Origin of the sequence: Streptomyces sp. NPDC046215 (assembly GCF_040646215.1) — a bacterium.
Lineage (GTDB): Bacteria > Actinomycetota > Actinomycetes > Streptomycetales > Streptomycetaceae > Streptomyces > Streptomyces stramineus.
Genome location: NZ_JBEYZW010000006.1, coordinates 1 through 114,014, shown reverse-complemented (window position 1 = coordinate 114,014; position 114,014 = coordinate 1). Strand labels below are relative to the sequence as shown.

The 114,014-nt window shown below is 68.2% G+C and carries 109 protein-coding genes, 2 tRNA genes and 2 pseudogenes (1 of these 113 running past the window's edge); 61 read left to right on the top strand and 52 right to left on the bottom strand.

From position 1 onward, the window contains the following. Positions 1-100, top strand: the 3' portion of a protein-coding gene (locus ABZ951_RS04560; protein ID WP_344088579.1) for an NADP-dependent oxidoreductase. Its footprint begins 824 nt before the window's first position; the window shows 100 of its 924 coding nt (coding positions 825-924); its start codon lies beyond the left edge, outside the window; it ends in the stop codon at positions 98-100. 71 nt (positions 101-171) lie between these two features. Here ABZ951_RS04560 and ABZ951_RS04555 read toward each other — a convergent pair whose 3' ends face one another. Beyond that, a complete protein-coding gene (locus ABZ951_RS04555; protein ID WP_344088576.1) occupies positions 172-720 on the bottom strand; it encodes an NUDIX domain-containing protein in 549 nt (182 codons plus the stop codon). Positions 721-774: 54 nt separating this feature from the next. Beyond that, on the bottom strand, positions 775-1,659 hold the full coding sequence (locus tag ABZ951_RS04550) for a DMT family transporter (protein ID WP_344088676.1): 885 nt from the start codon (positions 1,657-1,659) through the stop codon (positions 775-777). 460 nt (positions 1,660-2,119) lie between these two features. Here ABZ951_RS04550 and ABZ951_RS04545 point away from each other — a divergent pair, with 460 nt between their 5' ends. Together ABZ951_RS04545 and ABZ951_RS04540 are read left to right on the top strand one after the other, a co-directional pair. Then, positions 2,120-3,076, top strand: a complete 957-nt coding sequence (locus ABZ951_RS04545; protein WP_344088572.1) for a hypothetical protein — start codon at positions 2,120-2,122, stop codon at positions 3,074-3,076. A gap of 54 nt (positions 3,077-3,130) precedes the next feature. Next, complete coding sequence (locus ABZ951_RS04540; protein ID WP_344088569.1) at positions 3,131-4,666, top strand: APC family permease; 1,536 nt, start codon at positions 3,131-3,133, stop codon at positions 4,664-4,666. Here the strand turns inward: ABZ951_RS04540 and ABZ951_RS04535 are convergent. The 5 genes from ABZ951_RS04535 to ABZ951_RS04515 all read right to left on the bottom strand — a co-directional run bounded on the left by ABZ951_RS04535 (position 4,660) and on the right by ABZ951_RS04515 (position 7,282). Continuing rightward, positions 4,660-5,088, bottom strand: coding sequence for an ASCH domain-containing protein (locus ABZ951_RS04535; protein WP_344088566.1), 429 nt, complete (start codon positions 5,086-5,088; stop codon positions 4,660-4,662). The genes ABZ951_RS04540 and ABZ951_RS04535 overlap by 7 nt on opposite strands. Before the next feature lie 52 nt (positions 5,089-5,140). Continuing rightward, positions 5,141-5,551 (bottom strand): (2Fe-2S) ferredoxin domain-containing protein, encoded by a 411-nt coding sequence (locus ABZ951_RS04530; protein ID WP_344088563.1) that lies wholly within the window; start codon positions 5,549-5,551, stop codon positions 5,141-5,143. Between the two features lie 126 nt (positions 5,552-5,677). Continuing rightward, positions 5,678-6,526, bottom strand: coding sequence for a helix-turn-helix transcriptional regulator (locus ABZ951_RS04525; protein WP_344088560.1), 849 nt, complete (start codon positions 6,524-6,526; stop codon positions 5,678-5,680). 14 nt (positions 6,527-6,540) lie between these two features. After that, positions 6,541-7,056 carry a DUF6879 family protein gene (locus tag ABZ951_RS04520; RefSeq protein WP_344088557.1) on the bottom strand — a complete coding sequence of 172 codons (516 nt, stop codon included), beginning with the start codon at positions 7,054-7,056 and terminating at the stop codon, positions 6,541-6,543. Then, positions 7,028-7,282 (bottom strand): hypothetical protein, encoded by a 255-nt coding sequence (locus tag ABZ951_RS04515; RefSeq protein WP_344088554.1) that lies wholly within the window; start codon positions 7,280-7,282, stop codon positions 7,028-7,030. The genes ABZ951_RS04520 and ABZ951_RS04515 overlap by 29 nt, the downstream gene beginning before the upstream one ends. A 562-nt stretch (positions 7,283-7,844) precedes the next feature. Between ABZ951_RS04515 and ABZ951_RS04510 the strand changes: the two genes are divergently transcribed. After that, positions 7,845-7,979 carry a hypothetical protein gene (locus ABZ951_RS04510; RefSeq protein ID WP_344088551.1) on the top strand — a complete coding sequence of 45 codons (135 nt, stop codon included), beginning with the start codon at positions 7,845-7,847 and terminating at the stop codon, positions 7,977-7,979. Positions 7,980-7,984: 5 nt separating this feature from the next. After that, the gene (locus ABZ951_RS04505) at positions 7,985-8,173 is read left to right on the top strand and encodes a hypothetical protein (protein ID WP_344088548.1); all 189 of its coding nucleotides are present in this window, start codon (positions 7,985-7,987) and stop codon (positions 8,171-8,173) included. 590 nt (positions 8,174-8,763) lie between these two features. Here ABZ951_RS04505 and ABZ951_RS04500 read toward each other — a convergent pair. Together ABZ951_RS04500 and ABZ951_RS04495 are read right to left on the bottom strand one after the other, a co-directional pair. Further along, complete coding sequence (locus tag ABZ951_RS04500; protein ID WP_344088545.1) at positions 8,764-9,342, bottom strand: HD domain-containing protein; 579 nt, start codon at positions 9,340-9,342, stop codon at positions 8,764-8,766. Positions 9,343-9,364: 22 nt separating this feature from the next. Further along, entirely contained in the window at positions 9,365-10,513 is a 1,149-nt protein-coding gene (locus ABZ951_RS04495; protein ID WP_361278921.1) for a helix-turn-helix transcriptional regulator, read from the bottom strand. Positions 10,514-11,102: 589 nt separating this feature from the next. Here ABZ951_RS04495 and ABZ951_RS04490 point away from each other — a divergent pair. From ABZ951_RS04490 to ABZ951_RS04475, 4 genes are all read left to right on the top strand, one after another. After that, entirely contained in the window at positions 11,103-11,264 is a 162-nt protein-coding gene (locus ABZ951_RS04490; protein ID WP_344088542.1) for a hypothetical protein, read from the top strand. A 501-nt stretch (positions 11,265-11,765) separates the two neighbouring features. Continuing rightward, complete coding sequence (locus ABZ951_RS04485) at positions 11,766-11,996, top strand: hypothetical protein (RefSeq protein WP_344088539.1); 231 nt, start codon at positions 11,766-11,768, stop codon at positions 11,994-11,996. A gap of 248 nt (positions 11,997-12,244) precedes the next feature. Then, positions 12,245-12,397 carry a hypothetical protein gene (locus tag ABZ951_RS04480; RefSeq protein WP_344088536.1) on the top strand — a complete coding sequence of 51 codons (153 nt, stop codon included), beginning with the start codon at positions 12,245-12,247 and terminating at the stop codon, positions 12,395-12,397. After that, a complete protein-coding gene (locus ABZ951_RS04475; protein WP_344088533.1) occupies positions 12,394-13,587 on the top strand; it encodes a methyltransferase domain-containing protein in 1,194 nt (397 codons plus the stop codon). Before ABZ951_RS04480 ends, ABZ951_RS04475 begins: the two co-directional genes overlap by 4 nt. Before the next feature lie 88 nt (positions 13,588-13,675). Here ABZ951_RS04475 and ABZ951_RS04470 read toward each other — a convergent pair whose 3' ends face one another. Continuing rightward, positions 13,676-13,969 (bottom strand): winged helix-turn-helix domain-containing protein, encoded by a 294-nt coding sequence (locus ABZ951_RS04470; RefSeq protein ID WP_344088530.1) that lies wholly within the window; start codon positions 13,967-13,969, stop codon positions 13,676-13,678. Between the two features lie 1,799 nt (positions 13,970-15,768). After that, a complete protein-coding gene (locus ABZ951_RS04465) occupies positions 15,769-16,020 on the bottom strand; it encodes a hypothetical protein (protein ID WP_344088528.1) in 252 nt (83 codons plus the stop codon). A gap of 173 nt (positions 16,021-16,193) precedes the next feature. Between ABZ951_RS04465 and ABZ951_RS04460 the strand changes: the two genes are divergently transcribed. The 3 genes from ABZ951_RS04460 (at position 16,194) to ABZ951_RS04450 (ending at position 24,704) form a co-directional block, all read left to right on the top strand. Beyond that, positions 16,194-16,550, top strand: a complete 357-nt coding sequence (locus ABZ951_RS04460; protein ID WP_344088526.1) for an Lsr2 family protein — start codon at positions 16,194-16,196, stop codon at positions 16,548-16,550. An 856-nt stretch (positions 16,551-17,406) separates the two neighbouring features. Then, entirely contained in the window at positions 17,407-23,244 is a 5,838-nt protein-coding gene (locus tag ABZ951_RS04455; protein WP_361278914.1) for a histone-like nucleoid-structuring protein Lsr2, read from the top strand. A gap of 80 nt (positions 23,245-23,324) precedes the next feature. After that, positions 23,325-24,704: a DUF3987 domain-containing protein gene (locus tag ABZ951_RS04450; RefSeq protein ID WP_344088521.1), complete on the top strand. Its 1,380-nt coding sequence runs from the start codon at positions 23,325-23,327 to the stop codon at positions 24,702-24,704. Positions 24,705-24,797: 93 nt separating this feature from the next. Here the strand turns inward: ABZ951_RS04450 and ABZ951_RS04445 are convergent, their stop codons facing one another. The 27 genes from ABZ951_RS04445 to ABZ951_RS04315 all read right to left on the bottom strand — a co-directional run bounded on the left by ABZ951_RS04445 (position 24,798) and on the right by ABZ951_RS04315 (position 50,369). Beyond that, the gene (locus ABZ951_RS04445; protein WP_344088518.1) at positions 24,798-25,259 is read right to left on the bottom strand and encodes a ricin-type beta-trefoil lectin domain protein; all 462 of its coding nucleotides are present in this window, start codon (positions 25,257-25,259) and stop codon (positions 24,798-24,800) included. Positions 25,260-25,467: 208 nt separating this feature from the next. After that, the gene (locus ABZ951_RS04440; RefSeq protein WP_344088515.1) at positions 25,468-25,701 is read right to left on the bottom strand and encodes a hypothetical protein; all 234 of its coding nucleotides are present in this window, start codon (positions 25,699-25,701) and stop codon (positions 25,468-25,470) included. Next, positions 25,701-26,552, bottom strand: coding sequence for a peptidoglycan-binding protein (locus ABZ951_RS04435; RefSeq protein ID WP_344088512.1), 852 nt, complete (start codon positions 26,550-26,552; stop codon positions 25,701-25,703). Before ABZ951_RS04435 ends, ABZ951_RS04440 begins: the two co-directional genes overlap by 1 nt. Before the next feature lie 101 nt (positions 26,553-26,653). Further along, entirely contained in the window at positions 26,654-26,923 is a 270-nt protein-coding gene (locus ABZ951_RS04430) for a hypothetical protein (RefSeq protein ID WP_344088509.1), read from the bottom strand. A 432-nt stretch (positions 26,924-27,355) separates the two neighbouring features. Continuing rightward, positions 27,356-27,589, bottom strand: coding sequence for a hypothetical protein (locus ABZ951_RS04425; RefSeq protein ID WP_344088673.1), 234 nt, complete (start codon positions 27,587-27,589; stop codon positions 27,356-27,358). Positions 27,590-27,656: 67 nt separating this feature from the next. After that, positions 27,657-28,223: a hypothetical protein gene (locus ABZ951_RS04420; protein ID WP_344088506.1), complete on the bottom strand. Its 567-nt coding sequence runs from the start codon at positions 28,221-28,223 to the stop codon at positions 27,657-27,659. Position 28,224: 1 nt separating this feature from the next. After that, positions 28,225-29,220, bottom strand: coding sequence for a hypothetical protein (locus ABZ951_RS04415; RefSeq protein WP_344088503.1), 996 nt, complete (start codon positions 29,218-29,220; stop codon positions 28,225-28,227). Between the two features lie 130 nt (positions 29,221-29,350). Next, a complete protein-coding gene (locus tag ABZ951_RS04410; RefSeq protein ID WP_344088500.1) occupies positions 29,351-30,181 on the bottom strand; it encodes a hypothetical protein in 831 nt (276 codons plus the stop codon). Next, a complete protein-coding gene (locus ABZ951_RS04405; protein ID WP_344088497.1) occupies positions 30,174-30,932 on the bottom strand; it encodes a hypothetical protein in 759 nt (252 codons plus the stop codon). Before ABZ951_RS04405 ends, ABZ951_RS04410 begins: the two co-directional genes overlap by 8 nt. A gap of 9 nt (positions 30,933-30,941) precedes the next feature. Then, a complete protein-coding gene (locus ABZ951_RS04400) occupies positions 30,942-32,015 on the bottom strand; it encodes a hypothetical protein (RefSeq protein ID WP_344088494.1) in 1,074 nt (357 codons plus the stop codon). 2 nt (positions 32,016-32,017) lie between these two features. After that, entirely contained in the window at positions 32,018-33,235 is a 1,218-nt protein-coding gene (locus ABZ951_RS04395) for a siphovirus ReqiPepy6 Gp37-like family protein (protein ID WP_344088491.1), read from the bottom strand. Positions 33,236-33,262: 27 nt separating this feature from the next. Further along, positions 33,263-34,231: a phage tail family protein gene (locus ABZ951_RS04390; protein WP_344088489.1), complete on the bottom strand. Its 969-nt coding sequence runs from the start codon at positions 34,229-34,231 to the stop codon at positions 33,263-33,265. A gap of 41 nt (positions 34,232-34,272) precedes the next feature. Beyond that, a complete protein-coding gene (locus ABZ951_RS04385; RefSeq protein WP_344088487.1) occupies positions 34,273-40,746 on the bottom strand; it encodes a hypothetical protein in 6,474 nt (2,157 codons plus the stop codon). 9 nt (positions 40,747-40,755) lie between these two features. After that, complete coding sequence (locus ABZ951_RS04380) at positions 40,756-41,073, bottom strand: hypothetical protein (RefSeq protein ID WP_344088484.1); 318 nt, start codon at positions 41,071-41,073, stop codon at positions 40,756-40,758. 98 nt (positions 41,074-41,171) lie between these two features. Then, on the bottom strand, positions 41,172-41,462 hold the full coding sequence (locus tag ABZ951_RS04375) for a hypothetical protein (RefSeq protein ID WP_344088481.1): 291 nt from the start codon (positions 41,460-41,462) through the stop codon (positions 41,172-41,174). Positions 41,463-41,514: 52 nt separating this feature from the next. After that, positions 41,515-42,441, bottom strand: a complete 927-nt coding sequence (locus ABZ951_RS04370; protein ID WP_344088478.1) for a hypothetical protein — start codon at positions 42,439-42,441, stop codon at positions 41,515-41,517. A gap of 55 nt (positions 42,442-42,496) precedes the next feature. After that, a complete protein-coding gene (locus ABZ951_RS04365) occupies positions 42,497-42,775 on the bottom strand; it encodes a hypothetical protein (protein WP_344088475.1) in 279 nt (92 codons plus the stop codon). A 104-nt stretch (positions 42,776-42,879) separates the two neighbouring features. After that, positions 42,880-43,227, bottom strand: a complete 348-nt coding sequence (locus ABZ951_RS04360; RefSeq protein WP_344088472.1) for a hypothetical protein — start codon at positions 43,225-43,227, stop codon at positions 42,880-42,882. A gap of 325 nt (positions 43,228-43,552) precedes the next feature. Next, entirely contained in the window at positions 43,553-43,888 is a 336-nt protein-coding gene (locus ABZ951_RS04355; protein WP_344088469.1) for a hypothetical protein, read from the bottom strand. 15 nt (positions 43,889-43,903) lie between these two features. Further along, positions 43,904-45,007: a hypothetical protein gene (locus ABZ951_RS04350; RefSeq protein ID WP_344088466.1), complete on the bottom strand. Its 1,104-nt coding sequence runs from the start codon at positions 45,005-45,007 to the stop codon at positions 43,904-43,906. A 69-nt stretch (positions 45,008-45,076) separates the two neighbouring features. Continuing rightward, positions 45,077-45,586, bottom strand: coding sequence for a hypothetical protein (locus ABZ951_RS04345; RefSeq protein ID WP_344088463.1), 510 nt, complete (start codon positions 45,584-45,586; stop codon positions 45,077-45,079). 11 nt (positions 45,587-45,597) lie between these two features. Next, the gene (locus ABZ951_RS04340) at positions 45,598-47,061 is read right to left on the bottom strand and encodes a phage portal protein (protein ID WP_344088458.1); all 1,464 of its coding nucleotides are present in this window, start codon (positions 47,059-47,061) and stop codon (positions 45,598-45,600) included. A gap of 238 nt (positions 47,062-47,299) precedes the next feature. After that, positions 47,300-48,148, bottom strand: a complete 849-nt coding sequence (locus ABZ951_RS04335; RefSeq protein WP_344088455.1) for a terminase TerL endonuclease subunit — start codon at positions 48,146-48,148, stop codon at positions 47,300-47,302. Positions 48,149-48,213: 65 nt separating this feature from the next. Then, positions 48,214-48,660: a hypothetical protein gene (locus ABZ951_RS04330; protein WP_344088452.1), complete on the bottom strand. Its 447-nt coding sequence runs from the start codon at positions 48,658-48,660 to the stop codon at positions 48,214-48,216. Positions 48,661-49,148: 488 nt separating this feature from the next. Continuing rightward, the gene (locus ABZ951_RS04325; RefSeq protein ID WP_344088449.1) at positions 49,149-49,367 is read right to left on the bottom strand and encodes a hypothetical protein; all 219 of its coding nucleotides are present in this window, start codon (positions 49,365-49,367) and stop codon (positions 49,149-49,151) included. 564 nt (positions 49,368-49,931) lie between these two features. Further along, positions 49,932-50,231 carry an HNH endonuclease gene (locus tag ABZ951_RS04320; RefSeq protein WP_344088446.1) on the bottom strand — a complete coding sequence of 100 codons (300 nt, stop codon included), beginning with the start codon at positions 50,229-50,231 and terminating at the stop codon, positions 49,932-49,934. A gap of 44 nt (positions 50,232-50,275) precedes the next feature. Continuing rightward, positions 50,276-50,369: transfer RNA gene (locus ABZ951_RS04315), tRNA-OTHER, on the bottom strand. Between the two features lie 466 nt (positions 50,370-50,835). Here ABZ951_RS04315 and ABZ951_RS04310 point away from each other — a divergent pair. Then, entirely contained in the window at positions 50,836-51,294 is a 459-nt protein-coding gene (locus ABZ951_RS04310; RefSeq protein ID WP_361278897.1) for a hypothetical protein, read from the top strand. A gap of 93 nt (positions 51,295-51,387) precedes the next feature. Here the strand turns inward: ABZ951_RS04310 and ABZ951_RS04305 are convergent, their stop codons facing one another. Continuing rightward, a complete protein-coding gene (locus ABZ951_RS04305; RefSeq protein WP_344088440.1) occupies positions 51,388-52,260 on the bottom strand; it encodes an XRE family transcriptional regulator in 873 nt (290 codons plus the stop codon). Between the two features lie 377 nt (positions 52,261-52,637). Between ABZ951_RS04305 and ABZ951_RS04300 the strand changes: the two genes are divergently transcribed. The 14 genes and pseudogenes from ABZ951_RS04300 to ABZ951_RS04235 all read left to right on the top strand — a co-directional run bounded on the left by ABZ951_RS04300 (position 52,638) and on the right by ABZ951_RS04235 (position 61,505). After that, a complete protein-coding gene (locus ABZ951_RS04300) occupies positions 52,638-53,030 on the top strand; it encodes a hypothetical protein (RefSeq protein ID WP_344088437.1) in 393 nt (130 codons plus the stop codon). Then, positions 53,027-53,800, top strand: coding sequence for a PD-(D/E)XK nuclease family protein (locus tag ABZ951_RS04295; RefSeq protein WP_344088434.1), 774 nt, complete (start codon positions 53,027-53,029; stop codon positions 53,798-53,800). Before ABZ951_RS04300 ends, ABZ951_RS04295 begins: the two co-directional genes overlap by 4 nt. 201 nt (positions 53,801-54,001) lie before the next feature. Beyond that, positions 54,002-54,823, top strand: coding sequence for an AAA family ATPase (locus ABZ951_RS04290; protein WP_344088431.1), 822 nt, complete (start codon positions 54,002-54,004; stop codon positions 54,821-54,823). Between the two features lie 42 nt (positions 54,824-54,865). Beyond that, positions 54,866-55,213, top strand: a complete 348-nt coding sequence (locus tag ABZ951_RS04285) for a hypothetical protein (RefSeq protein WP_344088428.1) — start codon at positions 54,866-54,868, stop codon at positions 55,211-55,213. Beyond that, the gene (locus ABZ951_RS04280; protein ID WP_344088425.1) at positions 55,210-55,680 is read left to right on the top strand and encodes an endonuclease VII domain-containing protein; all 471 of its coding nucleotides are present in this window, start codon (positions 55,210-55,212) and stop codon (positions 55,678-55,680) included. The genes ABZ951_RS04285 and ABZ951_RS04280 overlap by 4 nt, the downstream gene beginning before the upstream one ends. Then, a pseudogene (locus ABZ951_RS04275) lies at positions 55,640-55,843 on the top strand (CHC2 zinc finger domain-containing protein); the annotation flags it as partial. The gene ABZ951_RS04280 and the pseudogene ABZ951_RS04275, both read left to right, overlap by 41 nt. A gap of 16 nt (positions 55,844-55,859) precedes the next feature. Further along, a complete protein-coding gene (locus ABZ951_RS04270) occupies positions 55,860-56,573 on the top strand; it encodes a toprim domain-containing protein (RefSeq protein ID WP_344088422.1) in 714 nt (237 codons plus the stop codon). Then, entirely contained in the window at positions 56,573-57,091 is a 519-nt protein-coding gene (locus tag ABZ951_RS04265; RefSeq protein WP_344088419.1) for a DUF3310 domain-containing protein, read from the top strand. Before ABZ951_RS04270 ends, ABZ951_RS04265 begins: the two co-directional genes overlap by 1 nt. After that, positions 57,088-57,912 (top strand): metallophosphoesterase, encoded by an 825-nt coding sequence (locus ABZ951_RS04260; RefSeq protein WP_344088417.1) that lies wholly within the window; start codon positions 57,088-57,090, stop codon positions 57,910-57,912. Before ABZ951_RS04265 ends, ABZ951_RS04260 begins: the two co-directional genes overlap by 4 nt. A gap of 1 nt (position 57,913) precedes the next feature. Beyond that, complete coding sequence (locus ABZ951_RS04255) at positions 57,914-58,471, top strand: hypothetical protein (RefSeq protein WP_344088414.1); 558 nt, start codon at positions 57,914-57,916, stop codon at positions 58,469-58,471. A gap of 113 nt (positions 58,472-58,584) precedes the next feature. Next, positions 58,585-59,034, top strand: a complete 450-nt coding sequence (locus ABZ951_RS04250; protein ID WP_344088411.1) for a hypothetical protein — start codon at positions 58,585-58,587, stop codon at positions 59,032-59,034. Positions 59,035-59,114: 80 nt separating this feature from the next. Beyond that, positions 59,115-60,917, top strand: a complete 1,803-nt coding sequence (locus tag ABZ951_RS04245) for a DNA polymerase (protein WP_344088408.1) — start codon at positions 59,115-59,117, stop codon at positions 60,915-60,917. 146 nt (positions 60,918-61,063) lie between these two features. Next, on the top strand, positions 61,064-61,309 hold the full coding sequence (locus ABZ951_RS04240; protein ID WP_344088405.1) for a hypothetical protein: 246 nt from the start codon (positions 61,064-61,066) through the stop codon (positions 61,307-61,309). Beyond that, a complete protein-coding gene (locus ABZ951_RS04235; RefSeq protein WP_344088402.1) occupies positions 61,290-61,505 on the top strand; it encodes a helix-turn-helix domain-containing protein in 216 nt (71 codons plus the stop codon). The genes ABZ951_RS04240 and ABZ951_RS04235 overlap by 20 nt, the downstream gene beginning before the upstream one ends. Before the next feature lie 34 nt (positions 61,506-61,539). Here the strand turns inward: ABZ951_RS04235 and ABZ951_RS04230 are convergent, their stop codons facing one another. Continuing rightward, on the bottom strand, positions 61,540-62,088 hold the full coding sequence (locus ABZ951_RS04230; protein ID WP_344088399.1) for a hypothetical protein: 549 nt from the start codon (positions 62,086-62,088) through the stop codon (positions 61,540-61,542). Positions 62,089-62,203: 115 nt separating this feature from the next. On the opposite strand from ABZ951_RS04230, the gene ABZ951_RS04225 reads away from it, so the two are divergent. Continuing rightward, positions 62,204-63,607 (top strand): hypothetical protein, encoded by a 1,404-nt coding sequence (locus ABZ951_RS04225; RefSeq protein WP_344088397.1) that lies wholly within the window; start codon positions 62,204-62,206, stop codon positions 63,605-63,607. A 156-nt stretch (positions 63,608-63,763) separates the two neighbouring features. Here ABZ951_RS04225 and ABZ951_RS04220 read toward each other — a convergent pair. After that, positions 63,764-63,851: transfer RNA gene (locus ABZ951_RS04220), tRNA-Leu, on the bottom strand. 229 nt (positions 63,852-64,080) lie between these two features. Here ABZ951_RS04220 and ABZ951_RS04215 point away from each other — a divergent pair. The 3 genes from ABZ951_RS04215 to ABZ951_RS04205 all read left to right on the top strand — a co-directional run bounded on the left by ABZ951_RS04215 (position 64,081) and on the right by ABZ951_RS04205 (position 66,815). Continuing rightward, positions 64,081-65,424: a M20/M25/M40 family metallo-hydrolase gene (locus ABZ951_RS04215; RefSeq protein ID WP_344088394.1), complete on the top strand. Its 1,344-nt coding sequence runs from the start codon at positions 64,081-64,083 to the stop codon at positions 65,422-65,424. Between the two features lie 140 nt (positions 65,425-65,564). Further along, complete coding sequence (locus ABZ951_RS04210) at positions 65,565-65,798, top strand: chaplin (protein WP_344088392.1); 234 nt, start codon at positions 65,565-65,567, stop codon at positions 65,796-65,798. A gap of 141 nt (positions 65,799-65,939) precedes the next feature. Next, entirely contained in the window at positions 65,940-66,815 is an 876-nt protein-coding gene (locus ABZ951_RS04205) for a chaplin family protein (RefSeq protein ID WP_344088389.1), read from the top strand. 73 nt (positions 66,816-66,888) lie between these two features. On the opposite strand, the gene ABZ951_RS04200 is transcribed toward ABZ951_RS04205, so the two are convergent. Beyond that, complete coding sequence (locus ABZ951_RS04200) at positions 66,889-67,077, bottom strand: DUF5703 family protein (protein WP_344088386.1); 189 nt, start codon at positions 67,075-67,077, stop codon at positions 66,889-66,891. A gap of 47 nt (positions 67,078-67,124) precedes the next feature. Here ABZ951_RS04200 and ABZ951_RS04195 point away from each other — a divergent pair, with 47 nt between their 5' ends. Beyond that, positions 67,125-67,838, top strand: a complete 714-nt coding sequence (locus ABZ951_RS04195) for a hypothetical protein (RefSeq protein ID WP_344088383.1) — start codon at positions 67,125-67,127, stop codon at positions 67,836-67,838. Between the two features lie 52 nt (positions 67,839-67,890). Here the strand turns inward: ABZ951_RS04195 and ABZ951_RS04190 are convergent, their stop codons facing one another. Both ABZ951_RS04190 and ABZ951_RS04185 read right to left on the bottom strand, forming a co-directional pair. Then, positions 67,891-70,125 (bottom strand): helix-hairpin-helix domain-containing protein, encoded by a 2,235-nt coding sequence (locus ABZ951_RS04190; protein ID WP_361278956.1) that lies wholly within the window; start codon positions 70,123-70,125, stop codon positions 67,891-67,893. Positions 70,126-70,811: 686 nt separating this feature from the next. Continuing rightward, positions 70,812-71,795: an aldo/keto reductase gene (locus ABZ951_RS04185; RefSeq protein WP_344094444.1), complete on the bottom strand. Its 984-nt coding sequence runs from the start codon at positions 71,793-71,795 to the stop codon at positions 70,812-70,814. A gap of 151 nt (positions 71,796-71,946) precedes the next feature. On the opposite strand from ABZ951_RS04185, the gene ABZ951_RS04180 reads away from it, so the two are divergent. Then, positions 71,947-72,996 (top strand): LLM class F420-dependent oxidoreductase, encoded by a 1,050-nt coding sequence (locus ABZ951_RS04180; protein ID WP_344094446.1) that lies wholly within the window; start codon positions 71,947-71,949, stop codon positions 72,994-72,996. A 230-nt stretch (positions 72,997-73,226) separates the two neighbouring features. Next, positions 73,227-74,015: a ferritin-like domain-containing protein gene (locus tag ABZ951_RS04175; RefSeq protein ID WP_344094442.1), complete on the top strand. Its 789-nt coding sequence runs from the start codon at positions 73,227-73,229 to the stop codon at positions 74,013-74,015. A 7-nt stretch (positions 74,016-74,022) separates the two neighbouring features. Here ABZ951_RS04175 and corA read toward each other — a convergent pair whose 3' ends face one another. Beyond that, entirely contained in the window at positions 74,023-75,018 is a 996-nt protein-coding gene (corA, locus tag ABZ951_RS04170) for a magnesium/cobalt transporter CorA (RefSeq protein WP_344094440.1), read from the bottom strand. A 65-nt stretch (positions 75,019-75,083) separates the two neighbouring features. Here corA and ABZ951_RS04165 point away from each other — a divergent pair, with 65 nt between their 5' ends. The 5 genes from ABZ951_RS04165 to ABZ951_RS04145 all read left to right on the top strand — a co-directional run bounded on the left by ABZ951_RS04165 (position 75,084) and on the right by ABZ951_RS04145 (position 79,792). Next, positions 75,084-75,809: a histidine phosphatase family protein gene (locus ABZ951_RS04165; protein WP_344094438.1), complete on the top strand. Its 726-nt coding sequence runs from the start codon at positions 75,084-75,086 to the stop codon at positions 75,807-75,809. 124 nt (positions 75,810-75,933) lie between these two features. Further along, on the top strand, positions 75,934-76,524 hold the full coding sequence (locus ABZ951_RS04160; RefSeq protein WP_344094435.1) for a DUF3090 domain-containing protein: 591 nt from the start codon (positions 75,934-75,936) through the stop codon (positions 76,522-76,524). Beyond that, positions 76,488-77,327 carry an SCO1664 family protein gene (locus ABZ951_RS04155; RefSeq protein WP_344094433.1) on the top strand — a complete coding sequence of 280 codons (840 nt, stop codon included), beginning with the start codon at positions 76,488-76,490 and terminating at the stop codon, positions 77,325-77,327. The genes ABZ951_RS04160 and ABZ951_RS04155 overlap by 37 nt, the downstream gene beginning before the upstream one ends. 103 nt (positions 77,328-77,430) lie before the next feature. After that, positions 77,431-78,660, top strand: a complete 1,230-nt coding sequence (gene mshC, locus ABZ951_RS04150; protein ID WP_344094432.1) for a cysteine--1-D-myo-inosityl 2-amino-2-deoxy-alpha-D-glucopyranoside ligase — start codon at positions 77,431-77,433, stop codon at positions 78,658-78,660. A 163-nt stretch (positions 78,661-78,823) separates the two neighbouring features. After that, positions 78,824-79,792, top strand: coding sequence for a superoxide dismutase (locus ABZ951_RS04145; RefSeq protein ID WP_344094431.1), 969 nt, complete (start codon positions 78,824-78,826; stop codon positions 79,790-79,792). 18 nt (positions 79,793-79,810) lie between these two features. On the opposite strand, the gene ABZ951_RS04140 is transcribed toward ABZ951_RS04145, so the two are convergent. Continuing rightward, positions 79,811-80,689 carry a helix-turn-helix transcriptional regulator gene (locus ABZ951_RS04140; protein WP_344094429.1) on the bottom strand — a complete coding sequence of 293 codons (879 nt, stop codon included), beginning with the start codon at positions 80,687-80,689 and terminating at the stop codon, positions 79,811-79,813. An 89-nt stretch (positions 80,690-80,778) separates the two neighbouring features. On the opposite strand from ABZ951_RS04140, the gene ABZ951_RS04135 reads away from it, so the two are divergent. Beyond that, the gene (locus ABZ951_RS04135; protein WP_344094427.1) at positions 80,779-82,224 is read left to right on the top strand and encodes an MFS transporter; all 1,446 of its coding nucleotides are present in this window, start codon (positions 80,779-80,781) and stop codon (positions 82,222-82,224) included. A gap of 16 nt (positions 82,225-82,240) precedes the next feature. Here ABZ951_RS04135 and ABZ951_RS04130 read toward each other — a convergent pair whose 3' ends face one another. After that, on the bottom strand, positions 82,241-82,990 hold the full coding sequence (locus ABZ951_RS04130; RefSeq protein ID WP_344094425.1) for a TetR/AcrR family transcriptional regulator: 750 nt from the start codon (positions 82,988-82,990) through the stop codon (positions 82,241-82,243). 129 nt (positions 82,991-83,119) lie between these two features. Between ABZ951_RS04130 and ABZ951_RS04125 the strand changes: the two genes are divergently transcribed. Next, the gene (locus tag ABZ951_RS04125) at positions 83,120-84,706 is read left to right on the top strand and encodes an MDR family MFS transporter (protein WP_344094423.1); all 1,587 of its coding nucleotides are present in this window, start codon (positions 83,120-83,122) and stop codon (positions 84,704-84,706) included. Positions 84,707-84,814: 108 nt separating this feature from the next. Here ABZ951_RS04125 and ABZ951_RS04120 read toward each other — a convergent pair whose 3' ends face one another. Beyond that, positions 84,815-84,952: a hypothetical protein gene (locus ABZ951_RS04120; RefSeq protein WP_344094421.1), complete on the bottom strand. Its 138-nt coding sequence runs from the start codon at positions 84,950-84,952 to the stop codon at positions 84,815-84,817. Between the two features lie 126 nt (positions 84,953-85,078). On the opposite strand from ABZ951_RS04120, the gene ABZ951_RS04115 reads away from it, so the two are divergent. Both ABZ951_RS04115 and ABZ951_RS04110 read left to right on the top strand, forming a co-directional pair. Next, complete coding sequence (locus ABZ951_RS04115; protein ID WP_344094418.1) at positions 85,079-85,654, top strand: sigma-70 family RNA polymerase sigma factor; 576 nt, start codon at positions 85,079-85,081, stop codon at positions 85,652-85,654. A 174-nt stretch (positions 85,655-85,828) separates the two neighbouring features. Beyond that, entirely contained in the window at positions 85,829-86,062 is a 234-nt protein-coding gene (locus ABZ951_RS04110) for a hypothetical protein (protein ID WP_344094416.1), read from the top strand. 439 nt (positions 86,063-86,501) lie between these two features. Here ABZ951_RS04110 and metH read toward each other — a convergent pair whose 3' ends face one another. After that, complete coding sequence (gene metH, locus ABZ951_RS04105; protein ID WP_344094414.1) at positions 86,502-90,008, bottom strand: methionine synthase; 3,507 nt, start codon at positions 90,006-90,008, stop codon at positions 86,502-86,504. A 412-nt stretch (positions 90,009-90,420) separates the two neighbouring features. Between metH and ABZ951_RS04100 the strand changes: the two genes are divergently transcribed. The 9 genes from ABZ951_RS04100 to ABZ951_RS04060 all read left to right on the top strand — a co-directional run bounded on the left by ABZ951_RS04100 (position 90,421) and on the right by ABZ951_RS04060 (position 102,582). Then, a complete protein-coding gene (locus ABZ951_RS04100) occupies positions 90,421-91,185 on the top strand; it encodes an IclR family transcriptional regulator (protein ID WP_344094412.1) in 765 nt (254 codons plus the stop codon). Positions 91,186-91,464: 279 nt separating this feature from the next. Then, positions 91,465-92,247 carry an MIP/aquaporin family protein gene (locus tag ABZ951_RS04095; protein ID WP_344094410.1) on the top strand — a complete coding sequence of 261 codons (783 nt, stop codon included), beginning with the start codon at positions 91,465-91,467 and terminating at the stop codon, positions 92,245-92,247. Positions 92,248-92,288: 41 nt separating this feature from the next. After that, a complete protein-coding gene (glpK, locus tag ABZ951_RS04090; RefSeq protein WP_344094408.1) occupies positions 92,289-93,821 on the top strand; it encodes a glycerol kinase GlpK in 1,533 nt (510 codons plus the stop codon). A 2-nt stretch (positions 93,822-93,823) separates the two neighbouring features. Beyond that, positions 93,824-95,431, top strand: a complete 1,608-nt coding sequence (locus ABZ951_RS04085) for a glycerol-3-phosphate dehydrogenase/oxidase (RefSeq protein WP_344094406.1) — start codon at positions 93,824-93,826, stop codon at positions 95,429-95,431. Between the two features lie 196 nt (positions 95,432-95,627). After that, entirely contained in the window at positions 95,628-96,701 is a 1,074-nt protein-coding gene (locus tag ABZ951_RS04080) for a hypothetical protein (protein ID WP_344094404.1), read from the top strand. Positions 96,702-96,890: 189 nt separating this feature from the next. Continuing rightward, positions 96,891-97,985: a PAC2 family protein gene (locus tag ABZ951_RS04075; RefSeq protein ID WP_361278862.1), complete on the top strand. Its 1,095-nt coding sequence runs from the start codon at positions 96,891-96,893 to the stop codon at positions 97,983-97,985. A 193-nt stretch (positions 97,986-98,178) separates the two neighbouring features. Beyond that, positions 98,179-98,880: an HAD family phosphatase gene (locus tag ABZ951_RS04070; protein ID WP_344094398.1), complete on the top strand. Its 702-nt coding sequence runs from the start codon at positions 98,179-98,181 to the stop codon at positions 98,878-98,880. A gap of 422 nt (positions 98,881-99,302) precedes the next feature. After that, positions 99,303-100,901, top strand: coding sequence for an ABC transporter substrate-binding protein (locus ABZ951_RS04065; protein ID WP_344094396.1), 1,599 nt, complete (start codon positions 99,303-99,305; stop codon positions 100,899-100,901). Between the two features lie 91 nt (positions 100,902-100,992). Then, entirely contained in the window at positions 100,993-102,582 is a 1,590-nt protein-coding gene (locus ABZ951_RS04060; protein ID WP_344094393.1) for an ABC transporter substrate-binding protein, read from the top strand. Between the two features lie 70 nt (positions 102,583-102,652). Here the strand turns inward: ABZ951_RS04060 and ABZ951_RS04055 are convergent, their stop codons facing one another. Continuing rightward, positions 102,653-103,324, bottom strand: coding sequence for a response regulator transcription factor (locus ABZ951_RS04055; RefSeq protein ID WP_344094391.1), 672 nt, complete (start codon positions 103,322-103,324; stop codon positions 102,653-102,655). 13 nt (positions 103,325-103,337) lie between these two features. After that, entirely contained in the window at positions 103,338-104,396 is a 1,059-nt protein-coding gene (locus ABZ951_RS04050) for a RecB family exonuclease (RefSeq protein WP_361278857.1), read from the bottom strand. Between the two features lie 123 nt (positions 104,397-104,519). Between ABZ951_RS04050 and ABZ951_RS04045 the strand changes: the two genes are divergently transcribed. The 3 genes from ABZ951_RS04045 to ABZ951_RS04035 all read left to right on the top strand — a co-directional run bounded on the left by ABZ951_RS04045 (position 104,520) and on the right by ABZ951_RS04035 (position 107,530). After that, positions 104,520-105,758 (top strand): site-2 protease family protein, encoded by a 1,239-nt coding sequence (locus ABZ951_RS04045; protein ID WP_344097790.1) that lies wholly within the window; start codon positions 104,520-104,522, stop codon positions 105,756-105,758. A gap of 71 nt (positions 105,759-105,829) precedes the next feature. Beyond that, positions 105,830-106,735, top strand: a complete 906-nt coding sequence (locus tag ABZ951_RS04040; RefSeq protein WP_344097788.1) for a tRNA (adenine-N1)-methyltransferase — start codon at positions 105,830-105,832, stop codon at positions 106,733-106,735. A 195-nt stretch (positions 106,736-106,930) separates the two neighbouring features. Further along, positions 106,931-107,530, top strand: a complete 600-nt coding sequence (locus tag ABZ951_RS04035) for a hypothetical protein (protein WP_361278852.1) — start codon at positions 106,931-106,933, stop codon at positions 107,528-107,530. A gap of 4 nt (positions 107,531-107,534) precedes the next feature. Here ABZ951_RS04035 and ABZ951_RS04030 read toward each other — a convergent pair whose 3' ends face one another. Beyond that, the gene (locus tag ABZ951_RS04030; RefSeq protein WP_344097783.1) at positions 107,535-107,831 is read right to left on the bottom strand and encodes a ferredoxin; all 297 of its coding nucleotides are present in this window, start codon (positions 107,829-107,831) and stop codon (positions 107,535-107,537) included. Between the two features lie 243 nt (positions 107,832-108,074). On the opposite strand from ABZ951_RS04030, the gene arc reads away from it, so the two are divergent. The 6 genes and pseudogenes from arc to prcA all read left to right on the top strand — a co-directional run bounded on the left by arc (position 108,075) and on the right by prcA (position 113,937). Then, a complete protein-coding gene (gene arc, locus ABZ951_RS04025; RefSeq protein WP_344097781.1) occupies positions 108,075-109,841 on the top strand; it encodes a proteasome ATPase in 1,767 nt (588 codons plus the stop codon). A gap of 292 nt (positions 109,842-110,133) precedes the next feature. Continuing rightward, entirely contained in the window at positions 110,134-111,645 is a 1,512-nt protein-coding gene (gene dop, locus ABZ951_RS04020) for a depupylase/deamidase Dop (protein WP_344097779.1), read from the top strand. Positions 111,646-111,827: 182 nt separating this feature from the next. After that, positions 111,828-112,046 carry a ubiquitin-like protein Pup gene (locus ABZ951_RS04015; RefSeq protein WP_030367635.1) on the top strand — a complete coding sequence of 73 codons (219 nt, stop codon included), beginning with the start codon at positions 111,828-111,830 and terminating at the stop codon, positions 112,044-112,046. Between the two features lie 114 nt (positions 112,047-112,160). Further along, positions 112,161-112,337 (top strand): annotated as a pseudogene (locus ABZ951_RS04010) (endonuclease domain-containing protein); the annotation flags it as partial. Further along, on the top strand, positions 112,289-113,134 hold the full coding sequence (prcB, locus tag ABZ951_RS04005; protein WP_344097774.1) for a proteasome subunit beta: 846 nt from the start codon (positions 112,289-112,291) through the stop codon (positions 113,132-113,134). The pseudogene ABZ951_RS04010 and the gene prcB, both read left to right, overlap by 49 nt. Positions 113,135-113,181: 47 nt before the next feature. Continuing rightward, the gene (prcA, locus tag ABZ951_RS04000) at positions 113,182-113,937 is read left to right on the top strand and encodes a proteasome subunit alpha (protein ID WP_344097772.1); all 756 of its coding nucleotides are present in this window, start codon (positions 113,182-113,184) and stop codon (positions 113,935-113,937) included. Positions 113,938-114,014: the final 77 nt, after the last annotated feature.

Here is a 114,014-nt window from a genome sequence, read left to right as displayed (position 1 = left end):
CGAGGTCGCGAAGACCTTCCCCCTGGAGCGGACGGCGGACGCGCAGCGCCTGAGCGCGGAGGGCCACACGCGGGGCAAGATCGTGGTGACGGTGGCGTGACACCGTCCGGACGCCGGACGCCGGACGGGCGGCAACATCCAGCCCGTCCGGCGTTTGAGGACACCGTGACCTCAGCCGCAACGAGGAGCGGCACCCTCACCCCGTCGAAGCTCAAGCAGCCGCGCAAACGCCTCCAACCCGTCCGGCACCCACTCCCACACCCCGAGCGCGGCCTCCAGCTCCCCCTCGGAGAGGAACGCGTGCCAGGCCACCTCCGTCACCTGCGGCGAGACCGCCAGGTCACACCGCACCTCGTAGACCGCCGACCACCACGACCCCCCGGCCCCCTCGTAGAGGAAGCGGAAGAGCGGCGTGGGCGCCGGCAGCCCGGACACGCCCAGCTCCTCCTCGGCCTCCCGCAGCGCCGCCTCGTCGTAGGTCTCGCCCGCCCCGAGCACGCCGCCGACGAACATGTCGTAGCGGGAGGGGAAGACGAGCTTGTGGGCGGTGCGGCGGTGGACGAAGATCCGGCCCTCGCCGTCCCGGGCGAGGACGAAGACGCACCGGTGCCGCAGCCCCCGCGCGTACACCTCGCCGCGCCGGGCCCGGCCCACCACCCGGTCGTGCTCGTCGACGACGTCCAGCACCTCGTCCTCGGGCTTGCTCAGCTGCTCGGCCATGACGTCATCCAATCAGCCCGCCGCGGCGTCCCGCGACGGCCTCCCGCGACGGCGTCAGCGCGGCTGAAGGTCGCGCACGCGGTCCGGTGTCGCCGACCCCGGCGGCATCGCCGGGTGCCGCCCGATCAGGACGATGCCGGCCACGATCGCCGCCAGCCCGGCCGCCTCCCAGGCCAGCGCCCCGGGCGTCATCCGCAGCCGGTCGCCCAGGAACCCCACCCCGCAGGCGATCCCCGCCAGGGGCTGGGCGGCGGTCAGCGCGGGCAGGGACATCCGCAGCGGCGCCGTCTCGAAGGCGCTCTGCACCAGCACCAGGGCGGTGACGCCGAGCACCAGCACGGCGTACGGCTGCCAGCTGCCGATCAGGGCGGTCAGGCCGCCCTCGGACACCCGCTCGCCGCTGACCCGGGTCAGCGCGTCCTGCACGCCGTAGAGCATCCCGGCCGCCACGGCCAGCAGCGGGGCCTCCACGCTGACCCGCACCCGCTTGGCGACCGCCGCCAGCAGCAGGGCCCCGCCGATCATGATCCCCACGATCAGCCAGTGCCGCAGAGGGTCGGTGACGGAGTCGCCGCCCCGCGGCCGGCCCGCCACGATGAAGGCCGTCACCCCGCCGGCCAGCAGCCCCAGCCCGCACCACCCCGTCCAGCCGAGCGGCTGCCGGGTCTGCCACCGGGAGAGGGCCATGGCGAACAGCAGGTGCGTGGCCATGAGCGGCTCGACCAGCGACACCTCGCCGTGCCCGAGGGCCAGCGCGCCGAGCACCATCCCGCAGATCATCAGGCCGATGCCGGCCCGCCAGCGGGGCACGCGGACGAGGTCGAGCAGCAGCCGGGGGGAGAGGAAGTCGCTCATCGGGGCCCGCTGCGCGGCGTTCTGCTGGAACACGAAGCCGATGCCCAGGCAGCACGCCGCGCTCACGGCGAAGACGAAGACCATCACGTCGCGCACCTCAAGGCGGGGTGAACGGAAGGGCTTGACGAAGGGGCGGCGACCGCCGTGCGAGCGGCGCCAGGATCGGGTACCCCGCCGCCGCCCGTTCATCCCCACCGGCCGCCGCGGTCACCGTGCGTTCGGCGGCAGGGCGGCCCGCCCCTCGTCGGGCGAACAACTGTTCGTCACGGAGGTCCGTGCGTCCCGGTGGGGTCGTTCCGGCGGTCTCCGTGCCCCCCGTCCACGGTGGCGCCGGCGCGGCACGCGGAAGGCGACACGTGCGGTCCGGTGCCGGGCGGCAGGCAACCCGATCTGCCGATATGGGAGTTGATGTCGCGTCAGCCGCAAGATCGGTCTTGACTCGGAGCGGTGACTACCGGTTTGCTGTGCGTGACCGAAGTGGTCGGTTTGCGGACGCCCGGCACCGGCGTCCGGAGGGGACGTACGCCGTGGAGGAAGCCCGCAGATGACGCCCCCACCCTTGGGCCGCCCCCGGAACAAGGACGGACTGACCTTCGACCCCGCCCTCGACGACACCGAGCTCGCCACGGCCCGTGACGCCCTGGCCCGCGGTCGCTGGGCCGACGCCCGCCGCCTCCTCGCCGAGACCGGCGACGACTGGGACCGCCGCGGCCACCGCCTCGTCGTCCTCGCCGAAGGCCCCGCCACCGCCGCCTGGGCCCGCGAGTGGCAGCTCGCCGAGCCCGACAGCCCCGACGCCGCCGTCCTCCTCGCCTGCGCCACCGTCTGCCGGGCCGTCGGCGGCAAGGAGATACCCGAGGTGGCCCGCGCCGCCTGCCTGACCGCCGCCAGAATGGCGCCCGCCGACCCCTCGCCCTGGCTCGGCATCCTCATCCTCGCCCACCGCACCGGCACCGACGACGAGCGCGTACGCGCCTTCGACCAGGTGCGCGCCCGGCACCGCGACCACCACCATGCGCACCACCTCATGGCCGCCTGCCTCGCCGAACACCAGACGGGCGACCGCGACGACCCCCTGCACGAGGTCTACGACTTCGCCGCCTGGGCCGCCGAACAGGCCCCCGCCGACTCACCGCTGGCCGTCCTGCCCGTCGTGGCCCACGCCGAGCGCTACCGCGTCCTCGCCCGCGCCGGCGTCGAACCCGCCGACCCCGCCCGCTCCGGACACTGGGCCACCCGCCGCGCCCGTCAGGTCATGAAGGCCGCCTTCGACTGGTGGCTCGAATGGGACGTCGACGACGGCACCACCGCCCACCCCCGGCGCAAGGTCGACCTCAACTACCTCGCCCACGCCAAGCTCCAGGAGAACCGCCTGGCCGAGGCGGCCGCCCTCCTGACCCGCATCGGCCCGCACGCCACCCGCGCGCCCTGGTCCTACCCCGACCGGGACCCCAGGAAGGCGTTCCGCGCCGCGCGCCGCGCGGCCCTCGGCGCCGCCTGAACCCGCAACCCCCGCTTTCCGCCACCGCTCCCCCCAGGGAAGGACGACCCCGCCATGCCGACGGGCACGACGAGCGAGATCAGCACGTTCAAAGGCCAGGAAAGGCGGCTGCGCGCCGACCGCATCGGGCTCGCCGGGCTGCTGCTGTCGGTGGTCGCCGCCAGCGCCCCGCTGATGGTCACGGCGGGCGTCATGCCCACCACCTACGGCACGATGGGCATCGTCGGCCAGCCGCTGCTCTTCGTCATCCTCGGCGTCGTCCTGACCCTCTTCAGCTTCGGCTACGCCGAGATGAGCCGCCACGTCCACAACGCCGGCGCCTTCTACGCCTACATCGCCCGCGGCCTCGGCGGCACCGCGGGCGCCGCCGCCTCCGTCGTCGCCCTGGTCGCCTACAGCGCCATGCAGTTCGGCATCTACGGCATCTTCGGCTTCGAACTCTCCGGCCTGCTCGACAAGCACCTCGGCATCGGCCTCGCCTGGTGGGTGCCCGCCCTCGCCGCCGTCCTCGCCGTAGCCGTCCTCGGCTGGCTCAAGATAGACCTCAACGCCAAGGTCCTCGGCGTCCTGCTGCTCATCGAGTGCGTGATGGTCGCCGCCTTCGACATCGCCGGCCTCGCCGACCCGGGCCCCCAGGGCGTCTCCCTCCACTCCTTCGACCCCACCACCCTCGACGGCGCCGGCCTCGGCACCGCCCTCTGCTTCACCATCGCCGCGTTCGTCGGCTTCGAACAGGCCGCCGTCTACGCCGAGGAGACCAGCCGCCCCCAGATTGTCGTCGCCCGCGTGACCTTCCTCGCCGTCGGCTTCGTCGCCCTCTTCTTCGCCCTCAGCTCCTGGGCGCTCAGCGTCGCCGCCGGCCCCGCCGACATCGTCGGCCTCTCCCGGGAACAGGGCCCCGGCCTCCTCTTCACCCTCACCGAGAACCGCCTCGGCGGCGCCTTCGCCGACGTCATGCACCTCTTCTACGTGACCGGCATGTTCGCCGCCATGCTCAGCTTCCACAACGTCGTCGCCCGCTACGCCTTCGCCATGGGCCGCGAGGGCCTGCTGCCCGCCGCCATGGGCCGCACGGCCAAGGGCAGCGGCGCACCCGCCTACGGCTCCCTGCTCCAGAGCGGGATCTCGCTCGTCGTCGTCCTGCTCTTCGCCGCCACCGACAGCCGGCCGAACGGCGACCCGACCGCGCCCGTCCAGCGCCTGTTCACCTGGAGCGGCAACGTCGGCGCGCTCGGCATCATCGTCCTCATGGCCGCCGCCTCCGCCGCCGTCATCGCCTTCTTCGTCCGGCGCGGCGCGGCCCGCCCGCAGGCGCCACGGCTGATCGCCTCCGGCCTCGCGGGCCTCGCCCTGCTCGTCATCGCCGGCTACGCCGTCAAGGACTTCGACGTGCTGGTCGGCGCCGGCTCCGGCTCCGCCCTGCGCTGGATCCTGCCCGGCGTCATCGGCGCCGCCGTCGTCGCCGGCCTCGTCTTCGGGGCCGTCCTGCGGCGCCTGCGCCCCGAGGTGCACGCCGGCATCGGCCTGGGCAACGAGGCGTTCCAGCTGGAGAAGGCGGCCGCGGCCGCCGAGCCCCGGGCCGTTCACTGACGGAGGCGCTCCACCACGCGAAAGCGCTCGGCGATCACCGGAGTCGTGTCCGTCACGGTGAACCCCGGATCGCCGAGCGCCGCGCGCAGCTCGGGGCCGTGCCAGTACGTCTCGTGATCGGCCCGCCACCGGGCGATGGTCTCGTGCCCCTCGCCCTCGTCACGGGCGTGCGCCAGGTCGACCTCCGCGAGCGGCAGCACCCGGACCTCCGTCACCTCGATCACCGCGACCGGCCGGGCCGCCGAATCGACCAGCGCGTAGCGGTCCCCGGGGGCCGGCAGCGGCTCACCGGCCGCCTCGTACTCGCACAGCAGCCCGGTGGTCGACGTCTTGGCACCCGACAGCACCGCCGCCACCAACTGGTCGCGCAGCGGCCCCGGGAACGCCAGCTCGAAGACGGGAAGCCCGTCATAGGTCGTCATGCGCGCACTGTAGGGGCGGCCCGCTCGCCGGGCCCACCGAATATCGCGGCGGCTAGCCCTCCAGGGCCTTGCCCACCCGCCGCGAGGCGGTGAACTCGTACAGATCCAACACCCCCGGCGGCTCCGCCAGCCCCGGCCCGCCGGCCCGCACCCACGCGCCGATGTCGGCGAGCGCCTCGTCGTCGTTGACCAGCCCCAGCCACACGGGCCGCCCCCCGGCGGCCCGCCCGGCCGCCGACGGCTGTACGACGACCACGTTCGCCTGGTCACACACGTCCAGACACTCCGAGGCGCGCACCTGCGCGGCACCCTCCACGGCCCCGCGCAACCGCCCTATCTGCCCGGCGTGATCGACCCCGGGCACCTTCTGCGGGTCACCGCAGCAGCACCCCCGGCACACGGTGATCCGGCAGGGCGCGGGGGCGGCAGCGGCAGCGGTGCGGCGGGCACGGTTGGTGATCATCCGCCAGATGATACGCAGCGGGGCAACCGTCTCGGTTGGTTATGCCTTCCCTCGCTTCGGGCCGCTGTTGGTCATGCTTTGGTCACGTGTCCAACCGGCTCATCACGGGACCGGAGGTAACGCCGGTCAGTCCAGGGAGGCTAGCGCACTCGCTATCAGGGAACGCGCCGCACCGCCCCGCGCTGCCATCTGAGACAACCGCTCAAAGGCGCGGGCGTATAGCTCGACCTGACTGGGTTGGGTGAGTGTTGAAGCGGCATCCAGCGTGTCCGCGTGAACCCTACCGTCATCGAAGATCGTGAAGGTCGGCATGGGCCACACTGTGCGCTGTGCTGAGAAAGGAATGATTCCCACGGCGACGTGCTGTAGATCCATGATGCCGAGCAGGTGGCCAAGCTGCGCCGCCATGGTTTCGGCGCTGCACAGCCGGTACCGCAACACCGACTCCTCCAATACGAACGAGAACCGGCGTGCGCCGTTGCGCAGCACTGCGTTGCGCTTGATGCGGGCCGCCACGGCGTCACTCACGTCGTCCGGGGTCCCACGGAAGTCCGCGATGGACGACAGCAAGGCGGCGGCATATCCAGACGTCTGGAGAAAGCCGGGGATCACATCGGATACGTAGACCCGGAACGTCTTTGTTTGTTGGTACAGATCCCCTGTGGACTCTTGCAGACGACGGAGCCCGCTCCGCTGGAGCTGTCTCCACTGCACATGAGCGTCGGCCGACTGTCTGTTGGCCGCTATCAAGTCAGGGGCCTGATCATCGGCACCGCAGGCACGGCACCACGCTCTGATGTCGCTGTCCGAGGGGGGTGTCTTGGCGTTCTCGATCCGGGACGACTTCGACTCTGACCAGCGGCACCTGATGGCCAGCTCCCGCCCGGTGATCCCCGCGTCCTTCCGGATCTCGCGCAGACGGCCGGCAAGTTCCTCACGGGCCTTCTGGACTCGTGAAGAGGGGTGTGGGGGCATGGAGCCGGCCTTCGTCAGATCTCGTACAGGTGGTGCGGGATCGCTCGCTCCCAGACTGCTTCGAAGGCAGTGGAGCACAGTTTCACGGTCTCCGGGTCGGCCGTGATCTCGTCCTCGACCACGACGCCGTCGCCGGAGAAGTGGTGCACTCGGAGCAGCGCGCCATCGAACAGCCAGAAATCATTGCCGGGCAGGGGGATGTTCGTGGCCCGTCGTCGGGGTAGCCACCGAACCTGCTCGCCCGCCGTGACGTTGGCGTGTGTGACGTAGTGCTCCCACCGGATGTACTCCGACACGGGCTCCGAGACCACTCGGGCTCGGCGGATCGCAACGCCCCGAGACACGGTGTCCGCAATCAACTGATCGTAGGGGTGCCACCAGGATGGCCGGTCCTCCCAGTTGATCCTTTCACCTCGCTTCCATGCCTCGAACCGGTCCGTGGGGGCGTAGGAGTCGCGAAGCTCCAGATGGACGGCGGACCGCTCGCACTGGCCAAGCAGCTCAGCGAAGCTGGGCACGCTCGACGGCATCGCATGCCTCCCTGATCATCGCAATCATCCGGGCCGGAATCCTGACGATGGCTTCGCTGTCGGGCACCGGTCCGTTCGCCGGGCTGGTCCCCTCGCACTCCGCCCGGGTCTCGGCGCTCGGCTTCCACCCCTGCAACAAGATCTCCTGAGCCTCGGTGTCCGCCCACACCGTGGGGCAGTGGTCCCGGTCGGTGTTGGGGTCGATCCCTACGAACTCGACGGCCATGGCTGGCTCCTTGGTCCAGGTGCTTGCTCGGGCTTGCATGAGCCTGTCTGAACTGCGGGGGAAGCGTCAAGGGGGCTGTGGGCCAAGGAAATTGGCGTGCAAGTCGGTGCAAGTTTGTGGTGGTCGGGGTTCCACCGTTCCTAGCGTGTGGCCATCGGACCACGTGAGGGGACGGCGAACATGGCGAGCACGACGCAGGCGAGGAACACCGACGAACGGCAGTGGGACGCGCGGCAGTCGGAGTACACGACGTATGCCCCCTCGGGGCACACGTGCCCCGACTGCCAAAGGCAGATCAAGGGCCTTGAGCTGTGCCGTCGTATCACCGTTGCGAGAGCGTCCGCGTCCCCGGCGGCCGTCTACCGGCACTATCCCGAGTGCCCCGAGCCCCAGGCCGCACGATGACGGCTCCCGCGAGGGTCCGACGGCGCCAGTCGCGCCCCCAAATCCCCGCTCCGCCAGCTCAGCAACAGGAAGGACTAGCCGTCGGGGCGGGTTGCACGACGGCGCGGGGACGACTCCCCGTGTCGCCTCAGTGTTCGACAGAAAGGAGCGCGTGAGAATGGGGAAGAAGAACGAAGACGACTGGGACCCGTACGCCAACCAGGACCAGGCGACTGATCCCGATACCCGTGTCTCCCAGAACGGGGACGTGCACAGCAGCATGGCCGACGACGAGGACCGCGAAGGGAAGTAACGCCCGTGATCCACGGCGAGAACCTGGCGAAAGACCTGCGACGTGATCACGGCTTCATCCACGTCGGACGGACCAGGGACGGTAACGCCGTGGTCATGCGCAAGGGCGACAAGTGGACCGTGGTCCCCCTTCGCTGGCTCACCGACGAGGCCGTGGACACCATCAAAGCCAAGGCCGGAATCAGTCTCGTGTGAGTCGTCGCAGCAAAGGAACGCCCCCGCCGATCGGCGGGGGCGTTCCCTCCGCCAACGTCCGGCACCACTCGCCGGGCTGCACCATGGCCCGCTACGGGCACAGCAGGAAGAACGGAGCGCGGAAGCTCGCCGCCTCCGGAGCCAACAGGCTCGGCCTGTCATCTCTGGTCTGACCTGGGAACTCTCCGGGCTGGTGGTCACGTGTTGGTCACGCCGCACCCTGGAAAAGCAAAAGAACCCCAGCCGAAGCTGGGGTTCTCGCTGGTGTCCGAGGGGGGACTTGAACTCTCACCTCGGGCACCAGCACGGTAGGGCTCTGACCTGCGAAAACACCCGGATGAGGGGGTCTACCTGCCCTCTCGTGTTACTGGGTATTCCTGCGTGTTTCCGGGGGCTCCCGGCCTCTACTGGTCACACGCTGGTCATGCGGGACGCGGGTGATGATCCCGGCTCCGCCGGCCCGGAGAGGGTGAAGCCCGTAACGCCGTGCTCGGCCTCGCGGTCACCCTCTGGCAAGCCACCGCCGGTCATCAAGACAACGCCCCCATGTCGACGAGGAGGACGGCATGGGGGCGTTGTCAGTTCGGGGACTACCGCAGATAGGTGCGCTGCCAGTCGATCGACGTCATGTTCTGCGCTGCGTCGGCAAGCGCGATTGCCGACGCCGTCTTGAGCTTCGCGCGGGTGCTGTCAACCCACTCCCGCGCGTTGACGTATCCCTGTTCGAGGTACTCCAGCCCCTGAATCATGCACTCCAATTTGTCGGCATCATGGGCCACCACGACCTCTGGCGAGTCTCCATGCTCGTACTCAGCAACGATGGCCTGGATGCCGGAAGCAACTGCGGGGTGGGCATCAGCTACCTGATCCGCTGTGACATCCTCGTTGCTGGCGGCTGTCAGGTAGCGGCGTCCGATCCAGGGAATGTCACCGACACGGGTCTCTTGCGTGTCATGGAAGGTGCAGAGCAATGCGACCTTGGCGGGGTCGGCGCCTTCCATCATGGCTAGGACGGAGCCAATAACCGCTGTCCTGAACGAATGCTCCGCGATCGTCTCAGGGTCCTTCACGCCAGCGATCCACCATCCGGACCGCCGCGCGCGCTTAAGAGCACCCATTTCCATCAGGTAGCTGACGGTTCCCTTGGCGTGCTGATCATCATCGGTCATGCGGCTTGTCCTCTCAGATGGATCATGGGTTGCTCAGTCGTAGACCGTAGTGCACAGCGTCAAGCTCCCGCCGGGACTGAGACGACACTGAGTCACTGTCGAGCAGGGAGCAAACACGCTGGTGTAGATCACGACCGAGCTCAGGATCGCTGGCCAAGACACGGGGCGTTGAGGCGATCAAGGCCCACACCGAGTGGACGTTGAGATCAACGCATCCCAGGCCAGGGTCAAGCCGATCTACGAGGCGCCGTAGCAGGGCACCAGCATCCCAGCGATGCGACGACCGCTCAGCCATGAACGAATCGTCGGGGCGCGGGCACTGGTCCAAGCCGAGCCAGTAGGCCCAGTAGTTGAGATTGGCCATTTCACCTGCGTCGTTGCTCATCCCCCTCTGAATGAAGCTATGGAGGCGGTCGACATCGCCGTATCGGGTCAAGGACGTAGCAAGCGACCGTGCGTCAGTCCACGCAGGCGTCCAAATCTGGTGGTCCAGCCGTATGGGCCTGCGACTCTGCATGTCCCCGAGCCATGCATGGGAGTCAGTAGAGGTGTCATAGCTGCATAGGTAGAGGGCTTGCCGGCGTAGCAGATCGCCATCAGGGCCAGCGTGGTCAGCGACCTCTGCGCACCACCTCATGTGGCGGAAGAACCGCCGTCGTTCAGCACCGGCCAGCTTGGGTGAGACGGGAGACGGCCCCCGGCGCCTCACCGTCGCGATCGTGGTGCGAGACACGGTAGGGGGTGCGTCACCCGTGAGTGCCCACGCGATCATGTGAGTCGCTGCGCGAGTGAAGACCCATCCCGCTAGCGGGTGGTCTGCAATGTCCTGGCTCCGGCCGTCGTCAGATAGCGCGTGGGCGATAACCGAGTCAGCTTCCATGGCGGGATCGAGCAGCACCAGTAAGGCGGGGTCTGCACCGTTCCGCAGCATCTTACGACGCAGAGCCAGAAAGGCCGATGACGCGACGGCGGTCAGTGGTCGGCGCCCAGACTCCCAACCCTGCACCGTGGTCGGGTCCACCCTCAGCCGTTCAGCAAGTTGCCGCTGAGTGAGGGGCATTCGTTCGCGGATGATCTTAAACAGATGGCCGGTGACAGCCCCCTCCCCGATCCGCAGGCCCGATCCCTGACTGGCGGTCAGTGTTTCCTGACTTGACGGTGGTCGAACCATGGGAACTCCTCGGGTGCCGGCCCTCGAACAACTCGTACCCTGCGTCAGTTTTTCCGCACCCCTGACCGTCATACCTTCGTGGCGGTCACCGGTTGGCGCGGAACACGCCGAGCATAGTTGCGGAGCGCGACGGTTTGAGTGCGCGCTGAGGTGACCGACCGCATGGGAGTCCCTTTCAACAGAGGCAGGTGAAGCAGGTGACCACCAAGCCGCGGACGGTGGCCGGCAAGCCCCCCGAACGCCACTCGAAGCCGCGAGCGCGCACCGACAACGCAAGACGGGGCCTGGGTGAGTCCGCGGATGGACCGGACCTGTCCAGTCTCTCGACCGGCAGTAGTGCGTTTCCGGCGTGTCAGTGCCCCCAGCACCGTGCAGGGGAGGGAAAGCCGGACACATCCGTCCGGTTGACCTCCCGTGCGGCCAGCACCCCTCAATGGGGTGGTGGTCCCCGGTGAGGCGACTGTGGCGGCGCATCCGCCGGGCACCCGCTGACATGCACCGGTGGTGGTGTCTGCAAGGGCAGTTCTCCCTGCCCGTGCGGGCTGTCTGGCCCAGCCGGCGACGCATCCACGCAAGAGCCCGCGCGGCGATGGCCGAACCGGGTTACCACGACAAGGCGTTGATGCGCATCCAGGCGGGCGTCAGGTTGCGCAAAGCCGACGAGTTCCTAAAGTCCCCCGAAGGCGAGGCACACATGTTTCGTGTGATCTTCGGTGCGGAGGCGGAACCGATGATCGGGGAGCGAGAGTGACCCGTCGCTGCTTCCGCTATGTACCGTTCACGATCTCCCAGGATCTCACGGCATGGCCGGAGTACAGCGCCGTATGCGTGTCAGGCGATGTGTCCGAGTGCGGGGCAGGATCCGGCAGGCTGACCACCCCGGCAGCTGTCGAAGAGTGGATGCGACGACACACACAGACCACGGATCACCTGCGGTACGAGCGCGGGTTCCACGACTACGCCGAGCTCGCCCCCCAGGACGACGGCGAGGTCTGGCAGGTGATTCGCGGCAGCAGCAGGGCGCAGAGTACGCCGGCGATTGAGTCAGAATCCCCGTTCGTACTCGGGCCCGTCCCGGATCACCCTCGTGTGGTCGCCTGCCCCAACGGTGGTGAGCCCTTGCTCGCCGATCCGTACGAGTCCGGGGACGCCAACTCTTTCTACTGCGAGAAGCACGGGGTGCGCTACCACCTCAAACCAGCGCACCCCAATTATCTTCCGGTAGCCCCGTTGGAGGCAGGAGGGGGAGCCCGTGATTGAGGGCGGGCTCCGCAGAGGCATGGCGGTCTACGACCCGGAGACCGACATGATCGCCATGGTCACCTCGGTCGACAGAAGCAGGGTATGGCTCTCACGCCCTGGTGGCCGCGAGTGGGAGGTGCAGGCCCCTAGCCGGTTGCGTCCCGCGGACGCACACGAGCGGCGGACCCTGCGGGCCCTGGTCTTGCATCACGAACAGCAGCGCCGCGGCACCACCCCCTGAACGCCCGTTCCCTGCTGGTCGACTCCGTGAGTCTCCCCCGTGAGGAGTCCCGGCAGGGAACGGGCCCCGCAGACACCCGCCCTGGTCAACACGCCTGCTGGTCTTTTCGTCCTTGGTGTCCCAGCCGGCGTGGGTGCCGACCGAGACCAGGGCGGGGCCAACGCCCGCCCGGCCCACCTCGTGGTAGAGAGTGGCCGGACGGGTCAGTAAGTGCAGTGCACCACTCCAGCTATAGGAGGGAGCTCGACATGAGCACCACTCGGTTCATGACTGTGATGGGCGGCGGGCACGGAAAACCGCAGGAGGAGGGGGACGGTCACCCCGGTCAGCCGTGGCAGCCCACCGAGGAGCCCACCCCTGATGGGGGCCAGCCCAGCGAGGGCGGGAAGCACGGCAAGTGACAGCACGCACCGAGCAGGAGAAGCGGTTCTCTCGTGAGGAGCTGGGCCGCTCCCTCCTCGAAAAGGGATGCATGACACCTGCCTGGGCGCCAGCCTTTGAGGCGGTGCCACGATCGGCTTTCCTTCCCGATCTGATGTGGCCCCACGACATGGAAACCAGTCGGAGCGCCCCCGTGGACAGATCTACCGATCCGGAGGCATGGCAGGCATACGCCGACTCCGATCAGCCCATCGTGACCCAGTGGGACGACGGGACACACCAGGGCACCGAGCCCGGCACTTCGTTCAGCTCCTCGTCATCGATGCCCAGTGTGGTCTTCTCCATGCTCAAGGACCTGGATGTCCGCGAAGGTCACCGGGTGCTGGAGATCGGTACAGGGACGGGCTGGAACTCCGCTCTCCTCGCCCACCGCCTCGGCGCCTCGAATGTCGTCTCGGTCGAGGTGGACGGGGCAGTTGCCCAGGCTGGTCGGGAGGCACTGAAACGGTTTGGGCTGCCGGTAGAGGTGGTGCACGGCGACGGGTACCTCGGGTTCGCCGACAGGGCGCCTTACGATCGCATCATCGCCACGTGCGGCCTGCGCAGCATCCCCCGCGCCTGGCTCAATCAGATGACACCGTGCGGCGTGATCCTCACTCCGTGGGGGACCTACTACGGACCGAGCGAGGCGACGGCCCGCCTGGTGGTCGCCGAGGACGGCCGTAGTGCGTCAGGGCTATTCACGCGGCCCGTGGCTTTCATGCGGATGCGCTCGCAGCGTCGTGGCTGGCCCCAGCACAGTGAATACGTGCCGGCGGGGGCAATGGATGCCGCGGACGTGTCCACGACCACCGTCGGCGAGGACGAGTTCTCCAGCACCGAGGGTTTCCGACTTGCCGGATTCGTCATCGGACTGTGCGTCGACAACATCGTCCACCTGGCCGACAGAAAGGAGAACGGCAAGAGGGCCGTCTGGTTCTACGGACTGAGTGACAAGTCGTGGGCCTGTGTGGTCTTCCGCGACGACCGCAAGGAATCGAGGGTCTACCAGTCCGGCCCCCGGCGGCTCTGGGACGAAGTGGAGACTGCGTACCGGTGGTGGGAGGGCAACGACCGGCCGGGCTATGAGCGATTCGGCCTGACGGTAGACGACGCAGGCGAACGGGCATGGCTCGACTCACCCGACAACCCTGCTGCCCTTGCGCTCTGACGCGTAGGCCCCTGGACACCCCGTCCGTGCGCTTCCTCCCGAGGCGGACGGGCGGGGCCTTGTCACCCTGTGAACAAAAAAATCAGGCTCAGCCGTTGCCGTCGTCCGGATCCCCCGCGGTGCTTGGATCCGGGGCCGCAGAGTGGTCTACGACCCGAGACCCACGCCCCCACTCCGTGCGGATCAGTCCACGCTCCCGGAGAACCTTCACCGCCCGCCGGGCAGTCTCCCGCGCCACCCCGAACCGCTCGCACAGCGCCGCATCAGACGGGATAAGAGCGCCCGGCGCGTACGTACCCGCTTTGATCTCCGCCGTGAGCACTTCGAGCACCTCCATGTACGGGGCGCGCGGTGCGTGGGGATCAGTTGGGTTCTCAGGCATAGGGAGAGCGTAGACAACGGCCCTCTAGTGGGCGACATAGACCGGCTAGACCAGTGGATGACCTAGACAGGTTAGACAGGTCAGGACTAGCGTCTCCCACAACGAAAACGCCCCGGGCGGTCGCTCGCAACGACCATCCGGGGCTCGCCGAACACAGCTATCGAGGAGCTGAACGACGTATGCGCCATGCTATCGCCCGCTTATCCCTCCGGGTGCTCCGGCGGGTGTTGCCCGCCCAAGGACGCCACCGCGGGACTCGAACCGCCCCCGCACCAACCCCGCAGGCGAGCCCGGTACCTGTTGAGACCAGCTCGGCACCGTACGAGATATGCGGTCCCCGCAAACCCATCCCGCCACATGTCCTCGCTCGAACTATCCCGATTGAGGACAACCGGCCGTTGGTCCCCCTGTTCATCCAGGAGTGGCTCCAAGCGCAAGAGAAGCGGAAGGCGCGGGAGGAGCGGGAGCGCCAGATCCAACGAGGCTTAGCGGCCGTTGCAGCGGTGATGGGCTACGACTACCCCAACCCCGAGCGATACGGCTACGACCGCGACCGCACAGGGGTGACGGTATGAGCGTCGCCGAGTACTTCCCGCCCATACCGGAAGCCCCTGCCGCCCAGTGCTGCAAGTGCCTCCGCGCCACCAGCGCCCCCGTGGCAGTCCGGTACGTCGAGACCGGTAGCGGGCCTGGCATCCCCCTCTACGCATGCCCCCATTGCGCGCCGAGCGTCCCCGCCGGCCCGCACTGGGACGACGTGATCCGCAACCCCTGAACGCCGCTTGTAGCCCCGCCTGGCCAACCGTGAGGCGGGGCTACGGCCTGCCCGGCTGGCTCTATGTCGGCCGATCACGCTAAGTGGGGAAAATGGATCAATGATCTGCTCCAACAGCCCACACAGGCGCCTGAGATGCGCTACGGTAGTCCTCGTCGGGGCCCGCATACGCGGGGCTTGACAGTCTCCGCGCAAGCGGAGGTGAGCCAGCAGGGTTGGGGATACCCGGACCCGAATGGTCCAAAGCTCCGCGAAGGCGGAGGTGAGCCGCCCGCGCTTTGTAGGGATGGCCAACCTGTTTGACCCGCTCCGCGCAGGCGGAGGTGAGCGAAAGGCCCCCAGTCTCTGGGGGCCTTCGTCATGCCGGCTGGAAGACATCCCGGGCCGGATCAGCCGCACGTACGGCGCCGATCACAGCTGCGAAGCCCCCTCCCCGGATCGACGCTGCGGCTTCGGGGTAGCTCAGGTGGGCATTGACCTTGTTCTGTAGCGGAAATTCCCCGCCCGGCCCCTTGCGTATCAGACCTCTGGAAGAGTGAGCAGATGACGACCGAAGACCACGCTGAACTAGGGCGTGTCTGACGGAGCCGGCGGCTAGCTACCCGCCACCTTGGCGAGGGAGTCGAGAAGCTTGCTGCCGCTCTCGAGAATCCCGCTAACGCTGCGCTGGATCTCGCTGACTGGGTCCGCATCGGAGCCGTCGGCGGCCTGAGCGGGGGTAGCTAGCATGATACTGGCCAGAGCGAGTAGGGCACTTGCCACAGTAGTGGTAACCACCCGGCGAACACGGGGCATGACATGCCTCCCAACACGAGTGCGTTGGCACATTGCCTAGCTGGGTGGCAGCATTCCCCGCCCATAGCCCGTACACGAGGCACATAAGAGGCGCAGGGAAGCGCCCAGGAGCGCATGAGAACCACCGTGAGCCTGCGTCGACGCAGTAATAGACCCGTCAGACACGCCCTAGGGCGCACGCCTCAGGCGCCCGAGCGGGGAGAGCGGCTGATCCGGGGGCCTATGCGCCCTACTCGCGGCGGCCGTATCGCCGGTTGCTCACCGCGGCCGTGGCCAGGGGCGACAGTCCGATGACCGTGGCGCGCCCATCGACGTCCCGCACGAGGAGCCACCCCTTCGCCCGCAGCGCCTCGACCTCGGTCTGAACATCACGGCCGGCGTCCGGGGCCAGTTCCTCCGGCGTCGGGGCGTTGCCTGCGCCCAGGTGCTCGACGATCAGGAGGAGCACCCGTTCCTCGGCCGCTGTGATCTGAAAGTCCACGCCCTGACCGTATGCCGGAGCACGCTCGGGCGCGCTTTGGGCTACTGAAGACGGGGTTGGGCACTGAGCTGGATGCCAGCCCCATTTGAAGGCGGCTAAGCCCCCTTAATGCGTTATTGCCTTACCTCATAAACTCGCATCGCGGCAAACTGGTGGTGCCCTATAATCCGTACATGGCACAGAAAGTAGTCACCACATTTACTGACGATCTCACCGGTGAGGAATCGGACGAGATCAGTACCCACACCATCCTTGTTGACGGGGCCGGGGTCGAGATCGACCTCACTCCTGACAGTCACGACAAGCTCATGGACGCGTTGAGGCCCTTCCTGAGCGCCCAGGGCGCTCGCCGGGTACGAGGAGGAGCGTCGAGCTCCGCGGCCACCAAGACGAGGCGCCGTCCCGCGGGGGCAGCCGGCGGCCAGGACACTTCCGCAATTCGCGCCTGGGCCAAGTCTGCGGGTCTTGAGGTGAACGACCGGGGCCGCGTGCCGGCCTCCATCCGGGAAGCCTACGAGAAGGCAAACTAGCCGCCTCTCAACACTCACTCGGTTGCTACACCACAGGGCCCCCTCTCGGGAGGGGGCCTTCTGCTATCCCAGGAACCTACAGCAGGTATATATAACCCCCGACATAAATAATGTAGGCGTGATCCACCCCAATCCGTGACCCCTAACCCGAAAAATGTGATCAGGGGCACGTTGATGAGGTTGGTTAGCTCGTCAGCTTGCCGCCAAACAGGCATCCTCACGCCCTGAAAGCTGCGCAACGGCGCCCGGGAGACCCTTCCGGGCGCTTTTTTCTGCCCAAATGCCGTCCCTTAGCGCCGGCGGACCCTTGGGTGGGCCAGAATCGGGCCTCATTAATTCCGTGACAGCGAAAATTTGATACCCGTACACGGTCGGAAAGAGGCACCCCCGGTGGGTCCTTTTAATAAAGAACTAAGCATTACCCCCGGTGCTTAGACATGCTCTGACCTGCGGTTTTACGGGTTTTATTTCTCTTCGTAATCAAGGCGTGCCGCTTCGTAAACAGAGGATTGTGACGCGGATCACGCTGTTTTGGTATTTGCTGGGAGTGCTGGGGCGGTAGAAATGGGGAGTCAGAAATTGCGGTCCCGGGAATCTGGTGGGGCCGATCTAACTAATCTCCTGGCACTCCCTGTCTGTGATGGGTGGCAGTGCCGGAGAAGCCGTTGAGAGCCGTCCGGCGGGATGTCGGGCAGGCGGATGTCTGTGGGGGTGGGCAATGTCTAGGACCCGTCGTGTTGTGGCCGGGCTGGTTGCTTCTGTGCTGCTTCTAGCGGGCGTCTGCGGTGAGTACGGGCCGGAATGACTGCGTGACCGGTTGATGCGTACGAGCTACTGCGAGTCGAGAGGACAGGGAATGGAAACGCTGGGGACAGGGGCCCTGATCACCGCACCAGCACAGGCCGCTATGGAGGGGCATGGGCTGACTGGCGCGGTGCTGATCCTCGGATCGGATGCTGAGCTGTACCCACGCCCAGGAGGCGCGGGGGACGGGGTGCCCCGGGCGGTTGCCTACTCGGTGTACTGCCCTGCCACGGAGCGGTACAGCGTCGTCACGCTGGACGGGCGTTGGGTGATCCCTGGTAAGGAGGGGTACAAGTCACGCGGGCCCGTCACGGCCTACGTGCGCAAGAACGTGGCCGCGATCCGCCCTGAGGGGCTGGTGATCTTGGAACCGGTCCGGCACAACGGGCCCTTCAAGGCAACCCAGTTCGGGCGCCGTCAAGGCACGTGCCGCGGGACGCTTGGGTACAGCACAGGCAACCGGTACGGCTACGACTGCACGTGTGGTGCGACGGTGCAGTCGGACGCGGTACGGCGTCTGGGGTGGGTGATCGTCCGGGATGGTCGGGGCACGCACACCGTCAGCTACGCCCTTCACCGGTCGCATCAGCGGGAGTTCGGAACGGTGCCATCTGAGGTTCCGGAGACTGCAAACGTGGTGGTGGCTGATGGGCCCACTCCGGTGCAGCCGGAGGAATCCGCCCCGGAGACGACTCCGATGGAGAAGGCGGCGCCGGAGGCGGACGACTCCAAGACCACGGTGGGGCACGTGACGGTGCCCACCCCGGCTGACCATGCGGACCCGGTCACATTCAAGTGGCATGAGATCGGGGACCGTTGGTCTGTCACGGCGTCCTGGCGCGGCATGTCCTTCTGGGTCGCGCAGAGCAAGCGTGAGTGGCTCGTCCTCCGCCGCTTTGGCGACGTGCTTTGGGCAGACTACCGGGAGCCTCGGAAGTGGCCCAAGCGTGAGCAGGTACGGAACACGGACGGGCGACCGTTTTGGTCCCGCACCGAGACAGAGGCGGCCATGCTCGCGCACGTCCGCGAGCGTCAAGCCTTGGAGGCCGAGACACTGCGGCAGATTGCGGCGGCCGAGACTCAGAATCCGCCCGTGTGGGAGTCGACGCTCGACAAGGGCCCGCACAAGCCCCGGCGCATGTCGCCGGAGAAGGTGTTGGCCAAGTGGGGTGATCAGGTCACGTTCGAGGTAATCGAGGAGACTCCGGAGGAGCCGCAGACACCCGAACCTGCCCCGGCAGAAGCGCCGATGGTCCCGGGACAGGGCGCCACGACCGGTGAGTCGGCATCCCAACAAGGAAAGGCATCTCAGAAGGCCGTAGAGGAGCGGGAAGGGCCGTTGGCGCCGCTGGACACGGTGCGGCTGCCCAACGGCGTTCTTGGCCGCGTGATGAGCATCGAGGGTGAGACCGTCCAGGTCTCCGTCAGTAGTGCGGTCCCGCTTGATGCGATCACGTTTGCGGTGGCCGATCTTGAGCGGGTCGAGGAGATACCGCGCCTGTACGTGACCGACGACACGGTCTACGTCGACGGGGCCCGCTACAAGGTCGCCAAGCGGTTGAACACGGATCGGATTCTCGTTTTCGAAAGGGACGAGGACGACGAACAGCGGTCGTTCGCCATCGAGGAGGTCACGCTCGCAGCGGACATGCCGCGGGTGGAGCGTGAGGAACTCGCTACGGGGTGGTGGCGGGTCACCTGCGATGGGCGGGTTTTCCTCTCGGCGAATCTGCCTGATTCGCTCGCCCGGGGGCGACTGGCAACGCTGTGCGCTCTGATCGTTGACGAGTCGGGCGAAATGGTCGGCCGGTGCTTCGGGGCCCCCATCAACGACTCGCACATCTACTGGTACGCCGCCCACCCCGGTGTTCCGTCGCCCGGGATTACGTGGTGGCTGGACATGCAGGGTGAGGGGACGCCCCTGCCTCCCATGACGGAGGAAGAGCGGGCCTTCATGGCGGCCGGGCCCCAGGACAAGACCACCAAGACGCACAAGACGGCCGTGGCACCGGAGGGGAAGAAGAGCATGGCTGCGCCCAAGGTCGGGGACATCGTGTTTGCCGGGGAGCGGGGCCGTGAGCGGGCGGAGCTCCTGGGGCACGGCTACCGGATAGGCATGCTGGCAGGGACCTACGACGCTGTGCATGTCGCCTCGGGCGATCGGGTGTGCCAGTACGAGCGGTCCCGCCCGGCCATGAAGCGGGCGATCTTGGCGGACGCTATTGAGCGGGGCCAGCAGTCGCATGGTGCGGTGGTCCCGGTCGTCGTCTCGACCGCGCCGGTCAAGGCGACTCCGTCCGCGACGCCGAGTGCTGAGTACGGGTGGGAGCGGTACGGACAGCGGTTCGCCGTCGGCGACGTGGTCCGCTCGGGTCATCCCCGCGCAGATCTGCACGAGTTCAGCCGGTCCACGGGCGTCGTCGTGTCGGTGCGTGAGCGCGGCGACGGAGAACAGATGGCGGGCGTCTGCTGGGGCACGAACCCGGTCCACCATGAGCAGTGGTCAGGGCAGCTGGTTCCCGTGCCCGTGACGGTGGTGGAGCGGGATGAGGCGACGGCGCTTCCCGCGGCCGACCCGGTCCCGGATACGGGCGATGTGGTGGACGCGGAAATCGTCGACGAGGAGCAGCCCAAGGGTTCGGAGGCTGACGGCCCCCACGGGCGGCCCGAACTCCAGGAGCACGGGGATAACAAGCCCGCGTGCCCGGCACCGCGGGTCGGAGTGCCGGTGGAAGCCATGTCGCACGCTGTCCAGCAGCGGACAGCAGAGACAGAACAGTTGATCGCACGGGGCTGCGTGGTGACCGGAGCTAATGGCGGCGGTCGGTGCTATCTGTGCGGCCGGTGGCACAACTTTCTCGTAGAGGTCGAGCAGGACGGAGTGCCTTTCGCGGCCGACCGGTGGTGTCTGGGCAAGCACACAGATGCCCGCGAGCAGTGCGGCGGAGACGTTGCGGACACGGCTACGACGTATGTCGGCCGATCATGGTCGGAGATCCTCGATGCAGGTGAGGCGCTGCGTGCGGAGCAGGCCGCGTGGGAGCGGCTGGAGCGGCTGGCCTACGTGGCGTGGTGGACCGAGCGGTACGAGCCGAAGCCCTTGGACAGGCTGGGCTGTGGCTGGTCCACATACCGGCATGGGGAGCTCGATGGGTACGCGGTGGAGGTCACCACGGACCACGGGTTCACCTACCGGGTGGACACGCGGACGCCGCTAGAGCGGCCCTACGTGGTCACGCTGAAGGACACCGAAACCAAGGTCGCTGCGACGGCTGAGCGGGGCGAGGTGTGTGAGCTGATCCGTCAGGACTCCGAACGCCGGATGCTCGCGGAGGTCTCTGAGCACGTGGGCTCGCCCGCCGACACGGCAGAAATCCCGACGGGCGAGCCCACCCATGGCGACTCGGCCGATCCGGTGGTCGTGTTCATCGCGAGCCAGAACACCACCCCGCCTCGCATGCGGGTTCTGTGGAGAGTCACCCGCGCGGAGGCTATGGCGATCTGCTGCGACGACCGGTCGGCAGGCCGGAGCCACATGCTGTGCTGGACTGCCGATCCTGGCGTTGAGGGGCAGGACTGGGATTGGGTCACGGACAACGGCCGTTATGACGGGCTGCTCGCCGAGCTGGGGATCACGCCCGCCCGCACCTGGGAGCCGGAAGCGGTTGGGGTCGCCAAGCCCCCGGCCGTGCCGGTCTCTGGGGGCAGTCTGACGTGCCCGCCGGGGCTGTACGTTGTACCGCTGCCATCCACCCGCTACCGCGATTGGTGGGGCGTGGAGTGCGGGCGCTGTGGCGGTGGCATGCCGATGGGTCTGCCCGGCGAGTGGGACGACAAGGCCGACGCCATCCGGGCGGCGCTCGCACACTACGAGGACAAGCACCGTCCGGCCGATGACCTTTTGACCGGGGAGGAGGCTGCCCAGGCCGCCGCGCTCGCGTTCTCTGCCGCTCAACTGGACGTTCTGAGCTACGCAGGTCAGGGCTGGCTCGCCGAAAACGCAACGGGCTTCTACACCCCGGAACAGCGGGAATCCTGGAAGCCGAAGACGTTCGCCGCGAAGCGCGTGATCACCCTGTACCGGGCCGGATTCCTCAAGGTGCTCCGCCGCGGTGACGAGCTGCACCGACAGATCCGGCTTTCGGACCAGGGGGAAGCGGCCTATCGGTTGTGGGACCGGGCCCGGCGTCAGGACCTGGTCGAGGCCGCCCGGGAAGACAACACGTTCGGGGTGACCGCTGCACAGGTGCAGTCCTACCGGATGCTCAAGCAGGAGGCCGCCGAACAGGAGCATCGCGCCGACACGGAGAAAAACTCGGCCCCCGGCGCCGGCTCCAAGGCCGGGGATTCTTCCGCTGCCGACACGGACGATTCCGAGGACAACCAGGATGGCGAGGCCCTGCGCTACCACCAGGCTGAATGCGACGGACAGACGAGGTGGCTCTATGTCCAGGCCGAGGGCGTTGCCCGGATGCTGCGGTACTACCTGGCGTGTGACTGCGGTGGGGTGAAGCTGGGCAACTTCCATCGCTCGGCACCGGCCATGGACTCAGGCACTCAGCGCAAGCCGATGGGCATCGGAGACGCAAGTATCGCCAGCGCTGATGCTCTGGCCGACCGCAACGCATATGACCGCGTGGGGACGTTCGTGGTCGTGGACGAGGTGACGAAGAGGGCGCCTGTCGTGTGGCGTCACGCCAGGAAGGAAAGTTCGGTGGTCATCGACCCCAACAGTGCCGCGCAGAGGCGGGCCCTTGAACGGGACGGCGCCGACGCGGAAGAAATTTCGGCCCAGGTTCCAGCCGGCGGCGAGAGCCAGGATTTTCCGCCCGCCGACACAGATAGGAACTCCGGTGAGACGACGGTCCCGACCGGCCCGGCTGGTGGGGACTCGGAACCGTGCAGCGGGAACGATGGGCAGCTGGCTGACGACTCCGCTACCCGAATGCTGGAGCGGTTGGCCGCGCAGACGGCCACCGTGTGGACTTCCGGGGCGCCCTTCCCGGCCCCGGATGAGGAAAGGGCGCCCATGAGCGAGACGGTGTCCGTGCCGGTGGAGCAGCCCCGGTGTGACGCGCACATAGCGCGGGACGGCTCCCAGGTCGAGGCAACCGAGGACATGACCCTGGGGGAACGGGTCTGGCACCTGTGCCCGGAACACGTGGAGCGTTTCGCAGGGCTGCTGACGGGAATGTCGCAGACCCTGACACTCGGGGGCCGCGAGTGGAGTGTGTGGGGGGAGCACGCGGCGCAGTTCGCAACGCTCCTGGTGGGCGCGCTCGGAGAGCCCGGCGCCGCCGACACGGCAAATATTTCGGCCCAGGTTCCAGCCGGCGGTGAGGCAGAAAATTCTGCGCTTGCCGACACGACGGAAATCCCGGAACAGGCTGAGCAGACTCACGGCCAGGAGGACACCCCCGCGGGTAGGCAGGGTGAGACGGTGCAGCCGTCGGTGATGCTCACGGGCGAGGTGCCGGGCTACTCGTGGGAGGACGCCCAGGACGCCCTTCGAAACAGCGGCTACCGGGTGACCGGACGGGCTGACGACACCACCGTCCTGATCATCTGCGGTGAGGGCGCGGAGCGGAACGCCACCAAACTCCGCGACGCCCGGGAGCGCGGCCTCCCCTGCATGGATGCCCGTCCCCGGGGCCGGTTCAGGGACGCGGTGCGCATGGGGAAATTCACCGGCGGTGACCCGCTCCCCGAACCAGTCAAGGTGGACCGGATCGGCATGAGCGATAAGGAGCGCAACCAGGCCATCCGGGCATGGGCACGGAGGAACGGCTACAAGGTCCCGCCTCGGGGCCGACTGTCCGACCGGATCAAAGAGGCGTACGACCGCGCCCACGGGAACAACCCCAGGCAGCAGCACGCGCAAGCGGCCTGACACCAGGCGGGACGGGCGCATTGGAGCTGCGCCCGTCCCGGCTACCAACCCTACCCAACCCAAGGACGGGACACCGAACCATGCACGCCCCTGACATCCGCACCATGGCAACCGGCCGCCTGAGAGCGATCGTTGACTCCTTCGCCCCACACGTGGAATGGACCCCCATCGGGCTGCTGGGGAGCCTGCTGTGTGTGTTCTCCGCCATGCTCCCGGAGACCCGCGTACAGCGTGGCTCCGGCTCCATGCCCCTCATGCTCCACATCCTTCTGTGCGGCGGCACCGGAGAGGGCAAGGGACAGTGCTGGTCTGCTGCGGTCGACATCGCCCAGGACGCCAACGCGCAATACATGAAAAGCCACGTGATCAAAAGCGTTGTCGGCGGGGCCGGAGTCATCCAGCACGTTCACGACCGTGGCGGCCATGCCCTGATCGTGGACACCGAGTACGCCCGCGTCCTGCGGGCCGGTAGGACGTCCAGCAACCTCACCTATATTCTCCGAGACCTGTGGGACGGGGTCGCTGTGGCCAGCTCACGGGCCAAGGACCCCGTGGAGGTGGAGAACCCCCGAGTATCGATCATGGGACACGTCACTCCGGAGGAATTCCGGGAGAACATGAGCCGGACCGCCCGGCAAGGCGGGTCCTACAACCGACTGCTGTTCCTGCCCGTCGAACAAATACGGTGGCTGAGCGAGCGGCACCAGAGGCCGCCCCACCTGATCCCTGATGCCGGGGAAGCCATGGCCCAGGCCATCCGCTTCGCCCAGCGGACCAAACTGGTCACCCTCTCTGAAGGTGCCTACGACGCAGCCGACATCATCCGGCGTGATCTCGTCACCAAGGCCCGTGAGACACCGAACCTGAAAGCATTTTCGGCCCGCTGCAACGAACAAGCCCGCCGAGTTGCCGCCTTGTTCGCCCTCTTCGACCTACGTAGCGAGATCACCGCGGAGGACCTTGAAGCAGCGGCGGCACTCGTGCGGTACGCCATGGACTTCGTGGACGAGATCACGACTGATCTGGACGCCCCGAGGGCAATCAAGGAGCCGCGCAGCCTGTACGAAAAGGTCCGGGATCGCATCGAACTGCACGGCGGGAAAGCCACTTCCTCCCAGGTGCTCCCGTTCGTCGGAGCGACCGCCAGTGAAGTCAAGGCACTGCCCGGTGTCGTGGTCCGGTCGGAAAAAATGGGTAACGGTGGCCGCTCGGCCGTGGTATTCACCCTGGCTGACCCTGAGCCCGCGCCCGATTCGGCACCGGCCGCAGCACCAACGCCCGTACCTAGGACAACGGTAGAGGCGCCACAGGTGGCGGTGGTGGAGGGCCGGTCGGAGCTGCGAAGTAGTGCCCCGAAGCCCCGCCTCCGGGTCGTCACCCCGGTGCCAGAAAAGACAGCGGAGCGGCCGCCCGCCCTGGTACCTGCCCCGGTAGAAAATCCCTTCCTCGCCGCCCTCTGAGCTGGAAACAGAAAAGTGGCCCCGCACATATTGTGCGGGGCCACTCTCGTTACCCGTTAATGCTTAGTTCGTTAGTTCAGAGTGGAAGCGTTATTACTTCCAGAACTGATCCCGATTGTTCGAATTGCAGGGCAGTGTGCGAACTTGGTGCCCCTTGTAGACCGACAGGCATCGTCCCGTGGCGACGTTCTTAAGAACCCAACCGCCATTCCACTTCTCTTCAGACCAGAACTGGTATTTATTGTACCGAGACGCGGGAGTGCACGGGTTCAGGTAGACCCTTCCAGCGTCGCTACTGTCGAGACACAGCTTAGGGTCGGCGGCAAAATATTGAATCCAGTTGTTGCCGTGCTCCGGGTGCTTCTCGTCGTACCAGCGACCACCGCACCCTCCCATAAACGCAGCGCCCTCGCCGCCTGCGGTAACGCACTCGCCTGTTACCTTGCTCTGCCAGTCAACTGCGCCATCGGCTGCCGCCGGACCGGCAGCGGCAAAGCCGATTGAGGCGGTTGCCGCAGCAAGCGCGAAAAAACGGACCACGCTAGACTTACTCATTTTCCCCTCCGGATCCCCCTGGGGTTATTCCGTAAACCCCGCCGAGTGAATCGACTTATGTCAAAAGAGGCCCTGTGGGCGCAACTGCATTATTGGGGGAAGGTTTGTTCGTTCGGCAGATGCATCCCACCACCAGGCAGACAGTCACGTCAACGCTGCCCAGGTTGCCTCCTTTTTGGAGGGGCGGGAAACCGCCCCTGACCTGCTATTACGTATCCCGCTGTAGTGCCTTGGCGGTCTTGGCATTCTCTACGCGCTGGGTGACCTCGCCGACACCGAGCATGGCAGCCACCAGGGCGAGAATTGCCTCCTGCGGGATATCCGGCACATACATCGCAACGAGCGTGAGCGCTGCTGTGGCGACGCTGTACAGCCGGGCCGGATGATCCCGAATGAATCCCGCGAGCGGAAAAGTTTCTGCGGGTCCGCGGTGGGTTCCCATTAGGCCGCCTTCCCGAACTCGCGGGTCAGGCGGGCAAGCTGGAGCTTGCCCGGGAGGCCGTCAGCCTCCGAACCGCTGTCCCCGATCTTGATCTGGTACTTCCGCATGGACGCGGTGTCGGCACTCGTCCATACCGGGCCGGGGCCTTCCTCGTACGCCGAGCAACCAGCGGCCACGAGCATGCGCCCCAGGCGGGTGATGTGGTCGCCCTTCGCCCCGGGGCCATAAGGCAGGCCATCGATAGAAATCTGGCCGCTCGACGCCGGCTTGTCCGGTCGGGAATTTCCGCCGCTCGGGAGGTCATCCTCAGACGCCTCCTGGCCGAAGAAGGTCACGCCCTCCCGGCCCTTCCAGCCCGGATCGGCGCAGACGATGCCCTCCGGGTAGTCGGGGTATCCGTAGCCGTAAACATAGTTAGAGCGACGCTGATACGCCTTTGCGTACACGCCGTCTCCTTCGGCGCTGCCGCTCGTACTGGTGTTTCCGGACACCGTGTAAATGGTGTCACTGTCATAGCTGGTGACGATGCCGACATGGGTGCCGCCGTCCCCCGCCCCGAAATAGACCACAGCCCCCACAGCCGGGTACTCCGACCACCGACCCTGGTCCTCAAACCAGCTCACGCCTTCAAGGCAGCTCGCAGTGACCGGGGCGAGGTGACCGGCGTCGGCCTCCTGGAAAGCCCACGAGACAAAAACATGACACCAGGGCTCACTATCGTCGCTCACCCAGCCGAGGCCGGGCACCTGGTGCGCGTACTTCTCCTTGTTGTTCCAATGGCCGCCAGAGAAACCTTCCTGGTAGCCGACTTCGTCACGGGCAATATCTATGACGCTCTGCGCAACTGACATAACTTCTCCTTCGTTAGGGCATGAAAAAAGCCCGCACTGGCGGGCTTATGTGATGAGTAGTTTCGTTTGATGGAGCCCTCACGGACGCCACCTAGCGGCCGTTAAGCCTTTTCGTCGCGCTTCTTCAGTGCCGTTTCCCCGTTCTCCTCGACGAGTTGGTAGGCGTCGAAAGCGTCGGCGCCAAGCTCCCGCCCCCGCAGCTCCTCGGGTAGCGGAACCTTCGTCACGGTGACTCCTTCAGAACCCGACAGGCTGGCGCCGGCCTGAGCTTCCTTGTCCTGCGGCTCCCTGACGAGAACTAGACCACGCACGACACCGTCAGTGTCCGTGAAGACCGCGACAGATGAATACGGCGAGTCAGCAGAGCCCATGATTGCTCCTTAAACTCCGTGGAGCGTGAATTGTACCGAGACGTCGTTGGGGTTATACACATCTGCCCCGTACTCCCACTTCGGTTTCCCCGCGGACGTCACCCCTACCGCCCTGACACCCTGGTCCATCACGAACAAAGGCTTGAACCACTGATCCGTGGAGCCGATCGGGCGCGCCTGGATGGTGGTGTAGGTCCATTCACCAGGAAGACCGATCCAAATCCAAACGGGGAACCATTGCTTGGCTTTCACCCAAAAGGGCTGGGTAACATCCCATGACATGCGATCACCTCTGGGACAGACTGCGGAGGGGGCACCTCTCAGGCGTCCTTGGCGCATCGCCAAGAGTCCTTCTGATGCCTTCGGGTCTATCTGGCCCAACCCCCATTGTCCCACTGGGTGGGCAAAACTGCATGTGCAGCCGCGGAGTGATCAGGAGCCCTCAGGAGTCCGCGTGTGAGGAGTAATTTGCCGTGGGTCAAGGGCGGTGAGCAGACCGATCAGCCGGGCATTTTCGGCTTCAATGCGCTTCAGACGCTCCTTGATCTCGGCAAGGTCGTCCTGAAGGCGGTCGGCCCGCGCCTTCTGTGCTTCGGCCTCCGCTCGCCAGACCTCAGCGGTCTTGGCCTCCTTCGAGGCCCTGACAACGACAAAGCCACCGATCACGGTGGCCAAAATTCCGACGACCCCGAAAATGTTCAGGATGAGAGTGGATGTGGCTATGAGGTATCACCTATCGATTCGTCTGTCGGCTTGTCCCCGGCGCCACCAGGACGGCGGAGAAACGGTTGAGGTGCCCGCTCGTTCGTGACCCCGGAGAGATTTCCCAAGCCCCCGTCCCGGCCGGCGCGTTGGCCTTGAAAAACAACGCGCTGCCCTGTTCGACGTACACGAAACCCCGCAGGGAGCAGGTGACGAACGTGTTGGGGACGATGGTCGAGTTGTAGGAGCGCAGGAGCTCGGCCTCTCCCTCGGGAGTGCGGCTCATGGCCACAAAGCGGAGCGCGGGGCGCTTGCTCGCCTCCTTGGGCGAGAGGGCAGTGAGGTCAGCGGTGAGAAAATAGAAGCCACCGGCCGGCGCAGTGAATGACCATCGGTCGGTCAGCCAACCGCCCGCCTCCTCCACCGTGTCCCAGTGCAGGGGCACGTAGGCGCCGTCGTCCGGAATGGCCCCCACGGTGCTTACTCCGGCGCTGGAGACCCGAGGTGGGTTGGACAACACGCGGTGCGCGTCCCGCATCCGCGTGTTCATGAGGGAGGCGTTGGCGAGGTCGCGTGGCTTCCAGTCGGGAAAATCCATGTCAGCCCCCCATGCCGCTGGAGCCGGAGGCGAGGTTGACCGCGGCAACCAGGTTCCAGCGCTCATCAGAGATGTCTGCGCCGAACCCCCGCCAATTGAGGCCGCTCCCGGTGCCCAGAAACTCGACGCCGAGCGTCTCGCCCCGCCTCAGGAACAGAGTGTCCGTGGCGGTGATGGATGCCGGGTACCCGGATCGGGTGTTCTGCCGCTGATGCACCGCGACCACTGCACCGTTGCGGGCTAGGTTCATCTGATAGGAGCCGAAAGGGCCCTCGGGCCCGTCCCGCTCGACGGCCATACACAGAGCCACCAGGTAGACGCCGTCGGCGGGAACGGTCACCGTGCTGCCGTCCCGTGCCAGGGACCACCCTCCGGACTGCTCCATCCCTGACGCATTCCAGCGCACCCGCGTGGCCTGGCCGGACGCGGCGCTGTACGGCAGCGGAGTGCGCAGGACGACGCGCGGAGGGTTCAGGAGGGACCGCATCGGCTGGGTGATGCGGGTGTCCATGTGCTGTGAGGTGATCCGCTCCTGGTTGCTCCAGTCACCCGCCGGTACGAACGGTGTGGCCTCACCCGACAGTGCAGCTGCTCCGGGTGCTGCCATCCAGGCGCCGAGAACGGTTTCCCACTCGCCAGCCTGGATCGCATAGCTGCTGTTGGGGGTGCCCGATTCCAGGTACACCGCGGCGGCGATGGCGTCGCCGGCCGTCAGGTGCACCAGCGTGACGGTCGAGACGATCTCATAATCGCCGGGCTGCTGGGCGATCTCCCGGGCCATGGCCAGGCTGGTCAGCTGCCCGGAGGCGCTGCGGCGGTAGATGTTGAGAATGACGCCGTCACCACCAGGAGACTGCACACTGCCCGCCTTGACGGTGACACTGCCGTGAACGACATAGACGCCCGTGTCGGGCACCGTGAACCAAGTGCCGCCCTGCCCGGTGGTCGCCCACCGGATGAACAGCTGCTGTCCTCGGGTGACGGACTGGCCGGGCACGGCCCCGCGGCAGGAGAGGCGGGGAGGGTCGGAGCGGTAGCGGAGCGGATCTCGGATCTGTGCGTTGAGTTTGCGGGCCGTGACGATCTCTCGTGGGGCCCATGCCTCGATGACGGGTACTGCCAAATTTTCACTCCAGGTAGGTCGTAGTGCCGAGCACGGAGGCCCGCCCGTCGCCCAGAATCCAGGTGGGCCGGCCGTCACTGCGGCCGGGAATGGTGATGGTGGCAACAGCCGCGGTATCGACGGTCGTGTCCAGGCGCAGGGCCCCGGGGGAGACACCCGCCCCCGGGGTGTCGGCCGTCAGCAGGCTGATCTGCTGTGACCCGAAGGTGCCGAGCCGCTGGGCGCGGGGACGCACGCCGTCCGGCCAGGCTGCCCCGGTCAGGGAATCGGAGACGGTCAGGGCCGCGTACAGCGTGGTGTAGTCCTGCGACGCCCCGAGCGGCACGGCGCTTACGGCGTGGTGCTCGATGATCGAGGTGACGGGAGTCAGCGACACCGCTGAGGTGTCCCCGCCGCGGTAGGCGAGCGTCATCACGGCAGTGGAGGGGCTGCCCGTCACATCCCACACGGTCGAGGTGCCGCGGGAGGGCTCCCACGGCCAGACAGCGATGTGTAAACGGATCCCCGAGCGCAGGGTGTAGAGGGTGGGCAGGACCCCGGCCGGCGACAGCAGCCGCGGATTTCGTGTCTCCCCGCCCTGCTGGGCGCAGATCGACACCAGGAAATCGTTGGTGCGCACGTCCGGCGGGTTGGGCAGCTCGGCCAGGCCGCCGGTGAACAGCGCGGAGGTACTGGAGACGTAGGCGGGGAATTCCTGCGGTGGGCGTGCCTCACTGCGCCACTCGGCGCCGTCCCAGTACAGGGGCGGTGCTGAGCGCCACGTGGCGCCGTCGAACACCTGAGGCGTCTGGTCAATCCACTTCGTGCCGTCGTAGACCATGAGCTGATTAGCCATACCTCACCCACACATCCCCGGCCCGCGGTGCAGCGGGCGGTAGCGGGCCCGACCACAACCGGGCATTGCCCAAATTCGAGGCCGTGACGGTGCCGCTGCTGATGACGGAGCCGTCGCCCTTGACCTGGAAAACAGCGCCGTCGTTCGCCGCTGATGCCGGACCGGCACTGACGTTGATCACGGTCTGCCCGGCGTCGAACCCGGGGGCGCCGATGCACAGGGGCGCCCTCTTGCCGATGGTGTCGAGATACAGGGCGCCGGTGTTGCGCAGTCCGGTCCGACCGGTGCCGTCGGCGGTTCTCAGCCGCAGCACGTGACCGGTGGGGTCGTCGCTGACCACCGCGGAGAGCCAGGTATCCCCGACGGGGGACTGAATCTCTGTCCCGCGCGTCGGTAGGTACCCGGACAGGCGCTCGTCGGTGTAGGCCCTCGACTGGTGCGGATCGATGTCCGACAGGTGCTTTCTCAGCCGGTCTCCCACAGTCACAGAGACCAGGGCGATACGCCCCACACCGAAGTCAACCCACACCCGCTCGGCGTCATTGGGTGGACCGTAGAAGCCCGGGATGAACCCGCGTACGTCTGCCACGAGTTGGATGATGGGTGACCCGTCGGCGTCGGTCAGGTCAGTGATCTGCCGGGCCCCGTCCGAGGGGCCGTCCCAGAGCGTCCCGACAGCCCCGGGGACACGCCGGCCGTCGATGTCCTCGGCAACATCAGCGGTCGTACCGCCGAAAAGATTGCGTGCCATCCGACCCCCTTATTCGCTGAAAATGTTGGTTTCGTAGGTGCCGGAAAAGAAGATGGTGGAGCGCCCGGGGAATATGCGGAGCACGTCAAACCCCTCGCTCACCGTCTGGCTGTTGGGGTAGTAGATGCTGGCGTGAGTCGAGCCGTTGCCCGGCCAGCACATCGCCTGGAGCGGCATCAGATTCGCCATGCCACCGCGGTAGTCCATATTGCGCATGTGCCCGGTCAGAATCTGCCCTGTAACTCCGTTGGCCTGCTGGGGCAGTTCGAAGGCGATCGGCACATCAGGGCGGTTGCGGATATTCGTCGTCGTGGTGTTCTCGATACTGATGGAGTAGTAGACCAGGTTCGGTGCAGCCCACCGCCAGCGCCCCTTGCTCACCAGCCCGTTAGAGGGCACATTGACAGCGTTGGCCAGCCCGGGGGCGTACGTGCGGGACTTCCCCAGGTGTCGGGTGATCATGTACCCGTCGCGGCCCTTGAAAGCCTCGTACGGGGTGTCGCCGCCGTTGTTGTCCATGTCATGGACGAACGAGCCGACAGGGAGAAAATCCGTCGTCGCCCGGCTGTTCCAGGGGGTTCCCACGGCCGGCGGCATGTCAAAAGGTGCCCGCAGGGAAAGCTGCGGGGCACCGTCCTTTGCGGGCACCGTCACCTCATACAGCACCATTTCCCATTGCTGCCCGGGGATGCGCTTCGGCTGGGGTGCTATGGGGGATGCGGACGGCTGGCCTTTGACTACCGCGAGATTCACCGACCCTTGCGCCATGTCGGCACGCACCACCAGCGTATCCTTGCGTGCTTTGTCGGTCGGGTTGGCCTCAACAGTCAGCGTTGTTGAGGCCGTCAGCTGGTAGTAGAAACCGCCGACAAAGGCCCGGCCGGGCTTCACCTCCACGGTGCGGCCATTGATGACGGACGCTGAGAACGGCAGTGCGCCGGAGGCGTAGGACTCGCTGGTGAGCCGGAAATCCACCCGGTCACCACCCCACATGGCTGCCATGGCTTGCCACTGAACCTCGGACACCATTTCCGTGCCGCCGGTCGCACTTGACTGGGAAAACGGGTAGCTGATCTCTGCCATGCTCACATCCTTGCTTCCAGTTTCCGCAGCTTCTCGCGCATCTCCGCTACGATGTTGTACAAGTTCAAAGGCGCCCCCGTTCCCTGCTCTCCGATCTTCGGGGTGACTGCGGAAACCCGCCCGCCATCCTCCACACTGATGTTTACCTCGCGGACCACATCCGTGTATTCCGCGCCGTCAGCTACCACGGTGACCAGGTCCCCGACGAAATAGTCGCGTCCGAACTTTAGTTGGTTGGTGTCGATGGGGTAGATCTGGAAATTGCCGTTGCGGGCGCCCTCCTTTAGGGCATTGTCCGCGGCATCGATAACGGCCTTCTTCGCCGCCTCGAAGTCGGCATCCGTCACATCTGCCTTGGCTTTGACCGGCTTACCGGAAGCGGGGTCCGTCTTCAGGGGAAGGTCACGGCGGTCGATGAACTGCTCGACCTGGACGCCCCATTCCGCCTCACTGGCTTCATCGGTCTTCTGGTAGATGTACCGTGCGGCGCCCTCACCCTGGCAGGCCACGATCACCCGCGTCACACGAGGCGCGGTCAACGTCCACGTGTATTCCTTGAGATTCCCCAGCTCCGGGGAGAAGCGCACCGTCTTACTCCTGTCCTGCGGGGTGAAAACCTTCAGAACGATCTGCTTACGGTCGGGGTCGTGGACGAAGCGGTAACCGACATTCTTGGCCTTACACCACTCTTCGAACTTCGTGCCCAGGACATCGAATCGGAGACTGTCAGCGACGATCGCACCGACCTGGGGCAGGGTGCCGGTGTCGACGCCGGGTACCTGCCGGTCGGGCAGGGCCTTGGGGCCGATGGCGTGGTCGAGCTCCCACCACAGGGCCTCGCCCGCGCTGCCGCTCGCACCCCGGGTGTCCCTCGCCTGATACTGCTGGGCCACCGGCTTCGACGGGTCGGGAAAGGCCAGCCGGCCGTAGGCCAGCTTGTTATCGCACTTCCCCCCGAAGAAGACAGAACCGGCGCCGGTGTGCTGCTCAGTGGTCCAATAGCGCTGGAAAAACTCGATCTGCCCGCTGAAGACGGGGAAGTTCACACCGTCTTGCCAGACGGTTATTCCACCACCACGTTGCAAGAGCCGCGCCTGGGGTGTGCCGTCCTTCACCAAAAGCTGCCAAGTTCCCTGCTGACAGTATCGGATGACGAGGTCCAGTTTTATCCACGTGTCAATTTCACCTACCCGGTTCAGATCCTTGTCACGGACCTCCACTCGATACCCCACACGCACCTCACATCGTCAGTAGCTCTCATACCGGGGGCGGAGCGTCAGTTTCAGCGACGCAGGCCCGTTACCGGCCGTAATGCTGATCCCCACCGCACTCTTACCGGACTCGACGGGCCACAGGGCAGGGCTCGGATCGAGCAATGGCCAATAGTTTCTTCCTGTGTCGTCGCTCACGGTTTTGTGCCCGGGGCGGGTGTCGACGGTCAGCACCCGGCCGGCGGCCACCGCATCCTTTCCGTCTGCCGGGGCTGTGATACCGAATGCCCTGCCGTCCGGGCTCGTGAAGCGGAAATCGCGCACGGGCCCCCGGATCTCCCAGATAGGCCAGGACTCGACATCACCGGGGTTGACGACGGGAACATCCGGATCTGCCAGGAGACCGCGGCTCAGCCGGAGCGGAAACACGGCCTTGCCCTTCTTGAGCATTCCTTCCCCGCGGTTGAACTCCCATTCGGCAACCCGGAGATCCTCCGCATAGAAGTACGGATCGAACGCGGTGAGCTGGATGCCGTACTTGATCCACCGGAATCCTGCGTTGTCGGCGCCCTCGTTGCCCTCCATCCCGGCCTTGTAGTAGCAATGCAGTTTCCGGACCTGCGAATCAGCCTCCACGAACTTCAGCACGCAGTGGCCGCGCCTAGGGCTCAGGGCCGAAATCAGCTTGCGCTTGGTCTCCTTGAGAGACCGGCGGTCGATTCCGTAGAGGTAGACCGGCAGCATGATTTCCCGGGCAGCAGCCCGAGCCGAACGGAACTGGGACCCGTCCAGGTTCGGGGAACTGTCGGAGTGGAGCTCGTAGGGCGGGGTGTCCAGGCCGGTCGCGCCGGCCTGGAGGAGAATCCCCGGCCATCGTCGGTCGGTGAAGGCGGTGAGCGGGATCTCCTCCCCCTCACCCTTGCTTCCTGTAATCGATACGTAGGTGTGCCCCCACGCCATCGGCAGGGGAGGGATCGGCGCCGGATGCGGCCGATCCTGGCCCACCTGATCTCGTGTTGCCGGTATCGGAATAAGCGTCCCCCTAGTTACATGCCGTGCATCGTTTCCGCGTACTGCATGGCACGCAACACCGCCTGAGTGGTGTTCTCGCTCTTGGCCTCATGGACATGGATTTCGTACGTCCGGCCCTGGAGCAGGCCCCGGGTATCCCGTGCGGTGTGCACCCGTTCCCCGCCGCGGAAGTCGACCAATTCCGGGCCCTGTTCACCCACCAGACGCAGGCCCGGTGAGGCGGACAGGGTGCCCATCCAATAGCCGCTGGTCCCTGCCAGCGCCTGACGCCAACCGCCCCTATAGCGGTCGATTGCGTACGACAAACCGGCGTAGAGACTGGCCAGCGGATTGAGCTGACCCAGCCCCCGGTAGGGGCCCGCATAGGCGTTGAAAGTGGAGCCGATGACCTGAAGGAGACCCTTCGAGGGGTCACCGCTGCGGGCGTTGGAATCCCAGTTGTTCACTGCGCTGGGGTCGCCACCGGACTCGACGCCGATGCGGTGCAGGACGAGCCCGACATCCGAGGGGCTGATACCGCCCCGGCCGCCGAGCTCGCCAATGACGCGTTCGACCAGGGGCCGCCACCGGCCGACGGCGTCCCCGACCAGGCCGGCGAACTCGCCCGTGCCCTCGGAGAACCGGGCCAGTGAGCCCGGCCACGGGTTGAGGAACGGACCCTCACCCGCACCAGGGGCGCCGCCACGAGGGCGCAGTGCGCCATCGGCGCGGTTGCCGTAGCCGAGCTGTCGGCGGATGGTCCGGGACTCGTTACCGCCGACCGTTTCCAGGGTGGATCCCTGACGCCCGGTGGCGATGTCGATGTGTCCCCAGTTACCAGGGCCGTAGCCGCGGTAGACCATAAGGTCACCCGGCCTGGCCGCAGCAGTCGGCACCATGCTCATGCGGTCGACCCAGGTCGCGACCGCCGGCCACCGATCGCCCGGTGTCCCCGTTGGGGAACCGCCGTACGCGGCATTTGCGTGAGCGTGGTCGACCACCCAGGAAATGAAGTCGGCACACCACGACTCGTAGGCATCCGAGCCGATGTACTTCCGGCCGGACATGTCGCCGCTCTTGGCCTCCTGGAGGGCGAGTTTCACGACCTGGCCGCCACCACCGGTGGCGTGCTCATCCGCCCACCGGCCCCACTGCGACAGCCACGGCTCTGCCTTGCTGAACGCTCCCGCGTTGAGCTGCCCGGCCTTGCCGAACTTCGAGCCGATGGACTTCAGATGCGGCGTGATCGCCGCGTCCCAGCCGTTATGAACGGCCTCTTCATAGCCCTCAAATGGGTCGTCCTGGTGCCGGTTGATCCAGGCCCCGCCATCGCCGACGACACCGCCCTTGGCGTAGACGTGCCCACCACGGCGAGCCTGGTCGTTCCACCGGTGAATCGTTTCTGCACCAAGAGCTCGAACAACCTCCGGACGGAGAATGCCCTCACCCCGGGACAGGAGCGCAGGAACATCATCGACACCCGGCCGGTAGCCGGGGACGATGCCACCCGTCGAGTAGTGCACCGGAGACAGCGGGGCCGGGGTGCCCGCAAGTTTCGCCATCTCCGAGAGCATCGGGACCGCGCCGGCGTTGTACGGCCCGGCCAGCGTGCTCCTGGTGGAGCTGTCCACGAGAGACATGGCCGACCGCCACACCTCACGGATCCGGCCGCTGCTGGCCTCGAACATTCCCTGAAGACCGGCGGCCCCAGATCGGAGCCGACCGAAAGAGGCCAGTGAGCTGCTTTCGGAGGCCCGCACCTGAGACGCGACGTTCACCCAAACACCCTCACTGGAGGACTGGAACGAACGCTGCGCACTGGTGAGCGGGCCGTTCAGGTGGTTGATCCATCGTTCCTGTGCCGGGCGGATCTGCCCGTCGACCGCAGCACGCACCGAGCCGCCGACATCAGCCCACGACGCCCCAGCCGCCGCCTGATGGTCGCGTACCGCCTGCGTCATCAGCGCCAAGGCGGCCCGAATCCGCTCGACCGCGTCCTCGACGGCCTGAGCGTCAGGGACCGGCGTGACCGCCGCATTTCCTGCACCGTCACCAGCTGGCAGCCGGCCGCCCCGGCGGGAGAAATCGTTCCACCGGTGAATCGTGTCGGCGCCAAGAGCCCGGGTGACCTCCGGCCGCAGGACGGCCTCACCCCTGGACAGGAGCGCGGGCACATCATCGACACCCGGAGCGAAGCCCGGGACGATGCCCCCGTTCCGGAATTTCAGCAGGCCCTCGGTATTCGGCATGGCGTCCTGAGCCTGAGCCCAGAAGTCCTCCAGGACCTGAGCCGTGTACTCGGACGGATTCGAGGCAATGTCCCGCACGCCCTGTACCGAGTCCTCGAAAGACCCCATCAGCCCGGAGGCCAGCTCCCGCAGCTGGCTGATCGGCTCCTTCAGGGCACCCAGCGGATCCTTGAAGAGGTCAACTGCCGTGCCACCGATCGCCTTTACGGCCTCGGTGACGCCACCCAAGGTGTTCTTAATGTACGCCCAGATCGATTCGGGCTTCAGCAGGTGGCCGATAAACCGCTGCCCGCGCTGCGCTACATTCCCCTCGCCCTTCCACACGTCGTCCCAGAAATATTCGCCCGCGGTCGGGGCGATGGCGCCGGCCGCAAGACCGATCAGCTGGCCTGCGCCCGAGGGCACCCGGCGCAGCAGCCGAGGGAGCTCCTTAGTGGCGAAATCCAGGGTTCCCCGGAAGCGCCGTGCCGCCCCTGCGCCACTGGTGGAGCCACCCTTCTCCGAACCCCAGTCGATGAGGTTCCGCCCAGTCTTACCGCCCACCTTCGCCGCGGAGGCGTCGAACGAAACCGTCTTGCCGAAGAGCGAGACGACCGGACCCATGTTGATCTGGTCGAGGTCATCGAGGAGGAATCCGAGCGGGCCACCGCGTGCGGCGATGCCACCGCGCGCGAATCGGGAGAGCCGGCCGCGGACAGCGGCTTGGTTCCATGCGTGGATACGACCGGCGCCCAGGTGATGAACGACTTCCGGTCGGAGAACGGCCTCACCCGGGGAGAGGATTGCCGGTATGGAGTCCTGCCAGGGCGCGTATCCGGGAAGGACGCCGCCTCGGGCGAACTTCCGCTTCTTCTTGCCTCCCTTTCCGCCCCCACTGTCCCCGCCGCCGGGGCCGCCCCCGGTGTCCCGGTTCACGTCCCCAATGCCGTCGTCCAGGTCGCCGGCCGCCTTGGCTGCGTCGCGCAGCGCATCCCGCAGCTGCTTGACCTGCCCGATAATTGAGCCCAATGTGCGGCCGTTGAGATTGGCGATACGCCCGTTCACCGAGCCCGGTGTTTTCACCGAGCCGATCAGCCCGTACACCGCGTCCACCGCGTCGTAGAGGCTGGTTTTCCCGCCCCGGAATTCATTGCGGACCGCGCGCAGCGACTTGCGGGCGAGGAGGTTGACGGCGTCGATGACGTCCTTGATCCGGCCCTCAACACCGCTCACCTCAGGTGCGGTGAGGGTGAACTCGCCCCGGAGCGACTTCAGCGATTTGCCGTTCAGCCGCTCGACCCGGTCGGCCGCGTCGCCGATCGTCGCCTTCAGGCTGTCGGCGCGCTTCTCGGTCGTCTCCAGCTGCTGAACCCGCAGAGAACCAAGGCGGCGGTCATTGAGATTGCTGACCTCCTGGCCAGCCTGCCGGAGAGCCCCCTCCAGGGCCCCCGCCTTCTGCTGGGCTTCGGACAGCTTCCGGTGGAGCTCGCCGAATCCGGCGTTGTTCAGGGGCGTGGTGCCATCAGTGACGATGCGGCGTATCGCCGTCTGCGCCTGATCCGCTGTGGAGCGGACGCTCTGACCGGTCGAGCTGCCGAGGTGGTCGATCAGGCTGCCCAAAGGGGCACGGTTGACCGCATCCAAAGCCCGCGTCAGGGCCTCGATGCGCTCATCGACCTGACGGATCTGCCGCTCGGCGTCCTGTAAACCGCGACGGGCTGTGTCCCGGCGGTCCGTGCTGTCCTGCGGTCGCAGACGCTCAGCCGCAGTACGGCGCGCGGTGCGCCGATTCTCCCCGTACTCGTCCCGCACCGCATCGCGGCGGCGGTTGAGGCGGATCCCCTCAGTCAGGCGGCGATCGGCGAATGCCTCACGGCTGCGCCGGTCCAGGTCCCGCATGTCCGTGCGGCGGTTGCCCCGCCGCTGAACCCAGTCCCCAACACCGTCGTATCCGGTGACCCGGGCCGTTGCATATCGGCCGTAGCCTGCAGCTGTGCGAAATCGGCCGTTCTCCCGACCGGCCTGCCTCACGCGCTGCCGGTCGCGTCGCCGGCGCTGATCCTGATCCCGGAAATTGTCGCGGCGGGCGTCGTAACCGTCGAGGAACCGCCCACCACCGCGGCGCGACCGTATGCCCCCGGCGACCTGGCGACCGTACCGGGTAGCACCCCGCGCACCACGCGCCGCACCACCTACAGCGCCGGCAAGAACCTTGGCGGGCCCATGGATCAGGAGAAGCAGCTTGCCAAGTTTGCCGACCGTTTTCGTCAGGAGACCGAAGGCCAGCAGGAACGGGGCGACCGTGGCCGCAAGCTTCCCGGCCTCCAAAATCGCGTCCCGCAAGGCAGGGTGCTCGTCAAGGAATTCCACCGTGCTCTTGATCCACCGGGTAAAGGTCCCCAGCGTTTCAAAGAACTTGGTGAGCATTCTCTTGACGATCGGCAGCACCTTCGTGCCGATCTGACCCGCGTCCTTCAGGAGGCCGCCCTCGAACCGGGTGCCCTTCTCGTCCGAGACCTTTTTGCCCATGATGGACTCGCCGAGACCCGTGTACCCGTACTCGCCGCTATCAGTCTTGGAGTAGAAAAGCTTGCCCAGGTTGAATTGGGCCTGCTCCTTCATCTGCTCCATGCGGCCACTGATAGTGGCACTGCCCATGCGGTGAGCCGCGCCCCGCATATTCGGCTCGGTCTTCCACCGCTTCAGCAGCCCGTCAATCAGTTGCTCACCGGAGACACCGCCGGTCTCCTTGGCGTTCTGCATGAACGCGAGCATCTGCCCGGATGCCTCATAGGTCTCCGGGATCTTGCGGGACATTCCGTTTTTCTTGTCCCGGTCCCGCATGGCCTGCATTTCCTGCGGCGTGTACTTGCGGGTCCTGAAACCAAGCACCTGAGCAAGCACGTTGGATGGCATGCCGGTTGCGGCTTCGAGCTGCTTGACATTGCGCAGGTTGGTGCGCCCCTGGTCCTGCATGACCTCGATCGCGTACATTCCGCGAGAGACCATGGCCGGGTCCATGATGCCGCCGAAGGCAGCGGAGTCACCGACCATCTTGACCATGTCCACGGCCCGCTGGGCGGAATCCGCGGAGCCCTTGGCGCGGCGCTCAGGATCATCAGACAGGAAGTCCGCGTTGTGCGACGAATTCGCTCGTACGAACCGGGTGCCGTACTTGAGCATGTCGTTCACGGAATACGGCGTCTGAATACCGTATTCCGTCATCTGCTCCAGGAGGCTATTGACGTCCTTGAGGGCAATGCCCATGCCCCTCAAGCCGGTTTGGGCCTGGATCATGGCGTCGGCCGATTTGATGCCGAACGTGGCGGCTGCGGCGCTGGCCAAGCCAAGTGGGGCGACGAGACCGCGGGTGACCAGGTTTCCGGTTTCGGTTGCCGCGGTGCCCGTGGCCTCGATGTGCTGGCTTGTCCTCCTCCACCCGGACCGCAAGGTGGCCAGGGTGCCGACCTGCGTCGCCTGGACCGTGGCCATGGTGCGCTGATGTTCAGCAGCCTGCTCCCGCAGGCTCTGCCGGGCGGCCTGCGCTATGGCAAGCTGCCCGCCGATCGCCGCGGACTGCTCCGCCTGGCGCTCGGCCATGGTCTGCCGGATCGCCGCGCGCTTCTCCCGCTCGGCCTGCTCGGCAGCCCGCGCCGCCTCCCGGGCCATACGAATTTGGGCCTGGTGGATCTCCCGGTCCATCCGGGCCTCGTCCTCAAGCGCACGCCGGCGAGCAGCCACGGCGGCCCGCTCCTCACGCTCCCGCTCGGCTGCGGCAAGCGCCTCCGCACGGCGGCGCTCCATCAGCAGGTTGATGCGCTCCCGCTCCGCAGCACGCCACCGCTGGGCGGCATCCCGGGACGCCTGAGTCTCCAGACGCACCGTTTCAGCGAGGGCCCGCCGGGTGGCCTGCGAGGTACCCGCCAGGGCCTCCCGCTTGCGCTCCTCCGCCTCCTGAAACGCACGGAACCGCAACGCTGCCTGCTGACCGAACTCGCGGGTCAGCTCCTTTTCGATGACGGTCAGCTTCGCCTTGGTGCCGGCGGCTTCCTGCTGGATCTGCCCGTTTGCCGTTTTCGCAGCGGCCGCGGTGGCCTTGGATATTGCGGCCATACCGCCGGCAGCGGCGGTGGAGAAGGATTTGCCTGCGGCGGCGCCTGCCAGCTCCATTTGCCGGGTCAGCTCACCCCGCATCTCCTTCACGCGCTCGCGGTTCAGAGTGGGAGTGATGTCGATGTAGCCGGAGCCGATTCGGATGGGTAGCCTGCTGCCGCTCACCATCGGCACCTCCTACATATTGCTCATTTGCTGAAAGAATTCGGCCAGGTCAGCCCCCGAGGCAAAGCCCTCCGAGGGCTCCTCCTGGACCGGAACGGGGGTCGGAGAGCCGGGTCGCGGCAGGGGATCGGGCGGCGACAGATCAGCCGCAGCATCCGAATTAGCCTTCAAAAAGAGGTAGTTGCTGAGTTCCAGCGCGTCTGACACGCGGGCCATCAGATGATCCTGAGTCGACCACTCGGCGGACTCATCCAGCGCGGCTAGGAGCACGGACCGGCCCGGCTTTCGCAGCAGCGCCTTGATCAGGACACTGACCCGACGCAGGGACAACCGCTCACGCCACAGATCAAGCAGATCAACCCCGTAGTGCTCCAGGAGGTCTGCTTCGAGTTCATCGGAGAACTCGCGTATGGCGTGGACGGTTTGGATTAGTTTCCCGCGTCGTCATGCCCCCGGGCGGCGGCAACCTTGTCCGCGAGGTCCTGGAAGTCACCGATGGTGGCACCACTGTCCTCGAAGGCCGCCCACTGTTCCTCGCCGAGGATCAGCATGACGGCTTCAAGTTCGTCCTGGGCCCGCAGGAGCTTGACCGGCATCCTCAGCGGATGAGGGATGGTGAACTCAATGCCGCCGTGCTCAACAGTGACAGGGGTCAGGCTGGCCTCTGCCTCCTTCGCGGCGGTCTTCTCAGCAGAATCAGGCTTCGTGGCAGCGGTCATGGGCAACTCCAAGAAAAAAGAGGAAAGGGCGGATCAACGACGCTGGTGGGCGCTAGGCGCCAGGGACGTGACACGTCTTCGACGTGCCCGCCTCCGTGGTGTCGGTGACCTGGAAGCAGGTAGCGACGCCGCCGTGGGTCACCTTGATTTCGGCGGTCTTCGTGCCCTGCGGCACGGTGACGTCGTACGTGCCGTCCTTGGTGGCGGTCACCTGGTCATCGAAAGCGGACTTGTCCGCGCGGAGCAGGGACACGACGGCCGGCCCGGTGCTGTTGGTGACGCTCACCTTCGCTGTCCAGGAGCCCTTGGACGCATCATTGGTGGCGAATCCCGGGACACTCACGGCGGCCTTGAACAGCTCCGGCTCCACCGGAACCGACGGCTTGCCCAGGCCAAGGATGTCGTCATTCGTCAGGACGTAACCGAGATTGCCCTCGTGATCAAGAGCATCGATGGTGAGCTCGTACTTGTTGTTCTCGGTGCGCTGGAGCTGGATGGCCCCACGATCGGAGATCATCGCCCGGGGAATGACGCACCGGTACAGGACACCCTTCTGCGACCAGTCGACCACGATGCTGATTTCGTTCAGATCAGGGGTAGAGGACAGGTCGAGCCTGTAGGTGCCGCTGTTCTTTCCCTCGGCGTCCTTGAGGGGCTTCCACGTCGCACCGAAGAACGCTTCAGTGGTCAGCTGGTTCGTTTCCATCAGAGTCGCCTTGACCTTGAACGACGCTGACTTGACGGTGTACATCACCGGAACCGCGGACTGCCAGACATTCACGGGCTCGGTTTCCACCGAAGGGGTAATCGTCACCCCCGAGGCGTCCGTGTAACCGCAGCCCTTGTAGCCCGTGGGGGCGGTCTTGCCGTCGCCTACATCGGCAGGCAGAACCGTGCTGGTATTACCGGTCCGCGGGGCAGGGGCAAGGAAAATATTGCCGTTAGGGGCGAACCGGATCTTCTGGGCGTCATTGGGCATAGGGCTCCTCAGGAAAGACGGAAGCCGGGCACACCGTGCCCGGCAAAGGGGGGAATCAGGCAGCGAGGTAGAACACGGCGACCTCGCCGCTGTACACGTGCTCACGACTGGTGCTGTCGGGCTCATAGCGGGGGGAGGAAATCTCCTCCACGTCCAGGACCTCCGCGCCGGCAACAACCCGGCCGGGCAGCTCCTCCAGGAGCGCCGCACGGCACCGGTACGCCAGGTCCACCGCGTGTTTGCGGTCCTCGTGGCGGACGCTGATGACGATGTCGGCCCGGTCCATGCGGTCCCGGACCATGCGGAAACCGCCGGAGTGCTCGATGTAGATCATGGGTTGGCCGGCCTGGTGGCCGACGTGATCCCCGGTGACACTCCTGGCAGGTAGACCGGGGGCGGACCGCAGGAATGACACGACCAGCTCTACGGGGTCGGCCGTCACTCGATGCGCTGCCTCTCCAGTGCGCGCTTGAGATACCAGCGCGCATACTTGCGGCCCTGGCCGTCTCCCCACCCGCGTTCCAGCAGCATTGCGTGGCGCATCCGGGCATCAGCCTCGACCACCACTTGCCCGTACCAGCCATCCCGGTCGAGGGCCAGGTGAGGCGTGATGCTGCGCCGGACGGTGTTCCAGTGCTCCTTGGTCGGGCGGGAGGGGTGGGGTGCATCCGCTGCTGCGGCCCCGGCGAGCGTGACGGTGTGCAGCTCGACCAGGTCCCGCATCTCCGGGGCCAGGAAAAATCCCCGCTCCCATTCCGGCGTGAGCCGCAGGGTGAACGTGCTCATCGGACCACCCTCCACGCGCGGATACGGATATGCCGGAGGGAGCCATGCATCCACCGGGCAGGCTCTCCGTCGACCTCAAACCACCGGTGCCGCCACAGGACACGGTCAGCGGAATCGACATCGGCACCAGGCGGCAGATAGATCACCAACCGCTCCTGGGCGGTCTCCCGGGCCGGTGACCGAACCTCGAAAGACCGGTCCGGCTGCACATGCGCCGGGCCGGTCCAGGCCCTCACCGCCTGGTCCCAGTCGCGGTGGTTCGTGTACGAGGTCGAGGCCAGAGGGGCCCGGTGCACCTCTACGGATTCGGTGAAGTGCATCGGCGTCAGCCCCGGGTCAGGCTGATGGAGCCCAGTTGCCGGCGGTACCGGCGCAGGCCGTCACGGGCGGCCGGTGACAGAGACTGGGTGGCGGACGCCCCCCATTGGACCTCCATGTCACCCACACGCTCACTGACCACGCCGGGCTGGATTGCCAGCCAGCGGATGACCTCGGAGCACAGTACGGCCCGGATGGCGGGGGACTCCTCGACGTACCGGGGACCGCAGTAGTCCCGCACCAGGGCAGTGGCATCCGCAATGAATGCCTGGACGCGCGGTTTCTCCGGCTCCTCGAAGGTCCTGCCGATCCGGATTTCGATGTCTGTTACGGATACGGGCATGTGCGGCTCCGAGGGTTAGGAGCCGGACGGTGCCGCAGGGGCCTTCTCGGTGATCGTCACCTTCAGGCCGCGCACAAACGATTCGCCAATGCCGACACCGCGGACCGTATAGTCCGGGTCCTCCCGCACCGTGGAGAGGCCGTACATGGTGTCCAGACCGATGGTGTCGGCCTTCTTCGCGTAGTCGTAATCGATCAACATCCTGGTTGCGATTCCGTTGATGTCCTGGACGGAGCCCTGTACCGCGCCCATCGGGATCGCCGGGCAGGCCGACACCAGAATCATCGCGCTCTTGTGGAAGAGGTACATCTCCAGGTCAAAGGAATTGTGGATCACAATGTCGAAGCCGTAGATGCGGCCAACGACCGCCCGGCGCAGAGCGCTTGTGTCGCCGGAGTAGTCGACTGCAACGAATTCGGGGTCCTTCAGGAGGATCGCCTCAACCTCGGGGCCGGCGATCAGGTACCGCTCAGAAGTCGGGACGTTGGCGCGGCCCATGGCCATCCGGGCATCAACGAGGGCGGTGCGCAGGGCCAGGGCGCGGGCCTTGAGGTTCTCGCCTGTGCCGTCCGCAGCCGGAATGGTGACCTCAACATCGCCGCCGACAACCTTCTTCTGCGCGGCACTCAGACCGGAACGCGTAATATTCGCCTTGATAAAGTTGGCGGTGGTGTCATCAAAATACTCAGCAAAACCGCGAGTCAGCTTCGTCAGAATCTGGCTACCGAACTGCTTCAGATCAAAGGCCACCTGCTCCATGCTCAAGGTGGTGGCGTTCTGTGCAAGCGTGGTCAACTGCACAGGGAAGCGACTTTCGTTGACGAAGCCGATCGGCGCAAGCCGATCATTCGTCGGCAGCGGCCGGTCAGTGGCCGCAGCAAACTTGTTCTTGTCACCCTTGATCGGGTTCCAGATCGGCTCAGAGATACCCGAGGACTGCACCGGAATGCCGCGCGACTCGCGGTTAACGTTGATCACGTCGCCCAGGCCGCCGGTGAACTTCAGCTCCGAGTAGCGGGCCGGCAGGCCGCCGAGGGTGAGCTGACGGTCAAGCAGGCCGAGGGCGGCAATGGTGACCTGCTTGGGGTCAAGATTGAGGTGGTGGGTCGTCAGGGCCATAGGCAATTCCTCCAAGAGGGCATAAAAAATCCCCCCAGGGCCGGAGGGCTGTCTAAGAATCGGGCGAGGCTAGATGATCTTGCCGCCGGTGATGTGGTCGACCAGTTCGTTAGGGTCCATGCTGGCCGTGCCACCGCTGCCGCCACGGTGGTATCCGGCGCCCATGAGCTGAGGGAGCCGCGGGCGTGCGGTGGAGACCGTGTCACCCTTGGCGACGAACTGTGCAATCCGCTCGGTGTCGGGCCGGCCGTCCTCGCCTAGGAAATGGTTGAGGTCAAGAAACTCCGTCTGCACCACCACACCCGCAACTGCGGCCTGGGCACGGATCTCGGCCTCGGCCAGCGAGGGCGACAGCTCCGAAAGCGTCTCCCGGCGGCCGTCCGCGCGGGCCTGGGCCAGCGCCTTCTCCTGATCCGTCATCTGCGACTGGCGGAACTGCTCCAGTTCCTGACTGGCAGCCTCGAACCGGGCCTTCCACTGCTCCAGCTCCGCGGCGGCACCGTCAGGCGCCGACGGGGCGGCCGACGGGCCGTCCGCGACGCTGTCGTCGGGCGTCGAGGGGGTGGGCGTCTCATCCATACTGATCTCCATCACTTCGTCTCGTGGATCTTGCGACTCGCGTTACCCGCATTTCCCTGCGGTGGCTTACGCGCCATGCGCGCGGCCTTCGCCTCGCTCGGGGCATCACCCGCTGCCGGTCCCGTTTGCTCGGGCTTCGGGCCAAGCTTCTGGATCTCGGCGGCGGCCTTCGCGTCATCCTTCCGCATCTCACGGAAAGTGCTGATCTGCGAAGGGCTATATCCCGCATCGCTCCAGAGCTGCTCTTCGGGCACATTCAGCTGCTGAAGCTTCAGCAAAGCATCAATGTGCTGCGCCTCGGTCCGGTATTCCGGGTCCCGCCAGACGGTCTCCATGGCGAACTCCTTGGCACGCTTGTCGCCCTTGATGGCGAAGCACAAACGGATGACCCGCTCCCAGGATTCGCCGAAATACAGCATCCGCTCACGCACCCGGGCGACCAGACCAGCCTCCGAGCTGATGATCGCTTCGCCGGATGGGGCGTTATTCCCAGCATTCACAAGAAAATAGTGACTGGGGGTCCTGGATATGGAGCTGAGGTGTTGCAGGAGCAGGCCCACCAGATCGCAATAGTTACTCAAGCTGGCGGCTTCGAATTGCCCGAATCTGGCTTGCGGATCCTCGGCCTGCAAGAGCTTGTCAACCGCGACCTTGAAAGGCTCAACGGGATTTCCCTGGTCGTCCTCGACGATCTCCAGACCAGTGACGTACCTTTGAGGCCAGGCGCAGAATTCTGAAGCGGTGAGGGCGTCAGCGGTCACCTTGTTGATGGCCGACTGAATGGGGATAACGTTGGCGAGGTCTGAATACGGGTCACCCGAAAGACGGGAACGATTATGAAAGGGGACGACCGGGACAACACCGAGTGCGTTCGGCGTTTTGACTCCGTTCTCCCACTCGGTCTGACCCCGCTTGACCTCGTAGACGTACTCCTCGGTCCACAGTGTCACCCACTGCCGGCCCCAGTCATCCAGGAAGAACCGGGCTGCGGCCTCCAGCTCGGTGCGCGACCCCGCCTTGTACTGCACCACCATCTCCTCAGCCGACACCGGCTGAATCAGCGGCTCACCGTCCGGCCCCTCCCACACCAGCACATACGCGCGGCCCTGAATCATCGCGTCCAGGTGCACGCCGTTCGACAGAACATCCATGCTGCTGCGCTGCCACATGTCCCGGGCATCGATGTCGAACCCCGGACTATCGGGTATTCGAAAACCCTCCACGGCCATGCGCTCAGTAGCCGAGTCGATGATCAGACCACAGAAGTTGTCACGCCAGTTTTCGAAGACCTCACGGAACTCCGCCTTAAAGCGGGCCTGCGAGAACGCGAGCCGCTGGTGCTCGCCCTCGTAGTACTGGGCGTATCGCCACATGTCCGGGAGCTGATCGGTGAGCTTGTTGTGAAGAAAAGCAAGCCAGTCAATCGGGGACTTAGGAGGGCCTATGACGTTGTATCCGTTGGGGGGAATGATCAAGTGGGTACCTCCAACGGTTGGGGGCCGCACGGGCTTACAACCCCGTTCGGCTCACCCCCGCGCTCGGGCGGGGGTCGGTTACTAATGGGCGGTGCGGCCCCCGGTAATGCACTGGCCTCACGTCGGCCCGACGATCACCTGAGCAAGTGCCACAGGTGCACGGCAGCACGGGCCAGCGCAGTGCGCAGGCCAACCAGGGCAGTAGCCCCGGCCGGCCCGGTCTTGGGAAAACTGAGCATCAGAAACCGACCACGCGACGGCGCTTGCTCTGCAAACGGCCATCGGCGATAGCGTCCGCACGGGCCTCAAAGGCGAGAATGGCGCAGACGGCCGCGTCGATCTTCTTCCGGGAACGAGGCGAATCCTTAGTGATCAAAAGCCCCTGTGGAACCTCTCGGGTCACCGCGTTCAGCATGTGACGAGTCAAGTCCGGATTCCCGTCGTGCTTCACGTCCCCGACAGCAACCGCGGAATGCAGCCGCTCAGTGGCCTCGCACATTCTCATTGGTTTGTTAGTCCAGTACTCGTATACGCGGTCATCCCCGTACTCGATAGCCCACCGGCCAATGGCCTCCTGCCAGTAGGGCGGATCGGCATACATCCACTCGACGCGGTACGTCTCAAAGGCGCGCTTAACGGCAGCCTCGACCGCCAGAACATCAACTTCCCAATCAGGCTGTTTGGGGTTCCGGGGGTTTTCCCACAGGCCGAGCATGAAGAGCTTTCCGTCCCTCAGCCGGGCACCCACGATCGCTGTACTGTCTCCGCGGATACTCCCATCGAATCCGATGGCTATCTGGTCACCGGGGAGGATCGGGTCGTCTCCGTCGTCAAAGCAGGCGTCCCACTCGGTTTTTACCAGCCAGCCGTCAGCGTTCTCCTGAATGTTGTTCAGGTAGAAGCGGTAGGCGACCGCCGCGCTCGTGCGCGGGTCCATGACCGCGGCGACGATGCCGTCAACGTCCACCCAGTGCGAGTCCCCGTAGGCGTCGATGACGCCGGCACGAACCGCGGATTCGTCCTTGAGGTCGATGTCCCGTACAGCCTCGCGGCAGTCGTAGAGAATCCCCTTGGCTCCGAACTCCATTGCGGCCTCGTAGGTCCGCTGAGCAATGGAAGCCTCGTTGGGGTTGAAGGCGTTGGTAGTCTCGATCAGACGAGACCCGGCACCCGCTGTTTTTTGGACATTTCTGTCCAAAGTTTCCCAGACGTACACGCCTTGGGTCGACTCGACAAAATGATGGACCTCATCACAAACAACAAACAGGCAGCCCGGCCCCGGCAGAAACGGTTCCGCCGGGGCCGGGCAAAGGTTGGCCTCGCCCCCTCAAGACCACGAGAAGACGAGGTAACCGGCTCAATACGGCCAGGGCGCCCGTCCTTGAACTGGATGAGCCCCTTGCCGATGTCGAGGTTGAACTCCTGCTCCGCAGGAGACTCCGCGAGCATGCCGCGGATCATGTCACGGGTGTTGGCCGTTTGATCCAAACTGGTGGCAGCGATCTGCACCAGCGGCAGCGGAACGCGCTTGCCAACCGGCATCCCGTTCTCGTCAAAGTGGGAGAAGCGGGCGGGGCCGATGAATTCCACGATCGCCAAAGCCGCGAGAAGTGGGGTCTTGCCTTAATCCCCAGCCCTTCGCGCGACGCAGCGCGGCAGACCGGTACAACCACCTCCCGCGTTCATCAATCGCGTAGAGCCAGAGCACAAACCGGAGTTGCTCAGGGCTGAACCTCCAAGGCTGGCCAGCGTTCTCGCCATCCGGTTGCAGGATGTACCGCTGGCACCACCGGATGATGCCGTAGCCGAGGCTCCGAGTGGGGTGAGGGACACCGGTCGGCATGTTTCCCGTCAGGGGCATCTGCTACCCCCTTCCTGGGAGTCGGTACTACGCGTGGTCGTGCAGGGCTTCGGCTTGGAGCTCGGCAGCAGAGGCCGCCTCGCTGGCGTCCGGGGCCTCGACTACGCGCACCCACCCAGTGGTCTGGTCTGTCCCATTGAGGAATTGGGCAGGTAGGGCGCCGGCGAAAACGGCGAGGGCGTCAGCCTCACCCGACACATCACACCGCGTGCCGACAACGGTCCAACTACGCACCCTGCTCCTTGGCTTCGGACAGCATCTTGAAAAGTTCGGCGTCCATATCTGCGGTCCTGGCTTCCTCGGCCGTCCTGGCGGCCTCTTCCTCGGCCTGCTTGTCGAAATTCATCCGCAGCCGGGCCCGGTCCTCAGTGGTGGCACCCCACCGCCCCACCCGTTGACGGATCTCACCGGCCAAACGCACGTTGCCCCCGTAGAACTCATCCACCAGGCGTGTGGTGATCTCCAGCTCCGCCCAGTCCGTCTCTAGCCAGTGTTCCGTCTGAGGGGCGGATGCCCACGTTCTCCAAAACCGTTTGGCGCCACCCGTGGTGATGCCGAGAGCCTTGGGCAGGGCCCGGCCCTCGCCGGACGCGGACGTCAGCTCATGCTCACCCAGGGCGTGAGTGGTATTCCTGCGCCTGGCGTTCGGACTGGGGGCCGGCCCGCGTCGGGATGGCATCAGCCCACCCCGCTCAGTTCGGCCAGCTGCTCGCGCGCGTCCCGCTGCCAGCCACGCTTTTCCGCGGCCCGGGAAGGCGGGCGGGGGCTCCTGGCCGGCGGGAACTGGCACCGGCAGGGGTCGCACAGGCCGTCACAGTCGAGCACGAGCACCCTCCAAAGGGAGTCAGAGAAAAGAGAGAGAAGGCGCACGGGCCGTGCGTGGGCGGTACGATTTTTGGTAGGCCGTCCGACATGGAGTGACGCGCCCAGGCACCCGGTACCAAGCCGATTTCGGAATTTGGGATTACGGCCGGGAGCTGCTGAGGCCCCCGCTTACCCGGGGGCCTCTCTACGTGCGGTCCTCGTAGTGCGTCTTGCGCCAGTGGCAGTCATGGCAGAGGACCCACAGGTTCGCCACGTCCCACGTGCCGCCCTTGGCGACAGGGATCAGGTGGTCCACCTCCAGGTCGTTACGGGAACCGCAGCGCTGGCAGGTGAAGCGGTCGCGCGCGAGCACCAGGGCCCGCCTCTTGTGGAAGTCCCCGGGGCGGTTGGCGTTCCGTGCTGAGGTTTGCCATCCCCTCTTGGGAGGGGCATGTGTCTCGCAGCGACCGGAGCGGACCGTCACGGAGGTGCAGCCAGCAGACATGCAAATCGATTTGGCTCGGGGCATCGTTGGCTCCCTCCGTGATGTGGTGAGTCGGCGGGACTCGAACCCGCACTTCAGCCCCTATACGCCCCGGCAAGGGGCTTTCAGGGGCTCGCGTGCACCCACACACCGCGACTCCAAGCAGGAGCGACCCGCCCTTGGGCCACCACGGGGATCAGCCGTGGTGGCTCGGATGTGGGCCCCGGCCGGATACTGATCTGGCAGCCGGGGCCTGTCCCCTCCTGGATCTCAAACTGAGAAAATCTTTGTTTCTTCAGGAAATCAACAAGAAGGAAACTCTCTCTAAGTAACTTCTCTAAAGTTAGATCTTTTTAAATCTTTAAAAGAGTCTTTTCTTTGAAGAGTTGTTCTCACTAGGTATGTAGGCGTGATCCGAGCCCAAACTCACCCCTAGATCCAGAAGTGAGACGCAGCTCACATTCTGGGGTCTTGTTGCGCCTGATTCACCTGCTTCCGGTGGGCCGGGAGGCCCAGATAGTTGCACCGAGTCGCAGGGAGTACTACGATCCGGACCCTTGGAGATACCCCCGTCAGAAGTGGGCTTGTGATGGTAAAACTGCCAAGTGACGCCGGACTGCGGCAGTTGGTCCAGACGGGCTGGAAGGATGGCGAGATTGCCGCCGTACACGGCGTGACAATCAGCGCCGTCGGCAAGCGGCGGCGCGAGCAGAACCTGTACAAGAAGCCCGTGGCCGCCCGCGTCACGGACATGATTAACGACGTCTGGAATGTGAAGACGACCAGCGGGGGCGACAGCCATCATGCGCGGCGACCACTTCAAGGGTTGAAATACTGCATCAGGAAGCAGCTGGGTGACGAGCTGTCGCCGCCCCAGGAGCGGCGGGCTCAGAACCTGATTGACCGGCTCAGGCGAGAGGATGCGGTGCTGGACTACGACCGGGAGACCCCGCAAGGAGTCTTCTTCGTGCCCCGGACACCTGAGGACGGGCGTCGACTCATGCGCTGGCCGGCGGGGAAGCCTCTGCCCAGTGCCGACCTTCAGGCCGCCATGGAGCTCCCGGCATCCGCCGAGGGCGATTGACCTGTTGTCCTGAACTTGCCGAAGGCCCCGGATGGCACACGCCATCCGGGGCCTTCTGTCACGTCGGTTGTGGGAGCTCGCCTCGCGAGGCCCTCAGGCCGCGGCAGGGAAGTAGCCGGATATATCTCCTGAGGTGTCAATCACTGTGTCAGGGATGGGCTCAGGCCGCTCGCCAGGGTGGAAGTCCAGCAGAAATAGGGAAGTTGTCGGTGCCATCAAGGGGGTGCTGACACACATCTTGATCCAGCCCGGCCCCAACTGGTGGTGGTGCCAAGGCTTTATATCTCCGTCCGGGTGGGTCAGGCCCACAGGAACCCTCTGGCGCTGCCAGTACAGTTCCCCCAGGAAGGGATCGGCGAGGGCCATGTCTGTCAGCTGCCGGAGTGTGGAACTGCGCTGGTACTGGGCCCTCAGGGCGCGCAGCATGGGGGCGACGGTCGGCGCCCAAGCGGTTTCCCAGTCAATGAGGGTCTCTTTACGCGCTTGTTCGGTGAAGAGCATGAAATGCAGAGTGTTCCTCGGCATGCGCCTGTCAGGGAACATGTCCGCGGCGTGCTTGTTGTGTGCGAGCACGTTCCCCGCGTAGTCGCAGATGTAGGCCGCCTGCGGCGAATCCTCCAGCGTTTTGACCCACTGCCCCTGTATGTTCACAGGGCCTCCAGCTGCGAGGTGGAACGGCGGTCGTTCGCCGCGTGCGTAGCCATAGAGGTTGACCCATTCCTGTTCATTGAGGCCCAGTACACGAGCCACATCGCGGAGGTACTCCGGGGACCGATTGGGCAGGACGCCGCGTTCCAACTTGCTATAGGTCCCGATGCTACGGCCCGTGAGCAGATCTATGGCCTCCTGGGGCAGCCCGGGTGCCCTCCCGCCCCGGCGGTCCCTGCGGGGCGGTAGCCCCACTTCCTCCGGACTGATCGAGTCCCTTGCGCCCTTGAGCATGAGACGGAGTGCCTCCGTGTCCATCGATTTCGTTCCTTTCGACCGTACACAACTGCCGGACGCCCTTTACAGGGGCAACTTTTGCTGGGAAAAAACCACCCAGGGAAAGAATGTACTCCGAGGGGCTGACATTGAGCCCAACAGGCTTGAATCCGCTCCGGCATACCGGCACACAGGTGGGCAAATCACCCTCGGGGGCAACCTAAAACCGGATGGCGGACCGGTTTTATGGATTCGCTGTCATTCGTGAACTCGGCCGGGAAGTCGAGAGGACTGAGTCAATGCCCGGGGTCCCGGCAAGGGCCAGCGTCCGGGTGCAATGACTTTGATGTTGCCTTTACTCTGCGTTCTGCTGTATTACTAACGCTCTGCCAGGGCGAACAGCGAGGGAGTAGGTGATCGTGGCCGATCTCACTAACGGAATAGGGCGGCTTGCGAGAAGGGCAGAGGCTCCGTTCGCGGAGGCTTTTGCCCTGTCCAGTTGCGCGGGTCGGCAAGACCTCGCCGCGGCGGTCGACGCTGCCCCCATCACCGGGGCATCGGCGCTCCTCACGACGGAGGGCGCCTGCCTCTCCAAGATCACGACCCGGCAAGGCTCCTACTACGAGGCGGTCATCACGGACCTTGTCACCGAGGACTGTGATGAGGACCTGGACGACATGCTCGCGCGGCACGGGCTCCCCCGGTGGCGTGAGGCCGTGATCGTCAGAGTCCTGTCCGCCAGGGCGCACCCGCACTTTCCCGGCAGTACCTCAGTGCAGTACCTGATCATCCATCCGGAGGCCACACCATGACAGTTGAGACACAGCCCCGATCCGTCTCCCAGACCCAGCAGTACGAGCAGTGCGGGTGGCGGTATTACCTACAGCGCGTCGAGCGGGTCATGCCGAGGCCGGCCGCCTGGGGCATCCACGGCACTGCGTTCCACAGCTCCGCGGAAGCAGTCGAGCGATCCGGGCGGGCCATGACAGCCAGCGAGGCCGTGAGCCACTTCTCCGATCTCTACAGCGCCCTGGTGAACGCGTCCCTTGACCAGGAGCCGAACACCGATCGTTGGCTGTCTGCGAACGGCAGCGGAGGAGAGGACATTGAGAGGCGGTACCGGCTGGGCCAGGAGCAAACGGCGCGTTACGTTGAGTGGGCCGCGGAGCATCAGCCCACCATCTGGACGACCCCGGCCGGCACGCCCGCGATTGAGCTGGAATTTATGGTCGAGCTGGGTGGCGTACGGGTGCGCGGTTTCATCGACCAGCTGACCGTGGAACCTGACGGGTCCCTCCGGGTACGTGACCTCAAAACTGGGACGATGAAATCCGCCTTCCAGCTGGAGACCTACAAGGTAGCCGTGGAGCAGTCATACGACGTGCCCGTGAACCGCGGGGACTGGTATATGGGGAAGACGGGCAACCTGTCACGGACGGTCAAGCTGGACCAGGTGACAGAAGAGGCTATAGGCAAGCGGTTCGCCGTCATGGACGCAGGAGTCAAACGCGGTGACTTCCCCGCTGCCCCGGGCTTCTCCTGCCGATTTTGTGATGTGTCCCACGCCTGTTCCTACCGTTAAAAAGTTGCTTCGAGTCGCGCGCCCCTCGTAAGGTCGTGAACCGAAGACGGCAAATTTTTTTGCCCCAAAAGTTGTTCCGAGTCGCATGCAAGCCGGTGGGCGGGGAGCCCGAGGCAGCGGTTTTTTTTCAAACAAAAGTTGTTTCGAGTCGCGCCCGTTCAGGCGGCGCCGAGTGAGCGATGCGAGAGGGGTTGGTGCCTGATGTACTCCCTGAGTCAGTCGGTGGACATGAAGGGCGCGGCCGGGGAACCGCTGCCGTCCCCCTTCAAAGGGCTGGAGCGTCTGGGCGTCGAGATCCGGCGCGGCGAACTGTCCGTCGTAGTTGCCGCCAGCGGCACAGGAAAGAGCGTCGTCGGCATCAACCTCGCCATTCAGTCCAACGTCCCCACGCTGTATTTCTCCGCCGACTCGACAGCAGCAACGCAGCTGAGCAGAGCTACGGCCATCATCACGGGGCACGACGCGAAGAGCATCAAGGCCAAACTTCACGCCGGGAGATTCGAGGAGTATGGGCCGGCCCTGGCCCAGCGCTGGTGGCAGCGCTTCAACTACTCGGCGCGCCCCACACCGGCTGAACTTGAGCTCTACCTCATGGCATACGAAGCAGTGTTCGGGATCTACCCGCACCTGGTGGTAATCGACAACATCACCAATGTGGACACAGGAGGATCCGGGACAGCCGAAGAGTTCACCTTCGGCCTGGAAGGACTCTGCGACTACCTCAGTGAAATGGCGAGGGAGACGCGTGCCCACGTGATGGCCATGCACCACGTGATCGGGGACTACTCGGACGGGCTGAAGCCAGTCCCGCAGAGCGGAATCAAAGGAAAAATTTCACGCGTCCCCGCCCTGATCCTCACTGTCCACAAGGAAATCGACGGCATGGGCGGCCGAGTCCTGCACATCAGCCCTGTGAAGAATCGAGAAGGCTTCGAAGACAGCTCAGGCGAGACGTATGCCTCCTACGAATTCAACACCCGGAATATTCGTCTCACCGACCTAGAAGCAACCGTCGACTTCTGACCTCTTAACCCAAAAATGTGTATGCACTGAAGGGGAAAGCTCATGAAGACACTTGCACGCCGCACCCGGCGCCCCAAGGGGTACAAGCTCTCTCTGGAGCTGGCCGGCGACCTCGCCGACCGGTTTCCTGAACTGGACGTCCCCGAGCTGCCTGAGCCGGTCGTCCTGGTGGTCGAGCTCGGCCAGGCCCGCGGCCTGGACATTGGCCAGCTCCTTCACGACCTCCACCGGCCCCGCCAGGCCACAGCGGTTATCGCCCACGAAAGTCGGGGCGGTGAGCGAGTGGTCCGTGTCCTCGACCTCCCCGTACTGCGACACAGCGTCGCCGAGTCCGCGCAAGCGGGTCGCATGTACCGGCTGGAACGCGCGATCCTCCACATCGGCAGATGACGGGCAGCCGACCGCTCACCAGGCCATGCGCCAGATGCCAACGCAACAGGGCGGAACGGTTCTTCACATCATCGCGTGGCAGGGTCTGCGCCTTCTGCCGCAAGAAGTCCCGGAGCAAGGCAAGCCACTCAGCGCGAGTGCAGAGCACCTACGGACTGGGCCCGGGAGAGTACGACGAACTTCTTCGCCTCCAGGGCGGCCGATGCGCAATCTGCGGAGGGACCCGCAAACAGCGCCTCTCTGTCGACCACTGCCACAAGACGAATCTGGTCCGCGGCCTGCTGTGCCGGATGTGCAATGGCCGGCTGCTGACTGCGGCTAGGGACCGCCCGGCAACCCTCCGAGCCGCAGCCGAGTACCTCGAAAACCCGCCAGCCCAGAAACACATAGGAAACCGCTACTTCCGGGGCAAGAGGGCGAGTTCAAGTGACCAGCAGGAAAGCGAACAGGGTGGAGAGCCCAGCTAAACCCTCGATCACCGAAGTGCTTCACCACTACTTTCCACAGTGGCAGGCACCGGCACCTCGTGCCGGATGGGCCAAGTGCCTGTGCCCATTCCATGACGAGAGCACAGCATCCGCGTCCATCAACACCGAGAAAAACAGAGTCCATTGCTTTGCCTGCAACCTGTCACTGGACTCGATCGATGTCATCCAACGAGAAGAAGGTGTGGGGTTTGTTCAGGCGCAGCGACTCGCAGAAGGCCGATTTGCTGGAAGCGGCGAAGCGCTACCACGCCGCCTACCGGGGAAGCCCGGCCGAATCGTACCTTCACCACCGCGGTTTGGGGGAGGCAGCGGGCCGGTTCAAGATCGGCTACGTTTCGGATCCCATTCCCGGACATGACCAGTACCGAGGGCGCTTGGTCATCCCCTATCTCAGGCCGGCGGGAGGACTCGATCACGTAGCAACCATCCGGTTCCGCTGTATCGCCGCCGCCTGCACCAAGAACCCTGACGGCAGCTGGCGAGAAGAGGAGCACCACCCGGAACACGGCAAATACCTGGGACTTCCTGGAGACCCACCGATGCTTTTCAACACTCAAGCGCTGATCGAAGCAAGCCCCCATGTCGGACTGACTGAGGGAGAGTTCGACGCGATGTCGTCGGAGCTCTCAGGTGTCCCTGCAAGCGGACTCCCCGGTGTCTCATCCTGGCGCGACTATTTCGCCCCAGCCTTTGCGGGGTTCAGGTCTGTATTCGTTCTAGGCGATGGCGACGACGCCGGCATCAAATTCGCAGACGCGATGGCAGCCCGTCTCCCCAACGCCAAGCCCTGCGCAATGCCACCAAAATTGGATGTCAATACGTTCGTCCGGATAAACGGGCCTGAAAAATACCGAGAAAGACTAGGGGTTTAATGGCAGAATGCTTCGCACCTGGCGATGAGGTAATCGTCCTTGGCCTGTCCGACCAGCTTGCAAGCTGGATCTTCGGGCAAAAACGCGGACGCATTAAGGGTGTCCTCCGGGGGAACGCCTACCCCAATGTAGTGGAGTTTGACCGCGGCGGCACCATGTGCTTTGCAGATGCCGAACTCAAAGCAGTGGCCGAAGTGAGCCCCGGCCACCGCATGCTGGCCGAGACAGAGGGATTCGCCCTCGGAGTTGATACCGCTGAGGCTCACAAAATCATGAGGCGATCCTTCGCCGAACCCCAGCCGGAATCACAACACAGCGCTGTTGACCACCCGGCCCACTACACCAGCCATCCCAGTGGGGTCGAGTGCATCGAGATCACCCAACACTTCAACTTCCCTATCGGCAATGCCATCAAATATCTCTGGCGGGCCGGCCTCAAGGGTGAAGCCCTAGAGGACCTGGAGAAAGCAAAACGATACATCGAAATCGAGATCCAGCGACTCGGGGAGGCCGCGTGAGCGTCAGAGAAATAGTCATCGTCTCGGATGTGCAGTACCCACTGCACGATGCGCGGGCCGTCCGGAATCTGTGGCAGTACATCAAGGACCGGCAGCCGGACGAGGTACTGATCATCGGCGACTTCATGGACTACGCGGCCCCAAGCCGCTGGTCCAAGGGAACCGCAGCCGAGTTCGAGCATGACGTGCTCCGGGAGTCCGAAGGGGGAAAGGCCCTCCTGGCGGACCTGCGTGCGGGATACGCCGGGCCCATCAGATTCGTCGTCGGCAACCATGACGCCCGCCCCCGTGACTACCTCCGCAAATATGCGCCGGCCCTGGCGGCCAGCCGGGCATTCGATGTCGACGTGCTTCTCGATTTCGAGGGGCTGGGCATCGAGGTCCTGCCTCCCTTCGCCGAGGTAGCGCCCGGCTGGGTTGCCATGCATGGGCATGAACTCCCCGGACTCAACCAGGTTCCGGGCCGCACGGCCGCGGCGAAAGTCCGCAAGCTGGACAAGTCCGTTGTCATGGGCCACACCCACAAGAACGCAGTCTCTCCCGAAACAGTCGGCGTCGGCAAAGACCGGCGAACTCGCTTCGGATTCGAAGTCGGCCACCTCATGGACGAGAACAAAGCGCAGTACCTCGCGGGCGGTGTCGCCAACTGGCAAAAGGGATGGGGTCAGTTGCTCGTCGGCCAGTACTCCGCAGTCCCCGTGCCCATCTACGTTGAGCGCGACGGGAGTTTCGTAGTCGACGGCGCCCGCTACGGGGCAATCAAGCGCAACAGAAAGGGCCACTTTGTGAGCCCGAAGAAAGGGTTCAACCTTGCGTCCTGACGTGGAACTTGACTGGGATTACCTCTGCGACCTCGCCGACAAGGTGGCGTACAGCATCGCCCAGAAATGGAATGTAGTCGAAAAGGATGACGTCAAGCAGGTCATCCTGATGCACGCCTACGAGAACCGCCCCACCATCGAAGACAACTACGGGAACGAAGCCTTCCTCTGGAAAATCTTCCAGAAGGCTGGCACACAATACGCCAGCAAGGAACGCAACTACCGCGACCTGATGGACGATCAATACCACTACACGCCAGACGAGGCAAAGAGAGCGCTCGAAACATTCCTGTACACAGATGACGAGATTGGTCAGATGCTCGGGCAGAGGGATGACCTCTTGCGTACTCGCATCACCGACGGCCTGTTCAGTGCCCGGCTGGATGCCGATTTCGCCCTAAAGCGGCTGAACGAGCGCCACCGTGAACTGCTCATGCGGCGCTACGTCTACGGCCTGCCCCTGTCAGACCAGGCAGACCGGCAGGCACTCGTTCGCGCGGTCGTCGCGCTCTCCCAGCAAATGAACCGAACTCACCGCATACGCAGGGCCGTTGCCTGACGTCCACGCCCGTCATTCTCAACCACACACCGGAGGAACCCATGACCGATGATCCGTTCGCTGATGTCTCCCCCTGGGACCCGCCCATCAACACCACTACAGAGGAGACCCCTATGAACACCGCACTTCCCGGCGTCAGCGTCATGAACACGCCTGTCGCCGACGGCGACAAGGTCCGCGTGACGCTCAAGGGCGGCGCCGGCTTCGACGCCCCTTGGATCACCATCGACGCCCCTAGCGTCGCTGACGCCGTGGCCCAGCTCAGCCGCAAGGACGAAGTGAAGGCTCTGGCGGACGCAGCAGCCAAGGCAGGCGCGTACTTCGCTGCCACCGGGAAGGCCGCAACCTCCGGGGCAGCACCGAAGCGGTTCGAAAACGGGAAGGTGACCCCGGCCCCCAACCCCGCAGCCGACACCGGCGCGTACACCTGCAACCACGGACAGCGGAATTTCAAGGACGGCGGCGCCTGGGCCGCCTACTTCTGCGGAGGCCGCGGGCTCGACAAGTCCGAGCAGTGCCCGCCGCTCTGGCGCCAGGCAGACGGCTCGTTCCGGGCCAAGTAACGCCCTCACTTGACCCATAAAGTTGATGCGAGATCAGGGGGCCGGTTCGCCGCCGGCCCCCTCCGGCCGACGGAACCTGATTGCACCTCATCGAACACACCATCAAGGGCCAACTGGTCCGCATCCACGTCGTAGAGGACGAGAGGGACCTCCCCGCATTCAAAGCGTTCATCCTGGCGAATCGGGACCTCCTGGCCCACGACAGCGAAACCACGGGTCTCGACTGGTGGAACGCCGGCCCAGGCGGGTTCCTGGCCCGCCTCTGGCAATTTGGCACCGCCGACGAGTCGTTCGTCATCCCCGTCGAGAAGGGCCCCGCCTTCCAGGACGCAACCCGGTGGGCACTGCGAACCGTCCGTCGGCTGATCGCCCACAACGGCACCTTCGACATGCATGTAGCCGAGCAGTGCCTCGGCCTTCCGATGGAGGAGCTGGCCCCTAAGTCCTGGGACACCAAGCTGCTAGCTCACCTCGTCGACGGCCGGGCTGCTAAGGAAGGCGGGCCCGGCCTCAAGCTCGAAGAACTGACCAAGTACTACATCTGCGAGACCATCGCCGGAGAAGTCAAAGGCTCCATGACGGCCATCGCCGCCGAACTCGGCGTCAAGAAGGCCGAAGTATGGCCAGCGATCCCACTCGACCACCGCGGATATTTGCTCTACGCCGGAATGGATCCCATCCTCGCATACCGGCTGTTCAAGATCCTCATGCCGAAGGTCCCGGCCCGCAGCCGCAACAAGGGCCTCATCTCCTGGGAACACAGGCTTGCCCACATCACGGCCCAGATCGAGCGCACCGGATACCTCCTCGATGCGGAGTACGCCGAGGCGAAATCCGAGGAACTGGCTGGTGAGCAGGCCAAGTGGGAAAACGTCGCCCGCCTCGAAGGCGTCGATAATGTCAACTCCAACCAACAGATCATCACTGCCCTCGAAAAGAGAGGTATCCGGCTCACCAAGAAAACGAAAAAGGGAAACCTGGCAGTCGATGACGAAGTCCTGACAGGGATCGGCATCCCGCTCACGGATGCCATCATCCGAGCCAAGAAGGCGAAGAAGTGGAAGGCGACCTGGTTTGACCGCGCACTTCAAGGCCAGGACCAGGAGGGCCGCGTCCATGCAACGGTAAATAGCTGCCAGGCCCGGAGCGCCAGAATGACCATCACGGGAGTGATCTCAGCTCAGACCTTGCCCAGCGGAGACAGCTACGTGCGGCACTGCTTCCTCGCAGAGCCAGGCCATGTCACCGTCTCCTCCGACTACGGAAACATGGAACTGCGAGTAATCGCCGTCTACTCCGGCGACCCAACCATGATCGACGCCTTCCAACGTGGCCTCGACCTCCACCAAATGACCGCTGACGCCGCAGGAGTTGACCGCAAGGCCGGTAAGGGCACCAATCTCACGGTGTGCTTCGGCGGCGGCTGGAAGGCGATCGTCGAGCAGTACGGCGTATCGGAGATCGAAGCCAAGAAGGCCGTCAAGGCATTCTGGAATACCTACCCTGGCGTGAAGCGCCTAGCCGACCGCCTTCAGCGTGAGGCGCGGCGTACCGGCTACATCTACACCGGCACCGGCCGGCGCATCCCCGTAGACCGTAACCGGATCTTTGCAGCGCTCAACTACTTCATCCAGTCCACCAGTCGGGACATTCTGGCCCGAGCCCTCATCGAACTCCACCGGGCCGGCTACACGAAATACATTCGCCTACCAATCCATGACGAGCTCGTCTTTTCATTCCCGCGCGAACGCGCGGCAGAACTGACCGACAAGACAGCCCGAATCATGGAAATGACCATCAAGGGACTACTGATACCCGTGGACTCTGAAATTGGCGAACAGTCCTGGGGAAGCGTCCTCGATCTCGAAGCAAGCAAGCACTAGGGGGAGTTACTTGCCCGGCGGAAGTAATCAAGGTACCTGCGAATACTGCTCCACCCGCCAAGCAACAGGGGTTGCTAAGTGGCTGGGGAATGACGCCCGCCTGTGTGACACCTGCTTCATAGACCTGGACGACAAGGGGGAAATCTGTGAGTGACAACAACGAGTTTGAAGAACTGGTCTCCGGAATCAAGGAGGAGATCACGCGGAGCGGGATCGAGAGCCGAGGCACCGCTGCCCTGATGCGGGTACGCATCGCCGGGGCCCTCTACTCAGAGGCCGTCACAGCTGGGGTGCCCCACGACCTTGCCAAGGAGATGGCCACGGACTACTGGGCGCTGGAGATGCACTCCGGCGCCGTGCAGGTCGCCGAGGATGGTGGCGACGTTGAGTGAGCCTGAGGGGCAGCAGCTACGTGCCATCCGTCGGCGGATGATGACCGCGACAGACGTAGCCGAATACCTGGGGAAGCCTATGAGCTGGGTCTACAACGAATGGAGGGGCGTGGGGATCCCGTTCAAACGCATCGGCAATCAACTGCGCTGTCGCCAAGCGGACCTTGAGGACTGGTTCGACCAGCAAGCGGCCTGAGCGACTGCGGCCGGGGTTCGCACCCCGGCCGCCCTCACCGCCTCGATGACCCGACGCCCAGGGCTTCGAGGTCGAGGGCATCAAGAATGGTCTGCGCCTCGGCTGTCAGCTCACCGCCGGCCTTACCTGTGACCGTGGTGAGGTAGCCGTCTCGCCGTGCTTGCTTGAGGTGGCCCCTGATTGTCTCCGGGCGTCTTCCGATGAAGCCTGCTAGATCCGGAGCCAAGGACTTGGCGCCGCTGTCTGCCATGTCCTTGTACAGCGAGGCCAGTGTCACGAGGTAGGCCGGCGAAACCCCCTCACCTTCGAAGAGTCGTCGCATGATTTCGCCCCGTGGGGCGAAGTCCGGGAGATCGGCCTCAGGGGCATTGGCTTTGGCCTCACCCATGGCTGCGATCGGATTGATCCTGCGCAAGATCGTCGTGGAGATGCCACGGAGGACATCACCGGGGAAAGCGCCGTCGGTTGGCTCGATGGTCACCCGTTGAGGACCTCCAGCGATCGGCCCAGTTGGCCACCACATGCGCACGGTCCATGCGCCTTCCTGCTGCACGACTTCTGTGCCCTCTACCTGGTCCGTCATGCCCACAAGCTACACCACACACTCACGCCACCCAGTGTTGACAACCCATAGTTGCCTGTGATCAAACTGATGACAGGTCAGGCGTAGGGCCTGGCCAAGGAAGGAGATACAACGCGTGGCAGGACGACGCGGTAACGGCCAGGGCGGGACCCCCGTAGAGGTCAAGAGGAGGGGGCGGCCAAACACCTGGGGTGTCAGAACCCCGGAGCATGAAGACCTGAAGACGGGTGAACGGCTCCGCTACTGGATAGGTCGCGACTACAAGAACAAAACCGAAGCTGCGAAGGCCCTGACCAAGTGGCTGAACGAGCGCGAGGAGGAGATCGAGCGACACAAGGAGGAGGCTAAGGCCGCTGCCGAAGCGGAGAGCAAGCACGAGGACGCTGACCTGACGATGGCGCAGTTGCTTGATCGCTGGCTAGATAACCACCGCGGTGAGGGCACTACGACCGCGGGCTACGAACCGAAAATTCGTCTCCACATTAAGCCGCACGTGGGGGACGTGAAGGTCTCGGAAGTGACGGACAAGCTGTTGGACGCCCTATATCGGCGGCTTGAAGCGGAGCCGTGCCCGACGAACCATGGCGAGCCGCTCGGACCGAAGACCGTCCTGCACATCCACAACATCATCTCGGCGGCGCTCACATCTGTGACGGGCCCGATGCGGCTCCTCACACACAACCCTGCGCACTTCGCCGAACCGCCGACCGAACGACAGGTCAAAGCCTCCGAGCCCGACAAGCCGACTCTCACCGACGCGGAGACGAAGCGGTTCCTGGCTGACATCTGGACGCCCTGCGGCAACCGGAAGTGCGACGGAGGCTTGACCCACCACTGCCTCAGGGATGCCCCTCTGTGGACGTCGTACGCGGCCACCGGGTGCCGGCGCAGTGAGGTGCTCGGATGGAGGTGGGACTTGGTCAACTGGGAAGAGGGCTGCATCACGCTCGGGTGGGTCGTCGTCGAGGAGGGCAAAACCTACCGGCTCAGAAAGCTGACGAAGGAGGGAGAGGACGACGCGGTCATCTACGTGGATCAGTCCCTGATGGATGTCCTGCGATGGCAATGGGAGCGTCAGCAGTACGAGAAGGAGGTGCTGGGGGACCTTTGGGTTGATCACGGCCTCGTGTTCGCACGTGACAGCTTCAAGCTGTTCAAGCGAAGCCGCGCAGGAGGCCCGCAGGACCCCGAGAAGGTTTCGGCCCGCTGGCGGACCAGGCGCGACAGGCTCGATCTGCCGGAGGAGTTCGGGCTTCACGGCTGGCGCCGCACAAAGATCACGAACGACCTGGAGGGCAAGGAGAACCCCGTCGAGGTCTCGGCGAACGCCCGCCACCGCTCGGGACCCGGCTACACCATGAAGCACTACGGTCAGCGGCGCGCCGACAACGCCAAGCGGCTGGCCGCCTCCAGCGCCAGTCGAATCGGCCTTGCCGGAGTCGCTCCGGCCTCCTCTCGGATCGGCCTCGCGGGGCGGACTCCGAGCGGTCCGAGCAGCCTGCCTGTACTGGCAGCCTGATTAAGGTCCCCGTCCGGTCTGGTCACGTGGTTGGTCACGCCGCCGGTCGCGGGAAATCTCGAATCCTACTGGTCACGCTACTGGTCACGCCGAGCGCTGAGCCGGTTCGGGAAAACAGAAAAACCCCTGCTGAGCAGGGGCTTTGTCTGATCTAGCTGGTGTCCGAGGGGGGACTTGAACCCCCACGCCCGATAAAGGGCACTAGCACCTCAAGCTAGCGCGTCTGCCATTCCGCCACCCGGACCAGGTGTTTTGTCTTCCGGGCTGTTCCCCTTCCGACGAGGAAAACAATACCAAAGATCTGGACGTGCTCGATCACCCCGCCGGCCGGGCCCGGATCTGTGACCGGCGGATGTCGGCAGCATTGCGGCCTTGGGCTGAGCGGGCGGGAGAGAGAGGATGGCCGAGGACCACACCCCGGGCCCGTCCGCGTGCGGACGGTGCCCGGTGGCAGCGAACCAGGAGGAGGCAGCGTGAGCGAGTCGAAGCCGGCCGGGGCCGGCGCGGGCAGGAGCGCCGGGGACGCCGAGAGGGAGGTCGTCGACCTCTGCCGCGATCTGATCCGGATCGACACCAGCAACTACGGCGACCACTCCGGGCCGGGGGAGCGCGCGGCCGCCGAGTACGTGGCCGAGAAGCTCGCCGAGGTCGGGCTCGAGCCGCAGATCTTCGAGTCCCACAAGGGCAGGGCCTCGACGGTGGCGAGGATCGAGGGCGAGGACCCGTCCCGGCCCGCGCTGCTCATCCACGGCCACACCGACGTCGTGCCGGCCAACGCCGACGACTGGACCCACCACCCCTTCGCGGGCGAGATCGCCGACGGGTGCCTGTGGGGGCGCGGCGCGGTGGACATGAAGGACATGGACGCCATGACCCTCGCGGTCATAAGGGACCGGATGCGGTCCGGGCGCAAACCCCCGCGCGACGTCGTGGTGGCCTTCCTCGCGGACGAGGAGGCGGGCGGCACCTACGGCGCCCGGCACCTGGTGGACAAGCACCCCGGCCTCTTCGAGGGCGTGACCGAGGCGATCGGCGAGGTCGGCGGCTTCTCCTTCACGGTCAACGAGAACCTGCGGCTCTATCTGATCGAGACCGCCCAGAAGGGCATGCACTGGATGCGGCTCACCGTGGACGGCACCGCCGGCCACGGCTCGATGACCAACAAGGACAACGCGATCACCGAGCTGTGCGAGGCGGTCGGCCGGCTCGGCCGCCACGAGTTCCCGGTGCGGATGACCAAGACCGTGCGGTCCTTCCTCGACGAGCTCTCCGACGCCCTCGGCACCCCGCTCGACCCCGAGGACATGGAGACGACGCTCGCCAAGCTCGGCGGCATCGCCAAGATGATCGGCACCACCCTGCGCAACACCGCCGCACCGACGATGCTGGGCGCGGGCTACAAGGTCAACGTGATCCCCGGGCAGGCGGTCGCCCACGTCGACGGCCGGTTCCTGCCGGGGTACGAGGAGGAGTTCCTCGCCGACCTCGACCGCATTCTCGGGCCGCGCGTCAAGCGCGAGGACGTGCACGCCGACAAGGCGCTGGAGACGAGCTTCGACGGGTCTCTCGTCGACGCCATGCAGTCGGCGCTGCGGGCCGAGGACCCGATCGCCCGCGCCGTCCCCTACATGCTCTCCGGCGGCACCGACGCGAAGTCCTTCGACGACCTGGGCATCCGCTGCTTCGGTTTCGCTCCGCTGCAGCTGCCGCCCGAGCTGGACTTCGCGGGGATGTTCCACGGCGTCGACGAGCGGGTGCCCCTGGAGGGGCTGAGGTTCGGTGCACGGGTGCTCGACCGGTTCCTCGACCAGTGCTGAATCCATGCAGAAATTCGTAACTTCGTTTCTGTTTAACCGTAAAGAGTGAATGAATCGAGGGTTGCGTAGCCCGATTACCTCCTCGTCGTTACAGGTGTGCGGTCCGCGGCTGGGACCGTTTGCCAACTAGGAGGAATCACATGCTCAAGAAGGTTGTCGCTACTGCGGCCGTCACCGGTGGCGTCGTGCTCGCGGGCGCCGGTCTGGCCGTCGCCAGCTCGGGTGCCCAGGGTGCTGCTGTGAACTCGCCCGGCGTTGTCTCCGGCAACGTCATCCAGGTTCCGGTTCAGGTCCCGGTGAACGCCTGTGGCAACACGATCAACATCGTCGGGCTGCTGAACCCCACCTTCGGCAACACCTGCGTCAACTACTGACCTCGTGCCTCGGCCCGCAAGGGCGTGACGGCGGCTCCGGAGCGCGCGCAACGTGCCGTTCCGGGGCCGCCGGGCTTTCGCGCGCGGCCTGAGCGGTCCGCGCGCATTCCGTGAGAAGGCAAGGCAGAGAGAGCAGAACTTATGCGACAGGTCACCAAGAAGAGCTTGATCACCGCGGCAGCGGCCAGTGGCGTCCTCGCCGCGGTGAGCGGCGGATACGCCAGCGCCCACTCGGGCGCCAACGGCACCGCCTCCAACTCCCCGGGCGTGGGATCGGGGAACAACGTCCAGGTGCCGGTGCACGTGCCGGTCAACGCCTGCGGCAACACCGTCAATGTCGTCGGGCTGCTCAACCCCGCCTCCGGCAACCGGTGTGTCAACGGCGGCCACGGCGGCAAGGGCCATGGCGGTCACGGCGGTCACGGCGGTCACCACGGCGGTCACGGCGGTCACCACAGCGGTGGCAGCGCCGCCCACGGCAACAGCAGCCACTCGCCGGGTGTGGCCTCGGGCAACACCGTCCAGGTGCCGGTCCAGGTCCCGGTCAACGCCTGCGGCAACAGCGTCGACGTCGTCGGCATCGGCAACCCCACCACCGGCAACGACTGCGCCAACGCGGGCGGCCACAGCACGCACAAGCCCGGAAACCCGGGGCAGCCCCCGCACCCCGGCAAGCCGAAGCCGCACGTGCCGCCGCACAACCCGCCCGGTGCGGAGCACCCCGGCCACAAGCCGCCGAAGCCCCACACCCCGGATCACAAGCCGGAAGGCCCGAAGCCGGACGTCAAGCCGGCCCACAAGCCGGCCGGTGAGCGCCCCGCGCACACCACCCCGGTCGCGCACACCGGCCCGGTCACGGACGTGAAGTCCGAGAACCGTCCGGCCGCGGTCGCGGAGAAGGCCGTCGAGCTCGCGCACACCGGCGCGGGCCAGCTCGGCATGGCCGGTGCGGCCAGCCTCGGGCTGCTGCTCGGCGGTGCGGTCATCTACCGCCGGTCGCGCGCGGCGCAGAGCTGACCCGGTCCGTACGGACCCGGCGCACACCACGCCGGAGCGGGCCCCGCAGCCGCGGGGCCCGCTCCGTATGCGTTCACCACGTGGCACGCACCTGGCGAATGATCCGGCGTCGCAGCCGCACCCGGCGACTGCCGTCGGGATAGAGGCGCAGTCGGTCCAACTCCCAGTGTCCGTACTCGGCATGGTCGGTCAGGAGACGTGTGGTGGCACCTCGGGAGACCCCGCGTGGCACATACACATCACAGAATTCGTATTCCGGCATCGCATCTATTGTGCGGGAACGGGCCCGGTGCGGATAGCGTCTGCACTATGTCTGATGCTGCGCAGCCAACCGCTGCCGAGGTACGCGCCGCCGCCGAGGCGGTCAAAGCCGCGCTGGACCGCCACCTCGACGCTGTCGAACGCCGCTCGGGTGAGGACGACCCGGCCGTCTACGCCGCGTTCAACGAGCTGGCCGCGACAGCCGAGGCGTACGACGAACTGCTGTACGACGCCTATGACGAGGTCACCCCCTTCGAGATCCCCGGTGACGACACCCTGCCGGCCTATGCCGGCCCGGAGGAGCCCAGCGCCGTCAGCGTCCTGATCCGCCGGGACTACGCGGTGGTCGAATCCCAGCGACTGCTGGCCCAGGCCCAGCGCGTCGTCGATCTCGATCCCGACGTCGACACCGAGCCGGGCACGCCCGGCAGCGCGGCGGGCATCGTCGGCAGCAGCGTGCACGCCGCGCTCGGTGTGCTCTTCGGCGAGTACGAACCGGACGAGATCGCCTCCCGCCACAAGGAGTTCGGCCTGGAGGAAGGCGACTCCACGCTCTGGGTCGCCGCGGCCGACGACCCCGCGGAGCCGGGGGAGTGGCTGGCGGCGCCGTTCGACCAGGCCGACCCGCAGCGCGTCATCTGCCGTTTCGACGTCAGCGCCGTCTTCGACGAGGAGCTCGGCCTCGACGAGGACGGCCCCGACGAGGGTGAGGACGGCGGAGCCGCGGGCCCGGGCGGCAGGCCCGTGGGCACCGGACGCTGAGCCGCGGCCCCGGGCGGGCGATGCCCGTCCGGAGCCGTGCCGGCCCCCGCCGTCAGCCGGTGGGGCTGCTCTGCGCCTTCAGCAGGGCCCGCAGCCGGGTCGAGCGCTCCTTCGCCGGCACCTCGGCGACGGCGCGCGGCAGCGCCTGCTCCACGCCGTGCACGACCGACAGATGCCGCTCGGCCCTGCTGAACGCGGTGTAGACCCAGGCCCGCGTCAGTGTCCGGGCGGCGTCGCCCGGCAGCACCACCACGGCCGCGGGCCAGCGGCTGCCGGCCGCCTGGTGCGCGGTGACGGCCCAGCCGTGCCGCAGGGACTCGCCCAGGTGCTCCTTCGGCACGACGACGGGCACGCCCCCGCAGTCCAGGTGCAGCCCCTGGGCGTCGGCCGACACCACCGTGCCTGGCACCATCCGGCCCGGCGCCGGCACATAGGCCACCCGGTCGCCCGGGTCGAAGCCGCCGAACCGGCCGGGACCGGGGTTCAGCCGCTCCTTCAGCGCCGCGTTGAGCGCCCGCGTCCCCGCGGGGCCGCCGTGGCCCGGGGTGATGACCTGCGTCTGCTCGGCGGGCACTCCGATCACGCGGGGCACGGAGTCCGCGACGAGCTGCACCGTCCGGTGCACGGCCTCGCCCGGATCCCGCACCGGGACGATCACGACCTCCTTGCCGGGGGCGTCCACCTGGGCGAGCTCACCGATCCCGATGCCGGACACCAGCTCCCCGATCGGGCCGGCGTCCGGGGTGCGGGAGACGACCACGGGGCAGGCGCGGGAGGCCACCACGTCCGCGAAGACCCGGCCCGGCCCCGCCGACCACAGCACCGCCGGGTCGCCGCTCAGCACCAGCCGGGTGCCGTCCGCCAGCGACTCCACCAGCATCGCCGCCGTCTCGACGTCGAGCTGCGGGGCGTCCAGGACGACGAGCACGTCGAGCGCGAGCGCCCCGTCCGCGTCGCGGCCCGGGCCCTCCCGGCCGGACAGCAGCCCGGCGACGGTGACCGCGTGCGGGTCGCCGAGGGCCGCCGCCCGCCGCTTGCCGTCCTCGGCGTGGACGGCGGCGCAGGCCCGCAGGCCCAGGGCCCGGGCCGCGGCGATCAGGGCGGCGGGCTCGGCCCGCGCCGCCTCGCCACCGCTGTGCGCCACCAGGCCGGCGGCCGCGGCGGCCCGGATCAGCTCGCCGGCGGAAGGCGACGGCGCGGTGGCCGCCGCGCTCTCCCAGTCCGCGGGCGAGCAGTTGCTGAGCAGCCGGGCGAGGCCGTCGGCGAGACTTTCCTCGGCCATGGCGTAGCGGTCCAGGCCCAGCAGCAGGCGTACGGGCACCTCCGCCTCCGCTTCCGCGCCGTCCGAGCTCGCTGCCTGGGCGGGTGCCGTGCCGGCGGTCTCCAGGGCCTCCTGGAACACCAGCACCGAGCCTTCCGCGACGGCGGTCTCCAGCGCTTCGTCCGGTGAGGGCACCGCCTGGCCGGCGAGGGCCGTGCGCAGCACGGGCGCCTCCAGCACCGTGTGGCCCTCGAGCGCGGCGCGCTCCAGCAGCCAGCCGGTCAGGGCCTGGGCGCGCCGTTCGTCACCCGGACCGCACTCCGGCCCGAGCAGCGCGCGTGCGAAGCCGTCCGCCTGCTCGGGGCGGACCCCGGCCACGGCCAGCAGCTGCCAGGGGTCCTCGCGGAGGGTCTCGGCGGCCTGCTCGCCGAGCGCCTCGGCGACCGCTCCGGCCAGCTGCTCAGGTGCCCCGCCCGCGGCGAGCACTGCACGGACGCCGGCGGCCTCCGGCAGGGGGCGCCGCACGGGTGCCGGCCCGGCGGGGCCGCCCGCCGGGGGCCGGGCGGGGCCGGCCGCCGCGCGCGCGGGGGCCTTGCGGGCGGGGGGAGCGGGCCGCTCGTTGAAGAACGAGGCGGCGGACTTCTCCCCGCTCTCCACGGCCCGCACCGCGGCGGCCAGCGCCTCGGCGACGGCGGACCGCGGCGGGGCTCCGCCGACCCCTGCGGCGGTGCGCTCGTCCGCGGCCGGTGCGTCGTGGCCCGCCGCGTTCGCTGCCGCGACCGGGCCGACACCGGCGGCCCCGGCCTCGGCCTCGGCCGGAGCCGCGCCCTGACCGTGTACATCAGCGTCGGCGCCCTCCGACCGCGGGCTCACGCCTGCGCCACGACCCGGCTCGGCGGCCCCACGCGCTTGCGCGGAACGCGCGCCCGCACCGGGGGCACCCTGCGCGCCGCCGGGTCCGCCCCCGGCCGACGCCTGCTCCTGGCCGGCCCGGCCGCTGACCTCCGGGGCCACGCCGGTCTCCATGCCGGCGCCGGGCTTGTCGGTCGTCGGGGCCGGGTCCGGGGCGGCGTCGTCGGGGTGGTGGGCGTCCGGGGCCGCCGCGTCGCTCTCAGGGGCGCCATCTGTGTCGTCGGCGGGCTTGTCGGTCGTCGGGGCCGGGTCCGGGGCGGCGTCGTCGGGGTGGTGGGCGTCCGGGGCCGCCGCGTCGCTCTCAGGGGCGCCGTCCGTGTCGTCGGCGGGCTTGTCGGCCGTCAGGGCCGCGTCCGGGTCGGCGTCGTCAGGGCTGTGGGCCTCGGGGGGCGCATCGCTCTCAGGGTTGCCGGCCGTGTCGTCGGCGGGCCCGTCCGTCGTCAGGGCCGTGTCCTGGTCCGCGTCGTCGGGGCGGTGGTCGTCCGGGGCCGCATCGCTCTCAGGGGCGCCGTCCGTCCCGGCAGCAGGCTCGTCCGTCGTCAGGGCCGTGTCCTGGCCCGCGGGGTCAGGGCCGGCCGCCTCCGGAACCGCAGCGCTCCGGCCGTCGTCGCCGGCCGTGCCGTCGGTCGGCTCGTGGGCGGCCGGGCCGGGGGCGGCCGGGGCCGGGGCCTCGTCAGGGATGGGTTTCGCGCTGTCGCCGCTTCCGGGCGTGCCCGGCGGTGTCGTCGCGTCGGGCGCGTCCGGTCCGGCCGGGTCGTGTCCGGGCGCGGAGGCGGCCTCGCCGGCGAGGCGATCGGTACTCACAGCGTGCTCCAGTCCTGATCGGGATAGCGGTGCACGGGCGTCGACACGTCGTCGAGCGCCTGGCAGATCTCGTCCGGAAGCGTAAGCGCCTCCACTGACAACGCCGCATCGAGCTGCTGCGCGGTGCGCGCGCCGATGACGGGGGCGACCACGCCGGGGCGGTCCCGCACCCAGGCCAGGGCGACCTTCAGGGACGTCGTCGCGAGGCCGTCCGCCGCCGTGGCGACGGCGTCGACGACCCGGCGGGCCGTCTCGTCCAGATAGGGGGCGACGAAGGACGCGAGGTGCTCGGAGGCGCCCCGGGAGTCGGCGGGCGTCGCGTGGCGGTACTTGCCCGTGAGCACGCCGCGGCCGAGCGGGGAGGACGGCAGCACCCCGATGCCCAGGTCGAGGGCCGCGGGCAGCACCTCGCGCTCGATGCCCCGCTGCAGCAGCGAGTACTCCATCTGCGTGCAGGCCAGCCGGGTGCGGACGCCGGGGGCGGCGAGCTGCCAGGTGGCGGCCTTGGCGAGTTGCCAGCCGCAGAAGTTGGACACGCCGGCGTAGCGGGCCCGGCCGCTGCTGACGGCGATGTCGACAGCTTGCAGGGTCTCCTCGAGCGGGGTGTGGGGGTCGAAGGCGTGCAGCTGCCACAGGTCGACGTAGTCGGTGCCCAGCCGCTCCAGGGAGGCGTCGAGCGCGGCGAGGAGGTGGCCGCGGGAGCCGTCGAACCTCCGGTCCGGGTCGGGGACGCTGCCCGATTTGGTGGCGATGACGAGATCGCGGCGCGGCACCAGATCCTCCATGAGCTGGCCGAGCAGATACTCCGCGCCGCCGTCCGCGTAGACGTCCGCCGTGTCGACGAGGGTGCCGCCGGCTTCCCAGAACGTCTTGAGCAGCTCGGCCGCCTCAGACTCGCCGGTGTCCCGGCCCCAGGTGAGCGTGCCGAGCCCGATCCGGGATACCCGCAGCCCCGTGCGGCCGAGATGCCTTAGCTCCATGAGCGCTGAGATTACTGGCCGCGGCGCGGTCCCCCGGCGGCCTGTGGACGGCGCCTGTGGACAACTCGCCGATGACGCGGCGCGGGTGAGCGCGTTAGAGTCCCCGCAACAGCGACGTTACTGATCAGTAAGGGGAGTCCGGATGAGCGGGATGAGGCTCGGAATCAACCTCGGCTACTGGGGCGCCGGGATGGACGCGGACAACCTCGCGGTCGCCCGTGAGGCCGACCGCCTGGGCTACTCGGTGTGCTGGGCCGCCGAGGCGTACGGCTCGGACGCCCCCACCGTGCTGTCCTGGGTCGCGGCGCAGACCGAGCGGATCGACGTCGGCGCGGCCATCTTCCAGATCCCCGCCCGCACGCCCACCATGACGGCGATGACCGCGGCCACCCTCGACTCGCTCTCCGGTGGCCGCTTCCGCCTCGGCCTCGGCGTCTCCGGCCCGCAGGTCTCCGAGGGCTGGTACGGCGTGAAGTTCGACAAGCCGCTCGCCCGCACCCGCGAGTACGTCGAGATCGTCCGCAAGGCCATGTCCCGCGAGCGCGTCACCCATGAGGGCGACCACTGGACGCTGCCGCTCCCGGGCGGGCCGGGCAAGCCCATCAAGCTCACCGTGCACCCGGTGCGCGAGCACATCCCGCTGTACATCGCGGCCATCGGCCCGAAGAACCTGGAGCAGACCGGCGAGATCGCCGACGGCGCCCTCGTCATCTTCTTCGCCCCCGAGCACGCCGAGGAGACCACGGTCGGCGCGCTCCGCGCGGGCCGCGCGAAGGCGGGCAAGGACCTGGACGGCTTCGACCTCGTCCCCACCGTGCCCATGGCCCTCGGTGACGACGTCGACGCCCTGGCCGACATGTTCCGCCCGTACACCGCCCTGTACGTCGGCGGCATGGGCAGCGCCAAGCAGAACTTCTACAACAAGCTCGCGCAGCGGATGGGCTACGAGAAGGCCGCCGCCGAGATCCAGGAGAAGTACCTCTCCGGCGACAAGGCGGGCGCCGCCGCGGCCGTTCCCCGCGACCTGATCGACTCCACCTCGCTGCTGGGCCCCGTCGAGCGGATCGCCGACCGGATGCAGGCGTACGCCGCGGCCGGGGTGACCACCCTGTCGCTGGCCCCGGCGGGCTTCACGCTGGACGAGCGGATCGCGAGCCTGCGGGCCGGCGTCGACGCCCTGGAGCGGGCCGGCCTGGCGTAGCGGGGAAGACTGCGGCCGTGGTGGGGGCTCGGGGTGTCTTCCCCGCCACGGCCGGTACCCAGCACAACGCCCGTACGGGCCGCGGGTTACGCGCCGCGGCCGTCTTTGACGGACACCGGGCGCGGCGGGGGCGTTCGGCCGAGTGGAGGCGCCGCTGTTGCCGGGCCCGCCCCGCGGCACTTGACTCGTGGAGCTGTGCGGAAGTCGTGCCGTGAACGGAGGTGGCAGCTGTGCTGTCGGCCAGGAGCGTGTTCCAGGAAATCCTCGACAACGACGAGTCCTACCGGCTCTTCTGCTCCATCGCGGCCGGCGGTGAGGCCCAGGGCGCCTGGGAGAACGGCCGCATCGTCGCCCTCGTCCCCGAGGAGCAGCGCGCCCTCGCCCCCAAGATCGCCCGGCACGGCGCGGACGAGGACAAACACGGGCGGATCTTCAACGCCCTGCTGCACAAGCGCGGCCTCGACCCCGTCCCGGTGCCCGCGGAGACCGACTACACGATGCTCCTCGAACGCGGCGGCATCGGTCTGCCGCACGAGAGGCTGCGCGCCGACACCCCGCTCACCGAGCGGGACATCGTCGAGTACCTCGCCCACAGCCGGGTCACCGAACAGCGGGCCGCCGACCAGATGGACCTGCTGATGGCCCACTTCGGCGAGCACCCCGAGATCGGCAAGGCGCTCAGGATGATCTCGCAGGACGAGACCAACCACCTGGCCTACTGCCACGAGGAGCTGCTGCGGCTGGCCCGCGCCGGGCACGGCCGGACCATCCGGTCGGTCCTGCGGAACAGCGCCCGCGCCGAGATCCGCGTCTACCGGGACGTCAGCCTGGCCGTGATGGGCCGGATGGGCGCGATCCTGGGCTGGTCCCGGCCGAAGGCGCTGGCGCTGGCCCTGGGCATCCGGGCGGTGTACGCCTACGAGCGGGCCGTCGGGTGGCGGCGGATGGTCACCCTGCGCATGCCCGACCGCCTCGACGCGCTGGGCGGGCCCGTCACGTCCGCCGCCGGCGTCGTATGAGCGGCTCCTACAGCCAGCCGCGCCGCTTGAAGAGCCGGTGGAGCCAGAACACCAGCCCGGCCATCAGGGCGACGACCGCCGGATAGCCCCAGGGCTGCCGCAGCTCCGGCATGTGGTCGAAGTTCATGCCGTAGACCCCGGCGATCATCGTGGGGACCGCGGCCATGGCCGCCCACGCCGAGATCTTGCGCATGTCGTCGTTCTGCTGGACCCCCATCTGCGCCAGGTGGGCGGAGAGTATGTCCGTCAGCAGCCGGTCCAGGCCCTCCACGGACTCGTTCGCCCGCGTCAGGTGGTCGCTGACGTCGCGGAAGAAGGGCTGCGAGTGCTCGGGCACGAACGGCACCCCCGCGCCCGTCAGCCGGGCCATGGGGTCGGTCAGCGGCACCGTCGCCCGGCGGAACTCCATGACCTGGCGCTTGAAGGCGTAGATCCGCGAGGCGGTGTTCCTGGTGTCCCCGCCCACCGGTGCGAACACCTCCGCTTCCAGCCCCTCCAGATCCGCCTGTAGTTCACCGGCCACCTCGATGTACTGGTCGACGACCGCGTCGCTCACCGCGTACAGCACCGAGGTGGGCCCGTGCCGGAGCACCTCCGGCTCCCGCTCCAGCCGCCGCCGCACGTCGGCCAGGGGGCTGCCCTCGCCGTGCCGGACGGTCACCACGAAGGAGTCACCGACGAACAGCATCAGCTCGCTCGTGGTGACGACGTCCGCGTCGTCGTCGTAGGTGACGGGCTTGAGCACGACGAAGAGGGAGTCGTCGTAGATCTCCAGCTTCGGCCGCTGATGGGCGTGCAGGGCGTCCTCGACGGCCAGCGGGTGCAGCCCGAACTCGCTGGTGACGAGGTCGAACTCCTTCTCCGTCGGCTCGTGCAGCCCGATCCACAGGAACGAGTGCCCCTCGGTGGCGCGCGCCTCGTCCAGCGCGTCGGAGAAGTCGGCGGGGCCCTCGGTGCGGCGTCCGTCCCGGTAAATGGCGCAGTCCACGATCACGCAGGGCATTCTGCCGCTGATCGCGCCCGAGTATGCCGCAGGGGCGCGGGAAAGGGCCGACGTAGGGTGTGGTCATGCCCACGCTGATCCTGGTCCGGCACGGCCGGTCCACCGCCAACACCCAGGCCGTGCTCGCCGGATGGACCCCCGGCGTCGCCCTGGACGAGCGCGGCGCCGCCCAGGCGGCCGCCCTCCCCGAGCGGCTCGCCGAGCTGCCGCTCGCCGTGGCCGTCACCAGCCCGCTCCAGCGGTGCCAAGAGACCCTGGCCCCGCTCCTGGCCGCCCGGCCGGAGCTGCCGCTGCACACCGACGACCGGATCGGTGAGTGCCACTACGGCGACTGGTCGGGCCGCAAACTCGCCGAGCTGGGCGAGGAACCCCTGATGGCCGTCGTCCAGCAGCACCCCTCCGCCGCCGCCTTCCCCGGCGGGGAGTCGATGCGCGCCATGCAGGCCCGCGCCGTCGACGCCGTACGGGAGTGGAACGCCCGCGTCGAGGAGGAGCACGGCCCCGACGCCGTCTTCCTGATGTGCTCGCACGGCGACATCATCAAGTCGCTCGTCGCCGACGCCCTCGGCATGCACCTCGACCTCTTCCAGAGGATCTCCGTCGACCCCTGCTCGGTCACCGCCGTCCGCTACACGCGGCTGCGCCCCTACCTGGTGCGGCTCGGGGACACCGGCGACCTCAAGGGCCTGGCCCCCGCCCCGCACCCCCCGGCCGGCGAGGCCGGGGCGGACGGGGCGGCCGGGGCGCCCGACGAGCAGGCGGCGGTGGGGGGCGGGGCGGGAGCACCGTGATCGGCGTGCGCAGTAGGGTGGTGGCGCGGCTCCGGCCGCCGCACCACCTGTGACCAGCATCCGGAACGGTTCTCCCACCCTTTCCGACCTCTTTTCGACCACCCGAACCAAAGGGAGCAGGACGTTGTCCCGTCAGGTGTTCCTCTATGACCCGCCGGACCGGTTCGTCGCCGGCACGGTCGGGCTGCCGGGCCGCCGCACTTTCTTCCTCCAGGCGTCCGCGGCCGGCCGTACCACCAGCGTCGCGCTGGAGAAGGCGCAGGTCGAAGCGCTCGCGGAGCGCATCGACGAGCTGCTCGACGAGGTGGTGCGACGCACCGGCGGCAACGCCCCGGTGCCCGCCGTGGCCCCCGCCGAACTGTCCGACACCGCGCCCCTGGAGTCCCCCGTCGAGGAGGAGTTCCGCGTCGGCACCATGGCCCTGGCCTGGGACGGCGAGGACGAGCGGATGATCGTCGAGGCGCAGGCGCTCGTCGAGCTGGCCGCCGACACCGACGAGGACCTGGTCGCGGCCGAGGAGCGGCTGCTCCAGGACGAGGCGAACGGCCCGCCGATGCTGCGCGTCCGCCTCACCGGCACCATGGCCCGCGCGTTCGCCCGGCGCGCCCTGGAGGTCGTCAACGCCGGCCGCCCGCCCTGCCCCCTGTGCAGCCTGCCGCTCGATCCGGAGGGACACGTATGCCCGCGCCAGAACGGATACCGCCGCGGAGCGTGACGCCGCACGAGCTGCTCGCCCTGGGCGAGCTGACGGTGCGCGGCCAGGTCCGTGAGGCGTCCAACGCCGTGCTCTACTGCACGGTCGAGTACGAGGGCGTCAGCGCCGCGTGCGTCTACAAGCCGATCGCCGGCGAGCGCCCTCTGTGGGACTTCCCCGACGGGACGCTCGCCCAGCGTGAGGTGGCCGCCTACGAGCTCTCCGAGGCCATGGGCTGGGGGCTCGTCCCGCCCACGGTGCTGCGCGACGGCCCCTACGGCGAGGGCATGGTCCAGCTGTGGGTCGAGGTGTCCGAGGAGGCGGACGCCGAGCAGCGGCTGCTCGCGCTGGTCGAGGGCGAGGAGCCCGGCGAGGGCTGGAAGGCCGTCGGCTTCGCGGACGTGGGCGCCGAGGGCGAGGGTCGCACCGCGCTGCTCGTCCACGCCGACGACGTGCGCCTGCGCCGCCTGGCGGTCCTCGACGCGGTGATCAACAACGGCGACCGCAAGGGCGGCCACCTGCTGCCCGCGGCCGACGGCCGGCTCTACGCCATCGACCACGGTGTGACCTTCAACGCCGACGACAAGCTGCGCACCCTCCTGTGGGGCTGGGCGGGCGAGCCGCTGCCGGAGGAGGCCCTCGCGGCCCTACGGCGACTTTCGGACGATCTGGCCGAAGACCGCCCACTCGCCGCCCGCCTGGCGGAACTCATCACTCCGGCCGAGATTCATGCCCTGCGAGCCCGGGTGGCCGACCTGCTGCGCACCGGACGGCACCGGGAACCCAGCGGACGCTGGCCGGCGATCCCCTGGCCACCGGTCTGAACGACGACCATGCACACGGGAGGCCGGAGACGCAAGAGGGTGTCTTCGGCCAACACCCGAGTCCGGTTCGTATCCGGAACATGCGTCCGGTTACGCTCATGTCATGCATGCCTGGCCCGCTTCTGAGGTGCCCGCCCTGCCTGGCAGTGGCCGCGACCTCCGGATCCACGACACCGCGACCGGTGGACGGGTGACCCTCGTCCCCGGTCCCGTCGCCCGTATCTATGTCTGCGGCATCACGCCGTACGACGCCACCCACATGGGGCACGCGGCGACCTACAACGCGTTCGACCTCGTGCAGCGCGTGTGGCTCGACACCAAGCGGCAGGTTCACTACGTCCAGAACGTCACGGACGTCGACGACCCGCTGCTGGAGCGGGCCGTCCGCGACGGCGAGGACTGGACGGCCCTCGCCGAGCGTGAGACCGCCCTCTTCCGCGAGGACATGACCGCCCTGCGGATGCTCCCGCCCCGCCACTACGTGGGCGCCGTGGAGTCGATACCGAAGATCGTTCCCCTAGTGGAGCGGCTGCGCGACGCCGGAGCCGCCTACGAGCTCGAAGGCGACGTCTACTTCTCCGTGGCCGCCGACCCCGCCTTCGGCGCGGTCTCCGGCCTCGACGCCGAGGCGATGCGGCTGCTGTCCGCCGAGCGCGGCGGCGACCCGGACCGCCCGGGCAAGAAGAACCCCCTCGACCCGATGCTGTGGATGGCCGCCCGCCCGGGCGAGCCCAGCTGGGACGGCGCCTCCCTCGGCCCAGGCCGCCCGGGCTGGCACATCGAGTGCGTCGCCATCGCCCTGGACCACCTCGGCATGGGCTTCGATGTGCAGGGCGGCGGCTCCGACCTGGCCTTCCCGCACCACGAGATGGGCGCCTCGCACGCCCAGGCGCTCACCGGCGAGCACCCGTACGCCCAGACGTACGTGCACGCCGGCATGGTCGGTCTCGACGGCGCGAAGATGTCCAAGTCCAAGGGCAACCTCGTCTTCGTCTCCGCCCTGCGGCGCGACGGCGTCGACCCCGCCGCCATCCGCCTGGCCCTGCTGTCCCACCACTACCGCGCCGACTGGGAGTGGACCGACGCCGTCCTGGCCGAGGCCGTGGAGCGCCTCGCCCGCTGGCGCGCCGCGGTCTCCCGCCCCGACGGCCTGCCCGCCGACGCCCTGGTCGAGGAGGTCCGCGACGCCCTCGCCGACGACCTCGACGCGCCCCGCGCCCTGGCCGCCGTCGACCGCTGGGCCGCCGCCCAGACGGCCGAGGGCGGCACGGACGAGGGCGCGCCCGGCCTGGTCTCCCGGACCGTGGACGCGCTGCTGGGCGTCGCCCTGTAGGCGACCGGCGGCAACCGCTCCGACAGGGGGCGCTCTCTTCGGGGAGCGCCCCCGTTCGTTTGTGCAGATCCGTCTGTGCCGCGCGTGTCGCCCGGAGGCCCTGTGCTTCGGTGAGCCGGTCACCTTTCCTCGCACGGCTTTCCCGCACGGAAGGACGCACACCATGGCAGGTTCCCTGGCACGCCGAAGACTGCTCGGGGCGGGCGCGGCCCTGGGCGCCGCAGCGGTCGCCGGGCCACTGGCCCCGCTGGCCCGCGCGCAGGGCACGGGCGGCGCGTGGCCCACCTCCTTCCCGCTCCCCGTCGGCTTCCGCCCCGAGGGCATCGCGACCGGACCCGGCCCGTACGCCTGGTTCGGCTCGCTCGGCGGCGGCTCGGTCTACCGCGCGAGCCTGGCCACCGGCCGGGGCACGGTGATCCCCACCGGCACCGACACCCCCACCATCGGCCTCAAGAGCGACCACCGCGGCCGCCTCTTCCTCGCGGGCGGCCCGACCCGCCTCCTGCGCGTCGTGGCGGGCGCCACCGGAGCGGCCCTGGCCACCTACGAGGTCGGCCGGCCCGCGACCCTCGTCAACGACGTGGTGCTCACCCCCCGGGCCGCCTGGTTCACCGACTCCACCCAGTCGCAGCTCTACGGCCTGCCGCTCGGCCCGCGCGGTGAACTGCCCCACCCCCGGGACGTGGTGACCCTGCCGCTGAAAGGCGAGTGGACGGCGGCTCCCGGCGACGGCTTCACCACCAACGGCATCGAACGCACCCCCGACGGCAGGGCGCTGCTGGTCATCAACGTCTACCACGGCGGCGGCAGCCTCTTCCGCGTCGATCCGCGCACCGGTGACGCCCGCCGCGTCGACCTGGGCGGCAAGAAGCTCCCCGACGGCGACGGCGCGCTGCTCCTGGGCCGCACGCTGTACGTCGTCCAGCAGGTCCAGAACGCCGTCGACGTCTTCCACCTGGACGCGACGGGCCTGCGGGGGCGCGCGGTGGCCAGGATCACCGACCCGCGCTTCCGGATCCCGACGACGGTGGCCACGTACCGCGACCGCCTCTACCTGCCCAACTCCCGCTTCAACGAGAAACCGGATCCGGCGATGGAGTACGACGCGGTGGCGGTGCGGCGGGTGGACTGAGGGGAGCCGGGGCGTGCCTTACCACCCGTCACCTGCCTCCGGGCGGCCGTCGGCCTGAGGGCCGGTCAGCTCCCGCAGCCTCCCGGCGGTCTCCGCGTCCGCGGGCATGCAGGCGAAGAGCTTGACGCCCGGGGTGTCCAGCGCGGCCAGTTTCACGTAGTCCAGGACGAGGAGGCCGGCCCGCGGGTGGTGGAACGTCCGCCGGTTGGCGTGGAAGTCGGCGACGTCGTGCGACTCCCACCATGCCGCGAACTCCGGGCTCTCCTGCCGCAGCTCGCCCGTGAGGCGTTCGAGGTGCGGGTCGCCGATGCGCTGCCGGGCGTCGGCCCGGAACTGGGCGAGCAGCCGGCGCGCCTGGCCGGGCCAGTCGGCGACGAGCGTGCGCAGCCGCGGGTCCGTGAACATCAGCCGCAAGAGGTTGCGCGCGCGTGGCTCCAGGCGCGCCGGGTCGCCGATGAGGGCGGCCTCGGCGCGATTCCACGCCACCAGGTTCCAGTGGACGTCGAGGCAGTACGCCGGGTGCGGATCGAGGGCGTCCACCAGCCGCTGGAGCGCCGGAGGCGGGCCGTCCGCGGGCGGCCGCCCCGGCAGCGGCTCCCCGGCGAGCGCGAACAGGTGCCGCCGCTCGGCCGCGTCGAGCATCAGCGCGCGGGCCAGGCTCTCCAGCACCTGCCGGCTGACGCTGATGTCCCGCGCCTGCTCCAGCCACGTGTACCAGGTGACGCTGACGCCGGAGAGCTGGGCGACCTCCTCGCGGCGCAGCCCCGGGGTGCGCCGCCGGGGGCCGGGCAGGATGCCCGCCTCGCGCGGGGTGATCCGCTCCCGGCGCGAGCGCAGGAACTCCGCGAGCGCGCGCCGCCGCACACGGTCGGGCGGTACGGCCTGCTCGGGCGGCATGTGGTCTCTCAGCGGCGGAAGGGGGTGCTGTTCATGCCAGCATAAGTGGTCACTACAGCTATGGTGCGGCCCGCCCGAAGATCGTGGGCATGACGCAGATATCCCTTCCCCGCCCCGCTCCCGCCGGGGCCGTGGCGCCCTGGCGGGCCCTGTCGGTGGTGCTGGCCGGCGCGTTCATGGCCGTGCTCGACACCTTCATCGTCCTCGTCGCGGCCCCCGCCGTCCGCGCCGACCTGGGCGCCTCGTCCGCCGACATCCAGCTGATCCTGGCCGGCTACCAGCTCACCTACGCCGTCGCGCTGATCACCGGTGCCCGCCTGGGCGACCTCTTCGGCCGCAAGCGGGTGTTCATGACCGGGACGGCGCTCTTCACCCTCGCCTCCGCGGCCTGCGCGCTCGCCCCCGGCGCCGGGGCCCTCATCGCCGCCAGGATGGCTCAGGGGCTCACCGCCGCCCTGATGTTCCCGCAGGTGTTCGCGATGATCCAGGTGCTGCTTCCGGCCCGGCAGCGCCCGCGGGCCCTCGGCGCGCTCGGCGCGGTGATCGGGCTGTCGGGCGCGGTGGGCCAGTTGCTCGGGGGTGCGCTCGTCGCCGCGCACCTGTTCGGCTCGTCCTGGCGGCCGGTCTTCTGGGTCAATGTGCCGGTCGGCCTGCTCACGCTGGCCCTCGCCGCCAGGTACGTGCCCGAGTCCCGCGCCGAGGGGGCCCGCCGCCTCGATCTGCGCGGGGCGGCCGTGCTGACCGTCGCGCTGTTCCTGCTCGTCGTGCCGCTGACCGAGGGCCGGGAGGCCGGGACTCCGCTGTGGACCTGGCTCGCTCTCGCCGGCAGTGCCGTCGCGTTCGCCGTCTTCGCGGCGGTGGAACGCGGCGTCGACGCCCGGGGCGGCGCGCCCCTCATCCGCCTGCGGCTGCTGCGCGAGCGGCCCTTCGCCGTCGGGATGACCCTGGTCCTCCTCGCCTACGCGGGCATCAACTCCTCCTTCCTCCTCCTGTCGCTCACGCTCCAGGACGGCCTGGGGACGAGTGCCCTGGGCGCCGCCCTCGTCTATCTCCCCTTCGCCGCTTCCTTCTTCGCGGCCAACGTCCTGGCGGGGCGGCTCGCCCGGTTCGGCCGCCGCGTCCTCCAGGCCGGAGCCCTCCTGGCCGCCGCGGGCCACGCGCTCACGATCGCCTTCGCCACCACGGCCGGGCCGGACTTGCGCCCCTGGCACCTGGCGCTGACCCTGCTCCTGACCGGCGCGGGCAACGGCCTGCTCGTGCCCCCGCTGCTGAACGCCGTCCTCGCGCGGGTCGCTCCCGCGGAGACCGGCATGGCCTCGGGGGTGCTGTCCACCGGTCAGCAGGTCGGCGGTGCGCTCGGCGTGGCCGTGGCCGGGGCTCTCTTCCACGGCGCCCTGGGCGGTCCGGCCCGGCACGGCGTGCGCGCGTACGGGCACGCGCTGGCCGTCGCCACCGGGTTCCACCTCGTCCTGGCGCTGGCGCTGGCGGCTCTGCCGGCACTGCTGCCGGGCGGGGGCGGCTCCGCCGAGGACTGACCCCCGGCTCCGCCGGTCAGGCCGCCGTGCCGCCCGGGCCCAGCCGGGCGGCGATCCCGTCGAGGACGAGGTCGAGCCCGCTGTCGAACTGCCACTGCGGGTCGCCCTTGTGGGCGGCGTGGCCGATGTAGTGGTGGAAAACGGGGTAGCGGCCGGTGCCCAGCAGCCAGCGCATCTGGGGCGCGAGCTCGGTCCGCATCTCGTCGCCGCTCGCCCACCCCCGGTGCCGCATCCACTGCCGCAGGGCGACCTCGGAGCCGACGATGCCGTGCACGTACGCCGCGACGGTCTGGACGACGGCCATCATCGTGTCCGGATCCAGGCCGATGCCGTCCAGCTCGCTCAGGGCCTGTTCGGTCGCCGCCACCCGGTGCGGCGTCAGGGAGAGGGACGTCTCGGGCGGGAGCTGCGCCAGCCAGGGGTGCGCGAGGATCAGGTCGCGGGTGCGGGAGGCGAAGGCGCGCATGCTCTCCCGCCAGCCGGCCGACCCGGCGAGCGGCTGAAGCTCGGCATAGACGTGATCGACCATCAGCTCCAGGACGTCGTCCTTGCCCGACACATAGCGGTAGGCCGCCATGGGGACGACGTCCAGCTCGGCGGCCAGACGGCGCATGGTGATGGCGCCCAGGCCGTCCGCGTCGGCGATCGCGACCGCCGCCGCGGCGATCCGCCGCGGGGTCAGGGTCTGCCGGGGCGCGGGGGAGGGGTTCTCCAGCCGCTCCCACAGCGGGACCTCCGGAGTGTCCTCGCTCTTCTTCCTGGCCATGCCGCTCCCTTCGCGCTGCTCGCTTCCCGCGAGGAGTGCCGGTGTACAACGTATCAGTGGTGGACGTTGTACACGCTGATGTGTACGTTGTATCCCGCTGAATACGTTGTACACAACGAGGGGGAGTTCATGCGCGACAGCGACAGCGGCAGCGGCAAGGAAAGCGAAGCGGCACCGCCCACGCACCGTGGGCCGCTCGGCGTCGCCGTGTTCGGCCTGCTGCTCGGCATGTTCCTGGCCATGCTGGACGGCCTGATCGTGGGCACGGCCCTGCCCACCATCGTCGGCGAGCTCGGCGGGCCGGGGCAACTGTCCTGGGTGGTGACGGCCTATCTGCTCGCCGGCGCCGCGTCCACCCCGATCTGGGGCAAGGCCGGCGACCTCTACGGCCGCAAGGGCACGTTCATGGCCGCGATCGTGCTCTTCCTCGCCGGCTCGGCCCTCGCCGGCGCGGCGCAGAGCATGAACCAGCTCATCGCCTTCCGCGCCGTGCAGGGGCTGGGCTCGGGCGGCCTGATGGTCGGCGCGCTGGCGATCATCGGCATCCTGGTGCCGCCGCGGCGGAGCGGCCGGGTGCAGTCCATGATCGGCGTCATCCTGCCGGTCGCGTTCATCGGCGGACCCCTGGTCGGCGGCTTCCTCACCGAGCAGCTCAGCTGGCGCTGGACGTTCTACGTCAACCTGCCCGTCGGCGCCGTCGCCCTGCTGATCGTCGCCACGACGCTCCGGCTGCGCAGCGAGCGCGTCAAGGCCCGGATCGACTACCTCGGCACCGGGCTGCTGACCGTCGCCATCCTGGCGCTGTCCCTCGTCGCGAGCTGGGGCGGCACCCGCTACGCGTGGGACTCACCGGCCGTCCTCGCCCTGGCCGCCGTCGGCGTGGCGGCACTGGCCGGATTCGTACGGGCCGAACGGCGCGCCGCCGAACCCGTCATCCCGCCCCGGCTCTTCGCCGACCGCAACTTCACCGCCGCCCAGATCCTCAGCTTCCTGGCCGGCGCCGTCATGCTCGCCGTGACGAACTACCTCCCGCAGTACACGCAGTTCGCCCAGGGCTCCTCACCCACCGCCAGCAGCATGATCCTCCTGCCGCTGATGTTCGGCATGCTCGCCGCCCAGCTGACCTGCGGCCACCTCATCAGCCGCAACGGCCGCTACCGCGCCTACCCGATCATCGGCGGCGCGCTCACCGTCGCGGGCGTGCTGCTCCTGCTGCTCCTCGACGCGGACACCCCCACGGCCCTCGCCGGCGCGCTGACCGTGCCCGTCGGCATCGGCATCGGCCTGCTCACACAGTGCGCCGTCCTCATCACGACCAACAGCGCCCCCCTGCGTGACATGGGCGCCGCCAGCGGGACCGTCACCTTGATGCGCACCATCGGCGGCTCGCTCGGCATCGCCCTGCTGGGCGCCGTCTACACCAGCCGCACGGAGACGGGCCTGGCCGCGGAGGTGGGAGGGGAGGCCGCGCACCGGATGACCTCGGCCGGCAGCGAGCTGACACCCGCTCTGCTGCGGTCCCTGCCCGAGCCCGTCCGCGACGCCTACGGGCAGGCGGCGACGGCCGGACTGCACGGGCTGCTCGTCGGCGCCCTGCTGCTGGGCCTGGCGGTCTTCGCCGCGTCCTGGCTCGTCCGCGAGGTCCCCCTCCGGGCCGCGGCCCCGGCGGCCGAGCCCGAGCCGGCCGCCGTCACGGCCGAGCGGGCGGCGGTGTGACTCCATCAGGCGCGGTGCGCCGCACCACCGGCGCGGCCGCGGCACCGATTCCGGCCGGTCGTGACGCCGCCCCCGCCGGGGGCCGGAGGGGGCGGCGAGGGCGAGCCGTTACTCCTTCAGGAGGGCCAGCAGCAGCGTGACCACCACGACGCCGATGCCGAGGGCGGCGCCGAGCATCGGGTCGCGGTACGCGAGGTAGACAGCGAGGCCACCGAGAACCAGGGCGAAGGCGATGCGTATGTCCATGCCTCCAAGTCCCCCTGGACGTGGCTGAATTTTCATGCGGACCGGCTGAAAAATCTGTGCGCCTGCCGCGTCCTAAGAGGGAGCCCGGGGCCTGAAGCTGGTGCCCGGACTGTGGAGAGGGGCGAGATGAGGCAGCTCTCAGGGCGCGGAAGTGGTTCGGAGGAACCCGTCCGCAAGCTGTCGAAGCAGCGCGAGACCGAACTCATGGAGGCTCTGCGGACGATCGAGCCGCGCCTGATCGCGTCGGTGACGCGCATCACCCGCGACTACCACCTCGCACAGGACATCACCCAGGAGGTCTGCATCGCGGTCTTCCGCGAATTCCGCAAGGGCACGACGTTCGACAAGCCGGTCATCGTCTTCGCGACGGCGGTGGCCCGGAACAAGGTGCGGGACCACTACCGCAAGCGTGCCTCGAACGAGACGCCGTTCGGCGACCTCCCCGACGCGCCCCCGCTGTTCGGTGCCGACCCGGTCGCGGGGCTGGAGTACCTGGAGCTGCTGGAGGCGGTGAAGGCGGCGATCGCCGACGAGCGCCAGGCGGCCGTCTGGGAGCTCAAGCACGTGTGGGGCCTCAAGGGCACCGAGATCGGCGACCTGCTGGGCATCTCCTCGGCGACGGTGAGCCGGGAGCTGGCCGAGGGTGAGGCGAAGGCCAAGGCCGAAGTCCGGCGCGGTGACGAGGAGATGGAACCGGCCTGACGGATCCGGGACCTTTCGGCGGCCGCCTGGCAAGCGGCCGCCGCACGCGGGGCGGGCCGGGGCACGGTGGTGCTGGATCCCGTCCTGAGGTCACGGCGTTCTCGTTGGCGCGACAGGCCGTGACCTCAGGGTGGCACCCATCCACAACTCGGAGCCAAACTGATGGGAGTATCCATGAACGACCGCAACTCCTCTCCTCACGAGAGGATGCTGGCTTACCTTCGGGAGGGTGACCAGCTCGTCCCTCCGGACACACGTGGCCCCGGCGACTGGGAGGTCCTGTACGACCGCCTCTCGGAAGCGGCCGACCTCACCGCCCGGAGTGCCCCCGAACCCGTCGATCCTCCTATGCGGATCAGGCGTGAGAACGGGTTCACCACGGGAACGGCACGATCGGCGGCCGGATGATGAAGACGCGTCGGCATACGGCCCCTACGGCCTGGTTACCACCCCGCCGGGCTTCCAGTGGCGCCGCGACCGCACTGGCCGTCGCGCTCGTCGGCTGGTTCGCCGCCGTAACCCTCGCAGGTTTGCACCTATGACTCGTGGCCCATCGGGGGGATGGCCACGGGGGTAGGGAGACATACGGCCGGCCGGTGCAGCCGCGGAAGTCCTCCGTGGCTGCGCCGACCGGCTCCGCACAGCACGACGACGGCCGGAGGGAGGCCGTGATGCCACCGCGGCGCACACGCGGAACGGGCCCGGCGAGATCCGATCTCGCCGGGCCCTTCGCGCGCGGCTGAACCGCACAGGGCTTCGTCAAGCCCACTGGGCCGGGCGTGCCGCGAGGCGCCGGCCCGGCCGCCCCCAAAGGCAGCCGGACCGGCGAGGTCCCCGCGAGGTCACCTCAGCGCGCGTTGAAGTACTTCGCCTCCGGGTGGTGGATCACGATCGCGTCCGTCGACTGCTCCGGGTGCAGCTGGAACTCCTCCGACAGGTGCACGCCGATCCGCTCCGGCTCCAGCAGGGCCGCGATCTTCGCGCGGTCCTCCAGGTCGGGGCAGGCCCCGTAGCCGAGGGAGAAGCGGGCGCCGCGGTACTTCAGGGCGAACATGTCCTCCACGTCCGCGGGGTCCTCACCGGCGAAGCCGAGCTCCGCGCGGACGCGGGCGTGCCAGTACTCGGCCATGGCCTCGGCCAGCTGGACGGACAGACCGTGCAGCTCCAAATAATCCCGGTAGGCGTCCGCCGCGAACAGCTCGGCCGTCGCCTCGCCGATGCGCGAGCCGACGGTGACGACCTGAAGGCCCACGACGTCCCGCTCGCCGGACTCCTCGGGGCGGAAGAAGTCCGCGAGGCACAGCCGGCGGCCGCGCCGCTGGCGCGGGAAGGTGAAGCGGGTGCGCTCGGTGCCGTCCTCGTTCAGCAGGACCAGGTCGTCGCCCTTGGAGTAGCAGGGGAAGTAGCCGTAGACGACGGCCGCCTCCAGGAGGTTCTCCGTGTGGAGCTTCTCCAGCCAGCCGCGCAGCCGCGGCCGGCCCTCGGTCTCGACGAGCTCCTCGTACGTCGGGCCGCCCGCGCGGGCCTGCTTCAGGCCCCACTGGCCCTTGAAGAGGGCGCCTTCGTCGAGCCAGGAGGCGTAGTCCTTCAGCGGGATGCCCTTGACGACGCGGGTCCCCCAGAACGGCGGCTCGGGCACCCGGTTGTCCACCGAGACGTCGGAGCGGACGGAACCCTCCGGCTCCTCGGCCTCCACCACGGGCGCCGCCCGCTTGGGCACCCGCCGCTGCTTGAGCTCCGGGAGCGCGGCCCCCGGCACCCCCCGCTTGACGGCGATCAGGGCGTCCATCAGCCGCAGGCCCTCGAACGCGTCGCGGGCGTAGCGGACCTCGCCCTCGTAGATCTCGTGCAGGTCCTGCTCGACGTAGGCGCGGGTCAGCGCGGCGCCGCCGAGGATGACGGGGTAGTCGGCGGCCAGCTTGCGCTGGTTGAGCTCCTCCAGGTTCTCCTTCATGATCACGGTGGACTTCACCAGGAGGCCCGACATGCCGATCACATCCGCCCGGTGCTCCTCGGCGGCCTCCAGGATCGCGGAGACGGGCTGCTTGATGCCGAGGTTGACGACGTTGTAGCCGTTGTTGGAGAGGATGATGTCGACGAGGTTCTTGCCGATGTCGTGGACGTCACCGCGGACGGTGGCCAGCACGATGGTGCCCTTGCCCTCGGCGTCGGACTTCTCCATGTGCGGTTCCAGGTAGGCGACCGCGCTCTTCATCACCTCGGCCGACTGCAGGACGAACGGCAGCTGCATCTGGCCGGAGCCGAAGAGCTCGCCGACGACCTTCATGCCCTCCAGCAGGGTGTCGTTGACGATGTCCAGGGCGGGGCGGTCGCGCAGGGCCTCGTCGAGGTCGGCCTCCAGGCCGTTCTTCTCGCCGTCGATGATGCGGCGCTGGAGCCGCTCGTCGAGCGGCAGCGCGAGCAGCTCCTCGGCCTTGCCCGCCTTCATCGACTTCATGTTGACGCCCTCGAACAGCTCCATGAGCCGCTGCAGGGGGTCGTAGCCCTCGGCGCGCCGGTCGTAGATCAGGTCGAGGGCGACCTTGACCTGCTCCTCCTCCAGGCGGGCGATCGGCAGGATCTTGCTGGCGTGCACGATCGCCGAGTCCAGGCCGGCCTTGACGCACTCGTCGAGGAAGACGGAGTTCAGGATCACCCGGGCGGCCGGGTTCAGGCCGAAGGAGATGTTGGACAGGCCCAGGGTGGTCTGGACGTCGGGGTGGCGGCGCTTGAGCTCGCGGATCGCCTCGATCGTGGCGATGCCGTCCTTGCGGGACTCCTCCTGGCCGGTGCAGATGGTGAAGGTGAGGGTGTCGATGAGGATGTCGCACTCATGGATGCCCCAGTTGCCGGTGAGGTCGGCGATGAGCCGCTCGGCGATGGCGACCTTGTTCTCGACGGTGCGGGCCTGGCCCTCCTCGTCGATGGTCAGGGCGATCAGCGCCGCGCCGTGCTCGGCGGCCAGCGCGGTCACCTTCGCGAAGCGCGACTCGGGGCCGTCGCCGTCCTCGTAGTTGACGGAGTTGATGACGGCCCGGCCGCCGAGCTTCTCCAGCCCGGCCCGGATGACGTCCAGCTCGGTGGAGTCCAGCACGATCGGCAGCGTCGAGGCCGTGGCGAACCGGCCGGCCAGCTCCTCCATGTCCGCGACGCCGTCCCGCCCGACGTAGTCGACGCACAGGTCGAGCATGTGGGCGCCCTCGCGGATCTGGTCGCGGGCCATCTCCACGCAGTCGTCCCAGCGGCCCTCCAGCATGGCCTCGCGGAACTTCTTCGAGCCGTTGGCGTTGGTCCGCTCGCCGATGGCCAGGTACGAGGTGTCCTGGCGGAAGGGGACCGTCTGGTAGAGCGAGGCGGCACCCGGCTCGGGCCGGGGCTGCCGCTCGGTGGGCCGCATGCCCCGGACCCGCTCCACGACCTGCCGCAGGTGCTCCGGCGTCGTGCCGCAGCAGCCGCCGACCAGCGACAGCCCGTACTCCCGGACGAACGTCTCGTGCGCGTCGGCCAGCTCCTCGGGCGACAGCGGGTAGTGCGCCCCGTTCTTCCCCAGGACCGGCAGGCCGGCGTTGGGCATCGCCGAGACGCGGGTGCGGGCGTGGCGGGAGAGGTAGCGCAGGTGCTCGCTCATCTCGGCCGGGCCGGTGGCGCAGTTCAGGCCGATCATGTCGATGCCCAGCGGCTCCAGCGCGGTGAGCGCCGCGCCGATCTCCGAGCCCAGCAGCATGGTGCCGGTGGTCTCGACGGTGACCTGCACCAGCAGCGGCAGGTCCGCGCCGGCCGCCGCCAGGGCGCGGCGGGCACCGATGACCGACGCCTTGGTCTGGAGCAGGTCCTGGGTGGTCTCCACCAGGATCGCGTCCGCGCCGCCGGCGATCAGTCCCTCGATGTTCTGCTGGTAGGCGTCGCGCAGCTTGGTGTAGGGCGCGTGGCCCAGCGTGGGCAGCTTGGTGCCCGGGCCGACGGAGCCCAGGACCCAGCGGGTGCGGCCGTCGCCGGCGGTGAACTCGTCCGCGACCTCGCGGGCGATCCGGGCGCCCGACTCCGACAGCTCGAAGATCCGCTCGGGGATGTCGTACTCGCCGAGCGCCGCGAGGTTGGCGCCGAAGGTGTTGGTCTCCACGCAGTCCACACCGACGGCGAAGTACGCCTCGTGGACGGTGCGCACGATGTCGGGGCGGGTGACGTTGAGGATCTCGTTGCAACCCTCCAGCTGCTCGAAGTCCTCCATGCTGGGGTCCTGCGCCTGGAGCATCGTGCCCATGGCTCCGTCGGCCACCACGACCCGGGAGGCGAGGGCCTCCCGCAGTTCGGAGGCTCGGGCGGTGCTTGCGGTCGATGGCGTGAACGAGGCCATGGAAGTGCTCCCGGGGTTGCGACGGCTGTCGGCTTTGCGCCCTCCCGTAGAAGGCGCACGTCGTCAGCGTAGCTGGCGATTCCGGCGGCGGTAGGGGTGTCCCACGGCTTAATACGGCCTTGCCGCGACCGGGAAAGGACGAAAGCCCCCCAAGGGGCGTCCGGATGCGGTAGGCGTGCCCCGCGGCGCGGTGCGAGGGTCCCTTGCGACACACGGTGTTGACGGCGTGTTCACGGCGCGAGTCCGGCATCGCGCCAGCTCACGGGGGCGTACGGCGACGGGGAGCGGCCCCCGGTGCGGTGCTTCGGACCACCCTCGGTGATCATGGTCGAGCCCGCCGTCAGCTACCTTCGGTCGGCATCGGCCGATAGTGTTCAGCATTGCCGAACGGCCATGTGGAGGAGGTTGCGCGATGGCACGGACCATCCAGTCGCTCGAACGGGCGGCGGCGATGCTACGGCTGCTCGCCGGGGGAGAGCGACGGCTGGGACTGTCCGACGTGGCTTCCTCGCTGGGGCTGGCGAAGGGCACCGCACACGGCATTCTGCGGACCCTCCAGCAGGAGGGGTTCGTCGAGCAGGACCCGACGTCCGGGCGCTACCAGCTCGGCGCCGAGCTGCTGCGCCTCGGCAACAGCTTCCTGGACGTGCACGAGCTGCGCGCCCGCGCGCTGGTGTGGGCGGACGACCTGGCGCGCTCCAGCGGCGAGAGCGTCTACCTGGGCGTCCTCCACCAGCAGGGCGTCCTGGTCATCCACCACGTCTTCCGGCCCGACGACAGCCGGCAGGTGCTGGAGGTCGGCGCGATGCAGCCGCTGCACAGCACCGCCCTGGGCAAGGTGCTCTCCGCCTACGACCCCGTCGCGCACAGCGAGGTGGCCGACGCCGAGCGTGAGGCGTTCACCGCGAAGACCGTCACCGGCTCGGCCGAATTCGAAAGTGTGCTGGATCTGACACGGGCCCGGGGCTGGGCCTCGGACGTCGAGGAGACCTGGGCCGGCGTCGCCTCGGTGGCCGCCCCCATCCACGACCGCCGGCGGACCCCGGTGGGCGCGGTCGGCATCACCGGTGCCGTGGAGCGGGTGTGCGAGGACGGCGAGCTGCGCGCCCAGCTGGTGGCGGCCGTGCGGGACTGCGCGCGGGCCGTCTCCCGCGATCTGGGCGCCGGGCGCTTCTGAGAACGGACGATCAAGTCCGCAGGTCGCGGTTCGGTTACCGGCCGGTATCGATCGCATACTTCCGGCCCCGTGGCCGGGACTTTTCGCTCCAGGAACCCTTGACGCGCTCTTGACCGTGCAGAAAACTGCCGTTCATCGGTCGGCATTGTCGAACACCTAACGACAATATTCGCTATGGTGGACTCTGCCGCGGGCCGATCAAAGCCCTCTCGGAGGGCGCGGACCACCGGAGGGACCCGGGGTTCGCCTTCCCCTGGACGAAGGACAAAGGAGTCGCGGGTGTCCAGCTCCGACATCTTCATCGGCGAGACCATCGGTACCGCCGTGCTCATCCTGCTGGGCGGTGGCGTGTGCGCCGCCGTCACCTTGAAGCGCTCCAAGGCGCTCAACGCGGGATGGCTCGCCATCACTTTCGGGTGGGGCTTCGCCGTACTGACGGCGGCGTACATCGCCAACCCGTCCGGTGCGCACCTCAACCCGGCCGTCACGCTCGGCCTCGCCATCGACGGTGCCACTGAGTGGAGCGACGTGCCGCTCTACCTCGGCTCCCAGATGCTCGGCGCGATGATCGGCGCCACGCTGGTGTGGGTCACGTACTACGGACAGTTCCGGGCCCACATGACCGACCCGGAGATCGTCGCCGCCACCACCGGCCACGAGGGCATAGTGGACAAGTCCGCGGCCCCCGCCGCCGGCCCGGTGCTCGGCATCTTCTCCACCGGACCCGAGGTCCGCAACGTCGTGCAGAACCTGGCCACGGAGATCATCGCGACCACGGTGCTCGTGCTCGCCATCCTGACGCAGGGCCTCACCAAGGGCCTGGCCGTCAGCGGCACCGGTGTGCTGATGACGGCGCTGGTCGTCGTCGGCATCGGCCTCTCGCTGGGCGGCCCGACCGGATACGCGATCAACCCCGCTCGTGACCTCGGCCCGCGTATTGTGCATGCGCTGCTGCCGCTGCCGAACAAGGGCGGCTCCGACTGGGGCTACGCCTGGATCCCGGTGGTCGGCCCGCTGATCGGCGCCGCGCTCGCCGCAGGCATTCACAAGCTCGCGTACTGAGCACCCGCCGAGACCTCACGACTTCCAGGAGCACACGAGACATGACCACCACCGGCACCCACGGCACGGGCCCGTTCATCGCGGCGATCGACCAGGGCACCACCTCCTCCCGCTGCATCGTCTTCGACCGCGACGGACGCATCGTCTCCGTCGACCAGAAGGAGCACGAGCAGATCTTCCCGAAGCCGGGCTGGGTCGAGCACGACGCCAGCGAGATCTGGGCGAACGTCCAGCAGGTCGTGGCCGGCGCCGTCGAGAAGGCGGGCATCACCGCCGCCGACGTCAAGGCGATCGGCATCACCAATCAGCGCGAGACCACGCTGATGTGGGACAAGACCACCGGTGAGCCCGTCCACAACGCCATCGTCTGGCAGGACACCCGCACCGACGCCCTCTGCAAGGAACTCGGCCGCAACGTCGGCCAGGACCGCTTCCGCCGCGAGACCGGCCTGCCGCTGGCCAGCTACTTCTCCGGCCCGAAGGTCCGCTGGCTGCTGGACAACGTCGAGGGCCTGCGCGAGCGCGCCGAGCGCGGCGACATCCTCTTCGGCACCATGGACTCCTGGGTCATCTGGAACCTCACCGGTGGCACCGACGGCGGCGTCCACGTCACCGACGTCACCAACGCCTCCCGCACGATGCTCATGAGCCTGCGCAACCTCGCCTGGGACGAGCGCATCGCGGAGTCCATGGAGATCCCGGTCGCCGTGCTGCCGGAGATCCGCTCCTCCGCCGAGGTCTACGGCACCGCCAAGAGCGGCGCCCTGGCCGGCGTCCCCGTCGCCTCCGCGCTCGGCGACCAGCAGGCGGCCCTCTTCGGCCAGACCTGCTTCTCCGAGGGCGAGGCCAAGTCGACCTACGGCACCGGCACGTTCATGCTGATGAACACCGGCAACGAGCCCGTCAACTCCTACAACGGCCTGCTGACCACCGTCGGCTACCGCATCGGCGACCAGGCCCCGGTCTACGCCCTCGAAGGCTCCATCGCCGTCACCGGCTCCCTCGTGCAGTGGATGCGCGACCAGATGGGCCTCATCAAGAGCGCGGCCGAGATCGAGACGCTCGCCAGCTCCGTCGAGGACAACGGCGGCGCCTACTTCGTGCCGGCCTTCTCCGGCCTGTTCGCCCCCTACTGGCGCTCCGACGCGCGCGGTGTCATCGCGGGCCTGACCCGCTACGTCACCAAGGCGCACATCGCCCGCGCCGTGCTCGAGGCCACCGCCTGGCAGACCCGCGAGATCACCGACGCCATGACGAAGGACTCCGGCGTCGAGCTGACCGCACTCAAGGTCGACGGCGGCATGACCTCCAACAACTTGCTGATGCAGACGCTCTCGGACTTCCTGGACGCACCCGTGGTGCGTCCGATGGTCGCCGAGACCACCTGCCTCGGCGCTGCCTACGCCGCCGGCCTGGCCGTCGGCTTCTGGCCGGACACCGACGCCCTGCGCGCCAACTGGCGCCGGGCCGCCGAGTGGACCCCCCGCATGGATGCGGACACGCGTGACCGCGAGTACAAGAGCTGGCTCAAGGCCGTCGAGCGGACCATGGGCTGGATCGAGGACGAGGAGTAATCATGACAACCCCGCAGAGCGTTCCGACCCTGGGAACGCACCCGGCTGCCGGTGCCAACCCGGGCCGCGCCGAGACCCGGGACCGACTGTCGAACGCGACATACGACCTCCTGGTGATCGGTGGCGGCATCCTGGGCACCTCGGTGGCCTGGCACGCCGCGCAGTCCGGGCTGCGGGTCGCGATGGTGGACGCCGGTGACTTCGCCGGCGCCACCTCCTCCGCGTCGTCCAAGCTCGTCCACGGCGGTCTGCGCTACCTGCAGACCGGCGCGGTCAAGCTGGTCGCGGAGAACCACCACGAGCGCCGGGTGCTGGCCAAGGACGTGGCCCCGCACCTGGTCAACCCGCTCACCTTCTACCTGCCGGTCTACAAGGGCGGCCCGGTGGGCGCCGCCAAGCTCGGTGCCGGTGTCTTCGCCTACTCCGCGCTGTCCGCCTTCGGCGACGGCGTCGGCAAGGTCATCTCCCCGGCCAAGGCCAAGGCCGACAACCCCGGCCTGCGCACCGACAACCTCAAGGCCGTCGCGGTCTACTACGACCACCAGATGAACGACTCGCGCGTCGCGGTCATGACGGTCCGCGCGGCCGTCGAGTCCGGCGCGGTCGTCCTCAACCACGCCGAGGTCACCGGGCTGCGCTTCACGCACGGCAAGGTCACCGGCGCGGAGCTCAAGGACAGGGTGGACGGTGCCGAGTTCGGCATCGACGCTCGGGTCGTCCTCAACGCCACCGGCCCGTGGGTGGACCACCTGCGCAAGCTGGAAGACAAGGGCGCCAACCCGAGCATCCGCCTGTCCAAGGGCGCGCACATCGTGATGAAGCGCAAGTCGCCGTGGAAGGCCGCCATGGCCACCCCGATCGACAAGTACCGCATCACCTTCGCCCTCCCCTGGGAGGACCAGCTGCTCCTCGGCACCACCGACACCGCGTACGAGGGCGACCCGGCGGACGTCCGCGCCACCGAGGAGGACATCCAGCAGATCCTCGACGAGGCGGCGTTCTCCATCCAGGACGCGGACCTAGACCGCGACCTGATGACGTACGCCTTCGCCGGCCTGCGCGTCCTGCCGGGCGGCCCGGGCGACGTGTCCCAGGCCAAGCGCGAGACGGTCGTCTCCGAGGGCAAGGGCGGCATGCTGTCCGTCGCCGGCGGCAAGTGGACGACCTACCGCCACATCGGCCGTACGGTCATGGCCAAGCTCGCCAAGGTGCCCGGCAGCCCGCTGACCGAGGACATGGAGCCCGTCTCCAGCCTCGTCCGCCGGACCCCGCTGCCCGGTGTCGCCAACCCCAACGCCGTCGCCCACCGCCTGCTGGTGGACCGCGAGCCCGGCAGCCGCATGGACCCGCTGACCGCCCGTCACCTGGCCACGCACTACGGCTCGCTGTCGTTCGACATCGCCCGCATGGTCAACGAGAACCCGGAGCTCGGCGAGCGCATCCACGCCGACGGCCCCGAGATCTGGGCCCAGGTCGTCTACGCCCGGGACCACGAGTGGGCCGAGACGGTCGACGACGTGCTGCGCCGCCGCACCACGCTGACGATCCGCGGCCTCGACACCGAGGACGTCCGCGCCCGCGTCAAGGACATGCTGGGCGACAAGGGCTGACCAGCCCGAATAGGGTCGAAAAGGTCCGAAAGGGCCGAGGCCCGCCGCCGGCACCGGGTCCGCCCGGTGCCGGCCCCTGAGGGGAGAGACGCCGTCCGGCGCCTCTCCCCTCGGCGCGTCCGCACCCGGCACCGGCAACTGACCGGGCCCTGATCGCGTCACTTGCAGAAGAGAACACAAGGGGGCGATCGTGGTCATGGAACGACCGGACAGGGATGCGGCGAGCCCGGCGCCGGCCACGGCGCGCGCCCGCCGGCCGGGCCGGCGCCTGGTCCTGCGGATCGCGCTCGCGCTGGCTCTGGTCATCCTGCTGCCGACCGTCGCCGCGGGCAGCGCGCTGCGCGCCGCGTACGCGGGCTCGCCCGCGAAGGACGCCCTCACCCGGGGCCGGGACGCCGTCTGGCTGGGCCACGCCTGGGTCGACGGCCGCAAGGGCGAACGGGACCTGGCGGAGCTCAAGCGCCGCATAGCCGGCACGGGCCTGCGCGACCTGTACGTGCACACCGGCCCCCTGGAGCACGACGGCACCCTGCCCGCCTCGGTGTACCCGCGCGCGACGTGGCTGATCGAGGCCGTGCGCCGCGAACTGCCGGGCGTCCGCGTCCAGGCGTGGCTGGGCGACAAGGTGGTCCGCCGCGGCGAGGGCGGCGGCGGGCTGCGGCTGGACTCGGCGCCCGCGCGGGCCGCCGTCGTCGACAGCGCCCGGCAGGTGATGCGGGCCGGCTTCGCGGGCGTCCACCTCGACGTCGAGCCCGTACGGACCGGGGACCGCCACTTCCTCACCCTGATCGACGCCCTCCGCACGGCCGTGCACACGGGCGGCGGGGTCTTCTCGGTCGCGGCCCAGCAGATCGACCCGGTGCCCTCGCTGCACTCCGCCGCCCGCCTGATGGGCAGTCCGAAGTGGTGGACGCAGGCCTACTTCGGCCAGGTCGCCCGCCGGGTGGACCAGATCGCCGTCATGTCCTACGACACGGCGCTGCCCGTGGAGAGCCTCTACGGCGGCTACGTGGCCCGGCAGACGGCGCTGGCCCTCCAGGCCACCCCGGCCGGCACGGACCTGCTGATGGGTCTGCCCTTCTACCACACCGACGACTTGGGCCACCACGGTCACGCCGAGACGGCCGCGGCGGCGATCCGCGGCGCGCGCCTGGGCCTGACCCGCGAGGACCGGCGGCGCGAGCACTTCGGAGTGGCGCTGTACGTGGACTTCGCCGCCACCGACGACGACTGGCGCGCCTACCGCAGGGGCTGGGGCACGCGAGGGTGAGAGCCCGGTGACCGCCGGGTGGGCCCGGCGCGCGTCCCCGGCGGGACCCTGTGAGAACAGCCCCGCACAGGGGCTGCGACCGGGGGCCGCGGAAGTCGTAGTCTTGGGGTCGCACAAAGACAGGCAACACTGCACGGAACTGCAACCGGTGGCACGGACCCGTCCGCCCCGGTCGGAAGGAGGCGCTGGGTGATCGAGCTTGAGGGGGTTCCCGAGCTGATCGACCCGGTCATGATCTGTGCCTTCGAGGGCTGGAACGACGCCGGGGACGCCGCCTCCAGCGCGGTGGCGCACCTGGACCGGGAGTGGAAGGGCGAGGTCTTCGGCGCGCTCGACGCCGAGGACTACTACGACTTCCAGGTCAACCGCCCCACCGTCTGGCTGGACGGCGGGGTCCGCAAGGTCACCTGGCCGACCACCCGGCTCTCGGTGGTCCGCACGGGCGGCGGCGCCGAGGGCACCGGCGGTTCCGGCAAGGCACGCGACCTCGTCCTGGTGCGCGGCATCGAACCGAGCATGCGCTGGCGCTCGTTCTGTAACGAGATCCTGGGCTTCGCCCACGAGCTGGGCGTGGAGATGGTGGTGGTCCTCGGCTCCCTGCTCGGCGACACCCCGCACACCCGGCCCGTGCCGGTCAGCGGCGTCACCTCCGACCCGGACCTGGCCCGCACCCTGGATCTGGAGGAGTCCCGCTACGAGGGGCCGACCGGCATCGTCGGCATCCTCCAGGAAGCGTGCACCCACGCCGGCGTCCCGGCGGTGAGCCTGTGGGCCGCCGTCCCGCACTACGTCTCCCAGCCGCCGAACCCGAAGGCCACCCTGGCGCTCCTGAACCGCCTGGAGGACCTCATCGACGTGCGGATCCCGCTCGGCGAACTGCCGGAGGACGCACGGGCCTGGCAGCTGGGCGTGGACCAGCTGGCGGCCGAGGACAGCGAGGTCGCCGAGTACGTGCAGTCGCTGGAGGAGGCGCGGGACACCGCCGACCTCCCCGAGGCGTCCGGCGAGGCCATCGCGCGCGAGTTCGAGCGCTACCTCCGCCGCCGCGACGGCCAGCCGGGCCCCGCGCAGCCGGGCGGCCTGGCCGCCGAACCGGGCCTCGCGGACGGCTCGTACCTCCGCGACACCACCAGCGGCCGCACCCGCCACCCCAAGCCCCCGGCGAAGGACGAGGCCCCGCCGCCGGCGACGGCGGCGGACGGCGACGCCGGCCCGCCCGAGAAGGACGGCAAGGACGGCAAGGACGGAAAGAGCGCCCCGGAGGGCGACGACGGCAAGAGCTGACCCCGAGATGCCCGGGGCTCCGTGACACAAGGGGCCCCGGGAGTCCGTGCGTCGGGCCCGGCCGCGAGGGCTTATCGAAGCGACGCCGGAGGCGGTCCGCCGTACACTGGTCGGTCCGGTGGAGGCCGGTCCGCCGCTCCTGGCACAGGCGCGGCGGGCCGGCCTTCTCGTCCCCCTCAGGAGGTGCGCCCCGATGACCAGCAGCATCGCCGCCGTCGATCCCCGACCGGCCGCCGGCTCGGCCCTGCAGGCCGTTCTGCTCGACATGGACGGCACACTGGTGGACACCGAGGGCTTCTGGTGGGAGGTCGAGGTGGCGGTCTTCGCCGAGCTCGGCCACCAGCTCCTGGAGGAGTACCGGGAAGTGGTCGTCGGCGGGCCCATGACCCGCAGCGCCGCGTTCCTCATCCAGGCCACCGGGGCGAGGATCGCCGTGGCCGAGCTGACCGTGCTGCTGAACAGCCGCTTCTCCGAGATGATCGGCCGCGGCGTGCCCCTGATGCCCGGCGCCCGCAGACTCCTCGCCGAACTCGCCGCCCACTCCGTCCCCACCGCCCTGGTGTCGGCCTCGCACCGGCAGATCATCGACCGGGTGCTGCACTCCCTGGGGCCGGAGAACTTCGCGCTGACCGTCGCGGGCGACGAGATGGAGCGGACGAAGCCGCACCCGGACCCGTACCTGCTCGCCGCCGCCCGGCTCGGGGCCGATCCGGCGCGCTGCGCCGTCGTGGAGGACACCATGACCGGGGTGGCGGCCGCCGAGGCGGCCGGCTGCCGGGTGGTGGCGGTGCCGTCGGTGGCGCCCATCCCCGCCGCGCACGGCCGCACGGTCGTGAGCTCCCTGGAGGAAGTCGATCTCCGTTTTCTCCGCGGTCTGATGACCGGAAAGCACTGACGCGTCACTGAGCGTGTCCCGGCGAATGTTCACGGAACTCCGGGAGGCGGAACGACTGTTTTCCGTGACGAATGCGACGCTTCAATTCCCGGCGCCGCCGATGACCGTCAAGAGTGAGCTTCGTCACCGCGTCAAGGGTCGTTGAGTGCGTGATCGATCACCCCGTGGCATTCCTATGCGGTGGAAGCGCACCTTTGTGTCCTGATTGATGATCTACTGTGTGAATCGTTCCGGCGTCCGGTAATCGGTGAACCGGTGGTTGTTATCACGGCGTGATATCGCCTCAACTTCACCGTGTTCCAGCCGCACCGGCCCCGCGCACTAATCTTTTCGCGAGAACTTCACGGCTCCCCATGGGCCCGGCGCATCCTCCGTCGGTATGGTCCCGGGAGCCGATCGCATCACAGGGAGAACCCCGCATAATGAACCGCAAGACGTTGGTGCTGCCGCTCCTGGCAGTCCTGCTGGCCCCCACGCTCGCTGCCTGTGGCGGGGGCGACGGAGCCGGCAAGGGCAACGGCGCCATCGTCATCGGCACCACCGACCGGTTCGAGGAGACGACGGACGCCCCGGCGCCCTTCGACCCGGCCGTCGCGTACGACATCGGCGCCTGGAACGTCCTGCACAGCACCTTCCAGACCCTGCTCCGCCTGCCGCGCTCCGGCACCAGCCCGGTCGCCGACGCCGCCTCCAAGTGCTCCTGGGGGGACCGCCGCAACGAACAGTTCCGCTGCACCCTGCGCAGCGGGCTGAAGTTCTCCAACGGACACGCGCTCACCGCCGAGGACGTCAAGTTCTCCATCGACCGCGCCCGGGCCATCAACTTCGAGAACGGCCCCGTCTCGCTCCTCAGCAACATCGACTCGGTGGAGACCCCGAACGACCTGGAGGTCGTCTTCCACCTGAAGTCGCCCGACGCGACCTTCCCCCAGAAGATCGCCACCCCGGCCGCGGCCATCGTGGACAGCGAGAGCTACGCCAAGAACAAGCTCGACAACGGCTTCAAGGTCGTCGGCTCCGGCCCCTACACCCTGCAGACCGAGGAGAAGGACGGCCGGGTCGTCAAGGCCGTCTTCAACAAGAACAGCGGCTACCAGGGCGCCGTGAAGCTGCAGAACGACAAGGTCGAGATGCGCTTCTACGACGACGCCAAGTCGATGGAGAAGGCCCTCAAGGGCGGCGAGATCGACATCATGAACCGCACCCTGGCGCCCGCGCAGCTCAGCCGGATGCGCGCCTCCACGGAAAAGGGCGTCCGCCTGCTGGAAGCCCCCGGCCGGGAGATCAGCTTCCTCGCCTTCAACACCAACGACCCCACGGTGAAGAACAAGGCGGTGCGCCAGGCCATGGCGCAGCTCGTCGACCGCCAGGCACTGGCCCGCGACGACTACCAGCGCACCAGCGAACCGCTGTACTCGCTCGTCCCCAGCGGCATCACCGGCCACCAGAACTCCTTCGCCAACCGCTACGGCGAGCCGAGCGTCGACAAGGCCCGCTCGATCCTGCGGGCCGCGAACATCACCTCGCCTGTGCCGCTGACGCTGACCTACACCGACGACCACTACGGTGAGGCCACCGGCAAGGCGTTCAAGTCCCTGCAGAAGCAGCTCAACGACAGCGGGCTGTTCAGCACCAAGCTCCAGGGCGTGAAGTGGGCGGAGTTCCGCCCGGAGGCCGCGAAGGGCAAGTACGCCGTCTACGGCATGGGCTGGTTCCCCGACTTCCCGGACCCGGACAACTTCGTCGCCCCGTTCTTCGGCAAGGACAACTTCCTCCGCTCCCCGTACCAGAACTCGAAGATCAGCGGCGAGCTGATCCCGAACTCCCGCGAAGCGTCCCAGCGGGAAACGGCGGCCAAGTTCTTCCAGCAGGCCCAGGACGTCGTCGCCGACGACGTCCCGGTGCTGCCGCTGTGGCAGGGCAAGCAGTACGTCGCCACCCGTGACAATGTCACCGGTGCCGAATGGGCGCTCAACTCCGCCTCCGAGATGCAGCCGTGGGAGCTGGGACGCGGCGTATGAGGCGAGAAGAGCAGCGGGCGCAACGAGCCCACCCCACCGGCTCTGCCGACGATCTCATCAGACGATCAAGGAAACTGTGAGGAACGTGCACGTGAGGAAACGTGATCAGTGGCTTGCCGCCCCGCTCGGTGCGGGGCTCGCCGCCGCCCTGCTCACCGGGTGCGGTTCGGAAGACGGCAAGGCGGGCGGCACCGGTGAGTCGGTGGTCATGGGGATGTCGGACGACATCGAGTCCACCGACCCCGCGGCCGGTTACGACCCGGCCTCGTGGCTGCTGTTCAACAACGTCTTCCAGTCGCTGATGAGCTTCCCCAAGGGCAGCAGCACGCCCAAGCCGGAAGCCGCGGAGAACTGCAAGTTCAAGGACGAGATCAGCCAGACCTACGAGTGCAAGCTCAAGGACGGGCTGAAGTTCAGCAACGGGCACGACCTCACCTCCGAGGACGTCGCCTACTCCTTCCGCCGCACCCTGAAGATCAAGGCCGACGGCGGCCCGGAGCCCCTGCTGTCCTCGATCAAGGACATCAAGACCCCGGACAAGCTGACGGTCGTCTTCCACCTCAACCGCTCCGACGCCACCTTCCCGCAGAAGATCGCCTCGGGCGCCGGCTCCATCGTGGACAGCGAGGAGTACCCCGCCGACAAGCTCCGCACCGACGGCAAGGCCGTCGGCTCGGGTGTCTACAAGCTCGACAAGTTCGACAAGAAGCAGGCCGTCTTCTCGGTCAACTCGTCCTACAAGGGCGGCGCCGGCTCGGTGCTCAACCGCGGCGTCACCATGAAGTTCTTCAACGGCAACCAGAGCGGGCTCAAGGACGCCGTCCAGAAGGGCGACGTCGACCTCGCCTACCGTGGCCTGGCGATGAAGGACATCGCCGACCTGGAGGCCACCGGCGGCAAGCAGAACCTGCAGGTCGTCGAGGGCACCAGTGCGGAGGTCCAGCACCTGGTCTTCAACACCAAGGACCCGGTGGTCGGCAAGCTCGGCGTCCGCAAGGCCATCGCCTACCTGGTGGACCGCGGCACCCTCGTGCGCGACGTCTACAAGCGCACCGCCGAGCCCCTGTACTCGATCGTCCCCAGCGGTGTCACCAGCCACAAGACGCCGTTCTTCGACGTCTACGGCGACCGGCCGCAGCGCGACAAGGCCGCCGCCGCGCTCAAGGCCGCCGACATCAACACGCCCGTCAAGCTGACCCTGTGGGCCACGCCGACCCGATACGGCCCCGGCACCGAGCCCGGCTTCCAGGAGATCGCCAAGCAGCTCAACAAGAGCGGGCTCTTCGAGGCCGACGTGAAGTCCGTCCCGATCGCCGAGTACGACGATGCCATCAAGGCCGGCAAGTACGGCGTCTATGTCAAGGGCTGGGTCCCCGACTACCCGGACCCCGACAACTTCACCGCGCCCTTCTTCGGCGAGAAGAACGTCCTCTTCAACAACTACCAGTCGAAGGAGATCACGGACCGCATCACGGCCACCACCGCCGAGGGCAACCGCCCCGCGACGGTCGGCGACTACGCCAAGGTGCAGTCCATCGTCGCCCAGGACCTGCCGGTCCTCCCGCTGTGGCAGGGCAAGCAGTACGCCGTGGCCAGCGACCGGATCTCCGGACTCCAGTGGACCCTCGACGCCTCGACCGTCTTCCGCTTCTGGGAGATCAGCAAGGCCGCCAAGGACTGACCCGCCGGCACACATGGCACAGCCCGGTACGCATCGCGTACCGGGCTGTTCCGCTTTCCGCCCTCGGAAACTACTGGGCGCCCGGGCGCACCAGACCGCTCTCGTAGGCGTAGACCGCGGCCTGCACGCGATCCCGCAGGCCCAGCTTCGTCAGGACGTGGCCGACGTGCGTCTTGACCGTCGTCTCGCTGACGAACAGATCCGCGGCGATCTCCGCGTTCGACAGACCGCGCGCCACCAGCTTCAGCACCTCGACCTCACGGTCGGTCAGCGTGTGCAGCGTGTCCGGCAGCGGCTCCTCGCCCGACGGCAGGTGCCCGGCGTACTTGTCGAGCAGCCGCCGGGTGATGCTCGGCGCGAGCATCGCCTCACCACCGGCCACCACCCGGATCGCCTGGACGAGCTCATGGGCCGGGGCGTCCTTCAGCAGGAACCCGCTGGCCCCCGCCCGCAGCGCCTCCACCACGTACTCGTCGAGATCGAACGTCGTCAGCACCAGCACCTTCGCCGGGCCGTTCCGCTCCGGGCCGGTGATCTGCCGGGTCGCCTCCACGCCGTCCATCCGGGGCATCCGGATGTCCATCAGCACCACATCGGGCTGCAGCGCCCGCACCTGGTCGAGCGCCTGCAGACCGTCCCCGGCCTCGCCGACGACCGCGAGGTCCGCCTCGGCCTCGAGGATCATCCGGAAACCGGTGCGCAGCAGCGGCTGGTCATCGACCAGTAGGACGCGGATCGCCACGGGAACTCCTTCGTTAGACCGCGTCCATTCTGCCCTGACCCGCCTCGCCGGGGGCCACCTGCCCACCCGGCCGCGCCACCAGCGGCAGCGGATAGGGCGGGGGAGTGCCCCCGAACTCCGGACAGAGCGCCTGGTGATCGCACCAGCCGCACAGCTTCGTCGGGCGCGGCCGCCAGTCACCGGTGTCCGTGGCCAGCTCGATGGCCTCCCACAGCGCCCGCAGCTTGCGCTCCACCCCCAGCAGCTCCGCCTCGGCCGGGTCGTACGTCAGGACGTCACCGCTGCCCAGGTAGACCAGCTGCAGCCGGCGGGGCACCCGGCCGCGCAGCCGCCACATCACCAGGGCGTAGAACTTCATCTGGAACAGGGCGTCCGTGCGGTACTGCGGCGGCGGGGCCTTGCCCGTCTTGTAGTCGACGATCCGGACCTCGCCCGTCGGCGCGACGTCCACCCGGTCGATGAAACCGCGCAGCTTCAGCCCCGAGGCCCCCTCGCCGTCGGCGTCGAGGACCGTCTCCACGTACAGCTCGCGGTCCGCGGGCTCCAGGCGCGTCGGATCCTCCAGCGTGAACCAGCGCTCGACCAGCCGCTCGGCGTCACCCAGCCACTTCGCCAGCCGCTCGGCGTCGTGCGAGCCGTCCTCCAGGAGGAAGAGCTCGGCCAGCTCCGGCCGGGCCGCCAGCAGCTTCTCCCACTCACCGGGCACCAGCCCCTGGGCCCGCGGCGGGGTGCGCTCGGCCGCCGGGGCGTCGAAGAGCCGCTCCAGCACCGCGTGCACCACCGTGCCGCGGGTCGCCGCGGCGCTCGGCTTCTCCGGCAGCTTGTCGATCACACGGAAGCGGTAGAGCAGTGGACACTGCATGAAGTCGCCCGCCCGCGACGGCGACAGCGCGACCGGACGCGCGGCGGCCGGACGCGCCGCGACGCGCTCCCCGGCAACCGGGCCCCCGGGGGCCGGAACGGCGGCTGCCGGGCCCTCCGCGGCCCCCGCCGGAGGCCCCGCCGGCCCCTGGTCGGCGGGCTCCGGCGGCTCGGCCGCCTGCCCGGCGGTCTTGTCAGTGGCGATACCCATGACAGGAACCCTACGGCCCGTCACTGACAGTCGGCCGCATACCATCGACGGTAGAGCCCTCGCACCGCATGATCGTGAGAGCGCACCAGGGAGTGCGGGGGCCGCATCCGACGAGGGGACACCGTGGACAACAGCGGGCAGGGCCGGTCCGGCAGCGGGGGCGCCGGAAGCCAGGACGAGCCCGGGAACCGCAGGCCCGGGCGCCCCCGCGAAGGCGGCGGCATCCTCATGGGCCGCCCCTTCGGCGTGCCCGTCTACGTCGCCCCCAGCTGGTTCCTCGTCGCCGCCCTCATCACCTGGGTCTTCGGCGGCCAGCTCGACCGCATCCTGCCCGAGCTCGGCCGCGCCCGCTACCTGGTCGCCCTCTTCTTCGCCGTGGCCTTCTACGCCTCCGTGCTCGTCCACGAACTGGCGCACACCGTCGCCGCACTGCGCTTCAAGCTCCCCGTGCGCCGCATCCAGCTCCAGTTCTTCGGCGGCGTCTCCGAGATCGAGAAGGAGTCCGAGACCCCCGGCCGGGAATTCGTTCTCGCCTTCGTCGGCCCCCTGCTCTCCCTGGTCCTCGCCGGCGTCTTCTACCTCGGTGTGCTCGCCGTCGAGCCCGGCACCGTCCCCGGCGTCCTCCTCGCCGGCCTGATGATCTCCAACCTCCTCGTCGCGGCCTTCAACCTCCTGCCCGGCCTCCCCCTCGACGGCGGACGGATGCTCCGCGCCGTCGTCTGGAAGATCACCGGCAAGCCCATGAGCGGCACCGTCGCCGCCGCCTGGATCGGCCGCGCCCTCGCCGTCGCCGTCCTCATCGGCCTCCCCCTCCTCACCCAGGCCGGCGGCCTGGGTGACGACTCCGCGAGCTTCGGCGGCATCGGCTCCCTCACCGACGCCCTCCTCGCCGCGATCCTCGCCGCGATCATCTGGACCGGCGCCGGCAACAGCCTGCGCATGGCCCGCCTCCGCGAACGCCTCCCCGACCTGCGGGCCCGCACCCTCACCCGGCGCGCCGTCCCCGTCGAGGCCACCACCCCGCTCTCCGAGGCCCTGCGCCGCGCGGGCGAGGCCGGCGCCCGCGCCCTCGTCGTCGTCGACGGCCACGGCACCCCCACCGCCCTCGTCCGCGAATCGGCCATCGTCGCCGTCCCCGAACACCGCCGCCCCTGGGTCGCCGTCAGCACCCTCGCCCAGGACCTCAAGGAAGGCATGCGCCTGTCCGCCGAGCTCTCCGGCGAGGAACTCCTCGATACCCTGCGCACCACCCCCGCCACCGAATACCTCGTCGTCGAGGACACCGGCGAGGTCTACGGCGTGCTGTCCACCGCCGACGTCGAGCACGCCTTCGTCGCCGCGATGGCCCGCACCCCCTCCTGAACCCCCCTCCACGAGCCGGGCCCCCGGGTGCCGTGTCCGTACCCGCGCCCGATGGCGGGTAGGCTGGTCACATGTCCGAACCGACCGGTGCCGCCCGCCGTCGCGGCCCCTTCCAGGTCGGGGACCAGGTCCAGCTCACCGACCCCAAGGGACGCCACTACACCTTCACGCTCGAAGCCGGGAAGCAGTTCCACACCCACAAGGGTGCCTTCCCGCACGACGAGCTGATCGGTGCTCCCGAGGGCAGTGTTGTCCGTACCACGGGAAACGTCGCCTACCTCGCGCTGCGCCCCCTGCTCCCCGACTACGTCCTGTCCATGCCGCGCGGAGCCGCCGTGGTCTACCCCAAGGACGCGGGGCAGATCCTGGCCATGGCCGACATCTTCCCCGGCGCCCGCGTCGTGGAAGCCGGTGTCGGCTCCGGCTCCCTGAGCAGCTTCCTGCTGCGAGCCATCGGCGACCAGGGCATGCTGCACTCCTACGAGCGCCGCGCCGACTTCGCCGAGATCGCCACGCAGAATGTCGAGCGCTACTTCGGCGGCCCGCACCCTGCCTGGCAGCTGACCGTCGGCGACCTCCAGGACAACCTGTCCGACACGGACGTCGACCGCGTCATCCTCGACATGCTCGCCCCCTGGGAGTGCCTGGAGGTCGTCCGCAAGGCGCTCGTGCCCGGCGGCATCCTGTGCTGCTACGTGGCCACCACCACGCAGCTCGCCCGGACCGTCGAGTCCATCCGGGAGATCGGCTGCTTCGCCGAGCCGTCGGCGTGGGAGTCCATGGTCCGCACCTGGCACGTCGAGGGCCTGGCCGTGCGCCCCGACCACCGGATGATCGGCCACACCGGATTCCTGCTCACCGCCCGCCGCCTCGCGGACGGCGTCGAGCCGCCGCTGCGCCGCCGCCGCCCCGCCAAGGGCGCCTACGGCGAGGACTACAGCGGGCCGGGCGCCCAGAGCGGCTCCGCCGAGCGCTGACCGCCCCGCCACCTCACCCGGACGCCGCTGCCGCGAACCGCCTCCAGCGGAACTCGGCGGCGGCGTCCTGGAGTTGGCACCCGCCGGACCGCCCCGGCTCCCCGGCCGGGGCGAAAACCCCCTGTTCCCCGGCGCGCACGCATATGGCACGATGCGGATCATTCCCGCAGCCACCGCTCACAGGAGTCAGCGCGCGTGCAGCCACCGGCAGGACCCGCTCCGTCCCCGCTCCCCGAGGGCCCGCAGCCCCACCCGCACACCCGCCCCCGCCCGGCGCACTGGGCCCTCACCGCCGCCCTCCTGGCCGCCGTGGTCACCTGCGCCGCGCTCGCCGGGCCCGCCGACGACACCGCCACGGCCGCACCGCCCCCGGCCGGCGCCACCGCCGCGCGGACCCCGGACGCCCACGCCGCCCGCTACCCCCTCGACTGCGGCGGCACGGGCCCCGACATCGTCCAGCAGGCGGCGGCCGACCTCGACGGCGACGGACGCCCGGAAACCACCGCGGTCGTCCGCTGCCGCTCCGGCGGGGGCACCCGCCCCAGCGGCGTCTACGTCCTCGCCGCACCCACCGCCGACGGGCCGCCCCGCGTCCTGGCCACCCTCGTCGACCCCGCCGAGAAAATGAGCGTCACCGGCCTCGGCATCACCGGTGGCACCGTTTCGGCCACTCTGCTCGGCTACTCCACCGCGAAGGTGCCGCGTTGCTGCCCGGACCTGCGCCGGGCGGTCGAATGGCGGTGGAAGGGCGGCAAGTTCGTCCTCACCGCCCTCCCCGTCGCCGGCAGTGTCTGAGAGCTCACTCCGCGTCGGGACCGAAGACCTCGACCTTGTCCGAAACCCGACGGACGTGGATGCAGTCGCCCGGGCACTCCTTCGCCGAGTCCCGGACGTCGTTCAGCAGCGGCAGCGGCACGGGCGTCGTGGCCCCCTTGTCCTGCAGCAGCTCGTCCTCGGTGCTCTTCACATAGGCCAGACCGTCGATGTCCAGCTCGAAGACCTCCGGGGCGTACTGGGCGCAGATCCCGTCGCCCGTGCACAGATCCTGGTCGATCCAGACTTCCAGCTCGCCGAGGTCTTCGTTCTGCACGGTCATCTCGTCCTGCCGTTTCCTGCGTATGTGAATCAATTGGAGCCAGCCCTGACGGGTGTTGACCGACTCGACGATACAACCGCCCGCTTTCCGATGTTGATGGGTGGGTATTCCCCTGCTGTGAGGACGTGCGCAAGGGTGAAGATCGGACACACTCCGACCGGGTTTGTGATCTAGGGGTTTCAACCTGCACCGGCCCAGGTAGGGTCAGGAAGCGTCCAGCTCCCCTTGGAGGAGGTGAGGACCGTGGCAGCCCACGACGACGAAATGAACCGCGGCATCCGGCCGGGACGAGGTTCTGACGACCTCGCGAGCCAGGTTGCCTATTTCGAGCAGGAGATCGCCGTCCTGCGGCGCAAGCTCGCCGACTCTCCGCGTCACACGAGGATTCTCGAAGAGCGGATCGTCGAGCTCCAGACCAACCTGGCCGGAGTGTCCGCACAGAACGAGCGGCTCGCCAATACCCTCCGCGAGGCCCGCGACCAGATCGTGGCCCTCAAGGAGGAGGTGGACCGTCTCGCGCAGCCGCCGGCCGGCTTCGGGGTCTACCTGCAGGCCAACGACGACGGCACCGCCGACATCTTCACCGGGGGCCGCAAGCTCCGGGTCAATGTCAGCCCCAGTGTCGAGCTCGAGGACCTCCGGCGCGGCCAGGAGGTCATGCTCAACGAAGCGCTCAACGTGGTCGAGGCCATGGAGTTTGAGCGGGCCGGGGACATCGTCACCCTCAAGGAGATCCTCGAGGACGGCGAGCGGGCCCTGGTCATCGGGCACACCGACGAGGAACGGGTGGTGAGGCTCGCCGAGCCGCTCCTGGACATCACCATCCGCCCCGGCGACGCCCTCCTGCTCGAACCCCGCTCCGGCTACGTCTACGAGGTCATCCCCAAGAGCGAGGTCGAGGAGCTCGTCCTCGAAGAGGTCCCGGACATCGACTACACGAAGATCGGCGGCCTGGGCAACCAGATCGAGCTGATCCGCGACGCGGTCGAACTCCCCTACCTCTACCCCGACCTCTTCAAGGAGCACGAACTGCGCCCGCCCAAGGGCGTGCTGCTCTACGGCCCGCCCGGCTGCGGCAAGACGCTCATCGCCAAGGCCGTCGCCAACTCCCTTGCCAAAAAGGTGGCCGAAGTCACCGGCCAGCCCGCGGGGAAGAGCTTCTTCCTCAACATCAAGGGCCCCGAGCTGCTCAACAAGTACGTCGGCGAGACCGAGCGGCACATCCGGCTGATCTTCCAGCGGGCCAGGGAGAAGGCGAGCGAGGGCACCCCCGTCATCGTCTTCTTCGACGAGATGGACTCCCTCTTCCGCACCCGCGGCTCCGGGGTCAGCTCGGACGTGGAGAACACCATCGTCCCGCAGCTGCTCTCCGAGATCGACGGCGTGGAGGGCCTGGAGAACGTCATCGTCATCGGCGCCTCCAACCGGGAAGACATGATCGACCCGGCGATCCTGCGCCCCGGCCGCCTCGACGTGAAGATCAAGATCGAGCGTCCGGACGCGGAGGCGGCCAAGGACATCTTCTCCAAGTACCTCACCTCGACCCTGCCCATCCACACGGACGACCTCACCGAGCACTCCGGTGACCCCAAGGCCGCCGTGGCCGGGATGATCCAGTCGGTCGTCGAGCAGATGTACGCCGAATCCGAGGAGAACCGCTTCCTGGAGGTCACCTACGCCAATGGTGACAAGGAAGTCCTCTACTTCAAGGACTTCAATTCCGGCGCCATGATCCAGAACATCGTGGACCGGGCCAAGAAGATGGCCATCAAAGCCTTCCTCGACCACAACCAGAAGGGCCTGCGCGTCTCCCACCTGCTCGCCGCCTGCGTGGACGAGTTCAAGGAGAACGAGGACCTGCCCAACACCACCAACCCCGACGACTGGGCCCGCATCTCCGGCAAGAAGGGCGAGCGGATCGTCTTCATCCGCACGCTCGTCACCGGAAAGCAGGGCGCGGACACCGGACGCTCCATCGACACGGTGGCCAATACCGGTCAGTACCTGTAAGACCGCCGTCCGGCCGCGGATGTCCCGCCCCCCGCCCTGGCGGGGGGACACCCAGGGCGTCCGTGGCCGGACGTGTTTTTGCACCACATCCGCGCCACGGGGGAGCCGACGGGCCGGGTACGGCACGAACCGGAGCAATGACTGTAATGATCTCCCCACTGCCGCAAAGCCGTTCTAGGCTCTTCGATACCGCCGCGAAGCGCAGTGGGGGATCGGGGACACAGGAACCGGATGCGCAGCGGTACTTGAGCGCCGACCCCACCAGGGGGCGCCGCCGGGCAAGGAGGGCCGCATGACCGTACGGCGAGTAATGGGCATTGAGACGGAGTACGGGATCTCCGTCCCCGGTCACCCGAACGCCAATGCCATGCTCACCTCGTCCCAGATCGTCAACGCCTACGCGGCGGCGATGCACCGGGCGCGACGAGCCCGCTGGGACTTCGAGGAGGAGAATCCGCTGCGGGACGCCCGCGGCTTCGACCTCGCCCGTGAGGCCGCCGACTCCAGCCAGCTCACGGACGAGGACATCGGCCTGGCCAATGTCATCCTCACCAACGGCGCGCGGCTCTACGTCGACCACGCGCACCCCGAGTACAGCTCCCCCGAGATCACCAACCCCCGCGACGCCGTCCTCTGGGACAAGGCGGGGGAGCGGATCATGGCGGAGGCCGCCGAGCGCGCCGCCCAGCTGCCCGGAGCCCAGCCGATCCACCTCTACAAGAACAACACCGACAACAAGGGCGCCTCCTACGGCACCCACGAGAACTACCTGATGAAGCGGGAGACCCCTTTCTCGGACATCGTCCGCCACCTGACGCCCTTCTTCGTCTCCCGGCAGGTCGTCACCGGCGCCGGCCGAGTGGGCATCGGGCAGGACGGCCACGACCACGGCTTCCAGCTCAGCCAGCGCGCCGACTACTTCGAGGTGGAGGTGGGCCTGGAAACCACCCTCAAGCGGCCCATCATCAACACCCGCGACGAGCCGCACGCCGACGCCGAGAAGTACCGCCGGCTGCACGTGATCATCGGCGACGCCAACCTCTCCGAGATCTCCACCTACCTCAAGCTGGGCACCACGGCCCTGGTCCTGTCCATGATCGAGGACGGCTTCATCGCCGCCGACCTCGCCGTGGACCAGCCCGTCCGCACCCTCCACCGGATCAGCCACGACCCGACGCTGCGCCGCCTGATCACGCTCCGCAGCGGCCGCACGCTCACGGCCGTCCAGCTGCAGATGGAGTACTTCGAGCTGGCGCGCAAGTACGTCGAGGACCGCTTCGGCGCGGACGCGGACGAGCAGACCAAGGACGTCCTCGGCCGCTGGGAGGACGTGCTGGGCCGGCTGGAGCGCGACCCGATGAGCCTGGCGGGCGAGCTGGACTGGGTGGCCAAGCTGGAGCTCCTGGAGGGCTACCGCCGCCGCGACAGCCTGGAGTGGGACGCCGCCCGGCTACACCTGGTCGACCTGCAGTACGCGGACGTACGGGCCGACAAGGGCCTGTACAACCGGCTCGCGGCCCGTGGCCGGATGAAGCGGCTGCTGGACGAGACGGAGGTCATGCGGGCCCGCACGGCGCCGCCCGAGGACACCCGGGCCTACTTCCGGGGCCGCTGCCTGGAGCAGTACGCCGACGACGTGGCGGCCGCCTCCTGGGACTCGGTGATCTTCGACCTCCCGGGCCGTGACTCCCTGCAACGGGTGCCCACCCTGGAGCCACTGCGCGGCACGCGCAACCACGTCAAGGAACTGCTGGACCGCTGCCGCACGGCCGAGGACCTGGTGCGGGTCCTGTCGGGCGGCTGACAGGGGCACCTCCCGGCGGTAGCCGGGGGAAAGTCTGAGAACGCTGCGTTCTGGGAATCATCACGGTGGTTCCGGGACGTTGTAGCAAGTACAGGGCCTGCGTCGGACCCGGCTTGTAGGGTCTGATCTTGAAGGTCTCAGAACATCCGATCTTGTACGTCGAACCGAGCGGGGTGAGGGATATGGCGACCAAGGACACCGGCGGCGGGCAGCAGAAGGCCACGCGATCCACGGAGGACGTGGAGGAGCAGGCGCAGGACGCGCAGGTATCGGAGGACCTCAAGGAACGGCAGGAGAAGCTGTCGGACGACGTGGACTCTGTGCTGGACGAGATCGATGATGTGCTCGAAGAGAACGCAGAGGATTTCGTGAGGTCATTTGTTCAGAAGGGTGGGCAGTGAGGCGGCTTTGCCTTCACATCGAAGGTGAATGAGTGGGGTGAGGGGAGGCGCCCCTCTCCTCAGGTCTCCCCGGGTCTCCTGGGAGCCTCGCTCCGGCCCGGAGTGATCTCGCGCATGGCCCATGATCATGAAGCGGGTAAAGTCCGTGGCGTACTGTGCTTCAACTGCAATTCAGCGTGCGGCAAGTTGAGAGACGATCGTGACGCGACGCGCCGCGCGATCGCATACCTGGAAGGAAATGCGTGGAAGCCAACACTCGTAGCACCGGGCGTCTACCGGCTGCCTTCCTGACACCCGGCTCGTCGTCCTTCATGGACTTCCTGGGCGCCCACTCCCCGGAGCTGCTGCCGGGCAACCGGCCCATGCCGGCGGTCAAGGGCATGATCGAGGTGCCCCACGGCACCACCATCGTCGCGGCCTCGTTCCCCGGCGGTGTGGTGCTGGCCGGTGACCGGCGGGCGACGATGGGCAATGTCATCGCGCAGCGGGACATCGAGAAGGTCTTCCCCGCGGACGAGTACTCGGCGGTCGGGATCGCCGGCACGGCCGGGCTGGCCGTGGAGATGGTCAAGCTCTTCCAGCTGGAGCTGGAGCACTTCGAGAAGGTCGAGGGTGCTCAGCTCTCCCTGGAGGGCAAGGCCAACCGGCTCTCCACGATGATCCGCAGCAACCTCGGCATGGCCATGCAGGGCCTCGCCGTGGTGCCGATCTTCGCGGGCTGGGACGTCAACCGCCAGAAGGGCCGCATCTTCTCCTACGACGTGACGGGCGGGCGGTCCGAGGAGCACGGCTTCGCCGCCATCGGCTCCGGGTCGGTCTTCGCCCGCGGGTCGCTGAAGAAGCTCTTCCGGGAGGATCTGACGGAGAGCGAGGCCACCACGCTCGTCGTCCAGGCCCTGTACGACGCGGCTGACGACGACTCCGCGACGGGCGGGCCCGACCTCGCGCGCCGTATCTACCCGATCGTCACCGTCATCACCGACGAGGGCTTCCGGAAGCTGACCGAGGCTCAGTGCTCCGAGATCGTCCGCGCGATCCACGAGCGCCGGCTCGAGGAGCCGGACGGCCCGCGGGCCGCACTGCTCTGAGGACTGACGGAATGTTCCCCCAGCTGACAGAAAGGGACGGATAGCCGGTGTCGACGCCGTTCTATGTCTCACCCCAGCAGGCCATGGCCGACCGCGCCGAGTACGCCCGCAAGGGCATCGCTCGTGGCCGCAGCGTCGTCGTGCTCCAGTACGCCGACGGCGTGGTGTTCGTCGCCGAGAACCCGTCCCGGGCGCTGCACAAGGTCAGCGAGATCTACGACCGGATCGCGTTCGCCGCGGTCGGGAAGTACAACGAGTTCGAGAACCTGCGCATCGGCGGGGTGCGCTACGCCGACCTGCGCGGCTATACCTATGACCGGGACGACGTCACGGCCCGGGGTCTTGCCAATGTCTACGCCCAGACGCTGGGCACTATTTTCTCCAGTGCCGGTGAGAAGCCGTACGAGGTGGAGCTGATCGTCGCCGAGGTCGGGGCCGGCCCCGAGGACGATCAGATCTACCGGCTGCCGCACGACGGCTCCATCGTCGACGAGCACGGCTCCGTCGCGGTCGGTGGCAACGCCGACCAGATCAGCACCTATCTCGACCAGCGGCACCGGGACGGCATGACGCTGTCCGAGGCGCTGCGGCTCGCGATGGATTCGCTGGCCCGGGACAACAACGGCGGCGAGCGCACCCTGACCGCCGAGCAGCTGGAGGTCGCGGTCCTGGACCGGACGCGACCGCAGCAGCGGAAGTTCAAGCGGCTGCTGGGCGGTCAGCTGTCCAGGCTGCTCGAAGGGCAGCCGGCCGGTGAGCCGGATGACGCCGTCGCCGATGCCGCTCCGGAGTCGGAGGGCTAGGGTCTTCCGGCGGGTCGTGGTAAAGCCTCCGGACGGGGGGGGGGGTGGTGGGGGGGGGCCGGGGGGACGGCGGGGCG

Bases quoted from the DNA above. Each gene is read 5' to 3' on its own strand.
- ABZ951_RS04555 (WP_344088576.1), bottom strand. From the start codon at position 720: ATGGCCGAGCAGCTGAGCAAGCCCGAGGACGAGGTGCTGGACGTCGTC.
- ABZ951_RS04550 (WP_344088676.1), bottom strand. From the start codon at position 1,659: ATGGTCTTCGTCTTCGCCGTGAGCGCGGCGTGCTGCCTGGGCATCGGC.
- ABZ951_RS04545 (WP_344088572.1), top strand. From the start codon at position 2,120: ATGACGCCCCCACCCTTGGGCCGCCCCCGGAACAAGGACGGACTGACC.
- ABZ951_RS04540 (WP_344088569.1), top strand. From the start codon at position 3,131: ATGCCGACGGGCACGACGAGCGAGATCAGCACGTTCAAAGGCCAGGAA.
- ABZ951_RS04535 (WP_344088566.1), bottom strand. From the start codon at position 5,088: ATGACGACCTATGACGGGCTTCCCGTCTTCGAGCTGGCGTTCCCGGGG.
- ABZ951_RS04530 (WP_344088563.1), bottom strand. From the start codon at position 5,551: ATGATCACCAACCGTGCCCGCCGCACCGCTGCCGCTGCCGCCCCCGCG.
- ABZ951_RS04525 (WP_344088560.1), bottom strand. From the start codon at position 6,526: ATGCCCCCACACCCCTCTTCACGAGTCCAGAAGGCCCGTGAGGAACTT.
- ABZ951_RS04520 (WP_344088557.1), bottom strand. From the start codon at position 7,056: ATGCCGTCGAGCGTGCCCAGCTTCGCTGAGCTGCTTGGCCAGTGCGAG.
- ABZ951_RS04515 (WP_344088554.1), bottom strand. From the start codon at position 7,282: ATGGCCGTCGAGTTCGTAGGGATCGACCCCAACACCGACCGGGACCAC.
- ABZ951_RS04510 (WP_344088551.1), top strand. From the start codon at position 7,845: ATGGGGAAGAAGAACGAAGACGACTGGGACCCGTACGCCAACCAGGAC.
- ABZ951_RS04500 (WP_344088545.1), bottom strand. From the start codon at position 9,342: ATGACCGATGATGATCAGCACGCCAAGGGAACCGTCAGCTACCTGATG.
- ABZ951_RS04495 (WP_361278921.1), bottom strand. From the start codon at position 10,513: ATGGTTCGACCACCGTCAAGTCAGGAAACACTGACCGCCAGTCAGGGA.
- ABZ951_RS04490 (WP_344088542.1), top strand. From the start codon at position 11,103: ATGGCCGAACCGGGTTACCACGACAAGGCGTTGATGCGCATCCAGGCG.
- ABZ951_RS04480 (WP_344088536.1), top strand. From the start codon at position 12,245: ATGAGCACCACTCGGTTCATGACTGTGATGGGCGGCGGGCACGGAAAA.
- ABZ951_RS04470 (WP_344088530.1), bottom strand. From the start codon at position 13,969: ATGCCTGAGAACCCAACTGATCCCCACGCACCGCGCGCCCCGTACATG.
- ABZ951_RS04460 (WP_344088526.1), top strand. From the start codon at position 16,194: ATGGCACAGAAAGTAGTCACCACATTTACTGACGATCTCACCGGTGAG.
- ABZ951_RS04455 (WP_361278914.1), top strand. From the start codon at position 17,407: ATGGAAACGCTGGGGACAGGGGCCCTGATCACCGCACCAGCACAGGCC.
- ABZ951_RS04450 (WP_344088521.1), top strand. From the start codon at position 23,325: ATGCACGCCCCTGACATCCGCACCATGGCAACCGGCCGCCTGAGAGCG.
- ABZ951_RS04445 (WP_344088518.1), bottom strand. From the start codon at position 25,259: ATGAGTAAGTCTAGCGTGGTCCGTTTTTTCGCGCTTGCTGCGGCAACC.
- ABZ951_RS04440 (WP_344088515.1), bottom strand. From the start codon at position 25,701: ATGGGAACCCACCGCGGACCCGCAGAAACTTTTCCGCTCGCGGGATTC.
- ABZ951_RS04435 (WP_344088512.1), bottom strand. From the start codon at position 26,552: ATGTCAGTTGCGCAGAGCGTCATAGATATTGCCCGTGACGAAGTCGGC.
- ABZ951_RS04430 (WP_344088509.1), bottom strand. From the start codon at position 26,923: ATGGGCTCTGCTGACTCGCCGTATTCATCTGTCGCGGTCTTCACGGAC.
- ABZ951_RS04420 (WP_344088506.1), bottom strand. From the start codon at position 28,223: ATGGATTTTCCCGACTGGAAGCCACGCGACCTCGCCAACGCCTCCCTC.
- ABZ951_RS04410 (WP_344088500.1), bottom strand. From the start codon at position 30,181: ATGGCTAATCAGCTCATGGTCTACGACGGCACGAAGTGGATTGACCAG.
- ABZ951_RS04405 (WP_344088497.1), bottom strand. From the start codon at position 30,932: ATGGCACGCAATCTTTTCGGCGGTACGACCGCTGATGTTGCCGAGGAC.
- ABZ951_RS04400 (WP_344088494.1), bottom strand. From the start codon at position 32,015: ATGGCAGAGATCAGCTACCCGTTTTCCCAGTCAAGTGCGACCGGCGGC.
- ABZ951_RS04385 (WP_344088487.1), bottom strand. From the start codon at position 40,746: ATGGTGAGCGGCAGCAGGCTACCCATCCGAATCGGCTCCGGCTACATC.
- ABZ951_RS04375 (WP_344088481.1), bottom strand. From the start codon at position 41,462: ATGACCGCTGCCACGAAGCCTGATTCTGCTGAGAAGACCGCCGCGAAG.
- ABZ951_RS04370 (WP_344088478.1), bottom strand. From the start codon at position 42,441: ATGCCCAATGACGCCCAGAAGATCCGGTTCGCCCCTAACGGCAATATT.
- ABZ951_RS04365 (WP_344088475.1), bottom strand. From the start codon at position 42,775: ATGATCTACATCGAGCACTCCGGCGGTTTCCGCATGGTCCGGGACCGC.
- ABZ951_RS04360 (WP_344088472.1), bottom strand. From the start codon at position 43,227: ATGAGCACGTTCACCCTGCGGCTCACGCCGGAATGGGAGCGGGGATTT.
- ABZ951_RS04355 (WP_344088469.1), bottom strand. From the start codon at position 43,888: ATGCCCGTATCCGTAACAGACATCGAAATCCGGATCGGCAGGACCTTC.
- ABZ951_RS04350 (WP_344088466.1), bottom strand. From the start codon at position 45,007: ATGGCCCTGACGACCCACCACCTCAATCTTGACCCCAAGCAGGTCACC.
- ABZ951_RS04345 (WP_344088463.1), bottom strand. From the start codon at position 45,586: ATGGATGAGACGCCCACCCCCTCGACGCCCGACGACAGCGTCGCGGAC.
- ABZ951_RS04335 (WP_344088455.1), bottom strand. From the start codon at position 48,148: ATGGAGTTCGGAGCCAAGGGGATTCTCTACGACTGCCGCGAGGCTGTA.
- ABZ951_RS04320 (WP_344088446.1), bottom strand. From the start codon at position 50,231: ATGTCTGCTGGCTGCACCTCCGTGACGGTCCGCTCCGGTCGCTGCGAG.
- ABZ951_RS04305 (WP_344088440.1), bottom strand. From the start codon at position 52,260: ATGGACACGGAGGCACTCCGTCTCATGCTCAAGGGCGCAAGGGACTCG.
- ABZ951_RS04295 (WP_344088434.1), top strand. From the start codon at position 53,027: ATGACAGTTGAGACACAGCCCCGATCCGTCTCCCAGACCCAGCAGTAC.
- ABZ951_RS04290 (WP_344088431.1), top strand. From the start codon at position 54,002: ATGTACTCCCTGAGTCAGTCGGTGGACATGAAGGGCGCGGCCGGGGAA.
- ABZ951_RS04285 (WP_344088428.1), top strand. From the start codon at position 54,866: ATGAAGACACTTGCACGCCGCACCCGGCGCCCCAAGGGGTACAAGCTC.
- ABZ951_RS04280 (WP_344088425.1), top strand. From the start codon at position 55,210: ATGACGGGCAGCCGACCGCTCACCAGGCCATGCGCCAGATGCCAACGC.
- ABZ951_RS04270 (WP_344088422.1), top strand. From the start codon at position 55,860: ATGTCATCCAACGAGAAGAAGGTGTGGGGTTTGTTCAGGCGCAGCGAC.
- ABZ951_RS04265 (WP_344088419.1), top strand. From the start codon at position 56,573: ATGGCAGAATGCTTCGCACCTGGCGATGAGGTAATCGTCCTTGGCCTG.
- ABZ951_RS04250 (WP_344088411.1), top strand. From the start codon at position 58,585: ATGAACACCGCACTTCCCGGCGTCAGCGTCATGAACACGCCTGTCGCC.
- ABZ951_RS04235 (WP_344088402.1), top strand. From the start codon at position 61,290: ATGGTGGCGACGTTGAGTGAGCCTGAGGGGCAGCAGCTACGTGCCATC.
- ABZ951_RS04230 (WP_344088399.1), bottom strand. From the start codon at position 62,088: ATGACGGACCAGGTAGAGGGCACAGAAGTCGTGCAGCAGGAAGGCGCA.
- ABZ951_RS04210 (WP_344088392.1), top strand. From the start codon at position 65,565: ATGCTCAAGAAGGTTGTCGCTACTGCGGCCGTCACCGGTGGCGTCGTG.
- ABZ951_RS04205 (WP_344088389.1), top strand. From the start codon at position 65,940: ATGCGACAGGTCACCAAGAAGAGCTTGATCACCGCGGCAGCGGCCAGT.
- ABZ951_RS04200 (WP_344088386.1), bottom strand. From the start codon at position 67,077: ATGCCGGAATACGAATTCTGTGATGTGTATGTGCCACGCGGGGTCTCC.
- ABZ951_RS04195 (WP_344088383.1), top strand. From the start codon at position 67,125: ATGTCTGATGCTGCGCAGCCAACCGCTGCCGAGGTACGCGCCGCCGCC.
- ABZ951_RS04190 (WP_361278956.1), bottom strand. From the start codon at position 70,125: ATGGAGACCGGCGTGGCCCCGGAGGTCAGCGGCCGGGCCGGCCAGGAG.
- ABZ951_RS04185 (WP_344094444.1), bottom strand. From the start codon at position 71,795: ATGGAGCTAAGGCATCTCGGCCGCACGGGGCTGCGGGTATCCCGGATC.
- ABZ951_RS04180 (WP_344094446.1), top strand. From the start codon at position 71,947: ATGAGGCTCGGAATCAACCTCGGCTACTGGGGCGCCGGGATGGACGCG.
- corA (WP_344094440.1), bottom strand. From the start codon at position 75,018: ATGCCCTGCGTGATCGTGGACTGCGCCATTTACCGGGACGGACGCCGC.
- ABZ951_RS04165 (WP_344094438.1), top strand. From the start codon at position 75,084: ATGCCCACGCTGATCCTGGTCCGGCACGGCCGGTCCACCGCCAACACC.
- ABZ951_RS04155 (WP_344094433.1), top strand. From the start codon at position 76,488: ATGCCCGCGCCAGAACGGATACCGCCGCGGAGCGTGACGCCGCACGAG.
- mshC (WP_344094432.1), top strand. From the start codon at position 77,431: ATGCATGCCTGGCCCGCTTCTGAGGTGCCCGCCCTGCCTGGCAGTGGC.
- ABZ951_RS04145 (WP_344094431.1), top strand. From the start codon at position 78,824: ATGGCAGGTTCCCTGGCACGCCGAAGACTGCTCGGGGCGGGCGCGGCC.
- ABZ951_RS04140 (WP_344094429.1), bottom strand. From the start codon at position 80,689: ATGCCGCCCGAGCAGGCCGTACCGCCCGACCGTGTGCGGCGGCGCGCG.
- ABZ951_RS04135 (WP_344094427.1), top strand. From the start codon at position 80,779: ATGACGCAGATATCCCTTCCCCGCCCCGCTCCCGCCGGGGCCGTGGCG.
- ABZ951_RS04130 (WP_344094425.1), bottom strand. From the start codon at position 82,990: ATGGCCAGGAAGAAGAGCGAGGACACTCCGGAGGTCCCGCTGTGGGAG.
- ABZ951_RS04125 (WP_344094423.1), top strand. From the start codon at position 83,120: ATGCGCGACAGCGACAGCGGCAGCGGCAAGGAAAGCGAAGCGGCACCG.
- ABZ951_RS04120 (WP_344094421.1), bottom strand. From the start codon at position 84,952: ATGGACATACGCATCGCCTTCGCCCTGGTTCTCGGTGGCCTCGCTGTC.
- ABZ951_RS04115 (WP_344094418.1), top strand. From the start codon at position 85,079: ATGAGGCAGCTCTCAGGGCGCGGAAGTGGTTCGGAGGAACCCGTCCGC.
- ABZ951_RS04110 (WP_344094416.1), top strand. From the start codon at position 85,829: ATGAACGACCGCAACTCCTCTCCTCACGAGAGGATGCTGGCTTACCTT.
- metH (WP_344094414.1), bottom strand. From the start codon at position 90,008: ATGGCCTCGTTCACGCCATCGACCGCAAGCACCGCCCGAGCCTCCGAA.
- ABZ951_RS04100 (WP_344094412.1), top strand. From the start codon at position 90,421: ATGGCACGGACCATCCAGTCGCTCGAACGGGCGGCGGCGATGCTACGG.
- glpK (WP_344094408.1), top strand. From the start codon at position 92,289: ATGACCACCACCGGCACCCACGGCACGGGCCCGTTCATCGCGGCGATC.
- ABZ951_RS04085 (WP_344094406.1), top strand. From the start codon at position 93,824: ATGACAACCCCGCAGAGCGTTCCGACCCTGGGAACGCACCCGGCTGCC.
- ABZ951_RS04080 (WP_344094404.1), top strand. From the start codon at position 95,628: ATGGAACGACCGGACAGGGATGCGGCGAGCCCGGCGCCGGCCACGGCG.
- ABZ951_RS04070 (WP_344094398.1), top strand. From the start codon at position 98,179: ATGACCAGCAGCATCGCCGCCGTCGATCCCCGACCGGCCGCCGGCTCG.
- ABZ951_RS04065 (WP_344094396.1), top strand. From the start codon at position 99,303: ATGAACCGCAAGACGTTGGTGCTGCCGCTCCTGGCAGTCCTGCTGGCC.
- ABZ951_RS04050 (WP_361278857.1), bottom strand. From the start codon at position 104,396: ATGGGTATCGCCACTGACAAGACCGCCGGGCAGGCGGCCGAGCCGCCG.
- ABZ951_RS04040 (WP_344097788.1), top strand. From the start codon at position 105,830: ATGTCCGAACCGACCGGTGCCGCCCGCCGTCGCGGCCCCTTCCAGGTC.
- ABZ951_RS04030 (WP_344097783.1), bottom strand. From the start codon at position 107,831: ATGACCGTGCAGAACGAAGACCTCGGCGAGCTGGAAGTCTGGATCGAC.
- dop (WP_344097779.1), top strand. From the start codon at position 110,134: ATGACCGTACGGCGAGTAATGGGCATTGAGACGGAGTACGGGATCTCC.
- ABZ951_RS04015 (WP_030367635.1), top strand. From the start codon at position 111,828: ATGGCGACCAAGGACACCGGCGGCGGGCAGCAGAAGGCCACGCGATCC.